This window comes from Pseudomonas sp. PI1 (genome assembly GCF_000812405.1).
Classification (GTDB): Bacteria; Pseudomonadota; Gammaproteobacteria; order Pseudomonadales; family Pseudomonadaceae; genus Pseudomonas; species Pseudomonas citronellolis.
In genome coordinates this window covers 1-109780 of sequence record NZ_JWMC01000007.1, presented here as the reverse complement: position 1 = coordinate 109780, position 109780 = coordinate 1, and the positions used below count along the sequence as shown (strand labels likewise).

Below are 109780 nucleotides of genomic sequence, written 5' to 3'. Positions count from 1 at the left end.
TGAACAGTGGAGGCCCCAGTCAAGCGATGGCGGCAGGCGAAGAACGTTAACGCCTAGCCACTCCTGAAATCAGCAAAACATCCCACGCCGATCGAGGCTCCTGCCTACGCGCAGGACACCATCTCTGGCAGATGCATCTAGAGGCGCCGGATCAGTAGCTCCCGCGCCTTCGCCATTTCCTCCGCCGGCAGTCCCGCCCAGAGCACCGGCTTGCCGGCGATGAGCGCGCCCAGGGCGGCGCCGTCGCGGTAGAGCACGCGGTTGCCGGCTACTGCCGGTACCTTCCTGCCCGGTAGCAGGGTGCCGGCGAGGTTGAGTGGGTCCACCGCCGAGAGCACCAGGTATTCGCCGTCCTTTTCGCGCCGGCGCACTTCGCGCAGCAGGCCGACGGCCTCGGGCAGGGCGAACTGTTCGCCGGTGAGGCCGGCGACGAAGCGCCCGCCGCGGATTTCCCCGCGGGCCTCCAGGCGGTGGTAGACGCGCAGCAGGTCGCGCCAGGGTGGCAGCCAGTCGGCCTCGCGCTCCAGCACGCGCCAATAGACCACGCCGTAGCGGCGCAGCAGGGTCATGGCCACGTGTTCCAGCACTTCCGCCTGCAGGCGCGGCGGCTGGCCTTCGATCAGTTCGTTGCGCGGGCGGCGCAGCAGCGCCCAGCGGCCGGCGTCGGCCATGCCGAACAGTGGGGCGCGCGCCCGGCGCTCCTGGCGGCTGCGCTTGGCCGCCGGCAACAGCAGCGCGCGCAAGCCGGCGAAGCTGTCGGCGTTCACCCGGCCCACCGCCACCAGTTCGCCCAGGGCCATTTCCAGTTCGCTGCGCAGCAGGTGCGCCTCGCTGGTGAGTTCGTCGAAGAAGAGTGCGCCCTGCTCCTGCAACGCCTGCAGCACCTTCTGCGCCTTCGAGGACAGCTCGGCCTCCGGCGCATCGGCGCAGAGCGCGCCCCACAGCGGCAACTGGCGGCGCGGCAGCAGGACGATGGGCGTGCTGCGCAGCGGCCCGGCGCCGCTGCGCCCGCGCGCCGTGCCGCGGCTGGGCAGGCGCGCCCAGACCAGGCGGCCGGCGCGGCACAGGTCGTCCAACCAGTTGATGCCGTAGTCGGCCACCCGCGCCGGCAGCAGGTCGCTTTCCCAGGCCCCGGCGGCAGCCTGGAAGCCTTCCAGCTGGCTGAGCACGCCGGCCAGGGCCTCGGCGCCGCGCGCCCGGGTGGTTCTGGAGACGCGCTGCCAGTCGAACAGGAAGCGCATGAAGTCGGCGCGCTCCACCGGCTCGATCTCGCGGCGCAGGCGGCGCACCGTGTAGCGGTGGATGCGTGCCAGCAGGTGGCGCTCGCACCACTCCTCCTCGTCGGCGCCTGGGCTGAAGCGGCCGCGCAGCACGTAGCCCTCGCGCTCCAGGCCAGCCAGGGCGAAGGCGATGTCGGCGGGCGGCAGGTCGAGGTCCATGGCCAGTTGCGCCTGGGTGCGCGGGCCGAAGCCGGTCAGGCGCGCGCGCAGCAGTTCCAGGCGCGCATCCTCGGCGGACCAGCCTTCCTGCAACGCCAACGGCAGGTCCAGCTCGGGCGCCAGCCGTGCCTGTGGATAGACCGCCCGCAACTGGCTGAGGCGTTCGGCGGCCACCCAGAGGTCGGCCGCGCCGCTGCGCAGGCGCGTCGCCCGCCCGGCCTTGGCCAGGCGCCCGAGCAGCAGTTCCCAGCCCAGGTTGGCGCGGGCTTCCCCGGCGAGGATGCAGCCCAGGCCGGTCAGCGCCTCGTGCATCTCGTCGGCGTCGCGGGCCTCGGGCCAGGCTTCGGCGCGCACCGCGGCGATGGCCTCGGGGTCGAGGGCGCCGAGGTCGTCGGCCGATTCCGCGTCGCTCCAGCGCCGGCTCAGCACGGCCTGGGTGCGGCGTTCTTCCAGCGGGGCGTCGTCGAGGTAGGCGTAGGGGCTGGCGCTGAGCACTTCCGCCGCCAGCGGCGAAGGCGCCGGCAGGTCGCGGGCGTGCAGCGCCACCTCCCCGGCCTCCATGCGCCGCAGCAGGGCCAGCCAGCCCTCGCAGTCCATGGCTTCGTGCAGGCAGTCGTCGAGGGTCTGGGCCACCAGCGGGTGGTCGGGAATCTCGCGCTCGCCGACGATGTTCTCCAGGCACGCCACCTGGTCGGGGAACACCGCCGCCAGCAGGTCCTCGCTGCGCATGCGTTGCAGTTGCGGCGCCACCTTGCGCCCGCCGCGGAAGCGCGGCAGGGCCAGCGAGGTGGTGGCGTTCCAGCGCCAGCGCACGCCGAACAGCGGCGCGTCGAGCAGGGCCTGGATCAGCACGTGTTCTGCGCTCTTCGAGTTCAGGTAGCGCCACACCTCGTCCAGCGGGAAGCTGTGGCTGGTGGACAGCGAGAGGATAATGGCGTCCTCGGTGGCCGCCGCCTGCAGCTCGAAGTTGAAGGTGCGGCAGAAGCGCTTGCGCAGGGCCAGGCCCCAGGCGCGGTTGATGCGGCTGCCGTAGGGCGAGTGCAGCACCAGTTGCATGCCGCCGGATTCGTCGAAGAAGCGCTCCAGCACCAGCGCCGACTGGCTCGGCAGCACGCCGAGGGCGGCGCGGGCGCGGGCCAGGTATTCCACCAGTTGCCGGGCCGCGGCTTCCTGCAGGCCCAGCTCGTCCTCCAGCCAGCGCAGCGCCGGGGCCAGGGGCGCGTCGCTGCCCTGCCCTTCGGCGAGCAAGGCGTCCAGACGCTCGCGCAGGCGCGACACGCTCACCGACAGCTCATCGCTGCGCCCCGGCGCCTCCCCCAGCCAGAACGGGATGTTCGGCGGCAGGCCCTGGGCGTCCTCGACGCGCACCTTGCCCGGCTCCACGCGGAGGATGCGGTAGGACACGTTGCCCAGCTGGAACACGTCGCCGGCCAGGCTTTCCACGGCGAAGTCCTCGTTCACCGTGCCCACGGTCAGGCCCTGGGGCTCCAGCAGCACCTGGTAGTCGCCGGCGTCGGGAATGGTGCCGCCGGAGGTCACGGCGGTTAGCCGAGCGCCGCGCCGGCCACGCAGCAGGCCGTGGACGCCGTCGCGGTGCAGGTAGGCGCCGCGCTGGCCGTTGCGGCTGGCGTAGCCCTCGGCGAGCATGCGCAGCACGGCGTCGAAACGCTCGCGCGGCAGGCCGGCGTAGGGCTGGGCGTGGCTCAGCAGCTGGAACAGCTCGTCCTCGCGCCACTCGCGGCAGGCCACTTCGGCGACTATCTGCTGGGCCAGCACGTCCAGCGGCGCGCGGGGGATCGCCAGGGCATCCAGTTCGTCGCGGCGCACGCTGTCGAGCAGCGCCACGCATTCGATCAGCTCGTCGCGGGAGGTGGGGAACAGCCGCCCTTTCGGCGTGCCGCCGACGCTGTGCCCGGAACGCCCGACACGCTGCAGGAAGGCGGCGATGGAGCGCGGCGAGGCGACCTGGCAGACCAGCTCGACGTCGCCGATGTCGATGCCCAGCTCCAGCGAGGCGGTGGCCACCAGCACCTTCAGGCGCCCGGCCTTGAGCCGCTGCTCGGCGCCCAGGCGCTGTTCCTTGGACAGGCTGCCGTGGTGCGCGGCGACCTTGTCTATCCCCAGGCGCTCGCCCAGGTGGCGGGTGATGCGCTCGGCCAGGCGGCGGGTGTTGACGAACACCAGGGTGGTGCGGCGCTCCTCGGCCAGCGCGGCGAGGCGGTCGTAGACGCTGTCCCAGACCTCGTGGGACATCACCGCCTCCAGCGGCGCCGGCGGCACTTCGATGCCCAGGTCGCGGGCGCGGCTGTAGCCGATGTCGACGATGCGGCAGTCGGCGTTGCCGCAGAGGAACCGCGCCACCGCCTCGACGGGCTTCTGCGTGGCCGACAGGCCGATGCGCACCAGCGGCTCGGCGCACAGGGCCTGCAGGCGCTCCAGCGACAGCGCCAGGTGGCTGCCGCGCTTGCTGCCGGCCAGGGCGTGGATCTCGTCGACGATGACGCTGCGCGCGCCGGCCAGCATCTGCCGCCCGGAGTCGGAGCCGAGCAGCACGTAGAGCGACTCCGGGGTAGTCACCAGGATCTGCGGCGGCCGCCGGCGCATGGCCTCGCGCTCGCCCTGGCTGGTGTCGCCGGTGCGCACCGCGCTGCGGATGTCCACGGCCGGCAGGCCCTGGCGCTCAAGCTCGGCACGGATGCCGGCCAGGGGTTCTTCCAGGTTGATGCGGATGTCGTTGGACAGCGCCTTGAGCGGCGAGACGTAGACCACGCAGGTGCGGTCCGGCAGCTCGCCGCCGTTGGCCAGGCCCTCGCGCACCAGTTGGTCGATGGCCGAGAGGAAGGCGGTGAGGGTCTTGCCCGAGCCGGTGGGCGCGGCCACCAGGGTCGAGCGCCCAGCGCGGATCGACGGCCAGGCCTGCACCTGGGCCGGGGTGGGCGCGGCGAAGTGGCGGGCGAACCAGGCGGCGACGGCGGGGTGGAAACCCTGCAGGACGTCGGCGGGCGTGGCGCTGCTGGCGAGTCGGTTCATGGGCATCAATATGGTGGCGGCGGGCGAGGCCCTCAAGCACCGCCGATCGTGGCTGGCCTGGCGCGGCGCAGGCATCGCGCGGCCAGGTCACGGGGGACCGAAGGAAACAGCCTCAGCACTCTACACAAACGACAGCGCCCCTCGGAGATCACCTACAAGCAGTACGGGCATGTCATAACAACGCCTCCCCTTATCATCTCGGCGCATCACGAATCGCGCACTGACTTCCTACCAGGACAGGGCGCCCAGCCCGCCCTGGAGGACATTTCGTTTGGCAATTTTCGGCAAGCTCTCCGACTTCCCGCTCGCGGAAGTCCTCTCGGTCATCGGCAAGCGCGCAGGCCAGCTGACGCTTGAAGAACCGGACGGCAGGCGGCTCCGCCTGCGGCTGCAGAACGAACGGCTGCTCGGCCTGAGCCTCGAGCAGCCGATCGGCGAGCCGGGCGAGATCAAGCGTGCTCTGCAGTCGATCGGCGACGCCAGCTTTCACTTCGAACCCACGCCGCCCATGGAGGCGAAACCCGGCCAGCACCTGCCCATCGACCAGGTGCTCGCCAGCCTGGCGCCCTCGTCCCGGGCGGAGCCGTCGGTGCATCCGGACACGCGCTTCGTGCTGATCCGCGGGCGCACGGTGACGCTGCCGGCCGAGCTCGACGCCTTCCTGGCCAGGGCCATGCCCCTGCTGGCCGAGGGTTGCAGCGCGCGGCAACTGGCCCAGGCGCTGAAGCTGGAAGTCCGCGAGACCTGCGCATCCCTGCAGCACCTGCGGGAGATCAAGAAAATCTGGCCGGTGCGCGCCCACGAGAGCGCCGGTGCATCGACGAAACATGCCAACCCCACCCTCGCCAGCCGTCTGAAGAGGCTCTTCCGCCCATGAACCAGGACAGCGCACCGCCGATCAAGGTCGTCGTCTCCGGGCCCGTGGGCTCGGGCAAGACCACCCTGATCCGCAACCTCTCGCAAATCCCCGTCGTCGACACCGAGGTGCCCAGCAGCGAAGCCATCGGCAAGGCGAACACCACTGTGGCGCTGGACTTCGGCCGGATCACCCTGGGCGCCACCGACATCCATCTGTTCGGCACGCCCGGCCAGGAGCGCTTCAGCTTCATGTGGGAACTGCTCAGCGAAGGCGCCGACGGCCTGGTGCTGATGCTGGCCGCCGACCACCCGGAGCAGTTCGGCCAGGCCCGCAGCATCCTCGAGGCGATCACCAGCGTGCAGCCGGTGCCCTTCATCGTCGCCCTCACCCACTGCGACGCCGACGACCAGGCCTGGGTGCCGGCCGAGGTCGCCGCCTACTTCGACCTGCCACCGCAGCACGTCATCGCCACGGACGCCCGCGACCGGCAGAGCGCCTGCGATGTCCTGGTACAGCTGCTGGCCAACGACGCCCCATCACCCGACCCCCACCACGGAGAAACCCCATGACCCGACAAGAACGCCTGCAAGCCGAACTCGACCGCCTCCGGCAGTCGGTCCCCAGCATCCGCGGGGTGCTGCTCGGCAGCCTGGACGGCATGCCCATCGTCGACGCCATCAGCGACCATGGCATCGAACCGGCGCGCATCGCAGCCATGGCCGCCGCCGCCCTGGGCGTGGGCCGGCGCATCGGCGAAACCCTCAAGAGCGGCGCGATGAAGGAACTGAGCCTGCTGGCGGAAGACGGCCGGGTGTTCATCCACCTGGCCGGCGACAAGGCCTGCCTGGCGATCGTCGCCGCGCGCGACAGCAACGTGGGCCTGATCAACCTCGAAGTGGCGGACAGCCTCGCCACCCTCGACAGCATTCTCTGAGGAGCCCCCCATGCATGCAGACCGACTGTCCTGGGCCACCAAGGACGCCGCCATCGTTCACGAACTGATCGCCCTGCTGGACCTGTCCGACAAGGAATGCGCACTGCTCGCAGGCCTCGCCGAACAGGCCAAGGCCATCAGCCCGGCGCTGATCGAAGACTTCTACCAACGCCTGCTGAGCCAGGAGGCCACCCGCGAATTCATCACCGACCAGAAGCGCCTGGGGGAATCCCTGGCCACCTGGTTCTGCGAACTGTTCGGCGGCGTCTACGACGACACCTACGCGCTCAAGCGCCTGAACATCGGCCTGATCCACGTGCGCATCGGCCTGCCGGTGCGCTACCCGCTGGTCATGCTCGACCTGATCGCCCGCTACGGCGAAGAGGTGGCCGGCCAGGCCGGCGCCGAGGCGCTGACGGCCTTCCGCAAAGTCCTGGCGCTGGACGTGGCGACCTTCAACCAGGCCTACGAGAACAACCAGCTGCAACACCTGGCCGACCTCACCGGCAACGAACGGCTGGCCCGCCGCCTGCTTTCCGGCGGCTGAGCCGGGCGCTACCCTTCGCGGATTCCCCCGACGGACCGCGAGACATGGCCGAGAAAGACCGCGACTGGTACTGGCAGAACCTGAAGAACCCCGGCCAGCCCGGCGAACCACCGCCGCGTCGGCGGCAGTGGCACCTGCGCCGGGCGTTCAAGCACCTGCTGCAACTGGCTCTGCTGGTGGCGCTGGCGATAGGCGCCGGCGCCCTCTGGCAGAACCCTGCCAGCCACCAGTGGGGCGAGGCGCGCTGGCACGCCCTGCTCGGCCGCCTGGGCCTGGAGCGCCCGGCCGACAAGGTCACGGCCCAGCCCATGAAGTACACCGACAGTTCCCGGAGCCTGGCCGAGTGCATCAAGCCGGGAAACCTGATCGACGACGAGGTGCGCGCCTGCGTGAAGGGGCAGCGGGTAAAGACCTGGTGACATCCGCCGGCGGAGTCTATCGCGGACGGAGTCCGCTCCTACGCGATCCCCATCCACACCATTCCCATGTAGGAGCGCGCCCTGCGCGCGATTCGCGGGCAGGGCCCGCTCCTACAGGGAGGCACGGTGCAAAGAGGCAAACCGAGCGGATCTTATTCGCGATCCGGCTGGCGTGTGTCGGTGATCGCGGACGGAGTCCGCTCCTGCCATACCGGCGGGCACGGCTTCTCGTAGGATGGGTTGAGCTTGCGAAACCCATGCGGTTGCGGTGATGGGTATCGCTTCGCTCAACGCCATCCTACGAAAAGCCGTGCTTCCTGGAACCGTAGGAGCGGATTCATCCGCGATCGCCCTCTCCCCAGCCCTCTCCCGCAAGCGGGAGAGGGGGCTGTCCGGTGTGGGCGGATAGTCTGGAGTCGGCCGGGAATCCGGGTTCGCGAGCAAGCTCGCTCCTACAGGAGCCGAACCCCGATGTCAGGACTCCCCGCCCTGCCCCAGCCCATGCTGGCGCAGTTTGTTGGCGATGGTGGTGTGCGACACCCCCAGGCGCTTGCCCAGCAGGCGGCTGCTGGGGTGTTCGCGGTAGAGGCGCTCCAGCACCGCGCGTTCGAAGCGGCCGACGATGGCGTCGAGGCCGCCTTCCAGGGAGAAGTCGCCCAGCGGGTGCGGCGCGCCGTAGTCCGGCAGGCGGATGTGCTCGACCTTGATGGTGCCGCCCTCGCACAGCGACACCGCCTGGAACAGCACGTTCTCCAGTTGACGCACGTTGCCCGGCCAGTGGTAGCGGCCCAGGCGGTCCATGGCCTGGGGCGCCAGCTGCGGCAGCGGGCAGCCGATCTGCCGGCTGGCCTGGTCGAGGAAGTGCTCCACCAGCGGCGTCAGGCCGTCGAGGCATTCGCGCAGCGGCGGAATGTGCAGCGAGAGCACGTTGAGGCGGTGGTACAGGTCCTGGCGGAACTCGCCCTTGGCGCACAGCTCGGACAGGTCCACCTGGGTGGCGCAGATCACCCGCACGTCCAGGTACACCTCCTCGTCGCTACCCACCCGGCGGAAGCAGCCGTCCTGCAGAAAGCGCAGCAGCTTGGCCTGCAGGCGCGGGCTCATCTCGCCGACGCCGTCGAGGAACAGGGTGCCGCCGGCGGTCAGCTCCAGCAGGCCGAGCTTGCCTTCCGGGCGCGCGCCCTCGAAGGCGCCGGGGCCGTAGCCGAACAGCTCGGTCTCGGCCATGGATTCCGGCAGCCCGGCGCAGTTCAGCGCCATGAACGGCGCCTGGCCGCGCGGGCTGGCCAGGTGGCAGGCGCGGGCCAGCAGTTCCTTGCCGGTGCCGGTCTCGCCCTCGATCAGCAGCGGCGCGTCCAGCGGCGCCATGCGCCTGGCCTCGCGCACCACCGCGGCCATCACCCGCGAGCTCTGGAAGATGCTGTCGAAGCCGCGCAACTCATGCTTGCGCACGTTGTAGATGCGCTCACCCACGCGGTCGGCGCGGTGCAGGGTGAGCACGGCGCCGGCCAGGGCCTCGCTTTCGTCGTGTTCGGATTGCAGGGGGGCGATGTCGGCGAGGAACACGTCGCCCTTGATCTTCACCCGCAGGCCGTTGATCCGCGCCTTGTTGGCGCGCACCAGTTCCGGCAGGTCGAGGTCCTCGGCGTAGCGCGCCAGGGGAATGCCCGGCACCTCATCGACGCGCACCCCGAGCAGCTGCGCGGCGGCGCGGTTGCCGGCGACTATCTGCCCGGCCATGTCGATGGACAGCACCGGGAAGTCCAGCGCCGCCAGCAGCGCGTTGAGCTCCAGGTGGCGGCGCTCGCTGGGCATCAGGCCGACGCGCTTGACGCCGAACACCCCGGGAATGGCCTCCAGCTTGGGCTTGAGCGACTGGAACTGCAGGTTGATCAGGTTCGGGCAGAGCAGGTAGATGGCGTTGCCCTGCTCGCCGCCGACCTCGCCGCGGTTGACGTTGATGCCGTAGTCGACCAGCAGGTTGAGGATGTCGCGCAGGATGCCGACGCGGTTCTGGCAGTGGACTTTGATACGCATGGCGAGCCCGGAGATTGTCGTTGTGCGGGGCGGCGCCCGGCCGGGTTTCGCCGGCAAGGCGGAAATTTCCGTCAAGAATATGTGACAGTTGACGCCAGCAGCAAGCCGATGACTCGCGATTCGGCGCGATTCGTAATCTTTTCTTTACAAGCGAAGGGGATTTGCAGCGCTCGACCAAGGCCCACGGGGGCTGCATGGGCACGCCGACGCGGCTATTGATGAGGCATCAAAACAACAAAGGCCTCGAAGCCGGAGGACCCATGAAGACAACGCAGTACGTGGCCCGCCAACCTGACGAAGACGGTTTCATCCACTACCCCGAAGCCGAGCACCAGGTCTGGAACACCCTGATCACCCGCCAGCTCAAGGTGATCGAAGGCCGCGCCTGCCAGGAATACCTGGACGGCATCGAGCAGCTCGCCCTGCCCCACGAGCGCATCCCGCAACTGGGCGAGATCAACAAGGTGCTCCAGGCCACCACCGGCTGGCGCGTGGCCCGCGTCCCGGCGCTGATCCCCTTCCAGACCTTCTTCGAATTGCTGGCCAGCCAGCAGTTCCCGGTGGCCACCTTCATCCGCACTCCGGAGGAACTGGACTACCTGCAGGAGCCGGACATCTTCCACGAAATCTTCGGCCACTGCCCGCTGCTGACCAACCCCTGGTTCGCCGAATTCACCCACACCTACGGCAAGCTCGGCCTGGCCGCCAGCAAGGAAGAACGCGTGTACCTGGCGCGGCTGTACTGGATGACCATCGAGTTCGGCCTGCTCGACACCCCGCAGGGCCGGCGCATCTACGGCGGCGGCATCCTCTCCTCGCCGAAGGAGACCGTCTACAGCCTTTCCGGCGAGCCCGAGCACCAGGCCTTCGACCCCGTGGAAGCCATGCGCACACCCTACCGCATCGACATCCTGCAGCCGCTGTACTTCGTGCTGCCGGAACTCAAGCGCCTGTTCGAACTGGCCCACCAGGACATCATGGCGCTGGTCCGCCAGGCCATGCAGCTGGGCCTGCACGCACCCAAGTTCCCGCCGAAGCAGGCAGCCTGAACCCCGAGGCCTGCCCGACATCTTTTCGTAGGAGCGAGCTTGCTCGCGAACAAACGCAGTGCCATGCGGTTCGCAAGCAAGCTCGCCTCTACAGTCCTAAGATCAATGTCTTGCGTGACGAACCCTACAAGGAGAACCCCATGACCGCCCTCAACCAAGCCCATTGCGAAGCCTGCCGCGCCGACGCGCCCCACGTCTCCGACGAGGAACTGGCGACCCTGATCAAGCAGATCCCGGACTGGAACATCGAGGTGCGCGACGGCCACATGGAGCTGGAGCGCGTGTACCTGTTCAAGAACTTCCGCCACGCCCTGGCCTTCACCAACGCCGTCGGCGCCATCGCCGAGGAGGAAGGCCACCACCCGGACCTGCTCACCCAGTGGGGCAAGGTCACCGTCACCTGGTGGAGCCACGAGCTCAAGGGCCTGCACCGCAACGACTTCATCATGGCCGCGCGCACCGACGAGCTGGCCAAGGTCGCCGAAGGCCGCAAATGAACCACTTCGCCCCCATCCCGCGCGTGCCGGGCGACCCCATCCTCGGCCTGCTCGATGCCTACCGCGCCGACCCCAACCCGGCCAAGCTGGACCTGGGCGTCGGTGTCTACAAGGACGCCCAGGGCCTGACGCCGATCCCCCGCGCAGTGAAGCTGGCCGAGCAGCGCCTGGTGGAGCACGAGACCACCAAGAGCTACGTCGGCGGGCACGGCGATGCGCTGTTCGCCGCGCGCCTGTGCGAACTGGTGCTGGGCAGCGACTCGCCGCTGCTGGCCAGCCAGCGCGCCGACGCCAGCCAGACGCCCGGCGGCACCGGCGCCCTGCGCCTGGCCGCGGACTTCATCGCCCGCTGCCTGCCCGGCCGCGGCATCTGGGTCAGCGACCCAACCTGGCCGATCCACGAGACGCTGTTCGCCGCCGCCGGCCTGAAGGTGCACCACTACCCCTACGTCGGCGCCGACAACCACCTCGACGTGGAAGGCATGCTCGCCACCCTGGAAAAGGTGCCCCACGGCGACGTGGTGCTGCTGCACGCCTGCTGCCACAACCCCAGCGGCTTCGACCTGGCCTACAACGACTGGCAGAAGGTGCTGGAAGTGGTGCGCCGCCGCGAACTGCTGCCGCTGATCGACTTCGCCTACCAGGGCTTCGGCGACGGCCTGGAGGAGGATGCCCGCGCCGTGCGGCTGTTCGCCGAGAGCCTGCCGGAGCTGCTGGTGACCAGTTCCTGCTCGAAGAACTTCGGCCTCTATCGCGACCGCGTCGGCGCGCTGATCGTCTGCGCCGCCAATGCCGAGCAACTGGGCAACGTGCGCAGCCAGCTGGCCAGCCTGGCGCGCAATCTCTGGTCCACGCCGCCGGCCCATGGCGCCGAGGTGGTGGCGACCATCCTCGGCGACCGCGACCTCAAGCAGGTCTGGCTGGAGGAAGTCACCGCCATGCGCACGCGCATCGCCGGGCTGCGCCTGGGCCTGGTCGAGGCGCTGCAGCCCCACGGCCTGGCCGAGCGCTTCGCGCACATCGCCATCCAGCGCGGCATGTTCTCCTACACCGGCCTGAGCCCGGAACAGGTGCGCCGCCTGCGCGAGGAACACAGCGTGTACATGGTCGGCAGCGGCCGCGCCAATGTCGCCGGGCTGGACGCCAGCCGCCTGGGCGACCTGGCCCGGGCCATCGCCGCGGTCTGCGCCTGAAAGCTTTTTCCACCCTCGCTCGACCGGCCGCTGGCCGGTCTTTTTTTGCCCGCGTTCAGCGCAGCGACAGCGGCCCGGCCTGGCGCTTCCAGCGCCCCGGGGTGGTCCCGGTCCAGCGCTGGAAGGCCCGGCAGAAGCTGGCCGCCTCGGCATAACCCAGGCACTGGGCGACGCCGTTCAGGTCCATGCGCGACTCCAACAGCAGGCGCTCGGCCAGGCGCAGGCGGATGCCGTCGCTCAGCGGCTGGAAGCGTTGCCCCTCGGCGGCCAGGCGGCGCTGCAGGGTGCGTTCGGAAAGCCCCAGGCGCTGCGCCACCTCGCGGCAGCCCGGCAGGCTCGCGGCATCGCGCACCAGCAGGCGCTGCACCGCCCGCGCGGTAGGCGTGGCGGCCAGGGGCAGCGCCAGTTCTTCGCAGAGCTTCTCGCACAGTTGCTCGCCGCTGCTGCGGCTGTCCGGGTTGGCCTGCGGCAGGCTGGCCTCCAGGTCGGCACGGGCGAACAGCAGGGCATTGCGCGGGGCGCCGAAGCGCACCGGGTACGGCCAGGCGCGGGCGTAGGCGTCGAGGTCGGCCGGCGCCTCGGCGCGCAGCTCCAATGCCAGCGGCTGCACCGGGCGCTGCAGCAGTTCGCCGGCCAGTTGCAGGCAACCGGCGATGCCGCGCTCCACCACGAAGGCGCGGGCGTCCGGCGGCAGCACCTGGTCGTCGAAGATCATCCAGTGCCCGCGCAGCTCGGCCTCGCGGCTCACCGGGCACAGCGTCAGGGCCAGGCTCTGGTAGCGGCCGAAGGTCTCGAAGGCCTCCCGCAGGCTGCGGCAGGCGAGCATGGTGAAGCCCAGCAGCCCCAGTGAGGTGAGGTGGTAGCGGCGCCCGGCGGCGAAGCCCAGGCCGGGGCGGGCGCCCTGTTGCAGCAGGTTGCGGATCACCGCCAGCTCCTGCCAGGCCTGGATCTGCGCATGGCGTCCGCTGAGTTCGCGCGGCTCGATGGCGCTGCCCACCAGGCAGGCCTCCGCGGCCAGGCCCTCGCTGCGGGCGCAGTCGAGCAGGTGGCGCACGCCGGTGATGTCACGGGTCTGTCGCCAGTCCATGGGGCCTCCTGCAAGTGGCGGGAATCATCAATTTCTGGCGCCGATCATCATGGCGCAAGTGCGCCGCGGCGACCATCCTCAACAGGCCGACAACACCAACAAGAGGGCACCCCATGTTCGAGTTCTTCTACGCCTTGCCGAGCCAGAACCGCGCCGCCAGCTACCGTCACTTCCAGATCGTCCCGGCCACCGGCGCCATCGGCGCGGACGTCAGCGGCGTCGACCTGCGCAGCCTGGGCGAGGAAGGCTTCGCCGAACTGCGCCAGGCATTGCTGGCGCACAAGGTACTGTTCATCCGCGGGCAGTCACTGGGCGTCGAGGACCTGGAGGCGGTCACCCTGCGCTTCGGCGAATTCGGCCGCGAACCCTACGTGCAGGGCCTGCCCGAGCATCCCCACGTGGTGCGGGTGGTCAAGGAAGCCGACGAGAAGACGCCGGTGGTGTTCGGCGGCGCCTGGCACAGCGACTGGTCGTTCCAGGAGCGCCCGCCGGCCTTCACCCTGCTCTACGGCCACGACATCCCGCCGTTCGGCGGCGACACCCTCTACGCCAACCTGGCGCTGGCCTACGAATGGCTGTCGCCCAAGCTGCGCGCGCAACTGGAGAGCCTGGACGCCATCCACAGCCCGGAACGCGCCTACGGCGCCGAGGCCAAGCACAACGAGCTGATGGAGAATATGGCGGTGCGCTACGGCAACGCCGACGGCGAGACCCGCTCGCACCCGCTGGTGACGCGCCACCCGGAAACCGGCAAGAAAATACTCTTCGTCAACCCGGCCTACACCAGCGGCATCAAGGGCATGCGCCCGGCCGAAGCGCAGCCGCTGCTGGACTACCTCTACGGCATCGCCACCCAGCCAGCCTTCACCTGCCGCATGCGCTGGAGCCAGGGCACCCTGGCGATCTGGGACAACCGCAGCACCTGGCACTACCCGGTGTCGGACTACCATGGGATGCGGCGTGAGATGTATCGGACTACGGTGGTGGGGGAGGTGCCGAGTCGGTGAGAGGCGCTGCTTTTCTGCTTTTCGTAGGAGCGAGCTTGCTCGCGAAGAGTGTTTCCCGGTAGCTACGGTGTTTACGGTGAACTCCGCCCCCTCTCCCCGGCCCTCTCCCTGAAGGGAGAGGGGGCTTGTCCGTGCCGAGAGTAGGAATGGTTTCAGCCGAAAACCTTCGGTGCTGCCGGCTGACTCAGGAATACCCACGTACTCCGAACGGTCCCCTCTCCCTTCGGGGAGAGGGAACAGAGGTGAGCCCGGCAGCGGAGTCACCGGGGAGCTTGCTCGCTCCTACGAAAAGCCCAGCCCCCTACCCTCCAAACCGCCCCGCATGCTCCCGCAACATCCCCCGCAACAACTGCGCCGCCGGCGACAGATAGGCCCCCTCCCGCACCGCCAGGCCCATGGTCCGCGTCAAGGTGGTTTCCGCCAGCCTCACCTCGCGCAGCTGGTTCATCCCATGCAGCCCGCCGTCCAGCGTTTCGCGGGCAACGAAGCTGAGCAGCCGGGTGCGGGCGATCAGGTTGGGCAGCATGGGAATGGCGTTGGTCTCGATCTGCACCCGCGGCGGCGGCAGGCCATGGGCCTGGAAAGTGGCGTCCATCCAGCGCCGCGACGACACGCTGGGCGCCGGCAGCACCCAGCGGTAGCGGCACAGGTCGGCGATGGCCACCGGGCCGTCGAACAGCGGGTGCTCGCGGCTGGCCACCACTACCACCTGGTCCTGCAGCAACGGCTCGCTGACCAGATGCGCGTCGTCGAGGATGCGCGAGCAGATCGCCATGTCCAGGCGTCCGCCGCGCAGGGCCTCGCGCAATACGTCGTCCTGGCCCAGGGACAGGCTGATGGTCACCTCCGGGGCACGCCGCAACAGTTCCTCCACCAGCGGCGGCAGCAGGTACTCGGCCATGGTCGCGGCGCAGCCCAGGCGGATGTTGCCCACCAGGCCACTGGCGAAGTCGCGCACCTCGCGGCGCGTCTCCTCGATGTCCTGGCGCAGCTGGCGGGCGCGCTGCAGCATCAGCTCGCCGGCCGGGGTCAGGCGGATGCGCCGGCCCTCGCGCTGGAACAGGCTGGTGCCCAGGGACTGCTCCAGGCGCTGGATGCTCTTGGTCAGCGCCGGCTGGCTGCGCCCCAGGCGGTCCGCCGCGCGGCCCAGGTGGCCGAGCTCGGCGATGGTTTCGAAATAGGCGAGATCGCGCAGGTCCATGGCGGCCACCGATAGATTTCAGGAATGAATTCATGACTATTAGAAAATGGACTTGATGGATTGCGCTATCGATAATTTTCCCCGTTGTCCGCAGTCGGGAGCCTTCGCGTGTCCAGCCCTCCAGCCCAGAGCCTCAGCCGTATCCCCGCCAGCCTGCAGTGGCCGGCCCTGATCCTGGCGGCCGGCGGCGCCGGGCAGCTGCTCGCCTGGCTGGGCATCCCCGCCGCGCTGTTCCTCGGCCCCATGCTGGTGGCCATCGCCTTCGGCGTCGGCGGCGCCGGCATCCGCCTGCCGCGCCAGGCCTTCCGCCTCAGCCAGGGCTGCATCGGCCTGCTGGTGGCCCACGCCATCAATTGGTCGGTGCTGCAGGCCATGGCCGCATCCTGGCCGCTGATGCTCTGCGCCACCCTGCTCACCCTGCTGCTCAGCGCCCTGGTCAGCTACGCCATGGTGCGTTTCGGCGGCATCCCCGGCAGCACCGCCGCCTGGGGCACCGCGCCCGGCGGCGCGGCGGCCATGGTGGCGATGGCCGAGTCCCACGGCGCCGATCCGCGGGTGGTGGCGACCATGCAGTACGTGCGGGTGGTCTGCGTGGTCATGGCCGGCGCCCTGGTCGGCCGCCTGCTGGGCCTGGAAGGCGGCGGCTCGGCGGCCCACAGCACGCCGCTGAACGACGCCGGCCACCTGCCCGACCTGGTCAACTGCCTGCTGCTGATCTTCGTCGGCGTCAGCCTGGGCGCGCGCCTGCCGGCCGGCCCGCTGCTGGTGCCGCTGGTGGCCGGCGCCGCGCTGCAACTGGGCGGGCTGCTGCAGATCGCCCTGCCGCACTGGCTGCTGGTGCTGGCCTACGGGGTGATCGGCTGCTACATCGGCCTGCGCTTCGACCGCGCCAGCCTGGCCTACGTCGGCCGCCACCTGCCGGCCATGCTGGTCAGCGCCCTCGGCCTGATCCTCAGCTGCGCGCTCTTCGCCTGGGCCCTGGCGGCCGTCACCGGCATGGACTTCCTGTCCCTCTACCTGGCCACCAGCCCCGGCGGCCTGGACGCCATGGCGATCATCGCGGTGGATACCCACTCCGACGTCGGCCTGGTGCTGGCCATGCAGACCCTGCGGCTGTTCGTGGTGCTGTTCAGCGGCGTGTCCATCGCCCGCCTGGTGATCCGCCTGAGCCACGCCTGAAGCGCGGCGCCTTGTGCGCGCGGCCGGGGGCGTCCAAGATCGGAAGCCCTTCGACTCGGCCAAGGACAGCCCCCATGCACCGCCCCACCGCCTGGCATGTCACCCACTGGAGCGACGCCCCCTTCAGCCTCGGCGCCTACAGCGCACTGCTGCCCGGCGGCAGGCCCGCACACCGCGCCGCCCTCGGCGCCTGCCTGGACGGCCGCCTGGTGCTCGCCGGCGAAGCCTGCAACCCGCGGGCGCCGGCCATGACCCACGGCGCCTGGGACGACGGCCTGCGCGCCGCCGAGCTGGCCCTGCGCGCGGGCGCCCGCCGGGTGATCGTCATCGGCGCCGGATGCGCCGGCCTGGCCGCCGCGCGGCGCCTGCGCGAGCAAGGCGTCGACTGCGTGGTGCTGGAGGCCCGCGAGCGCATCGGCGGGCGCACCCACAGCATCCGCCTGGGTGATGCCAGCGTGGACGTCGGCGCCGCCTGGCTGCAGCAGTTCGCCGACAACGCCCTGGCCCGCGAGGCGCTGGCGCTGGACCTGGCGCTGGTGGAAACCGACTTCGGCCAACCGCTGGCCGCCGCCTGCGACGGCCCGCTGTCGGACATAGACGCGGCCTGGCAGGCCCTGCGCAACGGGCTGGACCGGCGACTGCCGCTGGCTGAGGCGGTCGAGCGCTACCTGGCCGACCTGGACGCCGCGCAGGCCCGCGCCACAGGTTTCGCCATCGACGCCAACCTCGTCCTCGAAGCCTGCCTGCCGCTGGCGCAGCTCTCGGTGGACGCCCTGGACGAGGAAGGCGTCGGCAACGGCGACCGTTTCCTCCCCGGCGGCTACGGCCAGTTGATCGCGCACTTGGCGCAAGGCCTGGACATCCGCCTGGGCCAACTGGTGACGCACATCGACTGGTCGGGCGAGCAGGTGCGGGTGAACGACGAGCGTGGCGACTTCTGCATCTGCAGCGTGCCGCTGGGCGTGCTCAAGACGCTGCGCTTCACCCCGGCGCTGCCGGCGGCGCAGCAGGATGCCCTGGCCCACCTGGGCATGGGCCGCCTGGAGAAGGTGGTGCTGCAGTTCGAGCGGCGCTGGTGGCCGCGCTCGCCCTCGGGCTACCTGCGCTGGTACGACAGCCCGGCCAGTTGGGGCGAATGGCTGGACCTCACCGACGCCGTGGGCGTGCCGACGGTGGCCGGGCTGATCGCCGCCGACGCCGTGGAACGCCAGTTCGCCGGGCGCAGCGACGAGCAGATCGCCCTCGCCGCCCGCGATGCCCTGCAGGCCTGGGCCGCCGCGGTGGAAGGTTCACGCCAGATATTCCAGGCTCCGTAGGATGGCGTTGAGCGCAGCGATACCCATCGATGGGAGTCGCTTCGCTCGTCCCCTCCTGCGCAGAGCCGGCAGCTCCTTTCAGTAATCCACCTTGCCGCGCCCGGCCTTGATCGCCCCGCGCTTGCTCTTGCCCTCCAGGCGGCGGGTCTTGGAGCCGAGGGTCGGCCGCGTCGGCTTGCGCTTCTTCTGCACCTTGGCCACCGAGCGGATCAGCTCGGCCAGGCGCTCCAGCGCATCCTCGCGGTTCTGTTCCTGGGTGCGGTACTGCTGGGCCTTGATCACCACCACGCCGTCGCCGCTGATGCGCTGGTCGCTCAGCGCCAGCAGGCGCTCCTTGTAGAAGTCCGGCAGCGACGAGGCGCGGATGTCGAAGCGCAGGTGCACCGCGCTGGACACCTTGTTGACGTTCTGCCCGCCGGCGCCCTGGGCGCGGATGGCGCTCAGCTCGATTTCGGCGTCGGGGATCTGCACGGCGTTGGAGATGACGAGCATGGCGGGGAATTCGGACGGAGGGAAAGCACAGCATAACGCGCAATCGCCAGCAGGCACAGAACGCAGCCCGGCGCGGCGCAAGGCCTATTCCTGACTCGCGGATCAATTTTTGAATGCAATTGTGTATACAAAAATCTCTTGCAATGAATCCAACAGACCTTTAGAACCGTCCCTGTCCGGCCGCGGGCAGTCACGCGGCAACCGGCCCCATAACAACAACAAGATCGAGGTGCAGCATGTTCCGCCCGGTATCATCCGTGCCGGCGCCCAGCGCCGTCCGCCAACACCCGCGTACGTCCCGCCGCCTGAGCACCGGCAGCCGTATCGCCCTGAGCGCCGCCCTGCTGGCCGGCCTCCCCCTGGACGCGGCCTTCGCCGACGACGACCGCTTCTTCGAGTGGACCAGCAACACGCTGGGCTTTCGCTACGGCCAGCAGTTCACCAACCCGAACAACCCGGACAAGTTTGCCAAGCGCATCTACAGCTTCAGCCACGCCGACGGCTATCGCTACGGCAGCAACTTCTTCCACCTGGACGTGTTCCTCTCCGACAGCCGCGACCCGCGCAAGGGCACCGACCACGGCGGCAGCGAGGTCTACGCGGTGTACCGCCACCAGCTGTATGCCTCGCGGGTGTTCGACGTGCCGCTGGGCAAGGGCTTGGTGAAGGATCACGCGCTGACCTTCGGCTTCGACGCCAGCCGCAACAACAACCTGGCCTCGGCGAAGAAGCGCGCCCTGGTGATAGGCCCGACGGTGAAGTTCAACGGCGCCGGCGTGCTCGACCTGAGCCTGATGTACTACCGCGAAAAGAACCACTTCGGCGTGCCCGGCGCAAAGCACCCGGACCACACCTTCGACGGCACCTACATGCTCAACCTGACCTGGCTGAAGCCCTTCCAGCTCGGCGAGCGCATGGCCAAGTTCCAGGGCTTCCTCAACCACGTCGGCGAGAAGGGCGAGGACTACAACGACAAGGACACCGCCGCCGAGACGCTGGTGCGCACCTCGCTGATGGTGGCGGCCCTGCCCGGCGCCAAGCGCCAGCCGAACCTCTGGCTCGGCGTGGGCTACGAGTACTGGCACAACAAGTTCGGCGTGGACGGCGGCACCGGCAGCCGCACCTCGACGCCGACGGTGAACCTGGAGTTCAGTTTCTGAGGTTCGGGCCGCCGATGGAGAATCGCGGACGGAGTCCGCTCCTACACCTCCGGCAAACACAAAGCCCCGTAGGATGGGTTGAGCGAAGCGATACCCATCACCAATGCCCGCATGGGTTTCGCAGGCTCAACCCATCCTACGAAAGCACCTCGGCGCAGCCCTCACCAATGAAAAAGCCCGGCGCAGCAGGCTGTGTGAAAACCTCCGGATCGGTCCAGCTGGTTAAAAAACAACCTGGATTTCGCGTTTCTACGCGGATTCTGGGTTGGCTGAATAGCCAAGCCTTTTCAGATTTCACGTAGGAACGCACTCTTCGAAGAGCCGCTCGGGTTTTCACACAGCCTGGCAGGCCGGGCTTTCTTCATCGCGACGAACTCAGCGCTCCTTGCAGGAAACCCCGTCGGCGGGCTCGCCGCCCTTCCAGTCCTTGTACAGGGTGGCTTCCTCGCCCTTGGTCCACCAGATGTACTGGCCGGCGGCGTACTTGGCGCCTGAGGCCGAGATGACGTTGGCGAACACCAGGCTGGCGCTGTCGCTCACCGGCACCACCGCCAGGTGGTTGTCGCCCTTGTTCAGGTACTGGACGCTGAACTTGCGGCCGTCGTCGCACTTGTAGTCGACGCTGCGCGAATCCAGCTTGGCGTCGCCGGGCAGGACCAGCGCGTCCACCGGCGGCGCCTTCTTCTCCTCGCCGCCACAGGCGGCCAGCAGCACGGGAACGGCGGCGGCCAGCAGCCAGAATGCTTTTTTCATGGGTGTCCCTCTGACGAAAAATGGCCAGGACACTCTAGCCAAGGTTCGCCGCCGGCGGCAACGCCGCGCGCCCCGGCGAAAAGTCGGGCGCGCGGCTCGCCCTCACTCGGCCAGGGCCAGCGCCGGCTGCGCGGCGCGCGAGCGCTTGAGGCGATAGCAGGCGAACATCACCAGCAGCCACAGCGGGATCACGTACACCGAGACCTGGATGCCCGGGATCATCGCCATCACCCCGAGGATGAACACCACGAAGGCCAGGCACAGCCAGTTGCCGCAGGGGTAGAAGATGGCGCGGAAGGCGGTGCGCACGCCGTCACGGTCCATGCGCTGGCGGAACTTCAGGTGCGCGTAGCTGATCATCGCCCAGTTGATCACCAGCGCCGCCACCACCAGCGACATCAGCAGCTCCAGCGCCTGGTGCGGGATCACGTAGTTGACCACCACCGCGAGGAAGGTCACCAGCGCCGACACCAGTAGCGCGCGCACCGGCACGCCGCGCTTGTCCACCTTCGCCAGGGCGGGGGGCGCGTCGCCCTGCTCGGCCAGGCCGACCAGCATGCGGCCGTTGCAGTAGGTGCCGCTGTTGTAGACCGACAGCGCCGCGGTGAGCACCACGAAGTTGAGGATGTGCGCGGCGGTGTCGCTGCCCAGCAGCGAGAACACCTTCACGAAGGGGCTGCCGCTGTAGTCGTCGCCGGCCGCGCTGATGCTCTGCAGCAGGCTGTCCCAGGGCGTCAGCGCGAGCAGCACGGCCAGGGCGCCGACGTAGAAGATCAGGATGCGCCAGAGCACCTGGTTGATCGCCTTGGGGATCACCGTCTTCGGCTGGTCGGCCTCGGCGGCGGTGAAGCCGAGCATCTCCAGGCCGCCGAAGGAGAACATGATGAAGGCCATGGCCATCACCAGCCCGCTGGCGCCGTTGGGGAAGAAGCCGCCGTGGCTCCACAGGTTGCTCACGCTCGCCTGCTCGCCGCCGTGGCCGGAGAACAGCAGCCAGCAGCCGAGCAGGATCATGCCGACCACGGCGCTGACCTTGATCATCGCGAACCAGAACTCGGCCTCGCCGAACAACTTGACGTTGGCCAGGTTGATGAGGTTGACCAGCACGAAGAACACGGCGGCGCTGGCCCAGGTGGGCACGTCCGGCCACCAGTAGTGCACGTACTTGCCCACCGCGGTGAGTTCGGACATGCCGACCAGGATGTACAGCACCCAGCAGTTCCAGCCGGAGAGGAAGCCGGCGAAACCGCTCCAGTACTTGTGGGCGAAGTGGCTGAAGGAACCGGCCACCGGCTCTTCGACGATCATCTCGCCGAGCTGGCGCATGATCAGGAAGGCGATCACCCCGGCGATGGCGTAGCCGAGCAGCATGGACGGCCCGGCCGACTTGAGCACCCCGGCCGAGCCGAGGAACAGGCCGGTGCCGATGGCGCCGCCGAGGGCGATCAGCTGGATGTGGCGATTCTTCAGGCCGCGCTGCAACTGGCCTGCGTGCTGGGTATCACGCGTCATTGCGTCACCTTTTGTTGTTATCTGTGACGGATCGGGCCCCGCGGTTCGTGGCCGCGCGGCATGCAAGGCGCATCGCGCCGCGACGAATTGCCGCCGGGCGCGGGGCAGGCGCCATATCAGCGGCTGCGGTCGCGGCGAACAAGTCCGCAACCCTTGTGGGAAAGCGCCCGGCCAGCGTCGCGGGCGGCAGCTTTTCGTTACAGCCATGGCGGGCTGCGCAGTGCGTCGGCGGCCGCGTAAAGCCTTCGTTACACAGCGGTTCGTCAGGTTTCCAGGGTAGATGCACGGCGCTACACCGCTGTGGGGTGGTGGCGTAGGGCGGATAACCGTTTGCGGTTATCCGCCGTCGAACCCGAGAGCCATGTTCTTGCTTGCGAAGGAGCCCCACAGTGGAGAGTGTTCGCGAGCAAGCTCGCTCCTACGAGAAGCCATGCTCGCCTGCAACGGAGCGGACCTTGTCCGCGATAGCCGGGGGTATCGGCGCGATTCGCGGATGAGATCCGCTACGCTGCCCCACCCGCACCATTCCCATGTAGGAGCGCGCCCTGCGCGCGAATCGCGGGCAGGGCCCGCTCCTACAGGTTGCCGGGAAGCACGGTATGCCTCCCCCGTAGGAGCGGACCTTGTCCGCGATAGCCGGAGGTTCCGGCGCGATTCGCGGATGAGATCCGCTACGCTGCCCCACCCATGCCGTAACCATGTAGGAGCGCGCCCTGCGCGCGAAATCGCGGGCAGGGCCCGCTCCTACAGGTCGCCGGGGGCACGGTATTCCCCTCCCGTAGGAGCGGACCTTGTCCGCGATTAGCCGGAACCTCCGGCGCGATTCGCGGATGAGATCCGCTACGCCGCCCCACCCGCACCATTCCCATGGGCGGCGCAATCCGCCTGCCTCTACGCCTGTCTCTACCCCGCCAAACGTCCCCGAGACGGGCCTCAGCCGGCCACGCGCACCTGCGGGCGGCGCGTGGTGCCGGCCAGTTCCTGGGCCAGGCAGTGGTCGAGGAACAGTTCCATGTAGCGGAAGCTCTTGCAGATGGCCGCGCGCAGTTCGTCCCAGCGCCCGGGGGCGATTTCCTGGCCGCACAGGGTGCAGATGATCTCCAGGGCTTCCCAGGGGTGGTCGTCGTCGTAATGGGCGTGCAGGCGCAGCCACTTCATCGCGCTCTTGCGCAGTTCCGCCGGCAGCGTCTGCTCGTAGGCGTCGCTGGAGCAGACCAGCGCCGACCAGTCGCCGGTCACGCCCTCCACCGCGTAGTTGGTGGCCGCCATGGCCACCGCCAGGTCATCCGAGGCGCTGCTGTGCCAGCACCAGTGGCCGAGGGCGTGCAGCGCCTCGGGCACCTCCTGCGCACGCAGCGCCGCCAGGCCCACGCCATAGGCCTCGGCCCAACGCAGCCAGTGGTCGGCGTGGTTCAGTTCGACGCGGATGTTGCGCATCAGCCAGCGCCGCGCCATGTCCTCGCCGGGGGAACGGCCGAAGCGCGTCTTCAGTAGGTTCTGCGACATATAGAGGGGGAACTGCTCGACCACCGGCCAACCGCCGATGAGGTAGGTGCGCATGGTCGCGGCGCCAATCTGGCCGTCGCGCAGGCGGCGGTAGAACTCGTGCCCGGAGACCGCGCGGCGGGCGCCTTCGCAGACGGCCACCAGGTCCTGTGCCCACTGCGGGTAGCTGGTCAGGTCCTTCAGCGACCCGACGCGGAGAAATGCTTCGTTCATGCTGGCCCATCCTTGTGCGTCGACGAAATCGACCGCCAGACTAGATGACGGGCCGCCGGCTGTCACCGTCCGGAGGTGGTGTCCGGCTCCACCAGGGCCGGCTCCGCCTGCCCGGAATAGTGACGGTTGAACGGCAGCGGGCGACCCACTGCGTAACCCTGAGCATAATCGATACCGATTTCCCGCAGCGCCTCGAGGATTTCCTCCGACTCGACGAACTCCGCCACCGTGCGCTTGCCCATGACGTGGCCGATCTGGTTGATCACCTGGACCATGGCGCGGTCGATGGGGTCGTCGAGCATGTCCTTGATGAAGCTGCCGTCGATCTTCAGGTAGTCCACCGGCAGGTGCTTGAGGTAGACGAAGGACGACATGCCGGCGCAGAAGTCGTCGAGGGAGAAGCGGTAGCCCATGGCCTTGAGTTCATGGATGAACTGGGTGGCGCTGACCAGGTTGGCGATGGCGCTGGTCTCGGTGACCTCGAAGCAGATGTTCTCCGGCGCCAGGCCGTAGGCCGGCTGCAGTTCGCGGAGCATCTGGATGAAGCTGGCGTCGCCGATGGTCGCCCCGGACAGGTTGATGGCGCAGGTGGCGATCGGCTCGCAGCCGGCCTCGCGGCGTTCGGCGAGGATCTCGAAGGCGCGGTTGGCCACCCAGCGGTCGATCAGCGGCATCAGGCCGTAGCGCTCGGCGGCCGGGATGAAGTCGTTGGGCGGCACCAGGCGGCCGTTCTCGTCCAGCACGCGCAGCAGCAGCTCGACGTGCAGGCCCTCCTCGGCCTGCGGGTCGACCGCGCGGATGCGCTGGGCGAACAGGCGGAAGCGGTCCTCGTCCAGGGCCTGGCGGATGCGCTGGACCCAGGCCATCTCGCCGAAACGCATGGACAGCTCGCTGTCGTCCGGGCTGAACACCTGGGCGCGGTTGCGGCCCTTCTCCTTGGCCAGGTAGCAGGCCATGTCGGCGCAGCGCAGGGCCTCCTCCACCGACACCAGCATGGCCGTGACGTGCACCACGCCGATGCTGACGGTGATGTTGAAGGGCCGCCGGTCCCAGACGAAGTGCAGGTTCTCGACGCCCTGGCGGAGGTTCTCGGCGATCTGCTCGGCGACCTCCGGCGGGCAGTTCTCCAGCAGCACGCCGAACTCGTCGCCGCCCAGGCGCGCCAGGGTGTCGCCCTCGCGCAGGCAGCTTTCGAGGACGCTGCAGGCCTGGCGCAGCAACTCGTCGCCGGCGGCGTGCCCGCAGGTGTCGTTGACTAGCTTGAACTGGTCAAGGTCGAGGTACATCAGGCTGTGGCGGTCGTTGCGCTGCGCCGAGCGCTCCAGCGCCTGCTCCAGGCGGTACTCGAACTCGCGGCGGTTGCTCAGGCCGGTCAGGGAATCGTGGGTGGCCTGCCAGGACAGGCTTTCCATGTACTGCCGCTCGCGGGTCATGTCGTGCAGCACCAGCGCCGCGCCGACGATGCGCCCGCCGACGCGGATCGGCGTGCCCACCAGGGTCACCACCACGCCGCTGCCGTCCAGGCGCTGCAGCAGCTTGCTGATCTCGCTGCCGGCCTCCACCTCGCCGCGCAGTACCTGCCCGACCAGGGCCAGGTCCTCTTCCTCGGAGGTCTCGTCGAGCATGCGCAGCAGCGACTTCAGCGGCAGCCCCACGGCCATCTCGCTGTCCCAGCCGATCATGCGTTCGGCGGCCGGGTTGAGGTAGGCGATGTGGGCGTTCTCGTCGATGGTGATAACCGCGTCGCCGATCGCCGCCAGGGTCGTCTGGGCCTTCTCGCGCTCGCTGTCCAGGGCGCTCTGGAAGGCGCGCTGGGCCAGCAGCAGGTTGCGCGTGCGCCAGGCCGCCAGGAGGATCAGGGCCAGGCCGCTGACGATGTTGGCCGCCAGCAGCAGGCGCATCACCGAGCGCGAACCCTGGGCGAGCGCGGCGCTGAAAGCCATGGAGGCGGGGGTCACGCCTTCGTTGATGGCCTGGATGCGCTGGTCCCAGTAGCTGATGTCGCCGGGGCCGACCTGGCCGGCCTGGATGCGCTGGTGCATCTCTTCGGCGATGGCCTGGAGCTGGTCGAGGTAGCGGTCGCCCTCCTTCCAGTAGCGCACCGCCTCGTTGAAGTAGCTGAAGTCGTGGAAATAGCGGTAGAGGGTGATGATGGCGCCGACGTCGTCGGGATGGTTGCCGCCGGCGAGGATGCCTTTGCGCGCCAGTTCGTAGTCCGGCTGCGGGCTGTCCAGGGCGGTGCGCAGCAGGCGGTCGCCGAGGGGGATGGCGATGGCTTCCTGGTAGCGCCGGTAGTCGTCGGCGTCGCGCGTCTCGCCGTAGCGCTGCAGGTAGTGGATGGCGTCCTTCTGGCCCTTGGACCAGAGGCTCTCGCCGCCGACGTAGGCGCGCACTCCCGAAATCAGGTAAAGGCTGCCTACGCCAAGCAATCCCTGCAGCAGGACCACGGCGATGAACGGCCATACCAGCTTCCACAGCCGGGAGTCATGGCGAATACGGCTCTGCCCAGTAGCACCCATGGATATTGTCGGATTCCTTTCGTGTCCTTACCGCTGCGGCAGCCCGCCGTAGCCGGACTGGAGCGCAACGGCCCCTCCTTACTCTTAGCGCATGGTAGCCATTCCACAAGGCGGGGGTACAGGGCCTGGGCCGAGGAAAATCTCAAAATTGTCCGACAATATGCCGCCGGCCGTCGCCTGCGCCGCTGCCAACCCCTGCGCCAGGGCCTCCGGCCAGCCGATGGGCGACAGTGGCGCACTTCGTCGGTGGTGGACGTGTCGGTGCCGCAGGGCAATTCCGTTCGCGAACGCGAAGCGCAGCGATGCGGATTCAGGATGACGCCGAGCGATCAGGCCACACCGGCCGCCGGGGAGCGCCGTTCGCGAGCAAGCTCGCTCCTACATCCGCCGGCAAACACCATGCCCGTAGGGTGGGTTGACACGAAGCGATACCCATCGCCATGGCGATGGGTTTCGCAAGCTCAACCCATCCTACGAAAAGCGCCTCGGCGCGGGCGGCAAGACAGTGGCGTCGGCATGACAGGAGGAACACCGACGTAGGATGGCGTTGAGCGAAGCGATACCCATCACCACCAACAGCGAAACAGGAATCAGCCCTGGCGGCCGCGCTCCAGCCAGCGTTCGAGCATCGGCGCCAGCTCTTCCAGCGGCTGGTAGCCATTGGTCAGCAGGGCCAGTTGGCCATTGCGCTCGGCCAGCAGGGTGGGGAAGCCGGCGATGCCCAGGTCGCGGGCCCAGGAGAAGTCGGCCTGGGTCGCCAGGTGGTTTTCCTGGCTGTCGAACAGCTCGGCGAACTCGATGCGCGGTAGGCCGACGCTTTCGGCCAGCTGCGCCAGGGTCGCGGCCTCGGTGACGTCGCGTCCCTCGACGTAGAAGGCCTGCTGGATGGCCTTGACCAGCGCCCAGGCGGCCTCCTCGTCCAGGCGCCGGGCGGCGACCACCGCGCGGCAGGCCGGCTCGGTGTCGTAGACGAAGCCTTCGGGCAGCGCGCCCTCGAAGCGGAACGGCTGGCCGGTGGCCTGCTGCACCGCCTGCCAGTGCTCGAGGATGTAGCGCCGGGTGGTCGGCTCCAGCGCCGCGCCATGGCCGGTGCGCAGCCCGCCCATAACCAGCGCCAGCGGTACGCCGGCGGCATCCGCCTGCTCGATCAGCGCCTGGGCCACCGGGGCGAAACCCCAGCACCAGGAGCACATGGGATCCATCACGTAGAGCAGGCGGGCGTTGGCCAAGGATCAGTCCTCCAGGACGGCCTGCCGCGGGTCGCGGCCGATGGGGTGGGGCTGGTTGCGCAGCTTCGCCAGTTCGATCTGCTTCTGCCGCTCGCGGGCGCTGGCGCGGGTCTTCTCGCTCAGCGTGTCCCAGCAGTGCGGGCAGCTGATGCCCGGGGCGTAGTGCTCGCTGGCGCGGTCCTCGACGGAGATCGGGTTGCGGCAGGCGTGGCACTGGTCGTAGTCGCCCTCGGAGAGGTCATGGCGCACCGTCACCCGGTTGTCGAACACGAAGCAGTCGCCGCGCCACAGGCTCTGTTCCTCGGGCACTTCCTCCAGGTACTTGAGGATGCCGCCCTTGAGGTGGAAGACCTCTTCGAAGCCCTCGCCGAGCATGTAGCTGGAGGCCTTCTCGCAGCGGATGCCGCCGGTGCAGAACATGGCGACCTTCTTGTGTTTGGCCGGGTCGTAGTGGGCCTTGACGTATTCGGGGAACTCGCGGAACGACTTGGTCCTGGGATCGACGGCGCCTTCGAAGGTGCCGATGGCCACTTCGTAATCGTTGCGGGTGTCGATCAGCAGCACCTCGGGATCGCTGATCAGCGCGTTCCAGTCCTGCGGCTCGACGTAGGTGCCGACGCGGCGATTGGGATCGACGCCGGGCACGCCCAGGGTGACGATCTCTTTCTTCAGCTTGACCTTGGTGCGGTAGAACGGCTGCTCGTCGCAGTAGGATTCCTTGTGGTCGACGTCGGCCAGGCGCGGGTCCCGGCGCAGCCAGGCGAGCAACGCGTCGATGCTCTCGCGGGTGCCGGACACGGTGCCGTTGATGCCTTCCTCGGCAAGCAGCAGGGTGCCCTTGATGCCGTTGTCCAGCAGGGTCTGCAGCAGGGGTTCGCGCAGCGCGACGTAGTCCGGCAGGGAAACGAACTTGTACAGCGCCGCCACGACGATGGAGCGGGTCATGGGTACATCCTCCAGTGGTCGCCCGCGTAAAGGGCGGACCGGGTCAGAAAAGACAACGCCGGCATGGGTTGCCGGCGTTGGCGCATTCTACCGCAACGACCGGGCAGCGTCAGTGGTCGTGCTTGCTGCCGCCGCGGCAGGTCGGCGAGTCGGGCGCGGCGCCCTGCCCGGCCCACTCCTCGGGGGTGTAGGTGTGCAGCGCGAGGGCGTGGAACTGGCCCATCAGCTCGCCGAGGGTGGCGTAGACCTTCTGGTGCCGCTTGACCGAATTCAGCCCGGCGAACACCGGGCTGACGATCACGGCCTTGTAGTGCGTTTCCTGGCCGCGGCTGTGCATGTGGCTCTCGTCCAGCACCTGCAGGTGCTGCGGTTCGAGGCCGGCTGCCAGGGCGGACTGGATACGTTCCTGCATGCTCATGTCGCTGTTTCCGTCACTTCTTCGCCGGGGCCTTCACGCCCAGTTCCTTGTCCATGTCGGCCAGCAGCTTGTTCACCGGGTCGACCGCGGTCTGCAGCTTGGCCTGGGTCAGCTGGGCGGACTGCGCGGTCAGGCGCGGCATCTTCTGCAGCACTTTCTGGCCCAGGGGCGAGGCGTAGAAGTCGTTCAGCTGCTTGAGCTCGGACTCGGTGAAGTTGTCCGAATAGAGCTTGACCAGCTCTGGCTTGATCTTCTCCCAGCCTACCGCGCGGTCCAGCTCGGCGTTGGCCTTGGCCTGGTAGCGGTCGAGCACCGCCTTCTTGCTGTCCGGCGCCTTCGCCTGGGCGAAGTGCTGGGCGAACATCTGCTGCACCTGGGCGTAGACCGGCACCGTGAGCTTGTCGGCGTGGACCTGCTTGAGGAATTTCTCGGCCTCGGCGGCGGAATCGGCCAGGGCCATGGAGCTGAAACCAACGAGGAGTGCAGCGGTGCAAATCTTGCGAAGGGCGGTCATGGGCAGTCCTTGAGTCTGTCTGGTGTGTCCCTTGGGACCCGCCATTCTGCGCCTAAGTTCTGAAAGCCCTCAAGCGGGAGCCGAGCAACGGCGTTTATGCCAGCCCAGTGGCAGAAATGACTGAAAGTTGCTGCCTACCCTTGTTCTGCCAGCGGCGAATCGGCATGCTGGGTCAGATTGTCACATGGATGTGTTCGATGACCTCCCAGGCCCGCCTCTCGCTGCCTCCTGCCCTACCGATGTTGTGCGATGCACGAGGCCACCTGGACCCGGGCGCCATCGGCTGGTCCTCGCGGCCGCTGCTGGATTGCGCCCTGCCCGGCCAGCGCGGCCGGCGCAAGCGCTGGAACCACTGGTGCCTGATCAGCCCGGGCTGGATGCTCTCGCTGACCATCGCCGACCTCGACTACCTCGGCTACGGCGCCCTCTACTTCCTCGACCTGAACACCGGCAAGGCCTATTCCCGCACCCAGATCTGCCCGCTGGGCCTGCGCTGCGAGTTGCCCGACCACCCCAACCAGAGCCACGCCTTCCGCCACGAGCGCCTCAACCTGGGCTTCGACGACCAGGCCACGCGCCTGCGCATCCACGCCGACGCCGGCGACCTGGGCGGCCTGCCGCTGTCCCTGGCGCTGGACGTGCAGCGCCCGGCGCACCTGGACTCGGTCAACCTGGTGGTGCCCATGGGCGGCAACCATTTCCACGCCTGCAGCCGGCAGATGGGCCTGCCCTTCACCGGCGTCCTGCAACTGGGCGAGGAAACCTACCAGGCCCAGGCCGGGCAGAGCTTCGCCGCGCTGGACTTCGGCCGTGGCGTGTGGCCCTTCCGCAGCTTCTGGACGCGCGCCGCCTTCGCCGCGCCCGGCGGCATCGCCGGCAACTTCGGCTCGGGCTGGACCGACCACAGCGAACACAAGGAAAACGCCCTGTGGTTCGGCGGCGAACTGCAGCGCCTGCGCGGCGAGGTGGACATCCGCCAGGAGCCCAACGACCCGCTCGCCCCCTGGCGCCTGAGCACCGCCGACCAGCGCGTCGACCTCGCCTTCACCCCGCTCAAGCTGCACGAGGCCTCGCCGCGCCTGGGCCTGCTCTACGCCCACACCAGCCAGTGGTTCGGCCACTACGACGGCTTCCTGCGCAGCGCCGCCGGCGAGCAGGTGCCGGTCAAGCGCGCCCTGGGCTGGATAGGCGCCACCCACGCCCGCTGGTAGGCCCGCCGGCAAGCCATAGGCGCCATTGACGCAGCGCGGAACCCGAAAGCCGGCACAAGGCCTAAACTCCCTCAGATCATTCCGGGAGGACGCCTTCATGAAACGGACCGAAACCGACAGCCTGGGGCCCATCGAGGTCGACGAGCAGGCCTACTGGGGCGCGCAGACGCAGCGCTCGCTGGAGAACTTCGCCATCGGCGGGCAGCGCATGCCGCTGGCCGTGGTCTACGGCCTGACGCTGGTCAAGAAGGCCGCCGCGCGCATCAACGTGCGCCTGGGCGAACTGCCGGCGGAGATCGGCCAGCTGATCGAGCAGGCCGCCGACGAAATCCTCGCCGGCCAGCACGACGACCAGTTCCCCCTGGTGGTCTGGCAGACCGGCAGCGGCACCCAGAGCAACATGAACGTCAACGAGGTGATCGCCGGCCGCGCCAACGAGCTGGCTGGCAACGCCCGTGGCGGCAAGGCCCCGGTGCACCCCAACGACCACGTCAACCGCGCGCAGAGTTCCAACGACAGCTTCCCCACCGCCATGCACCTGGCCGCCGCCCGGGCCGTGCACCAGGAGCTGCTGCCGGCCATCGCCGAGCTGGTCGGCGGCATAGCCGCGCAGTCGGCGCGCCACGCCGACCTGGTGAAGACCGGGCGCACCCACCTGATGGACGCCACGCCCATCACCTTCGGCCAGGAACTGTCGGCCTTCGTCGCCCAGCTCGACTACGCCGAGCGCGCCATCCGCGCCGCGCTGCCGGCGGTCTACGAGCTGGCCCAGGGCGGCACCGCGGTGGGCACCGGGCTGAACGCCCCGGCGGGCTTCGCCGAGGACATCGCCGCCGAGCTGGCCGGCCTCACCGGCCTGCCCTTCGTCTCGGCGCCGAACAAGTTCGCCGCCCTCGCCGGCCACGAGCCGCTGGTGACGCTCTCCGGCGCCCTGAAGACCCTCGCCGTGGCGCTGATGAAGATCGCCAACGACCTGCGCCTGCTCGGCTCCGGCCCGCGCGCCGGCATCGCCGAGGTGCGCCTGCCGGCCAACGAGCCGGGCAGCTCGATCATGCCCGGCAAGGTCAACCCGACGCAGTGCGAGGCGCTGTCGATGCTGGCCTGCCAGGTCATGGGCAACGACGCCGCCCTGACCTTCGCCGCAAGCCAGGGCCACCTGCAGTTGAACGTGTTCAAGCCGGTGATCATCCACAACCTGCTGGAGTCCATCCGCCTGCTGGCCGACGGTTGCCGCAACTTCAACAGCCACTGCATCGCCGGCCTGCAGCCGGACGCCGAGCGCATGGCCGAGCACCTGGAGCGCGGCCTGATGCTGGTCACCGCGCTGAACACCCACATCGGCTACGACAAGGCCGCGGAGATCGCCAAGAAGGCCTACAAGGAAGGCACCTCGCTGCGCGAGGCGGCGCTGGAGCTGGGCTACCTGACGGACCAGCAGTTCGACGAATGGGTCCGCCCGCAGGACATGCTGGAGGCCGGGCAGCATGGTTGAATCCGGCAAATCCGGCGCCACGCCCCTGGAGGGCGACGGCAAGCGCATCCTGGTGATACTCGGCACGCCCAAGGCCGACGGCTTCTGCCACGCCCTGGCCGACGCCTACCAGCACGGCGCGCGCAGCCGGGACCACGTGGTGCGCACCCTGAAACTCGGCGAACTGCGCTTCGACCCGGTGCTGCGCGGCGGCTACGAACGCAGCCAGGACCTGGAGCCGGACCTGCTCGAAGCCCAGCGCCAGGTGCACTGGGCGCAGCACCTGGCGTTCGTCTACCCGATCTGGTGGGGCGGCCTGCCGGCGCTGCTGCAGGGCTTCTTCGACCGGGTGTTCCTGCCCGGCTTCGCCTTCCGCTACCGCACCCCGCAGGACCGCGAGTGGGAACCGCTGCTGGGCGGGCGCAGCGCCGACCTGCTGGTGACCCACGACCAGACGCACTGGCGCTACCGCCTGCGCCAGGGCGCCCCGGCGCACCGCCAGATGGTGCGCTGCATCCTCGGCCCGTGCGGCATCGCCACCCGCCACCTGGAAGAGTTCAGCCCCATGCGCGGCGCCAGCGAGGAACAGCGCCAGGCCTGGCTCAAGCGCGCCGAGTCGCTGGGCTCGCAGGTGTGAGCACCGGGCGGGCCGACGGCCCGCCCAGCATCCCGTCTCCGGGAGCCGGGGCTTTTCCAGACGTTCCCTAAAGCCCCCTCCCGCCCTCCTCGCCTAGCATCCCGGCCCTTGCCGCCATTCCGGCGGCCCTTGGGTTCCTGGGAGGGAAACATGTTTCGCAAACTCGGCGCCGAACTCGTCGGCACCTTCTGGCTGGTCTTCGGCGGCTGCGGCAGCGCCGTGCTGGCCGCGCAATTCGGCAATGTCGGCATCGGCCTGCTCGGTGTGTCGCTGGCCTTCGGCCTGACCGTGGTGACCATGGCCTACGCCGTGGGGCCGATCTCCGGCGGCCACTTCAACCCGGCGGTGAGCCTGGGGCTGTGCGTCGGCGGGCGCTTCCCCGCCCAGCACTTGCTGCCCTACATGCTGGCCCAGGTGGCCGGCGGCCTGCTCGCCGGCGCCGCGCTCTACTGCATCGCCAGCGGCGCCGCCGGCTTCGACCCGTCGAAGGGCTTCGCCGCCAACGGCTACGCCGAGCACTCGCCGGGCGGCTACAGCCTGCAGGCGGTGCTGCTGTGCGAAGTGCTGATGAGCGCGGTCTTCCTGTTCATCATCATGGGCGCCACCGACCGCGACGCCCCCGCCGGCTTCGCGCCGCTGGCCATCGGCCTGGCCCTGGCGCTGATCCACCTGGTCAGCATCCCGGTCAGCAACACCTCGGTGAACCCGGCGCGCAGCCTGGGCGTAGCGCCCTTCACCGATCCCTGGGCGCTGCAGCAGCTGTGGGCATTCTGGGTCGCGCCGCTGGCCGGCGGGGTGCTCGGCGCCCTGGCCTGGCGGGTGATTCGCGGGCGTTGAGTAATTCGCGGATGGGGTCCGCTCGTTCAGGGGAATGACGTCGGCGCACGGGCTTTCCCCTCACCCCAGCCCTCTCCCGGAGGGAGAGGGGGCTGGCCCGTGCCGAGAGAAGGCCTGGCTTCAGCCGGCGATCCCTGTGCCAGCCGGCTAACGCCGAAGCACCAACGCACTCCGAACGGTCCCCTCTCCCTCCGGGAGAGGGTTAGGGTGAGGGGGCCGCAGGCCTGCTCGCTCGATTCCGTTCCCCCACACGCTCCATGAAGCCATGCACTTGTAGGAAGCGGGCCCTGCCCGCGATTCGCGCGCAGGGCGCGCTCCTACAGGGAATGACGTCGGCGCGCGGGCTTTCCCCTCACCCCAGCCCTCTCCCGGAGGGAGAGGGGGCTAGCCCGTGCCGAGAAGGGAGATGGAGTCAGTTGGGGATCCCGCAGTTGCCGGCTAACGCCGAAACACCCGCGCACGCCGAACGGTCCCCTCTCCCTTCAGGGAGAGGAGGGTGCCCTGATCCACGGCCCCGCCGATCGCCCTTCCCGCATTCACGATAACGTCCCCGCACCGGCTTCATCCGCGCCTATCATTCGCGAAATCGAAGGGATGGCTCAGGACGACAGTGCCGCCCTCGCCCGCCGCGCCCGGTAGCTGCGCAGCAGCGACGGCGCCAGCGCGGTCAGCGCCGAACCGCACACCACCAGCAGCGCTCCCAGGTAGGCTAGGCCGTCGAGGCTTTCCGGCTGCAGGTGCCCGGGCCACAGGCTGGCCGCCACGGCCACCGAGGCGATGGTCACCAGGGGCGTCAGCGCCAGGGTCGCGCTGACCCGCGAGGCTTCCCAGTGGGCCAGGGCCTCGGCGAAGGCGCCGTAGGCCACCAGGGTGTTCAGGCAGCAGGCCAGCAGCAGCCAGGCCTGCACGCCATCGAGCAGCAGCGCCTGCTGCGGATGCGCCCAGGGGCTGAGCAGCAGCGCGCAGCCCAGGTAGATCACCATCATCACCTGCAGCGAGTTCCACTGCGTGAGCAACTGCTTCTGCGCCAGGCCGTAGAAGGTCCAGACGAAAGCCGCCAGCAGGACGATGAGCACGCCCAGGGTGTAGTCGCCCAGCGAGCCGAACAGCTCCCCGAGACGCTGGTTGAAGAACAGCGCGAAGCCGCCCAGCAGCACCAGCAGGCCCAGCCCCTGGCCAAGGCTGAAGCTCTCCTTGAAGACGAACAGGCTGCCGAGCAGCAGCAGGATGGGCGCGATCTGGATCACCAGCTGGGTGGTGCCCGGGGTGAGCATGCGCAGGCCGACCAGGTAGAACACGTAGTTGCCGGTCAGCCCCAGCACCGCCAGCAGCACCAGGCCGCCGCCGCGCCGGCCCAGCGGGCGGAAGCGCGGCAGCTGGCCGCGCAGCGCCAGCCAGATGAACAGCACGCCGCCGGCGGCCACCAGGCGGTACCAGGTGACGGTGACCGGGTCCATCACCTTCAGGACTTCCTTCAGCTTGATCGGCAGGATGCCCCAGAGCACGGCGGTGACCAGGGAGAGGAACAGGCCGAATTGCCAGCGGCCGGAGGAAACGTGCATGGAGGACAGCCCTTCGCGTGTGCGGTCAGCCATGCTAAGCCAGCGTCGGTGGCGCTCGACAGGAACAGTTCGGCGATACAACTGTACCGGTCCGACGGCACACCCGGGCGCAGGCGGGCGGAAGCGCTACTGGAGACCTACGAAAATCCTCTTCCCAGCTGTACCTGTCGCATTCCCGGCGCAGCGTCCTAGACTGCCCGCTCCCCATAGGAGAACCTCCATGCCGCTCAGCCTGCCCGCCCTCGAAGCCGCTGCCGCCATCGTCCACCGCAGCCTGCCGCCCACCCCGCAGATCCGCTGGCCCCTACTGGTGGAGGCCCTGGGCTGCGAAACCTGGGTCAAGCACGAGAACCACTCGCCGGTGGGCGCCTTCAAGCTGCGCGGCGGGCTGGTCTACTTCCACCACCTGGCGGCCCAGGCCCCCTGCCCAGCCGGGGTGATCAGCGCCACCCGCGGCAACCACGGCCAGTCCATCGCCTTCGCCGCGGCGCGCCTGGGCATGCCGGCGACCATAGTCGTGCCCCACGGCAACAGCCGCGAGAAGAACGCCGCCATGCGCGCCCTGGGCGCCAACCTGATCGAGCACGGCGAAGACTTCCAGGCCTCCCGCGAATACGCCACCGCACTGGCCGAGCGCGACGGCCTGCACCTGATTCCCTCCTTCCACCCCTGGCTGGTGGCCGGCGTGGCCAGCTACAGCCTGGAGCTGCTGCGCGCCCTGCCCGGCCTGGACGTGTGCTACGTGCCGGTGGGCATGGGCTCGGGCATCTGCGGGATGATCGCCGCGCGCGACGCCCTGGGCCTGAAGACGCGCATCGTCGGGGTGGTCTCCAGCCATGCGCCGGCCTATGCGCTGTCCTTCGCCGCCGGGGAGCCGGTGTTCCACGCCACCAGCACGCAACTGGCCGACGGCATGGCCTGCACCACCCCGGAGCCGAATGCGGTGGCAATGATCCGCGCCGGCGCCGACCATTTCGTCCAAGTCAGCGACGCGGAAATCGGCGCGGCCATGCGCCTGCTGTTCACCGCCACCCACAACGTCGCCGAGGGCGCCGGCGCCGCGGCGCTGGCCGCCGCCCTGCAGGAGCGCGAGGCGCTGCGCGGGCTGAAGGTGGGCCTGGTGCTCAGCGGCGGCAACGTCGACCGCGAGGTCTACGCCCGCGAGCTGTCCGGCGGCTGACCGTCCCAGTGCGCGCCCGGCCCCTGCTCCGCCAGCCTGTCGCCGGGGTTGCGCAGCGGGCAGCTCTCCAGCGACAGGCAGCCGCAGCCGATGCAGCCGTTGAGCTGGTCGCGCAGCAGCACCAGCTTGGCGATGCGCTCGTCCAGATCGTCGCGCCAGCGCGCTGAAAGCCGCGCCCAGTCGGCGGCCATGGGCGAACGCCCGCTGGGCAGGCTGGCCAGGGCCTCGGCGATCTCGTTCAGTGGAATGCCGACGCGCTGCGCCACCTTGATCACCGCCACCCGGCGCAGCACGTCGCGCGGGTAACGGCGCTGGTTGCCGGCATTGCGGGTGCTGTGGATCAGCCCCTTGGCCTCGTAGAAATGCAGCGCGGACACGGCCACGCCGGCGCGCCTGGCGAGTTCGCCGACGCTCAGTTCATGGGGTACGTGCAGGGCCTGGTGTTTTTTCGGCATGGCGGGCTTGACCTCAAGTTAAGTTGAGGTTTTACCCTCGCCAGCGTCTGCCTTCAAGCCCAGGAGCCCACCCATGATCATTCCCAGCGCCTACTGCAGCACCGACGCCGACCATGCCGGAACCCCAACGCATTTCGCCCTGCTGATCGACATCGAGGTAGCGCCGGCGCAACAGCCCGACATCGCCGAACGCCTGGGCCGCTACCTGGAGCAGCTGCGCGAACTGTTCCACCAGGCCCCGGGCTACCTGGGCGCGGAACTGCGCGCCAGCGAAGACGGCCGCCACCTGCTCGGCTGCGTGCACTGGCGCAGCCGCGAGGACTGGGAAACCACCTGGGACTGCGGCGCCACGCGCAGCGAGCTGTTCAGCGACAGCCTGCTGCGGCTGGGGGCCAGGAGCATTCATTTCGACAGTTTCCTGGTGGCGGAGCGGTTGGCCTGAGGGGCGAAGCCGAGGCGCTCTTCGTAGGATGGGTTGAGCCTTGGCGAAACCCATGCGGCCGTGACGATGGGTATCGCTTCGCTCAACACCATCCTACGCTGGAATTTCCGCGGCCCATGGCCGCGAATCGCGCGCAGGGCGCGCTCCTACAGGTGGATTCGGAGGTGCTCTTCGTAGGAGCGAGCTTGCTCGCGAATAAACGCGTGCCATGCGGTTCGCGAGCAAGCTCGCTCCTACGAGAAGCCGGGCCTGCCCATACGGTAGGAGCGGGCCCTGCCCGCGATTCGCGCGCAGAGCGCGCTCCTACAAAGGAGCGACAGCCCCGGCGAGACGAACGGAATCAGGGCGGGCGCTGGTGATTGCGCCTGAAGGTCTCCTCCCCCATCGCTGCGATCTGCCCGTCGATCAGCGCCTCGAACGGTCTCAGCAGCGCGTCAAAGGACTGCGGTGCATCCAGCGCGTTCAGGGCGTGCACCACCGCCTCGATGGTCGACAGCGCGCCTTCGGCCGGGGCCTTGCGCAGGCGGTAGCGCGAGGTCAGGCCTTCGGGCAGCACTACTCGCGGCAGGGCTGCCAAGTGCGGGTTGAGGTGCAGCAGCTTGCGCGCCTTGCGCCAAGTGCCGTCGGGCACCACCAGCAGGCGTGGCCGGGTGGCCGGGCGGGTGGCCAGTTCGGCGAGGGGGATGGCGTTTTCGCCGGGGAACAGCAGCCAGGCGTCCTCGGCGGACAGGTCGAGGTCGCTGAAGTCCTCGCCCACCCGCAGTTCGGCGTTGGCCAGGCCGAGGGCCGCCAGGCGCGCGGTGTTCAGGGCGTGGCCGGCTTCGCTGGGGTGTTGCAGCAGGAGCACGCGGGTGCGGTTGTCCAGGCGCGGGATCAGCGCGCACAGGCAATGCCCGGCCGGGCGCAGGCAGCGCTCGCAGCGGGCGCGGCTCATGGCTTGCCCGGCTGTGTGCGCAGCAGGTCGCGGAAGTTCTGGATCAGCGGCTCGCGGGAGCGGCCGCGGCGCAGGATCAGCGAGAACGGCGCCTGGTAGCCGAAGGTGGCCGGCAGCAGCGCGCGCAGCCTGCCCTGCTCCACCCAGGAATGGGCGTAGTGTTCGGGCAGGTAGCCGATGTAGCCGCCGGAAAGGATGAGGATCAGCTGCGCCTCCATACTCTCTACCGTCGCCGCGCTGTGCTTGAAGCCGTGGCGCGCCAGTTCCGCCTGGCTCCAGTAGCCGCGGCCGACCATGCGCTGCTGGGTGATCAGCTCGGCGGGGATGCGCCGGCCGTCGAACAGCGGGTGGCGGTCGCTGCAGTACAGCCAGTGCTGTTCGCGATACAGCGGCTGGTAGACCAGGCCGTTCATGCGGCTGAAGAAGGAGCCGATGGCCAGGTCCAGGCGGTTGTCCAGCACCGCCAGTTGCAGTTCGTAGGGGCTTTGTACCTGCAGGTGCAGGTGCACCGCCGGGTGCAGGCTGCTGAAGGAGCCGATGACGTCGGCCAGCGGCAGCGCCGGGTCGCTCACCGTGGAGTCGAGCACGCCGAGGTTGAGGGTGCCGCGCAGTTCGCCCTTCAGGGTCGCCGCGTAGCGCTCGAAGCCTTCCAGTTCGCCGAGGATGCGCAGGGTTTCCTGGTGGAACAGCTCGCCCTTGCTGGTCAGGCCGAAGCCGCCGCGGCCGCGGTGGCAGAGCACGATGCCCAACTGGTTCTCCAGTTGGCTCATGTAGGTGCTGATGGCCGAGGTCGACAGGTTCAGCTCCTGCTGCGCCGAGGCGAAGCCCTGGTTGCGCACCACGCAGGCGAAAATCCGCAGAAGCTTGACGTCGGGCAGGGCGCTGGCGCTCATGAAGGGCTCCGCAATTCGAGGTGGAGAGGCTCCAGTTCAGCAGCCACTGGACTGGCAATCGGCCAGACCGTCCGTCGCCGCCCGGCCTGCAAGGCACATACGGCGGGGCCGGCGCCGCGGGGGCTGCGACAGGGCAACGCAGTCTAGCCGTGGAAATAAGTTTAGAAAACTCTGAACTGATTATTTGTAGCCAGCGATTCTTCCCACTACCGGGCATGACCAGAATCCGGCCTCAGTATCAACAAGCCTGTTTCCACGAAAACAGCGAATCCCGTGAGGCCTACCCATGGACAAGAAACTCCACCAGCCCCTGGGCGGAAACGAAATGCCGCGCTTCGGCGGCATCGCCACCATGATGCGCCTGCCGCATATCCAGGCCCCCGAACAGCTCGACGAGCTCGACGCCGCTTTCGTCGGCGTGCCCCTGGACATCGGCACCTCCCTGCGCTCCGGCACCCGTTTCGGGCCGCGCGAGATCCGCGCCGAGTCGGTGATGATCCGCCCGTACAACATGGCCACCGGCGCCGCCCCGTTCGATTCGCTGAACATCGCCGACATCGGTGACGTGGCGATCAACACCTTCAACCTGCTGGAGGCCGTACGCATCATCGAGGAGGCCTACGACAAGATCCTCGACCACGGCATCGTCCCGCTGACCCTCGGCGGCGACCACACCATCACCCTGCCGATCCTGCGCGCCATCCACAAGAAGCACGGCAAGGTCGGCCTGGTGCACATCGACGCCCACGCCGACGTCAACGACCACATGTTCGGCGAGAAGATCGCCCACGGCACCACCTTCCGCCGCGCCGTGGAAGAAGGCCTGCTGGATTGCGACCGGGTGGTGCAGATCGGCCTGCGCGCCCAGGGCTACACCGCCGAGGACTTCAACTGGAGCCGCAAGCAGGGCTTCCGCGTGGTCCAGGCCGAAGAGTGCTGGCACCAGTCGCTGGCGCCGCTGATGGCCGAAGTGCGCGAGAAGGTCGGCGGCGGCCCGGTGTACCTGTCGTTCGACATCGACGGCATCGACCCGGCCTGGGCGCCCGGCACCGGCACCCCGGAAATCGGCGGCCTGACCACCATCCAGGCGATGGAGATCGTGCGCGGCTGCCAGGGCCTGGACATCATCGGCTGCGACCTGGTCGAGGTCTCCCCGCCCTACGACACCACCGGCAACACCTCGTTGCTCGGCGCCAACCTGCTGTACGAAATGCTCTGCATCCTCCCGGGCGTACAGCGCCGCTGAGTGACCCCAAATGCATAACGACGCCTGCGTAGCACAGGTGCTGGAGGCTGCCCGCGCGCTCGTGGCAGCCTTCGCGCGCACCGACACCGAGGCCTACTTCGCGGCCTTCAGCGAAGACGCCAGCTTCATCTTCCACAACTGGCCGCAGCCGCTGCGCACCCGCGCGGCCTACCGCGAGGTGTGGGAGAGCTGGTTGCGTGACGACGGCTTCGAGGTCCTCGACTGCCAGTCCAGCAACACCTTCATCAGCCTGCTGGGCGAGGACGTGGCGATCTTCAGCCACGACGTCGCCACGCGGCTGCGCATCCAGGGAACGGAGAGCCTGAACCACGAACGGGAGACCATCGTCTTCCGCCGTGAACAACAACAAGGCCGCTGGCTGGCCGTCCACGAGCACCTGTCGCCTACGCCATGAGGCGGGACTTTCCCGGGAGGAAGTCATGGATAACAAGAACAACCAACATGCAATCACCACCATCGAGACATTCGGCGTCGAGCAGATTCCCGACGCCGAGCGCAACGCCACGCCCACCGACCTGTTCCGCATGATCTTCGGCGGCGCCAACACCTTCGCCACCGCCGTGCTGGGCAGCTTCCCGGTGCTCTTCGGGCTGTCGTTCCAGGCCGGCGCCTGGGCCATCGTCCTGGGCGTGCTGGTCGGCGCGCTGATCCTCGCGCCCATGGGCCTGTTCGGGCCGATCAACGGCACCAACAACGCGGTCTCCTCCGGCGCGCACTTCGGCGTGCACGGGCGGATCGTCGGCTCCTTCCTGTCGCTGCTGACCGCCATCGCCTTCTTCTCGCTGTCGGTGTGGAGCTCGGGCGATGCCCTGGTCGGCGGCGCCAAGCGCCTGTTCGGCCTGCCGGAAACCGACCTCACCCTGGGCCTGGCCTACGGCCTGTTCGCGGTGCTGGTGCTGGTGGTGTGCATCTACGGCTTCCGCTTCATGCTGCTGGTCAACAAGATCGCCGTGTGGGCCGCCAGCCTGCTGTTCCTGCTGGGCGTGTTCGCCTTCGCCGGCCCCTTCGACGCCGGCTACGCCGGTAGCGTGCAGCTGGGCAGCGCGGGCTTCTGGGCCGCCTTCATCGGCGCCACCCTGCTGGCCATGAGCAACCCGGTGTCGTTCGGCGCCTTCCTCGGCGACTGGGCCCGCTACATCCCGCGCGAAACCTCGAAAAAACGCATCATGCTGGCGGTGCTGCTGTCGCAGCTGGCCACGCTGATCCCGTTCTTCTTCGGCCTGGTCACCGCCACCATCGTCGCCGTGAAAGCGCCGGACTACATCGCCGCGAACAACTACGTCGGCGGCCTGCTGGCCATCTCGCCGAGCTGGTTCTTCCTGCCGGTGTGCCTGATCGCCACCATCGGCGGCATGTCCACCGGCACCACCTCGCTGTACGGCACCGGCCTGGACATGTCCAGCGTGTTCCCGCGCCTGCTCAACCGCGTGCAGGCCACCCTGTTCATCGGCCTGCTGTCGATCGCCTTCATCTTCATCGGCCGCTTCGCCGCCAACCTGGTGCAGAGCGTGTCCACCTTCGCCGTGCTGATCATCACCTGCACCAGCCCCTGGATGGTGATCATGATCCTCGGCCTGATCGTGCGCCGCGGCTTCTACCACGCCGACGACCTGCAGGTGTTCACCCGTGGCCAGCAAGGCGGCGCCTACTGGTTCCACCACGGCTGGAACTGGCGCGGCATGGGCGCCTGGATCCCCAGCGCGCTGGCCGGCCTGTGCTTCGTCAACCTGCCGGGGCAGTTCGTCGGCCCGCTGGGCGAGCTGGCCGGCGGCATCGACATCAGCCTGCCGGTGACCCTCGGCCTGGCCGCCCTGCTCTACCTGGCGCTGCTGCGCACCTTCCCGGAATCCACCGGGGTGTACGGCCCGCAAGGCCCGCGCTGGGTCGGCAGCCACGACCGCCCGGTGCTCGGCATCAACGAGCCGGCGGCCTGAACCCGCGACACCCGTAGTACCCGTGAGACGCCGACGGGCCGGTCGCCACCGGTCCGCCGGCCTACCGCCCGCCAGCCGCGGGCGGCAACAATGACAATTCGAGTGTGAGGAGCCGATCATGGCCTTGGATATAATCGTCGTTCTGATCTATGCCGCCGGCATGCTGGTACTGGGCTGGTACGGCATGCGCCGGGCGAAGACCCACGAGGACTTCCTGGTAGCGGGACGCAACCTGGGCCCGTCGTTCTACATGGGCACCATGGCCGCCACCGTGCTCGGCGGCGCCTCCACCGTCGGCACCGTGCGCCTGGGCTACGTCCACGGCATCTCCGGCTTCTGGCTGTGCGCCGCGCTGGGCGCCGGCATCATCGCGCTGAACCTGTTCCTGGCCAAGCCGCTGCTGAAGCTGCGCATCTTCACCGTCACCCAGGTCCTGGAGCGCCGCTACAACCCCATGGCGCGCCAGGCCAGCGCGGTGATCATGTTCGCCTACGCGCTGATGATCGGCACCGTCTCCACCCTGGCCATCGGCACCGTGATGCAGGTGCTGTTCGGCCTGCCGTTCTGGGTCTCGATCCTGCTCGGCGGCGGCGTGGTGGTGGTCTACTCGACCATCGGCGGCATGTGGTCGCTGACCCTCACCGACATCGTCCAGTTCATCATCAAGACCGTCGGCCTGATGTTCCTGCTGCTGCCGATCTGCCTGTACCGCGTGGGCGGCTGGGACGAGCTGGTGGCCAAGCTGCCGGCCAGCGCCTTCAGCTTCCACACCATCGGCTACGACACCATCATCACCTACTTCCTGATCTACTTCTTCGGCATCCTCATCGGCCAGGACATCTGGCAGCGCGTGTTCACCGCGCGCAGCGAGGGCGTGGCCAAGTACGCCGGCACCGCCGCCGGCGTGTACTGCGTGATCTACGGCCTGGTCGGCGCGCTGATCGGCATGTGCGCCAAGGTCCTGCTGCCCGACCTGGACAACGTCAACAACGCCTTCGCCGCCATCGTCCAGGCCTCGCTGCCGGACGGCATCCGCGGCCTGGTGATCGCCGCCGCCCTGGCCGCGATGATGTCCACCGCCAGCGCCGGCCTGCTGGCCGCCTCCACCACCCTGACCGAGGACCTGCTGCCGAAGCTGCGCGGCGGCAAGACCTCCAGCCTGGGCATCAACCGCCTGTTCACCGCCCTCACCGGCCTGGTGGTGCTGGCCATCGCCCTGGTGGTGAACGACGTGATCAGCGCCCTGACCCTGGCCTACAACCTGCTGGTGGGCGGCATGCTGATCCCGCTGATCGGCGCCATCTACTGGAAGCGCGCCACCACCGCCGGCGCCATCACCAGCATGACCCTGGGCTTCGTCACCGCCCTGGCGTTCATGCTCAAGGATGGCTTCGACGCCAACACGCCGATCTACTACAGCCTGGCCGTCGGCCTGGTCAGCTTCGTCGTGGTCAGCCTGCTGTCGCGCCGCCCGCAGGCGGCCGCCAGCGTCGCCTGACGCGTACGCGGCGATGAACAAGGGCGCGGCGAGTCGATCTCCGCGCCCTCTTCGTTTGAGAATCCCCTCACCCACGAACAGAAAGGAACTGCCATGACCACCTGCGGCGAATTCCTCGTCAAGCAACTCGAAGCCTGGGGCGTGGACACCGTCTTCGGCATCCCCGGCGTGCACACCGTCGAGCTGTACCGCGGCCTGCCGGGCAGCGCCATCCGCCACGTCACCCCGCGCCACGAGCAGGGCGCCGGCTTCATGGCCGACGGCTACGCGCGCGTCACCGGCAAGCCGGGCGTGTGCTTCATCATCACCGGCCCGGGCATGACCAACATCCTCACCGCCATGGGCCAGGCCTACGCCGACTCCATCCCGATGCTGGTGATCAGCAGCGTCAACGAGCGCTCGCGCCTGGCCCACGGCAACGGCTACCTGCACGAACTGCCCGACCAGCGCGCCATGACCGCCGGCGTCAGCGCCTTCAGCCACACCCTGATGAGCGTCGAGGAGCTGCCGGCGGTGCTGGCCCGCGCCTTCGCCGTGTTCGACAGCGAGCGCCCGCGCCCGGTGCACATCGAGCTGCCGCTGGACATCATCACCGCCCCCGCCGAGCACATGCAGGTGCGCCCGCGCGTGCAACTGGCGCGCCCGGCCCCGGCGCGCTCGCCGCTGCACGAAGCGGCGGCCAAGCTGGCCAAGGCGCAGAAGCCGCTGCTGCTGCTCGGCGGCGGTTGCGTCGCGGCGCAAGCCGAAGCCCGCGCCCTGGCCACCGCGCTGGACGCCCCCACCGCGCTGACCGTCAACGCCAAGGGCCTGCTGCAGCCGGAGCACCCGCTGCTGATTGGCAGCAACCAGTCGCTGGTGCCCGTGCGTGAGCTGGCCGAACAGGCCGACGTGGTCCTGGCCATCGGCACCGAGCTGGGCGAGACCGACTACGACGTGGTGTTCGACGGCAACTTCCGCATCGGCGGCGAGCTGATCCGCATCGACATCGACCCGCAGCAGCTGATGCGCAACCAGGTCCCGAGCATCGCCATCCAGGCCGACGCCCGCACCGCCATGCGCGCCCTGCTGGAACTGCTGCCGGCCCGCGAGGCCAGCGCCGACAGCCCCGGCGCCCAGCGCGCGGCCAAGGTGCGCGCGCAGCTGGCCGAGGACTTCAGCGGCTGGGCGCACTACCGCACGCTGTTCGGCAAGATTCTCGAAGCGCTGCCGGACGCCCGCTTCGTCGGCGACTCCACCCAGACCGTGTACAGCGGCAACCACCTGGTGGAACTGGACGGCGGCCGCCGCTGGTTCAACTCCGCCAGCGGCTACGGCACCCTCGGCTACGGCCTGCCGGCGGCCATCGGCGCCAAGCTCGGCGAACCGGGCCGCCCGGTGATCAGCCTGATGGGCGACGGCGGCCTGCAGTTCACCCTGCCGGAGCTGGCCAGCGCCGTGGAGGCCAGGGTGGGCATCATCGTGCTGCTGTGGAACAACCACGGCTACGGCGAGATCAAGCGCTACATGGAGCGCCGCGACATCACTCCGCTGGGTGTGGATATCTACACGCCGGACTTCCTCGCCATCGCCCGCGGCTTCGGCTGCGAAGCGGAGCGGGCGCGGGATTACGAGCACCTGCAGGCGTTGCTGCGTAACGCGCCGAGCGATCGGCCGTTGATCGTGGAAGTGATGGAGGCGGCGCCGTTCGCGCCTTGAGGCGATGGAGTGAGGCTCGGCAACCCTCTCCCCCCGCCCTCGGCTGCGCGCCCCGCCCTGAAGGGAGAGGGAGCCTGTCCGTGCCCGCTGAAAGTCATGTGCTCCAACTCATGCCAAGGCATCCGGCGAACACAGAAACCCCAGCACACGCCGAACGGTCCCCTCTCCCTTCAGGGAGAGGGTTAGGGAGAGGGAAAGGCCCCCCACCCGGCACCGCCCTCACAGGTATGCCACCCTGTAGGATGGGTGGAGCGAAGCGATACCCATCGCCATGACTGAAGGGAGAGGGAGCCCGCCCGTGCCGAGAGAAGGCCAGGTTTCAATCGGTAGATTTCGGTGTTGCCGGCTGACTCCAGAGCACCAGCGTCTGCCCAACGGTCCCCTCTCCCTTCAGGGAGAGGGTTAGGGAGAGGGAAAGCCCCCCCACCCGGCACCGCCCTCACAGGTATGCCACCCTGTAGGAGCGGGCCCTGCCCGCGAAATCGCGCGCAGGGCGCGCTCCTACACAAAACACAAAGACACCAGGCCCCACCATGAAAATCGTCACCCGCGACCGCTGGTTCGAAGTCCGCCACTGCTACGACGGCGTCAGCCTGATCCACGAGCCCTGGGTGCGGCCCTTCTACCGCTGCAACATGTGGCACATCCAGGGCCGCGAGCGCGACCTGCTGGTGGACAGCGGCTCCGGCCTGGTCAGCCTGCGCGAGCAGTTGCCCTGGCTCACCGAGCGGCCGCTGCTGGCGGTGGCCAGCCATACCCACTTCGACCATATCGCCGGCCACCACGAGTTCGCCGAGCGCCTGTGCCACCCGGCCGAGGCCGACATCCTCGCCAGCCCCGACGGCGAGCGCACCCTGGCCACGGCCTTCGTCGGCGACGAGATGTTCGAAGCGCACCCGGACTGCCCGCTGTGCTACGCCGAGTACCGGGTGAAGGCCGCGCCGGCCACGCGCACCATCGACGAAGGCGACGTGCTCGACCTGGGCGACCGCGTGCTGGAGGTGCTGCATACCCCCGGCCATTCACCGGGCGGCATCAGCCTGTGGGAAGCGCGGACGCAGACGCTGTTCTCCGGCGACATCGTCTACGACGGCCCGCTGAGCGAGGATGCCTACCACTCCAACCTGGACGACTACGCCCGCAGCCTGGAGCGTCTGCGCCAGCTACCGGTGCGCACCGTGCACGGCGGGCACTTCCCGAGCTTTTCCGGGGAACGCCTGCGGCAGATCATCGACGAGTGGTTCGCGGCCCACGGCTGAAATACCGCGGCCCAACGCGATCTGCCCGCGTGAGCGGGCAGAAGGTGTGTCCAGCAGATGCTTCAGGAGTCAGCGTCGGCGTTGCTGTGCGTAGCGCCGTTGCTCATCGCTTGGAATGGGAATGGGTTGCAGGCGCGGAGGCTCGATGAGGCCGAGCGTGACACCCAGTTTCCATGCCAGGGTTTGCAGCCAGAGTTTCATGGGATGCCTCCTTTGCGGCGGAAGGGTCGGGCGGCCCGCTTCCGGGCCGCCCTAAGAGTAGAGTAGCCCGGCGTCCCACTCTCCGCCCGTGCTACTCACTCCTTGCAACAAAGACTACGCGTCGGCCGGCCGCGATCCGCTGACCTGGATCAAGTTCAGGCACGCTTGCCGCGCAATGCCCGGCGCACCCACGCCTCGCAACTGACCAGGGAAATCCCCGCCAGCACCAGCGCCGCCCCGGCGACGAAGTTCCAGGCCAGCGGCTCGTGCAACAGCAGCACGCCGAAAGCGATGCCGAACAGCGGCGTCATGAAGGAGAACACCGCCAGGTTCGACGCCAGGTAGCGGCGCAGCAGCCAGAACCAGGCGAAATAGCTGAAGAAGGACACCACCACGCCCTGGAACAGCACGCTGCCCACGCCCAGCGCGGTGAAGCGCACGTTGCCGAACTCGCCCAGGGCCAGGGCGATGAAGGGCAGCAGCAGCGCGGCGGCGAACAACTGGTAGAACAGCGTCAGGCTGGTCGGCGCCTCCGACAGCCGCGTGCTGCGCACCACCACCGTGGTAGCGCCCCAGGAGGCCCCGGCGAGCACGCCGAAGAAATCCCCCAGCAGCATGCGGCTGTCCATGTGCCGCAGGTCGAAGCCGCCGCCGAAACACAGGGCGATGCCGCCGAAGCACACCGCGATGCCCAGCCACTGCAGCGGCCGCAGGCGCTCGCTGGGCAGCAGGAAGTGCAGGCCCAGGGCGGAGAAGATCGGCGCCGTGTAGATGAACACCGCCATGTGCGAGGCGCTGGTGTATACCAGGCCCTGGGCGATGAACAGGAACTCCATGGCGAACAGCAGCCCTGCCAGCGCGCCGCCGGCCAGGGTGCCGCCCGCGGCCTTCCAGTCGCCGCGCCAGAGCACCAGCAGGCCCACCAGCGTGGCGGCCAGCAGGTTGCGGGCGAAGGCCTGCATGATCGGCGCTATGTCGCCGGCGGCGAGCTTCACCGCCACCTGCTGCACGCCCCAGATCAGGCACAGCAGCAGCATCGCCTGCAGGGCGAAGGCATCGGCGCCCTTGCGCGGGGGTAGCGGCGTCATATGCACCTCCGCAGTCCGGGCGAAGGAAGGGAGCAACGGCAGCAAGGCAGTTTCATGGCAAGGCTCGGCAGTGAGCGGGCACCAAGACGAGGAAACGGCGGTACCCCAAGGGTGTACCGCCGATTATTCCAGCCAAACGACGAACGGCACCAGCGCAAATCCGACACCGCCGGCCGCCAGGGCGTCAACTCACTGCCCGGTCTTGACCTTGCTCCAGGTGCGGGTGCGGATGCGTTCCAGCTTCGGTGGCAGCATCTCCACCGAGTACAGCTTGGCCTGCACCTCGGCCGGCGGGTAGACGTTGGGGTTGTCGCGCAGGTCGGCGGAAATCAGCTTGTCCGCCGCCTGGTTGGGGTTGGCGTAGGCCACGTAGTCGGAGATCGGCGCCACCACTTCCGGGCGCAGCAGGTAGTTGAGGAAGGCGTGGGCCTGCTCGACGTTCTGCGCGTCCCTGGGGATGGTCAGCACATCGAACCAGGCCGCGGTGCCTTCCTTGGGAATGCGGTATTCGATGTGGATGCCGTTGTTCGCCTCCTTGGCGCGGTTGGCCGCCTGCATGGCGCCGCCGGACCAGGCCATGGCCACGCAGACGTCGCCATTGGCCAGATCGGTGACGAACTTCGAGGAGCTGAAGTAGGTGATGTACGGGCGCAAGCTGCTCAGCAGCGCCTCGGCCTTGGCATAGTCCGCGGGGTCGTGGCTGTTCGGCGACAGCCCCAGGTAATGCAGGGCCTCGGGGATCACCTCGGTGGGCGAGTCGAGGAAGGCCACGCCGCACTGCTTGAGCTTGGCGAGGTTCTCCGGCTTGAAGATCAGGTCCCAGGAATCCACCGGCGCGTCGGCGCCGAGGATGGCCTTCACCTTGTCGACATTGTAGGCGACGCCGTTGGTGCCCCACATGTACGGCATGGCGTACTGGTTGCCCGGGTCCTTGCTCTCCAGCACCTTGAGCAGCGCCGGGTTGAGGTTCTTCCAGTTCGGCAGCTTGCTCTTGTCCAGCTTCTGGAACACGCCGGCCTTGAGGTAGTTGGGCAGGAAGCTGTCGCTGGGCACCACCAGGTCGTAGCCCGAATGCCCGGAGAGCAGCTTGGCCTCCAGCACCTCGTTGCTGTCGTAGACGTCGTACTTGGGCGCGATGCCGCTGTCCTTCTGGAAGCCCTTGAGGGTGTCCGGGCCGATGTAGTCGAACCAGTTGTAGATGCGCACCACCGGCTCGGCGCTGGCGATGCCGGCGGCGGCCAGCAGCGCGGCGCCGAGCAGGCCGCGGATGATCTTGTTGTTCTTGCGCATGACTCGCTCCTCGAAACGGCGCGCCCTTAGAGAGCGGCGCCCTCGTAACCCTGCAGGACGTTGACTGCGTTGACGCCGATGGCCTCGACCGCGTAGCCGCCTTCCATGATGAACAGCGTCGGCAGGCCGAGGGCGGCGATGCGTTCGCCCATGCGCAGGTAGTCCGGGGAGTCCAGCTTGAACTGGGAGATGGGGTCGTCCTTGTAGGTGTCCACACCCAGGGACACCACCACCGCGTCCGGCGCGTAGGCGGCGATCTTGCGGCAGGCGTCCTCCAGGGCGGCGGACCAGCCGTCCCAGCCGGTGCCGTGGGCCAGCGGGTAGTTGTGGTTGAAGCCCTCGCCCGCCCCTTCGCCGCGCTCGTCGGCATGGCCGAGGAAGTACGGGTACTCCACCAGCGGGTCGCCGTGGATCGAGGCGAAGAGCACATCGCCACGGTCGTAGAACAGCTCCTGGGTGCCGTTGCCGTGGTGGTAGTCGACGTCGAGGATGGCCACGCGTTGGGCGCCCTGGTCGAGGAAGGCCTGGGCGACGACGGAGGCGTTGTTGATGAAGCAGTAGCCGCCCATGAAGTCGCTGCCGGCATGGTGGCCCGGCGGGCGGCACAGGCCGAAGGCGGTGCGCGCGCCCTGGCGCATGTGGTCCTGGGCGGTCAGCGCGACCTGGGCCGAGCTGTACACGGCCTGCCAGGTGCCGGCAGTGATCGGCGCCTCGGTGTCGAAGCTGTAGTGGCCCAGCTCGCCCATCAGGGCGGTGGGGATGGGGCCGTCGCGGCGCAGGCGGCGGCCCGGGAAGGTGGTGGAGACCAGGTCGCCGCTGTGGCCCTCGGCGGCCCAGCGGGCCCAGGCGCCCTTGAGGAAGGCGACGTACTTCGGATCGTGCACGCGGTGGATGGCATCCAGGCCGAAATCCTTCGGCGCGATGATCTCGCCGAGTTGCTGCGACTTCACCCGGGCCAGCACGGTGTCGGCGCGGCTGGGCATCTCGAAGCAGGGCTGGAGCTTGCCATCGACCAGTTCGGACTGGCCGAAATGCAGGCGGTGATCGTCGCTGTAGACGGTCAGCATGAGTAAAACCTCTCGGCTTTGTTGTTCTTGGTGGGGGGATTCTGCCCATTCGGGCGGCCTCGGCTGAACGGTGGCGGCGGCCAAAAGGGGATAGATATGGCCAACATTTATGGCCCTTTACTACAGCGAACCTGCGTATCCCCGCCGGCTCGCTATGCTCTGGGGAATGGCTGCCGGCCCCATCGGTCGAACGGCATGCACCTGGCGAGGGAAGGAAGAAGAGATGTCGGGGGACCGCAAGATTCTGCTCCGTTGCCTATTGATCCTGAACCTGTTCTGCGCCGGCTGGGCCCTGGCCGCGCCGGCCCCGGGCCTGCCCGCCGACGAGCTGCCGACGCTGGCCGACGACGCCGGCCTGCCGACCCTGGCCGAGCGCCTGGAAAGCATCCGCCAGGGCGTCTCCGAGCAGGTCGGCGACGACGAGCTGGCGCGCCTGCGCCTGGCCACCCTGGAGGTGCAGAGGATGGCGGGTGAGCGCGGCGACGAGCTGCAGGCCCGCCTCGACCGCCTGTCCGACCAGCTCAACGTGCTCGGCCCGCCGGTCGCGGGCGAGGCCGCCGCCCTGGCACTGCAGCGCACCGAGCTGAACCAGCAGAAGGCCGAACTGCAGGCCCAGGCCACCCAGGCCGCGCAGATCCTGCGCTCGGCCCAGGACCTGGCCGCGCAGATCGTCAACCTGCGCCGCAGCCTGTTCAACTCGCAGATCGCCACCCGTTCCGCGCCGCCCTTCAGCCCCATCTTCTGGTCCACCCTGACGCGCCCCACCGAGGACGACCTGGCGCGCCTGCGCAACCTGGGCGACAAGCTCACCGCCAGCCTGGAGGACACCTGGCATGGTGCGCGCCTGCCGCTGCTGGCCTGCCTGGTCGCCGCCGTGCTGCTGTGGATACCGGGCCGGCGCCTGCTGGAAAGGTTCGCCGGCTACCTGGCCAGCCACTTCATCCCCGAGGGCCGCCTGCGCCGCAGCAGCCTGGCCCTGGCCATCGCCCTGGCCAGCGTGGTCACCTTCGGCGGCGCCGCCGCGCTGGTCCACCAGGGCCTGGACTGGAACGAGGGCTTCGACAACGGCCTGGCCAACCTGGCCGGGCAGATGGTCACCCTGGCGGTGTTCAGCGCCTTCATCACCGGCCTGGGCCGCGCCCTGCTGATGGTCAGCCGGCCCTCCTGGCGCCTGCTGCCGATCCCGGACACTGCCGCCAGGGCGGTGGCCCACTTCCCCGGGCTGCTGGCGCTAGTGGCCATGCTGCTCGGCGCCCAGGACCGCATCAACAGCGCCATCGGCGCCAGCCTGGCGCTGACCGTAGCGGTCAACGGCCTCACCGCGCTGCTGATCGCCGTGCTCTTCGGCATCGCCCTGCTGCGCCTGCGCCGCAGCGACGAGGAGGACGAGGAACACCCGCGCCCGGCGCTGGCCGGGGTGATCCACCTCATCGCCCTGCTGGTGGTGCTGCTGATCGTCCTGGCGCTGCTCAGCGGCTACCTGTCGCTGGCCTTCTACCTGGCCACCAAGCTGCTGTGGATCAGCGCCGTGGCGGCGACCGGCTACCTGATCACGGCCTTCTTCGGCGACCTCTGCGACACCCTGCTGTCACCGCGCCAGGCCAGCGGCAAGACCCTTGCCCGCGCCCTCGGCCTGTCGTCGCAGCACCAGGCCCAGGCCGCCACCCTGCTGTCCGGGGTGGGCCGCACCCTGCTGGTGCTGATGACGCTGATGGTGATGCTCTCGCCCACCGCCAGCACCCCCGACGAACTGCTCGCCGGCGTCGAGCGCCTGGCCCAGGGCGGCCAGGCCCTGGGCAACCTGAACATCGTCCCGCAGGACATCCTGCTGGCCCTGCTCACCCTGCTCGGCGGGCTGTTCGCCCTGCGCCTGCTCAAGCGCTGGCTGGCCGAGCGGCTGCTGCCGGAAACCAGCATGGACGCCGGCATGCGCGCCTCGCTGGTGACCCTGGTCGGCTACCTCGGCTTCGTCCTGCTCGGCCTGCTGACGCTCTCGGCCCTGCGCATCAACCTGACCAGCCTGACCTGGGTGGTCAGCGCCCTGTCGGTGGGCATCGGCTTCGGCCTGCAGGCCATCGTGCAGAACTTCATCAGCGGCCTGATCCTGCTCACCGAGCGCCCGGTGAAGGTCGGCGACTGGGTCAGCCTCGGCGGCGTGGAAGGCGATATCCGCCGGATCAACGTGCGCGCCACGGAAATCCAGCAGTCGGACAACTCCACGGTGATAGTGCCGAACTCGCAACTGATCACCCAGAACGTGCGCAACGTGACCATGGGCGGCGCGCTGGGCAGCGTCGGCATCAGCCTCACGCTGCCGCTGGACACCGACGTGCACAAGGTCCGCGAACTGCTGCTGGCGGCCTACGCCGAACACCCGGCCATCCTGGAAACCCCCAGGCCCTCGGTGAGCTTCACCCAGCTCACCGACCAAGGCCTGACACTGGCGGCCAGCGGCAGCGTCAGCAGCCCACGGGGTGTCTCCGGCGCCCGGAGCGATCTGCTGTTCACCATCTTCGGCAGGTTGCGCGAGGAAGGCATCAGCCTGGTGGCGCCAAGGAGTTTGCGGTTGGTGGGGGGTGATGGGCGGTTGGTGGAGGATTCTGCTTCGGGTGAAAAGCCAAAGCCTGAGAGCCCCTCTCCCCAGCCCTCTCCCTGAAGGGAGAGGGGGCTTGTCCGTGCCGGCGGACAGGAATGGTTTCAACCTGAACCTTCATTTCCGGCTGACGCCGAAATATCCACACTCACCGAACGGTCCCCTCTCCCTTCAGGGAGAGGGTTAGGGAGAGGGAGCGGACTCAAACGACGCAGCGGAATTTCCGGCGAACATCCGTTCGCGAGCAAGCTCGCTCCTACGAAAAGCCAGAGCACCCTCTCCCCAGCCCTCGGCTGCGCGCCCCGCCCTGAAGGGAGAGGGGGCCGTTCGGTGTGAAGTGAAGCGATGGCGCTCGCCGGCAACACCTGGCTATCAGGATGACGCGGGACATATAGCCGCTCAGAACCAGTCCCCTCTCCCTTCAGGGAGAGGGTTAGGGAGAGGGAGCGGACTCAAACGACGCAGCGGAATCTCCGACAAACATCCATTCGCGAGCAAGCTCGCTCCTACGAAAAGCCAGACCCCTCTCAGCCCTTCCTCGCCAACAACGCCGCCGCTCCCTGCGCCTTGCGCGAATACCAGAACACCCGGCTCACCCCGCGCGTCACGGCCACATAGGCCAATCGCAAGCTCTCATCCTGCATCGCCTGGTCATAGCTGTTGCGGAAGAACCCGCTGTGCGCATACAGCACGTTGCGCAACGGATGGCGCTCCGGCGGCGCGCAATCGTCGATGATGATCGCCACCTCCGCCTGCAGGCCCTTGGCGCGGTGGATGCTCATGGCCTTCACCGGCAACTTGGCGTCGAGTTGCGCCTGGATCTGCTGCAGCGGCTCGTTGCGCCGGCTCAGCAGCATTACCGCGGTGCTCTCGCGGCTGCCGCGCTGGGCCACGTGCTCGCACTGGGCGCGGATGTCGGCCACCAGCCTGGGCAGGTCGCGAGCCAGGTCGAAGCGGGTTTCCACGCGCACGCCGTGGTCGCCCGGCTGCATCGGCTTGAAGGCGCGGCAGGTCTTGGCCTGCTTGAAGTTCACCTCGGCCAGCACCGACTCGGCATCGCGGATCACCGGCTCGATGCTGCGGTAATTGGTCTCCAGCAGCAGCACCGTGCTCTGGCGGCTGCGGCCCTTGCTGGGGAAGTGCTTGTCGAAGTCCATGAACAGCTCCGGCGAGCTGCCGCGCCAGCCGTAGATCGACTGCCAGTCGTCGCCGATGGCCATCAGGCTCGGCGCCTTGCCGCTGCGCGCCAGGAAGCGGTGCAGGGCCTGCAGCCAGAGGACGATCTGCGGCGAGATGTCCTGGAACTCGTCGATCAGCAGGTGCGTCATCGGCTCGGCCGCTTCGAGCTTGGCATCGCCTTCGGCAAAGCGCTTGGTGAGCTGCTGGAAGGCGGCGTTGAAGGTGGTCAGGCGCTGGCGCTTGAGCAGGGCCAGGAAGAAGCTCCAGTAGATGGCCAGGGCTTCGAGGAAGATCTTCTCGCGGGTCGAGCAGTCCAGCTCGGCCACCTTCAGGTCCTGGGGGCGCAGGCCGAGGCTTTCCATGAAGCCGGCTTGGGTGTGGAAGACTTCCACCAGCGGCGCCTCGACGAACTCGCCGGGCAGGCGGAACGGCTGGACCGGCGCCGGGCCCGGCACTTCCTCCGGCTTCTCCAGGCCCAGCAGGCGGTGGACCTTGGCACGGAAGGCGCCGTTGACCGCGTAGCATTCCTCGTAGGCCTCCAGCAGCAGGCGCTGCTGCGCCGGGCGCAGGCGGCCGCCGGTGAGGGGGTTGTCCGGCTCGTCGGGGTTGCGCTCCTCCAGTTGCTCGAACCAGCGCTGCTTGCCCAGCAGCTCGCGGGCCTGCACGCCCATGGCCGAGTGGAAGGTGCGCACGCATTCGCGGGCGCGGGCCATGTCGAAGGGGTACTGCCAGAAGGCGAGCACGCGCACCAGCTGTTCGCGCAGCTGCGCGCAGGAGGCGTTGGTGAAGGAGATCACCGTGACCTTGTCCGCCTCGATCCCCAGGTGGCAGAGCATGAACACCAGGCGCAGCACCAGGGTGGTGGATTTGCCCGAGCCTGCGCCGGCGAAGATGCGCGCCAGCGGCTGGCGACAGAGGATCATCGCCCACTGCTCGTCCGACGGCGGGCTGACCACGCCGGCGCTGACCGCCTGGCGCACCCGCTCGCGCATCGCCTCGACCTGCTCCGGGCGCACCGCCAGGGCGCGCGCCGGGTAGATGCCGGCGGGGCTTTCCGCCGCAGGCTTCGCCGAAGCTTTCTCGCCCGCCTCGGCCTTGGGTTTGCGCGGCGCGCGGGGCTTGGCCCCGGCGCCGTCCTTCTTCCACGCCGTGGCGCGCGGCTTCTTCGCCGTTGGCGGCTGGGCGGCCTCGTTCTGCTCGCGCAGGTAGGCGGTGGTGCGCGGGAAGTACCGCGCCAGGGATTCGGACAACAGCAGTTTGTAGCGCCTTACGGCAGACAGCATCGGAAGGCTCCGGCCCTGGAGGATGTCGCTGAATGATAAGGGGTTTCAGTGACGATCCGACAGCGCCGGGCGCCTTGCGTTCGCCTCAGGCGCCGGTCCAGCGGCGCAACAGCACGCTGGCGTTGACGCCGCCGAAGCCGAAGCCGTTGGACAGCGCGTATTCCGTCTGCAGCGCCCGCGGCGCGCCCCGCACCAGGTCGATGCCGGTGGCGGCTTCGTCCGGCTCGTCGAGGTTGAGGGTCGCCGGGGCCAGTTGGTCGCGCAGGGCCAGCAGGGTGAAGATCGCCTCCAGCCCGCCGGCCGCGCCCAGCAGGTGGCCGGTGGCGGACTTGGTGGCGCTCACCGCCACCGAGCCGGTATCGCCGAATACCGCGCGGATGGCCGCCAGCTCGCCCTTGTCGCCCACAGGCGTGGAAGTGGCGTGGGCGTTCAGGTGGCCGATCGACGCCGGGTCGATGCCGGCCTGGGCGATGGCCAGTTGCATGGCCCGGCGCGCGCCGCTGCCGTCTTCCGGGCCGGCGGTCAGGTGGTAGGCGTCGGCGCTGGTGCCGTAGCCGACCACCTCAGCCAGCGGCTGCGCGCCGCGGGCCAGGGCATGTTCCAGCGACTCGATCACCAGCAGCCCGGCGCCCTCGCCCATGACGAAGCCGTCGCGCTGGCGGTCGAAGGGCCGCGAGGCCTGCTGAGGCCGGTCGTTGAAGCCGCTGGACAGCGCCCGCGCCGCGGCGAAACCGCCCAGGGCGACGCGGTCGATGGAAGCCTCGGCGCCGCCGCACAGGGCGATGTCCGCCTCGCCGGCGCGGATCATCCGCGCGGCGTCGCCGATGGCCTGGACGCTGGCGGCGCAGGCGGTCACCGGCGCGCCGATCGGCCCCTTGAAGCCATGGCGGATGGACACGTGGCCGGCCGCCAGGTTGACCAGGAACGACGGGATGGTGAACGGCGACAGGCGCCGCGGCCCGCGCCCATCGGTGGTGCGCACGGCGTCGGCGATGGCGCTGAAGCCGCCGATGCCCGAGCCGATCACCGTGGCCGTGCGTGTCTGCCCGCGCTCATCCTGGGGCGCCCAGCCAGCCTGGGCCAGGGCCTCCTCGGCGGCGGCCAGGGCGAAGAGGATGAAGCGGTGCATCTTTTTCTGCTCCTTGGCCGGCGCGGCGCGCTCGGCGTCGAAGCCGGCCTCGGCGTCCACGGCGATGTCCGGCACCGGGCCGCCCACCTCGCAGGGCAGGTCGCGGACGAATTCGTCGGCCAGCCGGACGATGCCGGAGCGCCCCTGCAGCAGGCGCTGCCAGGCCTTCTCGGTGCCACATCCGAGGGGGCTGACCACCCCGGTCCCGGTTACCACGATGCGTTGTACGGCCATGATTTCACCTGCATGGGGATGGCTTTGCCATCATTGAATTACGACCAACATATAACATCCCGGGCGAGCCGACCATCCGTCGTCGCGCTCGGCGCGGCGGGGCGCGATCGACCACCCTTGCCCGGGTCCCGTATCCCTACAGAGGAGATCAGCCATGCGACTGGAAGGTTCCTGCCATTGCGGCGCCGTGACCTTCAGCCTGGAGAGCGCCCACCCCTATCCCTACCAGCGCTGCTACTGCTCGATCTGCCGCAAGACCCAGGGCGGCGGGGGCTACGCCATCAACCTCGGCGGCGACGCCGCCAGCCTCAAGGTGCGCGGGCGCAAGCACCTGCGCGTCTACCACGCCAAGCTGCGCGAGCCCGGCCAGCGCACCCGCACCAGCACTGCCGAGCGCAACTTCTGCGGCGAATGCGGCAGCGCGCTGTGGCTGTTCAGCCCGGAATGGCCGGAGCTGATCCACCCCTTCGCCTCGGCCATCGACACCCCGCTGCCGGTGCCGCCGGAACACACCCACCTGCTGCTGGACTCCAAGGCCCCCTGGGTGGAGGTGGAAAAGCACCCGCGCGACCTGTACTTCGACGGCTACCCGGAGGAGTCCATCGCCGACTGGCACCGGCGCCTGGGGCTGGAGCGCTAGGCCTGCAGGCGGAACACCGCGAAGGCCGGCTCGGCGCTGGTCCAGTGCTCGCGCACCAACCAGCCGCCGCGCTCGGCCAGCGCGCGAAAGTCGTCGATGGCGTACTTGTAGGAGTTCTCCGTGTGCAGGCGCTCGCCGGCGCGGAACAGGTACTCCATGCCGGCGATGCGCACGCGCTGCTCGACGCGGCTGACCAGGTGCATCTCGATGCGGCTGTGCTCGGCACTCCAGAAGGCCAGGTGGTCGAACTGGTCGAGCTGGAAGTCGGCGCCCAGTTCGCGGTTGATACGCTGCAGCAGGTTGAGGTTGAAGCGCGCGGTCACGCCCTCGGCATCGTTGTAGGCGGCCTCCAGCACTTTCACGTCCTTGCGCAGGTCGACCCCGACGATAAAGCTCGCCCCCGGCCCCAGCAGTTCGTGGGCGCCCTGGAGGAAGGCCAGGGCCTGTTCCGGGGCGAAGTTGCCGATGGTGGAGCCGGGGAAGAAGCCCAGCCGCGGGCCGTCGGCCAGCGCCGGGGGCAGCGCCTCCAGGCGGGTGAAGTCGGCGCACAGGGGCTCGACGCGCAGCGCCGGGTAGTCGCGCTGCAGGCGCGCGGCGGCCTTGTCCAGGGCCGCCGGGCTGATGTCGATGGGCACGTAGCGGCGGATCTGCGGCGCCGCGTCCAGCAGCAGGCAGGTCTTCTCGCTGGCGCCGCTGCCGAACTCCACCAGGGTGCAGTCGGCCGGGATGCGCTCGGCGAGGGCCGAGGCGATGCGCTTGAGCAACGCGGTCTCGCTGCGCGTGGGGTAGTACTCGCGGGTGCGGCAGATGGCCTCGAACAGCTCGGAACCGGCGGCATCGTAGAAATACTTGGGCGAAAGCTGCCGCGGCTGCAGCGAGAAGCCCGCCTCCAGGTCCTCGGCCAGCTCGCGGGCGCGCGGGTCCAGCGCGGCCTGTTCGGGCAGGTCGCGGGCCAGGCGCAGGCCGGCTAACATCCAGCGCTTCTCGGGGTGGAAGAAGTTGCGGTAGCTGGGCCGCGAATGCCCGGCCGGGGTGATGCAGGCGCCGCCGCGCAGGACCATCTGGCTGACCATGAACTTGCCGTTGTACTCGCCCACCGCCCCGGCGCCGGGACGGAAGCCCGGGTACGCCGCATAGGCGCTCTGTGTCCACTGCCAGGCAGCGTCGTAGAGCTGGCGCAGGCGGCCGTCGCGGGCGGCCACTTCCCATTCCATTTCGGTGGGCAGGCGCGCGCCGGCCCAGTTGGCGTAGGCGCTGGCCTCGTAGTAGCTGACGTGCAGCACCGGCGCGTCGAGGTCCAGCGGGCGCAGGCCGGCCAGGCCGAACTCGTGCCAGCCGTCGTCCTGCCGTCGCCAGTACAGCGGCGCTTCCCAGCCCTCCTCCTGCACTTTGGCCCAGCCGTCGGACAACCAGAATTCCGCGCGCCGGTAACCGCCATCCTCGATGAACGCCAGCCACTGCCCGTTGCTCACCAGCGACTCGGCGATCTCGAAGGGCGCCAGGAAACAGCGGTGCGCCGGCGCCTCGTTGTCGAAGGCGAAACCCTGGCCGTCATGGCCGATGCCCAGCAGCCCACCCTGGATCGCCAGGAAGCGCTGCGCCCCGCAGGCCGGGGGCGCATATCCCTCGCCATAGGCCGGCGCCAGCGGCGACAGGCTGAACAGGTGGAGGATGTCCATCAGCAGCAGTTCCTGGTGCTGCTCCTCGTGGGCCAGGCCCAGGCACACCAGGGCTTCCAGCTCGGCGTCGGGTTCCCCGGCGAGCAGCGCCTGCATGTGCTCGTCGACGTGCAGCCGGTAGTCGAGCACCCGGTGCAGCGGCGGCCGCGTCAGCATCCCCCGCTGCGGCCGCGGCTGGCGAGCGCCCAGGGCCTCGTAGTAGGAATTGAACAGGTAGCCGAAGCTGGCGTCGAACTCGGCGTAGCCGGCCAGCCGCGGCTTGAGCAGGAAGGTCTCGAAGAACCAGGTAGTGTGGGCGATGTGCCACTTGGCCGGGCTGGCGTCGGGCATCGACTGGGCGACCGCGTCCTCGGCGCCGAGGGGGGCGATCAGTTCCTCGCTGTGCCGCCGCACCTGGCGGTAGGCATCGAGCAGGGATGGGGCCTTGCTGGACATGGGGTGGTCCCCTTTTCCGTGGGCGGGTTCGGAACGCAGGCGGTCATTCGTTCTCGGGGCTGACCTTCTCCGGGTGGAAGGCGCCGCTGCGGCGCACTCATCGGGTTCGAGCCGCGGCCCCGGTCAAAGGTTGCAACGAATTGTCGCCGGGGCCGCACCTTTTCAGGGTAGAAGCGCTCGCCGCGCCGGCCGGGAAAAACCGATGGGCGTGCCCGCTTGCCCCACCCGCCCGGCTGGCCGATAGTCGCGCTTCGACAAGGAGGCAGCATGTTCAGCAGAAGACAGATCAACCGCGCTATGCTCCTGGCGCCCCTGGCCGGCCTGCTCGCCGGCACCGCGCGGGCGGAATCCACGCTGGAGCGCCTGCAGCAACTGGAACGCGACAGCGGCGGGCGCCTGGGCGTGGCCGTGCTCGACACCGGCGACGGCCGCCGCTTCGGCCTGCGCGAGGACGAGCGCTTCCCGCTGTGCAGCACCTTCAAGCTGCTGCTCGCCGCCTGCGTCCTGGCCCGCGTAGACCGCGGCGAGGAGCAGTTGGCGCGGCGCATCGTCTACAGCCAGGCGGACCTGGTGGAGTATTCGCCGGCCAGCGAGCGCCACGTCGGCCAGCCGGGCATGAGCGTCGCCGAACTCTGCGAGGCGGCGATCACCCTGAGCGACAACGGCGCCGCCAACCTGCTGCTGGCCAGCCTGGGCGGCCCCTCCGGCTTGACCGACTGGCTGCGCAGCACGGGCGACAACGTCAGCCGCCTGGACCGCAACGAGCCCACCCTCAACCAGGCCCTCCCGGGCGATCCGCGCGACACCAGCACCCCGCGAGCGATGGTCGCCACCCTGCAGCGCCTGCTGCTGGGCGACGTCCTGCAAGCCGCCTCGCGCGACCAGTTGAACGCCTGGCTGGCAGCCAACAAGACCGGCGACAAACGCATCCGCGCCGGCCTGCCAACGGGTTGGAAAGTCGGCGACAAGACCGGCACCGGCGAGCGCGGCACCAGCAACGACGTGGCCATCCTCCGGCCGCCGGGCCGCGCGCCGATCCTGGTGGCGGCCTACCTCACCGGCAGCCCGGCTCCGGCGGAAAAGCGCGATGCGCTGCTGGCGGAGGTTGGACGGCTGGCGGCGGGGTTGGTGGAGCAGCCATAGAACGCAGCAACACTAGCAATGGCTGCGCTTGATCAAAGTACAACGTTCTGTACAATCCTCTCGTCCAGCACAGGATCAGCCATCCGCAATCCATTCCCGTCGGAAGATTCAATCAGCCCTGGCTTCGCCAGGAGGTACCCGCCATGCAAATTCTGACATTCAGCCAAGCGCGAGCCAGCCTGAAACAGGCCATGGATGACGTATGCCGCGACCATGAGCCGACTGTCATCACCCGGCAAAGAGGCGAACCTGTGGTTCTGCTTTCGCTGGAGGACTACAACGGCATGCGCGAGACCATGTACCTGCTGCAGTCCTCGGCCAACGCACAACGGCTGCATGAATCCATCGAGCAGTTACGAGTCGGCAAGAGCGTGCCAAGGGAATTGAGCCTCAGTGACGACGCAGAAGAAACGTAACAAGGCCGGCGCCCGAAAGACGGTCTCAGTGGCTTTCACCGATCACGGCTGGGATGACTATCAGTACTGGAAAGGCCAGGACCCGAAGATCTCCGCAACCCTGGACCGGCTCATCGGCGAATGCCTGCGTACCCCCTTCAGCGGCACCGGCAAGCCCGAAGCGCTGAAGGGCAATCTCAGCGGGCTCTGGTCCCGCCGCATAACCCGCGAACACCGGCTGGTCTACCTGTTCGAAGACGGCCAACTCTTCATCGTGCAATGCCGCTACCACTACGACGGCTGACTCGCCTTCTCCATCGGCTCAAGCGCGCGCCTGGAACATCCGCTCGTCATACATGAAGTCGTAACTGTCCTTGACCCGCACCCGGCTCATCGCCGGGTGCCGCGGGTTGAGCAGGAGGTTCCACTCCAGCGGCAGCACCGCCGAGGGCACTATCAGGCCGAGCTGTTCGCCGGCCAGCAGCCAGCGGGTGCCGTAGTCCCTGCTCGGGCGGTCCGCCGGCAGGCTGTTCCAGCCCTCGGGCAGGTCCCGGGGATCGGGCTTGAGGTAGAGGTCGTCGCCTTCCGGGAGCCGGAAGGCGGTGATCTTCATCGGGAAGGTCGGCCGGCCGCTGGCGTGCACGAAGGTTTCCAGGCAGCAGATGGCCGGCGTCGGACCCAGGTAGACGACCGGTACGTCACGATGATTCCAGCGCCCGCCGAGGATGGCCGCGCCCTGGCCGCTCAGGTCGCCGGCCCGGGCCGCCTTGGCGACGCGCCAGGCCCGCATCAGGCGGCCCCGCCCCACTCCAGCGCGTGCAGCACGCGGCGTACCTGGTTGGCGCCTATCTCGGTGTCGCAGAGGCTCAGCGGCGTCTGGCCGCCAAGGGCCTGGTTGGGGCGCGCCAGCCACTGGGCCGCGGCGTCCTTGTCTTCGAACACCTGCTCGGCCAGCACGGCCACCGAGGCCAGGCGGTCGAGGCGCTCCGAGGTGACCAGGTCCAGCGCCTGGTCGGCCTTCTTCTTGCGCTCGTAGGTGGACAGGGAGATGTTGAACAGCTCGACGAAGCCGGGGCCGCTGATGCGGAAGGTATCGCGCACCGATTCGACCCAGCGCCAGCTCAAGCCGTGGCGGATGTGCTGCAGCCGCTGGGCCTCGGTGAGGCTGGCATGGTCGTGCACCAGATGCCAGAACACCGGGGACGGCGAGTCGCTGCGACGACGATCTTCCGTCTTGATGGCCAACATGCCCCTCAAATGATGAAAAATAAAACGTCAAATGAAGGCTACTCCTTTCCGGCGGTTTTGCCCAGCCAGGATGTCGGGAGCAGGCGGGCGCACAGCGCAATGAACAAAATATTGCACAGTCCTCTTGAACAGAAGACTTCCTGCCTGGGCCTCCTCACAAGAAAATAATGAGTTCCTGCGCCATCGACTCATTGCTTGAGTCTATCGATTTGCCAATCTTCCTAAGTTCAGGCAATATATTGTTCATTATGTTGAACATCACGATTCAAACCCTCTTCACTTCCCGCCTGGTCTCCCGCGAGCGCCACTGGACCGGCGATCTCTAGCGCCCTCCCTCGAAGTCACGTCTTTGGTGACGATGTACCCGAGCCTATCGCTCGCCCTGCGTCACCTCCCCCGCTCCGACTTTCCGCCTGGCCGCACGTGCAAACGTGGGGGTAGCGGCTTGCCCAAGGGAGGGCTCGCTCATGCGTTCCTGGATCTATCTGTTCGCCGCCATCGGTTTCGAAGTGGTCGGCACCACTTCGATGAAACTCACCACCACCCTGGCCCCGTTCTATGGCCACCTGCTGATGTACGCCATGGTCGGCCTGTCGTACTACTTCCTGTCGCTGGCCATCAAGCGCGTGCCGGTGGGCGTGGCCTACGCCCTCTGGGAGGGCATCGGCATCGTCCTCATCACCCTGGTCAGCGTCGCCTGGCTGGGCGAGAACCTGGCCCCGGAGAAGGTCCTGGGCCTGGCCGTGATGATCGCCGGCATCCTGCTGGTGAAGTCCGGCACCCGCAGCAAGCGCGAGCCGTCCGCAGAGGAGGCCGTCGCATGCTGAGCCTCGATTGGGTTCCATTCGCCTGGCTGGGCCTGGCGATCGTGTTGGAAGTGATCGCCAACCTGCTGCTGAAGTACTCCGACGGCTTCCGCAGGCGCGCCCTGGGCGTCACCTCGATCCTCTGCGTGCTGGGCGCCTTCTCGGCCCTGGCGCAGGCGGTGAAGGACATCGAGCTGTCGGTGGCCTATGCGGTGTGGGGCGGCTTCGGCATCCTCGCCACCGTGGCCATGGGCTGGGCCCTGTTCGGCCAGCGCCTGGTGTGGCGTGGCTGGCTCGGGTTGGGCTTGCTGGTGGCGGGGATGACGCTGCTGAAGCTGGCCTGAGGAAACGAAAACGGGGCGCCACATTGGCGCCCCGTTTTCGTTTGGGACTGGCCTACCCGCGATTTCGCGCGCAGGGCGCGCTCCTACAGGGGCACGGCGTATGGGCAACCTATAGCGGATCTCATCCGCGAATCGCGCCGATATGTCCGGCTATCGCGGACAAGGTCCGCCTACGGCTGAGCTACGTGCCTCACGGAAACCTGTAGGAGCAGGCCCTGCCTGCGATTCGCGCGCAGGGCGCGCTCCTACAGGGGCACGGCGTATGGGCAACCTGTAGGAGCGAGCTTGCTCGCGAACCAACCCCGCAGCGGAGCCGTTCGCGAGCAAGCTCGCTCCTACGAAAAGCCCATCAGCGCTCGGCCACCCTCAGGCGTGTGGCGCCCTGCTCGCCACGCGCGCGGCGGCGGGTGACCAGCAGGCCGGAGCAGACGATCAGCACGCTCAGCAACGCGGTGGCGGTCACTTCCACGCGGTGGTCCGGGCGCAGCAGCATCAGCACCAGGACGCCGACGATGAACAGGATCACGCCCCAGGTCAGCCAGGGGAACAGCCACATGCGGTACTGCGGCACCTGGCCCTCGGCGTTCATGCGCTTGCGCATGCGCAGCTGGGAGATGGCGATCACCAGGTACACCAGCAGCGCGATGGCGCCGGAGCTGGCCATGAGGAAGCCGAACACCTGAGCCGGCACCAGGTAGTTGGCGATCACCGTGGCGAAGGCCGCGGCGGTGGACAGCAGCACCGCCACCACCGGGGTGCCGGCGCGGCTGGTGATGCGCGCGGCGGCCGGGGCGTCGCCGCGGCTGCTCAGCGAGTAGAGCATGCGCGAGGCGGTGTACAGCGACGAGTTCAGGCAACTGGTCACCGAGGTCAGCACCACCACGTCGATCAGCGCCTTGGCGTGGGGCACGCCGAGCACTTCCAGCACGGTCACGTAGGAGCCGTCGGCAGCCAGTCGCGAATCGGTCCAGGGCACCAGGGCGACGACGATGAAGATCGATAGGATGTAGAACAGGGTGATCCGCCAGATCACCGAGTTGGTGGCCTTGGAAATCTGCTTTTCGGCAGCGTCCGATTCGGCGGCGGCGATGGTCACCACTTCCGCGCCGAGGAACGAGAACATGGTGATCAGCATGGCGCTGAGCACCGCGCCGAAGCCGTTGGGCATGAAGCCGCCGTTGTCCCACAGGCGCGACACGCCGCTGACGCCGGTATCCGGCAGCAGGCCGAGGATGGCGCAGGCGCCGAGGACGATGAAACCGACGATGGCGATCACTTTCACCAGCGCCAGCCAGAACTCGAACTCGCCGTAGTTCTTCACGCTGAACAGGTTGGTGGCGGTGAGCAGCAGGGTGATGGCCAGGGACAGCACCCAGATGTCCAGTTGCGGCACCCAACTGTTGATGATGGTGGCGGCGATGTTCGCCTCGATGGGGATCACCAGGACCCAGAACCACCAGTACAGCCAGCCGATGGTGTAGCCGGCCCACTTGCCGATGGCGCGGTCGGCGTAGGTGGAGAAGGAGCCGGTGTCGGGCGACGCCACGGCCATCTCGGCCAGCATGCGCATGACGATCACCACCAGGGCGCCGGCCAGCATGTACGCGAGGATGGCCGCCGGGCCCGCCTCGGCGATGGCGCGGCCGGAGCCGACGAACAGGCCGGCGCCGATCACGCCGGCGATGGACAGCATGGTCACATGCCGCGATTTCAACCCATGGCTCAGGTTGTTCTTGTTGAGCTGTTGCATGGTCTCACCTTGTAAAGCTGCGTCCCTGCGGCGGAAATGGCCCGGCCCACCCGTGCATGGGCACGGGCGGGTACGGGGTCCGTCTTTGTTCTCTTCGGCGCGGCCCCTTCAGGGAAAGGGACCGCGGCGCACGCGGAGGAACCTCAGGCCAGTTCGTCGAAGCACTCGCCGATGATGCCCAGGCCACGCTGCAGGTCGGCGTCGCTGACGGTCAGCGGCACGAGGATGCGCAGGACGTTGTAGTAGGTGCCGCAGGACAGCAGCACCAGGCCCTTGTCGCGGGCCTTGGCGACGATCTTCGCGGTCAGCTCGGCGGCCGGGGTCCGGCCGTCGGCTTCGAACAGTTCCACCGCGACCATGGCGCCGAGGATGCGCACGTCGCCGACGCTGGCGTGACGCTCGCCGATCTGGCGCAGGCCGGCGCCGAGGATCTCGCCCACGGCCTGGGCGCGCTGCAGCAGGTTTTCTTCCTCGAAGGCCTCGATCACCGCCAGGGCGGCGGCGCAGGAGATCGGGTTGCCGGCGTAGGTGCCGCCCAGGCCGCCCGGGGCCACCGCGTCCATCAGTTCGGCCTTGCCGGCCACGCCGGCCAGCGGGAAGCCGCCGGCGATGGATTTGGCGAAGGTGGTCAGGTCGGCGGCGACGCCCATCTGCTCCATGGCGAAGAAGGTGCCGGTGCGGCCGGCGCCGGTCTGCACTTCGTCGGCGATCAGGACGATGCCGTGCTCGTCGCACAGGGCGCGCAGGCGCTGCATGAAGTCCTTCGGCGCCGGGTTGAAGCCACCCTCACCCTGCACCGGCTCGAGGATGATCGCGGCGATGTCGCGCGGCTGCGCGTCGTTCTTGAAGATGCGTTCGATGCTGGCGATGGCGTCGTCCACCGACACGCCGTGCAGGGCGTTCGGGTACTGCGCGCGGAACACGCCGCCGGGCATCAGGCCCAGGCCGGCGGAATACGGCACCACCTTGCCGGTCAGCGCCAGGGTGTAGTGGGTGCGGCCGTGGTAGGCGCCGGTGAAGGCGATCACGCCGCTGCGGCCGGTGGCGGCGCGGGCGATCTTGATGGCGTTCTCCACGGCTTCGGCGCCGGTGGTCACCAGCAGGGTCTTCTTCTCGAAGTCGCCGGGGAGCATGCCGTTGATCTTCTCGGCCAGGGCCACGTAGCCCTCGTAGCCGAACACGTGGAAGCAGGTGTGGGTCAGCTTGGCCATCTGCGCTTGCACGGCGGCCATCACCTTCGGGTGCAGGTGGCCGGTGTTGAGCACGGCGATGCCACCGGCGAAGTCCAGGTATTCGCGGCCTTCCACGTCCCAGATGGTGGCGTTCTCGGCGCGCTCGGCGTAGATCTGGTGGATCTGGCCGACGCCGCGCGGGATGGCGGCCATGCGCCGTTGTTGCAGGCTCTGGTTGCTGTTCATGCTGTCTCCAGGTCAGGAATGGGTGGGCGGACGCGCGTTACACGCCGATGCACAGGTATTTGATTTCCAGGTAGTCCTCGATGCCGTACTTGGAGCCTTCGCGGCCCAGGCCCGAGGCCTTGATGCCGCCGAAGGGGGCGACCTCGTTGGAAATGATCCCGGTGTTGATGCCGACGATGCCGTACTCCAGCGCCTCGCCGACGCGGAACACGCGGCCCAGGTCGCGGGCGTAGAAGTAGGCGGCCAGGCCGAACTCGGTGTCGTTGGACATGGCGATCACCTCGGCCTCGTCCTTGAAACGGAACAGCGGTGCCAGCGGGCCAAAGGTCTCTTCCTTGGCCACGGCGGCGTCGTTCGGCACGTCGACCAGAATGGTCGGCTCGAAGAAGGTGCCGCCCAGGGCGTGGGGCTTGCCGCCGGCGACGACCTTGGCGCCCTTGCCCACGGCGTCGGCGATGTGTTCCTCGACCTTGGCCACGGCCTTGGAATCGATCAGCGGGCCGGTGGTCACGCCGTTCTCCAGGCCGTTGCCGATGTTCAGCTTGGCGACCGCCGCCTTGAGTTTCTCGACGAAGGCGTCGTACACGCCGTCCTGGATGTACAGGCGGTTGGCACACACGCAGGTCTGGCCGTTGTTGCGGTACTTGGAGATCAACGCGCCTTCCACGGCGGCATCCAGGTCGGCGTCGTCGAAGACGATGAAGGGCGCGTTGCCGCCCAGCTCCAGGGAGACTTTCTTGATGTCCTTGGCGCACTCGGCCATCAGCTGGCGACCGATTTCGGTCGAACCGGTGAAGGTCAGCTTGCGCACGATGGGGTTGCTGGTCAGCTCGCCGCCGACTTCGCCAGCGCTGCCGGTTACGACGCTGAACACGCCTTTCGGGATGCCGGCGCGCTCGGCCAGCTCGGCCAGGGCCAGGGCGGAATACGGCGTCTGCGAAGCGGGCTTGAGCACCATGGTGCAGCCGGCGGCCAGGGCCGGGCCGGCCTTGCGGGTGATCATCGCCGAGGGGAAGTTCCACGGCGTGATGGCGGCGGTGACGCCGATGGGCTGCTTGATCACCATCAGGCGCTTGTCCGGCTGGTGGCCGGGGATCATGTCGCCGTAGACGCGCTTGGCCTCTTCGCCGAACCACTCGAGGAAGGAGGCGGCATAGGCGATCTCGCCCTTGGCTTCGGCCAGCGGCTTGCCCTGCTCGAGGGTCATCAGGCGGGCCAGGTCGTCCTGGTTCTCGATCATCAGCTCGAACCAGCGGCGCAGCTTGTTGGCGCGCTCCTTGGCGGTCAGCGCGCGCCAGGCCGGCAGGGCGCGGTCGGCGGCTTCGATGGCGCGGCGGGTCTCGGCGGCGCCCATCTTCGGCACGCTGCCGATGATCTCGTTGCTGGCCGGGTTGTTGACCTTGAGGGTCTGGCCGTTGTCGGCATCCACCCAGGCACCGTCGATGTAGGCCTGCTGGCGGAACAGGCTGGAGTCTTTGAGTTGCACGCGTTCTTCCTCGTTATCGGTGGGGGCGGCTCAGCCGGCGGCCCGCAGGTTGTTGTCCGGGGTGGCGGCCCTGGCGAAGTTGCCGCCCTGGGCGGCGACCTGTTCGCGGACCTTCTCGACGATGTAGGCGCCGATCGGGATGGCCGAAGTGGCGGCCGGCGACGGCGCGTTGCAGACGTTGACGCTGCGCCTGGTGTTGACGAAGAGGAAGTCGTCGATCAGCTTGCCGTCGCGCGACACCGCCTGGGCGCGCACGCCGGCCGGGTACTCGGTGAGGTCGCTCTTGACGATGCTCGGGCAGTACTTCTGCACTTCCTTGAGGTAGCCGCCCTTGAACAGCGAGTTCTTCATCTCGATCAGGCCGGGGCGCAGGTTCTTCGCCAGCACCTTGAGGATGCCCGGCGAGGTCAGCGTCTCGAACAGGTCGGAGAGGCTGACGTCGGTCTTGCGGTAGCCCTCGCGCTTCATCGCCAGCACCGCGTTGGGGCCGACGGTGACGGTGCCGTCGATCATCCGCGTCAGGTGCACGCCGAGGAACGGCATGGACGGGTCGGGGATCGGGTAGATCAGGTGGTTGACGATCTGGTTGTGCTGCTTGGGCAGCAGGTAGTACTCGCCGCGGAACGGGCAGATGATGAACTGCGGCTCCAGGCCCAGCATGCGCACGATGCGGTCGGCCATCAGGCCCGAGCAGGTGACCAGGTAGCGGCCGCGGAATTCGTTGTCGGTGGTGCGTACCACCACTTCCTCGGCGCGCTCGTCCAGCGCCGTCACCTCGGCGTTGTAGCGGATCTCGCCACCGGCGGCCTGGAACTCGCGGCCCATGGCGGCGGTGACTTCGGCGTAGCTGACGATGCCGCTGGAGGGCACGAAGATGCCGCCCATGCCGACGATGTTCGGCTCGCGCTCGCGCAGTTCGCCGGCGCTCAGCCAGTGGCGCTCCAGGCCGTTGGCCGCGGTGCGTTCCCAGAGCGCCCGCATGCGCTCCATCTCCAGCTCGTTGGTGGCCACCAGCAGCTTGCCGCATTCGTCGTAGCGGATGCCGTGCTTGTCGCAGAAGGCCTTGGTGGCCTTGTTGCCGGCCAGGCAGAACTTCGCCTTGAGGCTGCCGGGGGTGTAGTAGACGCCGGCATGGATCACGCCGCTGTTGTGCCCGGTCTGGTGGCGCGCCGGGCCGGCTTCCTTCTCCAGCAGAAGGATCTTCGCGTCCGGGTAGACCTGGGTGAGTTGCATCGCGGTGGACATGCCGACGATGCCGCCGCCGATGATGATGAAATCGTACACAGCCATTACCTCGCGCACTGGCTCAGCTGAAAAAACTCCACAGGAGGAGCCGGCGGCGGAGGTCGTGCGCGGACGCTTCGCCAGCCGGCCCTCCCCTGTGGAAAGGGTGACGCGTTGGGGATTACTGGCCGCGCTGGTACAGCGGTTTCTGGTAGGCGATGTAGCCGCGCTGGCGCATCAGCTCGCGGCGCAGGCCCTCGTGCGGGGTGAAGCGGTCGCGGCCGTGCAGCCAGAACAGGTTGTTGATCAGCAGGAAGCAGCCCTGGGGCACCGGCACCGAGAGCTTGGCCGGGCTGGTTTCCAGGGAGTCGGACAGGGCGTTCAGCCAGATGCCTTCCTCGAAGTCCTTGGGCTGCACGAACTGGTCGATGTAGCGCATGGTCGGGCGGCCTTCGGCGTCGCAGTCGAACACCGCGTGGAACACGTCCTCGCTGACCTTCTTGCTCGGCGGCGCGGTCCAGCGCATTTCGCGGCGGGCCAGCGGGTGGCGGTAGAACTCGTCCAGCTCGTTCCAGTCGTCCAGGTGCAGCAGCAGCGAGTTGCCGCCCTCCATGTTCTTCTCTTCGATCTTCATCATCAGCACGTAGTCGGTGATCTGATTGACGAAGGTGCCGTCGTTGTGCAGCTCCATCACGCGGTGCGGCTGGCGCAGGTAGCTGTCGGAGTTGTCGCTGTTGACCACCACGAAGCGGGCGTAGAACTGGCCGCTCATGGCGTCGTAGTTGGAACGGCCGATCAGGTGCGCGATGGCGGTGGAGAACTTCACCATGTCCTCGGCCTGGGCCACGTCGTCCAGGCCCTCGGGCTTGACCAGCATGCCGCCGGTGGCGCGGTCGAGGATGGTGTTCAGCAGCACCGGGCGCAGGGTGCCTTCGCACAGCTCGTCGAGGATCTGGGCGACGCGGAAGCGCAGGAACGACTTGTACTCCAGGGCCTGCACCGGCCATTGCGCCACTGCCTCGACGAAAGCCTGCACGGTTTCACGGGCGAAGGTCAGTTCCAGCAGGCGCGGCGACTGCGCCGAGGGCGCGACCGAGTAGCCGCGGGTCTCCAGCGGCAGGGGCATGGCGAGGTCCTGGATGGAGGTGAAGGCGTTCATGGCGGTGTCCTGGCAATGATGGGGTGGCGCCGTCCGGCAATGACCTGGATCAGGCGGGCAGGAGAAAAGTATCGTCACAAACTAAAAATGTCTACATTTTTATTTTTCGACGACAAATATACGTCCTGTCTATTGTTTTTCGTCCATACGACATTTGGGTATGATCCAGCGCAAATCCCCACAGGAGCTGGATTTGGAAGCGATCGCCCCCCGTCAGAACTCGGCCGTCAGCGGTTACGAGTGGCTCAAGAAGGACATCATCCGCGGCGTCTTCAAACCCGGCGAAAAGCTGCTGATGAGCACCCTGAAGGAGCGCTACGACCTGGGCGTGGGCCCGCTACGCGAGGCCCTGTCGCAACTGGTGGCGGAGCACCTGGTGGTAGCCATCAGCCAGAAGGGCTATCGCGTGGCGCCCATGTCGCTGGAAGAGATGCAGGACATCTACGACGCCCGCGCCAACCTGGAAGCGATGATCGTCGGCCTGGCCATCCAGCGCGGCGACGATGCCTGGGAGGCGCAGGTGCTGGCGCACTCGCACACCCTGGCCAAGGTGGTGGAGGTGAAGACCCGCGAGCAGCGCCTGGACGTCTGGGACGAGCGGCACAAGGCCTTCCACACCGCCATCGCCCAGGGCTGCGGCTCCAAGCACCTGCTGCAGGCGCGCACCTACCTGTTCGACCAGGCCGAGCGCTATCGCCACCTGTGGCTGACGCACACGGTGTTCTCCGAGCAGGCCCTGGAGCTCAAGCGCCAGGAGCACGCTGCGCTGGTGGAGGCGATCCTCGCCCGGGATGCCGCGCGCGCCAGCGAGATGATGCGCAACCACCTGATGACGCCGGTGCCGATCATCGCGCAGATCATGCGCAACGGCGGCCTGGGCGAAGCCGCGCGCTGACGCCGGGCGTCGGCCGGCGCCACCCGCCGCGGCCGCAGCGCTAGACTGAAACGACGCCCCGCCGAGGGGCCGCCCGCCCCGGGCCGGCAATGACGCGCGAACCGCGGCTGCCGGCACGCGCCCGTCCCGGGCCGGCGCCTGCCCTGCCCCGCTGTTCGCCGCGCGTATGGAGAACCGGCACCTCCCGCCATCCACCCGGAGCCCCCGCCGCCGCGCGGGCGCCCGACAGCGGAGGAGTTGCCATGGACGAAGCCAAACTCAACGACTTCATGGGCCGCCTGGTCGCCGACATGGGCGGCGCGGCCATGCTGGCGAACGTCATCCTCGGCGACGAACTGGGCCTGTACCGGGCCATGGCCGACAACCAGCCGGTCAGCCCGCAGGCCCTGGCCGAGCGCACCGGCTGCAACCCGCGGCTACTGCGCGAATGGCTCAGCGCCCAGGCCGCCGCCGGCTACCTGGAGCACGAAGGCGGCAACTTCCGCCTGCCCGAGGAACAGGCCATGGCCCTGGCCATCGAGGACTCGCCGGTGTACGTGGCCGGCGGCGCCGGCGTGCTGGCTTCGCTGTACCAGGACAAGGACAAGCTGCTGGCCGCCATGCGCGGCGACGGCGCCCTGCCCTGGGGCGACCACCACCCCTGCCTGTTCCGCGGCACCGAGCGTTTCTTCCGCCCCGGCTACCGCGCGCATCTTGTAGAGGAGTGGCTGCCGGCGCTGGACGACGTGGTGGCCAAGCTGCAGAACGGCGCGCGGGTGGCCGACATCGGCTGCGGCCACGGCGCCTCCACGGTGATCATGGCCCAGGCCTTCCCGGCCTCGCGCTTCGCCGGCTTCGACTACCACGCGCCCTCGGTGGAAACCGCCAGCCAGCGCGCCCGCGAGGCCGGCGTCGAAGACCGCGTGGACTTCTCCCAGGCCAGCGCCAAGGACTACCTGGGCGAATACGACCTGATCTGCTACTTCGACTGCCTGCACGACATGGGCGACCCGGTGGGCGCCGCCCGCCACGCCCTGCGCCACCTGGCGCTGGACGGCACGGTGCTGCTGGTGGAGCCCTACGCCGGCGACCGCCTGGAAGACAACCTGACGCCCATCGGCAAGCTGTTCTACGCCGCCTCGACCTTCATCTGCACGCCCAACTCGCTGTCCCAGGAAGTGGGCCTGGGCCTGGGCGCCCAGGCGGGCGAGGCGCGGTTGCGCGCGGTGTTCGAAGAAGCCGGGTTCACCCGCTTCCGCCGGGCGGCGGAGACGCCGTTCAACCTGATCCTGGAGGCGCGGCCATGAGTGGTCGATCGTAGGAGCAACTGTCTTGCAAGCCGCGCCGGGCTGCTCTTCGTAGGAGCGAGCTTGCTCGCGAACAGATTCCGCTGCGGGGTTCCGTTCGCGAGCAAGCTCGCTCCTACGAGAAGCCGTGCCCGCCGGTACGTTCGGCTATCGCGGATAAGCCGTTCCCGGCACCGTGCCTCCTGGTAGGAGCGGGCCCTGCCCGCGATTCGCGCGCAGGGCGCGCTCCTACAGGGGAATGGCGCGGGTGGGGTTGCGTAGGGCGTATAACCGTTCGCGGTTATACGCCGCCTCACCTTCCTCATCGTCCCTGCCTCGGTCGATCCGGGGGAATGCATGACCAGCGCCAAGCTCGACACCGAGCGGGCCGGTAACCAAGGTCAAACGGCGGATAACGCCGTAGGCGTTATCCGCCCTACGGGTTGGAACGGCCGCTCAGGCGCGGAAATGGCTCGGCGGCTGGCCGCTCCAGCGCTGGAAGGCGTGGCGCAGGCTGGCGGTTTCGCTGAAGCCGAGTTCCTCGGCGATGCGGTAGATGGGCATGTCGCCGCCCTGCAGCAGCTCCTTGGCGCGGGCGAAGCGCAGTTCGTCGAGCAGTTGCTGGTAGCTGGTCTGCTGTTGCTGCAGGTGCCGGCGCAGGCTGCGCGAGGAGCAGTTCAGGCGCCGCGCCAGTTCCTCCAGGCCCGGCGGCGACTGCAGGCGCTCGCCGAGGATGCCGCGGACCTTGTCCAACCAGGCGCGGCGGGCGGCCAGGTCGACGTTCTGCCGGCGGCACTGTTCGAGCATCTCGCGGTGGGTCACCGGGTCGGCCAGCGGCAGGCGGCGCTCCAGCCAGGCGGCGGGGAAGCCGAAGGCGCTGCGCGAAGCGCCGAAGCGCAAGCCGCAGGCGAAGCCTTCGGCGTAGGCGGCCTCGCGCTCGGGCGGGCCGGCATAGTCGAACTCCGCGCACAGCAACTCCAGGGGCTGGCCCAGCAGGTCGCCGCAGGTGACCTTCATCGAGCCCAGGCACAGTTCGGTGTTGAACGGCCGCAGGGCCTCGTCCTCGCTGTAGCCGGTGGCCACCAGCCAGGCCACCTCGCCTTCGACCTGCAGAGACAGGTGGAAGTAGGTGCCCAGCAGCACCGGGTAGCTCAGGCCGATGCGTAGCGCCTCGCCGAGGGTCGGCGCGGAAAGCAGCGCATAGCCCAGCAGGCCGTAGGCGGAAATCCGCGTGCGCAGGCCCAGGCGCAGGCCCAGGGCGGGTTCGGCGGCCAGGCGCTCGGCGTTGGCGAACACCTGCTGCTCCTGCCAGGGGCTGACCAGCCGGCGCAGGTCCACCAGGTCGGCGGCGGTGATGCCGCTGCCTTCGAGGATGCCGTCGCGCTCATGGCCTTCGGCTTCCAGCAGGGAAACCGTCAGGGTGGTCATGTGCAGGGAGTTGAGCCAGGTGTTGCGGGAGAAGCTGGTTCCGGTCATGTCTTGCCCATCGGTGCGCTGCGCCGTGCCCGCGATGTTACCGTCGCGGGCATGGGATTTGGCAAGGCAAAGGCGGCAATTGTAGGAGCGGGCCCTGCCCGCGATTCGCGCGCAGGGCGCGCTCCTACAGGGGAGCGCGATGGTTGGTGCAGCACAGCGGGCTCAACCGCGCGAAAGGAAGCGCATCCCCTCTTCCAGCCCGCGCAGGGTCAGCGGGTACATCTGGTCCTTCACCAGTTCGCGCACCAGGTTGGTGGAGGCGGTGTAGTTCCAGGTGTCCTTCGGGTACGGGTTGATCCAGATGAGCTTCTTGTACTTCTCCATGAAGCGCTGCATCCACACGTAGCCGGCTTCCTCGTTCCAGTGCTCGACGCTGCCGCCGGCCTGGGTGATCTCGTAGGGCGCCATGGCCGCGTCGCCGACGAACACCACCTTGTAGTCCGGCCCGTACTTGTGCAGCAGGTCGAAGGTGGCGGTGCGCTCGTTGCCGCGGCGCAGGTTGTTCTTCCACACCGACTCGTAGATGAAGTTGTGGAAGTAGAAATATTCCAGGTGCTTGAACTCGGTCTTGCAGGCCGAGAACAGCTCCTCGCAGACCTTCACGTGGGCGTCCATCGAGCCGCCGATGTCCAGCAGCAGCAGGAGCTTCACGGTGTTGCGCCGCTCCGGGCGCATCTGGATGTTGAGCAGCCCGGCGTCCTTGGCCGTGTGGTCGATGGTGCCGTCGATGTCCAGCTCTTCCGCCGCGCCTTCGCGGGCGAACTTGCGCAGGCGGCGCAGGGCGATCTTGATGTTGCGCGTGCCCAGTTCGACCTGGTCGTCGAGGTTCTTGTACTCGCGCTGGTCCCACACCTTGGCCGCCTTGCCCTGGCGCTTGCCGGCGTCGCCCACGCGGATGCCCTCGGGGTTGAAACCGCCGGAGCCGAACGGGCTGGTGCCGCCGGTGCCGATCCACTTGTTGCCGCCGGCGTGGCGTTCCTTCTGCTCCTCAAGGCGTTTCTTGAACTCCTCGATGAGCTTGTCCAGGCCGCCGAGGGACTGGATCTGCGCGCGCTCCTCGTCGGTCAGCAGGCGCTCGAACTCCTTGCGCAGCCATTCCTCGGGAATCAGCGCCTTGAGATGGTCGTCGAGCTTCTCCAGGCCCTTGAAGTAGGCGCCGAAGGCCCGGTCGAACTTATCGAAATGGCGCTCGTCCTTCACCATGATGGTGCGGGCGAGGTAGTAGAACTCGTCCATGTCGGCGAACACCACGCGCTGCTGGAGCGCGTTGATCAGGTCCAGCAGCTCGCGCACCGACACCGGCACCTTGGCCGCGCGCATTTCGTTGAACAGGTTGAGCAGCATGGCTGCACCCTCGTGTATTCGTTGACACCCAAAATCGTTCCAGGGGCGGCGAGCTAGAGCCAGGCAAGGCGGGGACAGGCGAGGAAGCGGAGTTTACGACTGTAAATGAGCATTCCTCGCCTGCCCCCAACGCAGCATGGCCGACGCGCAGCCGTCCCTGGGGCGATTTTTCAGCGTGAAGCGCGGCGGCTCATGAAAGCCAGGCGCTCGAGCAGCTGCACGTCCTGCTCGTTCTTCACCAGGGCGCCGGCCAGCGGCGGGATGGCCTTGGTCGGGTCACGCTCGCGCAGCACCGCCTCGCCGATGTCGTCGGCCATCAGCAGCTTCAGCCAGTCGACCAGTTCGCTGGTGGAGGGCTTCTTCTTCAGGCCCGGCACCTTGCGCACGTCGAAGAAGATGTCCAGCGCCTCGCTGACCAGCGAGGCCTTGATGCCCGGGTAGTGCACGTCGACGATCTTCTGCAGCGTCTCGCGGTCGGGGAAGGCGATGTAGTGGAAGAAGCAGCGGCGCAGGAAGGCGTCCGGCAACTCCTTCTCGTTGTTCGAGGTGATGATGATGATCGGCCGCTGCCTGGCCTTGATGGTCTCGTTGGTCTCGTAGACGTAGAACTCCATCTTGTCGAGTTCCTGCAGCAGGTCGTTGGGGAACTCGATGTCGGCCTTGTCGATCTCGTCGATCAGCAGGATGACGCGCTCGTCAGCCTCGAAGGCCTCCCAGAGCTTGCCCTTCTTGATGTAGTTGCGCACGTCGTGGACCTTGTCCACGCCCAGCTGCGAGTCGCGCAGGCGGCTCACCGCGTCGTACTCGTAGAGGCCTTGGTGGGCCTTGGTGGTGGACTTGATGTGCCAGGTGATCAGCTTGGCGCCGAAGGCTTCGGCCAGCTGCTCGGCGAGCATGGTCTTGCCGGTGCCCGGCTCGCCCTTCACCAGCAGCGGGCGCTGCAGGGTGATGGAGGCGTTGACCGCCAGCTTGAGGTCGTCGGTGGCGACGTAGGACTGGGTGCCTTCGAACTTCATCGGGGAATCCTCGAACGGTATCGGCCGGGCCTATGCCCGGGCTGTAGGAACTGGGAGACAGACTGCGACTATACCGCGCAGCTCCGTCGACTGTGAACGCAGGCATGGCATTCAGTCACTGAATGCGCAGCCACTCGTCCATTCGTCGAACGACGTCGACCGCGCACCACCCTCTCACCGACGCCGCTGCCCTGGAGCCGACCTTTCCGACGGTTTCGCAGCTTTACGGCCAGGGCGCCGGGGAATAGGCTGGTGGGTCAGCATCGATCCACAAGGACACCCATCATGAGCCGCATCTTCGCAGACAACGCGCAGTCCATCGGCAACACGCCGCTGGTCCAGATCAACCGCCTGGCCCCGCGCGGCGTCACCATCCTGGCCAAGATCGAGGGCCGCAACCCCGGCTACTCGGTGAAGTGCCGCATCGGCGCCAACATGATCTGGGATGCCGAGTCCAGCGGCCGCCTGAAGCCGGGCATGACCATCGTCGAGCCGACCTCGGGCAACACCGGCATCGGCCTGGCCTTCGTCGCCGCCGCGCGCGGCTACAAGCTGGTGCTGACCATGCCCTCCTCCATGAGCCTGGAGCGGCGCAAGGTGCTCAAGGCCCTCGGCGCCGAGCTGGTCCTCACCGAGCCGGCCAAGGGCATGAAGGGCGCCATCGCCAAGGCCGAGGAGCTGGTGGCCAGCGACCCGGCCCAGTACTTCATGCCGGCGCAGTTCGACAACCCGGCCAACCCGGCGATCCACGAGAAGACCACCGGCCCGGAAATCTGGAACGACACCGACGGCGCGGTGGACGTGCTGGTGGCCGGCGTCGGCACCGGCGGCACCCTCACCGGCGTGTCGCGCTTCATCAAGAACACCAAGGGCAAGCCGATCCTCTCGGTGGCCGTGGAGCCGACCAGCTCACCGGTGATCAGCCAGACCCTCGCCGGCGAAGAGGTCAAGCCCTCGCCGCACAAGATCCAGGGCATCGGCGCCGGCTTCGTGCCGAAGAACCTCGACCTGGCCATGGTCGACCGCGTCGAGCTGGTCGGCGACGACGAGGCCCGCAGCATGGCCCAGCGCCTGATGCACGAGGAAGGCATCCTCTGCGGCATCTCCTGCGGCGCCGCCATGGCCGCCGCCGTGCGCCTGGCCGAGGAGCCGGCCATGCAGGGCAAGACCATCGTGGTCATCCTCCCCGACTCGGCCGAGCGCTACCTGTCGAGCATGCTCTTCGAAGGCGTGTTCGACGAGCAGGAAATGGTGCAGTAAGCCCCCCGCGCCGCCCCACTGCGGGGCGGCGCCCCGCGCGGCGGCCCTTTGCCACTGTCTGCGGACCCGCGGGCAACCGCGCCCCCTCCAAATCCTCCGGCAATCCGGTTATTCCTTGAGCAGCCGCGGCCCCACCCCGGCCGCGCCACTACCGTTTGCCGTCAGGAAACAACAATGAAAACGACCGCACCGCTGTCCAGTGCCCTAGCGCTTTCCCTCACCCTGGGCGTCGCCGCCGGCGCCCAGGCCGAGTCCCTGAAGATCTACAACTGGTCCGACTACATCGCCCCCGACACCGTCGCCAACTTCAGCAAGGAAACCGGCATCCAGACCACCTACGACGTCTACGACAGCAACGAGACGCTGGACGGCAAGCTGATGACCGGCAAGTCCGGCTACGACATCGTGGTGCCCTCCAACCACTTCATGGCCAAGCAGATCCAGGCCGGCGCCCTGAAGAAGCTGGACAAGAGCCAACTGCCCAACTGGAAGAACCTCAACCCGGTGCTGATGAAGGCCCTGGAGGTCAACGACCCGGGCAACCAGTACGGCTTCCCCTACCTGTGGGGCACCACCGGCATCGGCTACAACCCGGCCAAGGTCAAGGAAGTGCTGGGCGCAGACGCACCGCTGGACTCCTGGGACCTGTTCTTCAAGCCCGAATACATGCAGAAGCTGGCCAAGTGCGGCGTCGCCGTGCTGGACAACGGCCCCGAGCTGCTGCCCATCGCCCTGAACTACCTGGGCCTGCCGCACCACAGCCAGAACCCCGAGGACTACAAGAAGGCCGAGGAAGCGCTGATGAAGGTGCGCCCGTACATCGCCTACTTCCACTCCTCGAAGTACGTCAGCGACCTGGCCAACGGCAACATCTGCGTGGCCGTCGGCTTCTCCGGCGACATCCTGCAGGCCGCCACCCGCGCCAAGGAAGCCAGGAACGGCATCGAGATCCACTACTCCACGCCCAGGGAAGGCTCGCCGCTGTGGTTCGACATGATCGCCATGCCGGCCGACGCGCCCGACGAGAAGGCCGCCTACGCCTTCATGAACTACCTGCTGCGCCCGGAGGTAATGGCCGGCATCAGCAACTACGTGCACTACGCCAACGGCAACCTGGCCTCCGAGCCGCTGGTGGACGCGGCGATCAAGGCCGACCCGGCGATCTACCCGCCGCAGGACAAGATGGCCAAGCTGTTCGCCCTGCAATCCATGCCGATGAAGATCGACCGCCTGCGCACGCGCATCTGGACCAACGTCAAGACCGGCAAGTGAGCCTCCGCGCGAGGTACTGAACGAACGGGGGCGGCGACGCCCCCGTTTCCCGACCGGCGCTTTCGCCGCCCCCGGAGTCTGGCTAAGCTCGCTGCACATCCCATGAACGAGATGCGCCCCATGAGCCATGCCCAGATCGCGCAGACCATCCTCGACGGCTTCGACGTCTACCGCGAGCGCTTCAAGCAGATCACCGACGGCGCCCAGGCGCGCTTCGAGCAGGCGCAGTGGCAGGAGATCCAGCGGACCTCGGCCGAGCGCATCGACCTCTACGAGGAGAAGGTCGCCGAGACGGTGGCGCGGGTCGGCAGCCGCTTCAGCCCCGCGGAGTTGCTGGACGTGGAGCGCTGGCCGCTGATCAAGAGCGCCTACATCGTCCTGATCGACCCGCGCAACGACGACGAGCTGGCGGAAACCTGGTTCAACTCGATCTTCTGCGGCCTGTTCAGCCACGACAACATCAGCGACGGCACCATGTTCGTGCACACCACGCGGCCGTCGCTGCGGCCCCACGCGCGCGACCCGCACACCCGCCTCTACCGGCCCCGGGGCAACCTGCGCCAGGCGCTGCAGCAGATCTTCGCCGACTACCGCTTCCAGGTGCCCTACGAGGATGCCGAAGGCGACCTGGCGCGCCTGGACGCCCTGCTGCACAGCAACCTGCCGGACTGGGTGTGCAAGGACCCGGAGCTGGCCCTGGAGCTGATCGGCTCGGTGTTCTACCGCAACAAGGGCGCCTATCTGGTGGGCCGCCTGTTCACCCCCGACGAGCAGTGGCCGCTGGTGTTCCCGCTGATCCACCGCGAGGGCCGCGGCATCCGCTTCGACACCGTGATCACCGACGAGGCGGAGGTATCGATCATCTTCTCCTTCACCCGCTCCTACTTCATGGTCGACGTGCCGGTGCCGGCGGAGCTGGTGGCCTTCCTCAAGCGCCTGCTGCCGGGCAAGCACATCGCCGAGCTGTACACCTCCATCGGCTTCTACAAGCAGGGCAAGAGCGAGTTCTACCGCGCGCTGATCAACCACCTGGCGAGCACCGACGACCGCTTCGTCATGGCCCCCGGCGTGCGCGGCATGGTAATGAGCGTGTTCACCCTGCCCGGCTTCAACACCGTGTTCAAGATCATCAAGGACAACTTCAACCCGGCCAAGACCGTGGACCACGCCACCGTGGTGCAGAAGTACCAACTGGTGAAGAACCACGACCGCGTCGGCCGCCTGGCCGACACCCAGCAGTTCGCCGACTTCCGCTTCCCGGTGGCCAAGTTCGAGCCCGAGTGCCTGGCCGAACTGCTGCAGGTGGCGCCTTCCACGGTGGTGATGGAAGGCGACGTGGTGCTGATCCGCCACTGCTGGACCGAGCGCCGCATGACCCCGCTGAACCTCTACCTGGAGCACGCCACCGAGGCCCAGGTGCACGAGGCGCTGTACGACTACGGCCTGGCCATCAAGCAGCTGGCAGCGGCGAACATCTTCCCCGGCGACATGCTGCTGAAGAACTTCGGCGTCACCCGCCACGGCCGCGTGGTGTTCTATGACTACGACGAGATCAGCTACCTCACCGAGGTGAACTTCCGCCACATCCCGCCGCCGCGCTACGAGGAGGATGAGATGTCTTCCGAGCCCTGGTATTCGGTGGGGCCGATGGATGTGTTTCCCGAGGAGTTTCCGCGTTTCCTGTTCGTCGATCTGAAGCTGCGTCGGTTGTTCGCCAAGTTGCATGGCGATCTCTATGACGCGGATTACTGGAAGGGGCTGCAGGCGCAGATACGGGCGGGCAAGGTGATAGACGTGTTCCCCTATCGGCGTAATGAGTTGCCGGAGAAGGCTTTGGCGGAGTAGGAACCTTCCCTGGAAATCCGTAGGGCGGATAACGCCGCCGAATCGCGGATAGAGTCCGCTTGCGCCGAGGTGCTCCTCGCAGGATGGGTTGAGCTTGCGATACCCATGCTGCCGTGGTGATGGGTATCGCTTCGCTCAACGCCATCCTACGAAAAGCCGTGCTTCCCTGTAACCGTAGATTTCCCGGCCGCGCCGGAGCCCCCGCTCACTCCCGAAACGCCTGCCGATAGGCACTCGGCGACACCCCCAGCGCCGCGCTGAAATGCTGCCGCAACGAAGCCACCGAACCGAACCCCGCCAGCGCCGCCACATCCGGGATCGGCTGCTCGGTGGACTCCAGCAGCCGCTGCGCCAGGGCCAGGCGTTCGCCGCGCAGCCAGTCGCCCAGGGTGCTGCCGGTGAGCTGGCGGAAGTGCCGGCTGAAGCTGCGCCGGCTCATCAGCGCGCGTTCGGCCAGGCTGTCCAGGTCGTGGGGCTGGTCGAGGCGTTCGCGTACCCAGTCGAGCAGGCCGGAAAGGCGGTTGTCCCGCGCCGTGGCCGGCAGCGGCTGTTCGATGAACTGGGCCTGGCCGCCCTGGCGGTGCGGCGCCACCACCAGGCGGCGGGCCTGCTGGTTGCTCAGGCCGGCGCCGCAGCGCTGGCGCAGCAGGTGCAGGCAGCAGTCGATGCCGGCCACGGTGCCGGCGGAGGTGAGGATCGGGCCATCGTCGACGTAGAGCACGTCCGGCTCCACCCGCACCTGGGGATAACGCTGGGTGAAATAGTCCGCCCACAGCCAATGGGTGGTGGCCCGGCGACCGTCCAACAGACCGGCCTCGGCCAGCACGAAGGCGCCCAGGCACAGGCCCACCAGTTGCGCGCCGCGCGCATGCGCAGCCACCAGGGCGTCGAGCAGGGCCTGCGGCGGGCGTTCCGCCGGCTCGCGCCAGCTCGGCACTATCAGGGTATCGGCGGTTTCCAGCGCCTCCAGGCCGTGGCGCGTATCGATGGCGAAGCCGGCCGTGGTGTTCAGCGGCCCCGGCTCGGCGGCGCAGACCTGCAATTCGAAGCGCGTGCGCGTCCCTCCCGGGTCGCCCTCGCCGAACACCAGGCAGGGCACCGAGAGGTGGAAGGGGCTGATCTGGTCGAAGGCCACCACGGCCACGCGATGGGTTTCCATGGGCATCATCCGGGCAAGGCTTTGGCCCGATTCTAGCGAAAGCTGTCTTGCGGGCCACTCACGCCGACCGCCGGCCCCTGCGCAGAATGGCCCCATCCCCACTCCAGCGGAGACACCCAGCATGAGCAACGCCCCGAAACGCGCCCTGATCGTCATCGACGTGCAGAACGAGTACTTCAGCGGCAACCTGCGCATCGAATACCCGCCGGTCGGCGACTCGCTGCCGAACATCCTGCGCGCCATGGACGCCGCCCACGCCGCCGGCATCCCGGTGGTGGTGGTGCGCCACCAGGCGCCGGCCGGCGCGCCCATCTTTGCCCCCGGCAGCCACGGCGTGGAACTGCACCCGCAGGTGGCCGAGCGCCCCCGCGACCTGCTGCTGGACAAGAGCAAGGCCAGCGCCCTCAGCGGCACCGGGCTGGGCGACTGGCTGCGCGAACGCGGCGTCGACACCCTGACGCTGGTCGGCTACATGACGCACAACTGCGACGACTCCACCGCCCGCCAGGCCGCCCACGAAGGCTGGCAGGTGGAATTCCTCGACGACGCCAGCGGCTCGCTGCCCTACGCCAACAGCGCGGGCGCGGCCACTGCCGAGGAAATCCACCGGGTGTTCAGCGTGGTGCTGCATTCGTCGTTCGCCGCGGTGGCCAGCACCGCCGACTGGCTGGCGGCGGTGGCAAGCGGCAAGGCCCTGGAGCGCGACAACATCTACGCCTCCAACCAGCGGGCCATCAACGCCCGCGGTTAGGAAAACGGCGGATAACGCCGTGGCGTTATCCGCCCTACGCGAGGACCATCATGGACGTAGGGCGAATAACCGTTCGCGGTTATCCGCCGCCTGACCGCCCTCCCCGTCCCGCACGGCGTCCAACCGGCCCTCATCAGCTCCAATGCCGCCGCGCGACGTTGCGGTTGTCCCCCAGCCCCGCCAGCGCCCCGACCGAAACGATCAGCAGCTCGACGATCCAGGCCAGCAGCAAACCGCCGCCCAAGGCCCAGCCGATGGCCTTCGGCGCCAGCACCACCTGGTAGCTGTAGCCGTCGAGGGTCTCCTGCAGCAGCTCGCGGTTCGGCGCGCTCAGCAAATGCCAGGCGCGGGCGTACCAGGGGCCCTGCAGGGCCTGCCATTCCTTGTCGAACAGCTTGGCGCGGCGCAGCAGGCGCTCGACGTTGTCGCCGTCGCGCTGGAACACCGGGTCCGGGCTGCCGCGGTAGTGCGCCACCAGGGCGTCGAGGTCGCCCTGGAAGTACTGCCCGGCGGTGTTGCGATAGCCCTCCAGGGCCTGCAGGGCCTCCTGGCGGTGGGCGTCGACGCGGATCGAATAGTCCTTGATGAAACCCGGCACCTGCACCCCGACCAGCAGGCCGAGGGCGAAAAGCACCAGGCGGATATAGCTGCGCAACATGGGAGTCCCCCTCTCAGACGCGGCCCTGGTCGAGAATCTCGCCGCGCCACCAGAGCATCCACTCGCCGCTCTGCTGCACCGACCAGTGCTCGTTGTCGGTCAGCGGTTCGGTGGCGATCACCGTGACCACGTCGTTTGGCGTGGTCTCGGACTGGAAGTCCACGGTCAGGTCGGCGTCCTTCAGCCGCGCCGGGCCGAAGGGCGCGCGGCGGGTAATGTACGCCAGCTTGCTGGAGCAGAAGGTGAACAGCCAATCACCGTCGCTCAGCAGGCAGTTGAACACGCCCTTCTGCCGGTACTCGGCGCAGGCGCAGACCAGCGTCGGCAGCAGCACCTCCACCGGCACCGGCTCGGGGAAGGCCCGGCGCACGCGGTTGAGCAGGTCGCAGAAGGCCGCCTCGCTATCGGTGTCGCCCACCGGCCGGTACAGCCCCGGCGGCGGCGCGAAGTCGGCCAGCTGGCCGTTGTGCGCGAAGGTCCAGTAGCGCCCGCCCAGTTCGCGCACGAAGGGGTGGGTGTTGGACAGGCAGACCTTGCCGACGTTGGCCTGGCGGATGTGGCCGATCACCGTCTCGCTCTTGATCGGGTAGCGCTGCACCAGGCGCGCCACCTCCGACTCGACGCTGGCGCTCGGGTCCTGGAACAGGCGCACGCCGCGTCCCTCGTAGAAGGCGATGCCCCAGCCGTCGCGGTGCGGGCCGGTGCCGCCGCCGCGCTGCATCAGGCCGGTGAAGCTGAAGACGATGTCGGTGGGGACGTTGGCGCTCATGCCGAGCAGTTCGCACATGGTCAGCGCTCCTGTGGCAGGCGGTCGCCCGGCACGCGGTGGAAGGTGAAAGGGGAAATCAGGCGCCGGCCTGGCGTGGAGGTCCTGGGCTGCATTGGGCTCGTTCCGCTACGGCTATGCCGCCATGCTGAACGCCGGGCGGGCGCCGCGCAAGGGCGCCGCCGGGCTCGCTCAGAGGCGCGGTTCGATGCGCATGCCGCGGTTGCCGTTGCGCTCGTCGGCGCGGCTGTCGTCCACGTCGGGCATCAGCTGCGGCTGCATGAGCTGGCGCATGGTCGGCTCGTTCTCCGCCTCGGCGCGCTGGCGGCGGTTGCGCGCGGCGCGCTCGATGGGCCAGCGCACGGCGACGAAGATCAGGTACACGACGAAGGCCGCCAGCAGCACCAGGGCCAGGTCGGACACGGCGCGCCAGGCGTTGTTGCCGACCTTGAACAGCACGTCCAGGGCGGTGATGGCGATGGCCGGGGCGTATTCGTTGTTGGCCGGGTCGACCGGCGTCGGAGTGAACAACAGCACGAGCACGATCACCCGCAGCGGTTCGCGCAGCCAGCGCCACATCCAGCCGGTCATCAGGAACCAGACGACCAGGAGTCCGAAAGCGGCGAACAGGTAGACGCCCCAGGCGAGTTGATAATCGTGTTCGTTCATGCGCGTGCGTGCGATGGCGGCGGAAGGGGGCTTATGATAGCCGCTTTTCCCCACGGGTGCGCAGCCGGGTGTCACCCCTGCCCCGCCAAGGAGCCGCCATGACCGACCGCCAGCCCCCCGTCGCCCGCCGCGAAGCCGCCGCCGATCCCTACGCCTGGCTGCAGCAGCGCGACAGCGCCGAAGTGCTCGACTACCTGAAGGCGGAAAACGCCTACCTCGAAACCGAACTGGCCGGCCAGGCCGAGCTGCGCGAGGAGCTGTTCCAGGAGATCAAGGGCCGCATCCGCGAGACCGACCTGTCGCTGCCCTCGCCCTGGGGCCCGTGGCTGTACTACCAGCGCACCACCGCCGGCGACGAGTACCCGCGCCACTACCGCTGCCCGCGCCCGGCCGACGACTCGCTGAGCGTGGACGAAAGCGCCGAGCAACTGCTGCTGGACCCCAACGAACTGGCCGCCGGCGGCTTCCTCTCCCTCGGCGCCTTCAGCATCAGCCCCGACCACTCGCGCCTGGCCTACAGCCTGGACACCAGCGGCGACGAGATCTACCGCCTGTACGTCAAGGACCTGGCCAGCGGCGCCGTGGAGGAACTGCCCTTCGACGATTGCGACGGCAGCATGACCTGGGCCAACGACAGCCGCACCCTGTTCTTCGGCGAGCTGGATGACACCCACCGCCCGCACAAGCTGTACCGCCACACCCTGGGCGAACCCGGCGCCGAGCAGGTGTTCGAGGAGCGCGACGGGCGCTTCTTCCTGCATTGCTACCGCGCCAGCTCCGAGCGCCAGCTGGTGCTGCTGCTGGGTAGCAAGACCACCAGCGAGGCCTGGGTACTGGACGCCGAACAGCCGCGCGGCGAATTCCGCTGCGTCGCCCCGCGCCAGGAAGAGCACGAGTACCACGTCGACCACGGCCTGCTGGACGGCGAATGGACCTGGTTCATCCGCAGCAACCAGAGCGGCATCAACTTCGCCCTCTACAGCGCCAGCGAAGCGGCGCCCGGCCGCGAGCACTGGCGCGAACTGATCGCCCACCGCGACAGTGTGATGCTCGAAGACCTCACCCTCAACCAGGACGCCTTCACCCTCAGCCTGCGCGAGGGCGGCCTGCCGATCGTCGAGGTCCACGCCGCCGGCCAGGCGCCGCGCCGCGTAGAGCTGCCGGACGCGGCCTACAACCTGTACGTGCAGGACAGCCTGGAATTCCACAGCCCGGTCATCCGCCTGCGCTACGAGGCGCTCAACCGTCCGGCGCAGATCCGCCAGCTGGGTCTGCTCAACGGCGCCCAGCAGGTGCTCAAGGAAACCCCGGTGGAAGGCCCCTTCGACGCCGACGCCTACGAAAGCCGCCGGCTCTGGGCCAGCAGCGTCGACGGCGTGCAGGTGCCGATCAGCCTGGTGGCGCGCCGCGAGGTGCTGCAGGGCATCGCCGCCGGCCGCCCGGCGCCGCTGTACCTGTATGGCTACGGCGCCTACGGGGCGAGCCTCGATCCCTGGTTCTCCCACGCCCGCCTGAGCCTGCTGGAACGCGGCTTCGTCTTCGCCATCGCCCACGTGCGCGGCGGCGGCGAACTGGGCGAGGCCTGGTACCGCGCCGGCAAGCTGGCCAACAAGCAGAACAGCTTCAGCGACTTCATCGCCTGCGCCGAGCACCTCTGCGCCGAGGGCTACAGCACGCCGAAGCAGACCGTGATCAGCGGCGGCAGCGCCGGCGGCCTGCTGATGGGCGCGGTGCTCAACCAACGCCCGCAGCAGTTCGCCGCGTGCATCGCCGAGGTGCCCTTCGTCGACGTGCTCAACACCATGCTCGACCCGGACCTGCCGCTGACCGTCACCGAGTACGACGAGTGGGGCAACCCGCAGGAGCACGAGGTGTACGAGCGCATCCGCGCCTACGCGCCCTACGAGAACGTCTGCGCCCAGGACTACCCGGCGCTGCTGGTGGTGGCCGGCTACAACGACAGCCGCGTGCAGTACTGGGAAGCGGCCAAGTGGGTGGCCAAGCTGCGCGCCAGCAAGACCGACGACAACCTGCTGCTGCTCAAGACCGACCTGGGCGCCGGCCACGGCGGCATGAGCGGGCGCTACCAGGGGCTGAAGGACGTGGCCCTGGAATACGCCTTCGTGCTCAAGGTGCTGGGCCTGCTGGAGGCGGCCTGATGCCAGGTGGCATAGAGCCTGTCTGGCGCTGAGCCGGGGTGGGAGAAGAGCCGGTTCGGTGTGTTGCTGTTCGCGTGGTTTCTATATTCAAGAGCACCCTCACCCCAGCCCTCTCCCGCAAGCGGGAGAGGGGGCTGTTCGTGCCACCGGGGCGTCCGGCGTGGCCGGTAAACCCCATCGCGGACAAGGTCCGCTCCTACGCCCGTGCTTCCCTGTAACCGTAGGAGCGGACCTTGTCCGCGATTCGGGTTTCCAGAGAAACATCCGAGCGCACCCAAACGCCCCTTCAGCAGGCCGAGCGAAACCCCCGCTCAGGAGGTTATGCGACATGGATGTCGCGAGAGCCCCGATGGGCTACAGGGACGTACCCTCGGGGCGGGCCTCCGTGGCGGGGGAGTTCGTGAGGGTAGCCCGGCTCCATCGGGCCCGTATGCCGGGGCAAGCCTTTTTGGTTACTTTTGTGGCGACTGACAAAAGTGACTCGCCCGAGGGGGCGAAACAAGACGGTCGGGCAGACTCGGAGCGGCGCGCTACACCAAGCCCCCACGCCACTGGGCTCCCGCATTCGCGGGAATAACGAGGTTAAGGGAAGCGCGAAGGGACAAGATTCGCGAGCAAGCTCTCTCCCACGAAAATCAATTCCCGCCCAGCACCTCACCCCGCCCGGAAGATCAGATGCTCTTCCCAGTCATCCTCGGCCACCACAGTCTCGCTGAGCATCCGCCCCGACTGCGAAATCCGCTCATGATGCACCGCATCGGGATCGCCGCAGACCAGGTGATGCCAAAGCGGCAGGTCCTTGCCCTCGGCCACCAGGCGGTAGCCGCAGGTCGGCGGCAGCCAGCGGAACTCATCGGCCTGGGCCGGGGTGAGCTGGATGCAGTCGGGCACGCTGGCGCGGCGGTTGGCGTAGTCGGTGCAGCGGCAGGTCTTCAGGTCCAGCAACTTGCAGGCGATGCGCGTGTAGTAGACGGTGCCGTCGTCCTCGTCCTCGAGCTTCTGCAGGCAGCACAGGCCGCAGCCGTCGCACAGCGACTCCCACTCCTGCTGATCGAGCTGTTCGAGGGTCTTGCGTTTCCAGAAGGGTTCGACTTTGGCGGCCATCGTTTTTCTAGGTAGGGCTTTCACGGGGGCGCCAAGTCTATGCCCAGGCGCCGCGCCGGCCAAGCGCAGGTGACCGCCGGAGCGCTTGCCAGGGGCCGCGCGGCTGGGTAGCTTTCCCCCACCATCAGGCCCGAGCGGGCCGCTCGCTTCACCCACGATCCGCGATGTCCAGCCGTCCACGGCACCATCCCCCTTGCCAGCAGGAGCCGCCATGAGCGCCAATCCCCGCGTTGCCGACTACCCCATCGACCCGCTGTTCATCAATCGCTGGTCGCCCCGCGCCTTCAGTGGCGAGAGCATCCCCGAGGAAACCCTGCTGGGCTTCCTCGAAGCCGCGCGCTGGGCGCCCTCCTCGTTCAACTCGCAGCCCTGGCGCTTCCTCTACGCGCGCCGCGACACGCCGAACTGGCAGCGCTACCTGGACCTGCTGGGCGAGTTCAACCGCGGCTGGGCGCAGAACGCCGCGGCGCTGGTGATAGTGCTGTCCAAGACCACCTTCGCCCCGCCCGGCTCCAGCGAAGAGAAACCGGCGCTCTGGCACACCTTCGACACCGGCGCGGCCTGGGGCTTCCTGGCCCTGCAGGCGAGCCTGGCCGGCTGGCACAGCCACGGCATGGCCGGCTTCGACCGCGAGGCCACCCGCGTCGAGCTGAAGGTGCCGGACGACCACGAGATCCACGCAGCCATCGCCATCGGCAGGCTCGGCGACAAGTCGATCCTCTCGGAAAGCCTGCAAGCGCGCGAAGTCCCCAGCCCACGCCGGCCGCTGGAGCAACTGGCCGCCGAGGGCGATTTCAGCCTGTGAGGGACAGGGCGCCCCGCGCGGGGCGCCCGCTTTCAATAGCCGCGGGTGAAGTCCACCTCGCCGCGCATGGGCTGCCCGGCCCAGAAGCGCGACAGGTTCTCGCGGAACAGCTCCACCATCGGCCCCGGCAACGTCGGCGCGGCGGTGTGGCCGGTGAGCAGCAGGCGCGGCGCGCTCCAGAACGGGTGCTGCGGCGGCAGCGGCTCCTGGCGGCAGACATCGATGACGGCGCCGGCCAGGCGATTGTTTTCCAGGGCGCTGATCAGGTCGGCATCGACCACCGCGACACCGCGCCCGGCGTTGATGAACAGCGTCGAGGGCTTCATGCGCTGGAACAGCGCCAGGTCGAAGATGTCCTGGGTATCCGGGGTGTCGGGCAGCAGGTTGACCACGTAGTCGGCGGTTTCCACCAGACGCGGCAACTCGTCCAGCGCGCCCACCCGCTGGAATGGCTGCAGCGGCCGCGGCGTGCGCGCCACGCCGGTCAGCTCGACGCCGAAGGCCGCCAGCATGTGCGCCACGGCCAGGCCGATTTCGCCGGTGCCCACCAGCAGCACGTGGCGGCCACGCAGGCTGCCGGGGGCGCGGTCGTCCCACTGGCTGCCGACCTGGCTGGCCAGGCGGCCGAGGAACTGGCGTTCGTGGGCCAGCATGTAGGTCAGCAGGTATTCGCTCATCACCTGGCCGAAGATGCCCACCGCGCGGGTCAGGGCATAGTCCTTGGGCAGGTCGTCGGCCAGCAGCGGGGTGATGCCGGCCCAGGTGGACTGCACCCAGACGGGGTGCACGCCCTTGCGCAACAGCTGCGCCACCAGGTCGGGCTCGCCCAGCCATACCGGGCATTCGGCGGCGGCCTCGACGAGGTTGTCGGGTTTGTCGCCGGATACCACGCTGAGGCCGGGCTCGGCAGCCATGGTCAGCGCGGCGTAGAGGGTGTGTTCGCGATCGAGGATGAGCAGGCGCATGGTCTAGATCGCACCGGGGTGGCAAGGCGTAGGCACGTTGATTGGCATTGTCGTTATCGTCCCTGCATGCAGCGGCGATTTTGTGCGAGTTGAACGAAGGGCCTGTAGACCGGCAGGAAGCCCAGGCGTTCCGCCTGCTCAGGCAATTTCTGACGCAATAATGCTCTTGAGCCTACAACTTGCACAGCAATTTCGTACCAATTCGCGAAAGCGACGGCTTTTCGACGCTTACAACGGATCGTTCATGCGCAGCAACTCTTCGGGCAGGTGCTCGATGTACTCCTCCTCCGCCGGCGGCATCTGCAGGTGGAAACCCTGCTTCTCGATGTTCTCCAGCACCTTGTGGATATCTTCGCGGGCCAGCTTGCGCTCGGGGCTGAGCACCAGGTCGAAGGCGTGCTGCGGCGCGCCGAACGCCGCCAGCAGCGCCTCGGGCACGCGGCTCAGGGCCTCGCGCTTGTCGACGTACAGGTACATCTCGTTCTTGCGCGGGCTCTTGTAGATGGAGCAGATGCGTTTCATGGTTTCTCCGGGGCGGCCAGGCAGTCCAGCAGGGCCTGGCCCATCAGTTCACGGCGCCAGCCCTGCAGGGAATCGGGCAGGCGGTAGGGGCCATCGGGGTAGCCGGTCTTGAGCAGCGCCTCGAGAATCTTCTTGCGCAGCATCAGCTCCGGGGCCATGCCCTGGCGCTCGGCCTCGCGCTGGCCGACCTCGCGCAGTTGCTTGAGCAGCGGCGCCACCTCGCGCGGCAGCGGCTCGGGCAGCGGCTCGGGCCATTGCTCGGCGGGCAGCGCGGCGGCGTGGGCGAGCAGCGCCAGCAGGGTGTCGCCGTCCTGGCGCACGGTGCGCGGGTGCATCTCGTCGATGCGCGACAGCGCCAGCTTGTCCTTCGGCTGCAGGCGCGCCAGCGGCCACAGCGTCTGCTCGCGCAGGATGCGGTTGCGCGGCTGGTTGCGCAGGCGCGCCTGTTCCTCGCGCCAGGCGCAGAGTTCACGCAGCACGGCGAGTTGCTGCGGGGCCAGCTTCCAGGCCAGCTTGACGTCGCGCCAGGCCTGGCGCGGGTCGCTGACGCGGGTCTGGTTGGCGACCAGGTCGGCGCCATCGGCCAGCAGCCAGGCCAGCTTGTGCTCGGGCAGGCGCGGCGCCAGCTTCACGTAGACCTCGGCCAGGTGCTGCACGTCCTCGGCGGCGTAGCGCACCTGCATGTCGGTCAGCGGGCGCTGCAGCCAGTCCGAACGCGTCTCGTCCTTGGGCAGGTCCAGGCCGAGGATTTCCAGCACCAGTTTGGAATAGCCCATGGAATGCGCCATGCCCAGGTAGGCGGCGGCCAGTTGGGTGTCGAACAGCGGCTGCGGCAGGCTGCCGGTCAGGCGCTGGAAGACTTCCAGGTCCTCGCCGCAGGCATGGAACACCTTGACCACCGAGGGCTCCTCCAGCACCTCGGCGAAGGGCGACCAGTCGCGGATCAGCAGCGGGTCGATCAGCCACGCCCGCTCGCCGTCGCCGACCTGCACCAGGCCGGCTTCGGGGTAAAAGGTATCGACGCGCATGAACTCGGTATCGAGTGCCAGGTACGGCCTTTGTTTCCAGTCCCGGCATTGCTGCGCCAGGCTGGCATCGTCGCGGATCCACCGGATATCGAGGGCGCTCACGAACATCTCCTTGCTTCACGTGGGGCGCAGTATATCGGGCTGGATGATGTCCGAGCATTCCGCTTTTGCCTACAAGGCTGTACAGACGCGAACGAAGGCTTATCTTTCCTGCCCCAGGACCCATGACAAGAGCCTTCATGATGAAGAAATTCGCAAGCCTGCTGGTATTGCTGATCGCCGCCGCCGCGGTCTACCTCGCCATCACCCCCAGCCCCATCGACCCCGTGGCCTGGAACCCGCCGCCGGCGCCATCGATGACCGGCGTGCTGGAACCCAACGACACCCTGATGAAGGCCGAGCTGCTCGGTCTGGGCCAGGTGAAGGGCCCGGAAGACACCGCGGTGGATGCCCAGGGCCGCGTCTACGCCGGCCTGGACGACGGCCGCGTGGTGCGCCTGGACAACGGCCAGGTCACGACCTTCGCCGAGACCGGCGGCCGCCCGCTGGGCATGGACTTCGACGCCCAGGGCAACCTGATCGTCGCCGACGCCTGGAAGGGCCTGCTGAAGATCGACGCGCAGGGCAAGATCACGGTGCTCAGCACCGAGGCCGACGGCCTGCCCTTCGCCTTCGCCGACGACCTGGACATCGCCAGCGACGGGCGCATCTACTTCAGCGACGCCTCCAGCCGCTTCCACCAGCCCGACTACATCCTCGACTACCTGGAGACCCGCCCCCACGGCCGCCTGCTGCGCTACGACCCGGCGACCGGCAAGACCGAGACGCTGCTCAAGGACCTGTACTTCGCCAACGGCGTGACGCTGTCGGCCAACGAGGACTTCGTGCTGGTCAACGAGACCTACCGCTACCGCATCGCCCGCTACTGGCTGAAAGGCCCGAAGGCCGGGCAGCAGGACATCTTCATCGACAACCTGCCGGGGCTGCCGGACAACCTCCAGGGCGACCGCAAGGGCACCTTCTGGGTGGCCCTGCCGACGCCGCGCAAGGCCGACGCCGACTTCATCCTCGGCCAGCCCTGGCTCAAGCGCCAGCTGACCAAGCTGCCGCGCGCGCTGCTGCCCAAGCCGGTGCCCTATGGCCTGGTCATCGCCGTGGACGAGAACGGCCAGATCGTGCGCAGCCTGCACGACACCAGCGGCCAGCACCTGCGCATGATCACCTCGGCCAAGCCGGTGGGCGACTACCTCTACTTCGGTAGCCTGGAAAACGACCGCATCGGCCGCCTGAAGATTCGCTGAAGCATCTCAGCCCAGCGCCAGCGGCTCCTCGCGGGCCGCTTCGGCGCATTTCGCGGCGCCCGGCTCCAGCAGTTCCTGCATGCGCCCGCGCACCTCGCCCATCAGGGCATCCAGGCCCTGCCCGTGGAAGGCCGCGGCGTCCACCGGGCGGCCCACCAGCAGGTCCACCGGCTGGCCCAGGTTGAGGTCGAAGGTGCGCGCCGGCAGCACCCGGTGGATGCCGCGGATGGCCACCGGGATGATCACCGCATCGGTGTCCAGGGCCAGGCGGAAACAGCCCTTCTTGAACGGCAGCAGGCGCCCGTCGTCCGAGCGGGTGCCTTCCGGCGCCGCCCACAGCACTATGCCGCTCTCCATCATCTGCCGCGCGCGCTGCAGGTCGGCGCGGGCGCGCTGGCTGTTGTGCCGGTCGATGGAGGGGAACTCGGCGGCGCGCATGGCCCGGCCGAGCACCGGGATGCGGTACAGCTCACTCTTGGCCAGCATGCGGATCGAGCCGGGCAGCGCGGCGAAGCTGGCCGGGATGTCGTAGTGGCTGGAATGGTTGCAGAGGATCATGTAGCGCCGCCCGTCGCCGAAGTCCGGCATGGCCCCGTGCACGCTCAGGCGCATACGCACCAGGCGCAGCAGCAGGCCCGACCATTGGCGGGTGTAGCGGTCCACGCGCTCGCGGCGCAAGCGGCCGATGGCGGCCAGGGACAGCACCAGCAGGCTGTAGTAGAGGGTGATCAGGCCGGTCGCCAGGGCGATGGCGCAGACGCGCGCCCGCGAGGCCGCCTGGGTCGCCGGTTGCAGACTGAACATGGGCGAAAACTCCATCGGATCGAAGAAAGCCGCCGCGAACCGGCGTTTTCCGTTGCACAAGCCTTATGATGCGCGAGGAAACCGTCACGACACAGGAACCCGCACGATGTCACTCGCCCGCCTGCTCAGCCCGCAACAACTGGCAGCCCGCCTGGACGAACCCGGCCTGCTGATCCTCGACTGCCGCTTCGCCCTGGACGACCCGGGCTACGGCGCCCGCGTGTTCGCCGAGAACCACATTCCCGGCGCCCAGTACGCCGACCTCGAACGCGACCTCTCGGCCCCGGTGGTCAAGGGCACGACCGGCCGCCACCCGCTGCCCGACGCCGACGCGCTGATCCAGCGCCTGCGCGCCTGGGGCCTGGACAACAGCGACGAAGTGGTGCTCTACGACGACGGCCCCGGCGCCTTCGCCGCCCGCGCCTGGTGGCTGCTGCTGTGGCTGGGCAAGCGCGACGGCGTATACCTGCTCGACGGCGGCATGAACGCCTGGCGCGCCGCCGGCCTGCCGCTGACCACCGCCGAGCCGGCGGTGCCGACGGGCGCCTTCCACGGCGAGCCGGACAACGGCCTGCTGATCGACGCCGGCGAACTCTCGGCGCTGCTGGCCGACCCGCAGCTGCCGCTGATCGACGCCCGCGCCGAGCCGCGCTTCCGCGGCGAGGTGGAGCCCATCGACCCGGTCGCCGGGCACATCCCCGGCGCGCAGTGCGCGGCCTTCACCGACAACCTCGGCAGCGACGGCCGCTTCCTGCCGCCGGCGCAGCTGCACCAGCGCTTCGCCCACCTGCTGCGCGGCCGCCCGGCCCAGGAGCTGGTGGCCTACTGCGGTTCCGGCGTCACCGCCTGCCACAACCTGTTCGCCCTGAGCCTGGCCGGCTATCCCCTAGGTCGTCTCTACGCCGGCTCCTGGAGCGAGTGGATCACCGACCCGCGGCACCCGGTGGCCACCGGCGCCTGACGCGCCGCCCCAGGCCGCATCTGGCGCGGCCTGGGGCTCCTTTCCCGACGCGGTAACCCATTCCCGGTTAATCACATCGAGGAATATGCCTGCGCTGCAGAAAATCAAAACAATTTAAAAACAGTCCTTTACAGCAGGTTTATCGCACTACACTTCAAATCGAGCGGCTAAGTCCGCTTACGGCGGGGCCCAGGAGAACATCAGAAGCTGCCAAGACGCCCAGCCCCGCCGTTCATTGAGGGACAAGACCATGGGAATCGCCGCCTGCGACCTGCGACAGCACGTCATCCGGCCCACCCTGCTGTACCTGGAACGTCACAGCGGGGCGGCCGAGGCGCTGTTGCTGGGAGCGGCGGCCTGTCAATCGGCGCTTGGCAGCAGCCTGGACAGCGGCCGCGGACACGGCCTTTTCCGCATCGACGAACACCGCCACCAACAACTCTGGGATCGCTACCTGGCCCTGGACCCGAACCTCGCCAGCCGCGTGCGCGGCCTGGCCAGCCAGCACGCCTTCCTCGACGCTCCGCACCTGGAACTGACCGTGAACCTGCGCTACAGCACCGCCATCGCCTGGATGCTGGTGGAATCCCAACGCCTGCCACTGCCCGAAGCCTGCGATCACCTCGGCCAGGCCAGGGTCTGGCGACGGGTCTTCCAGCCCCACGGGCACCTGCGTGATTTCCTCGACGCCTGGCAGGCGTACATCGGCGATTCGCTCCTCGCAGCCTGACCACGATCAATGACCGATCAGTCAACTTTCGTTTACATACATTAACGAAGGGAAAACCTCGCACAAGGACGGTACTTTACGCGCAGATGCCCGATATAGAGCCCCCAGAGGTACTACCAAAGGCCTGGGAATCTTGGTAGCTTGCGCGCCGTTGACCACAGGAGTTGCTCTTACAATGAAAACAACATGGCTCAAAACCACTCTCGCACTGACGATTAGCGCTGCCTCTGCCCAGGCCCTGGCCAACGGCATCGCCATCAACGAACAAAGCGCCAGCGGCGCCGGCACCGCCTACGCGGGCCGTGCTTCCTCGGCGCTCGACGCCAGCACCATCTACGGCAACCCGGCCGGCCTGTCCAAGCTCAAGCGCACCGAAGTCAGCGGCGGCCTGGCCATCGTCGATGCCAAGGACGACATCAGCGGCGCCTCCGGCCCGGGCTCCAACAAGGGCGATTCCGTGCCCCTGGCTGCCGTACCGTTCGGCTACTTCTCCACGCCGATCAACGAAGACTTCACCGTAGGCCTGGGCATCTACGTGCCCTACGGCATCATCAACGACTACGAGAACGGCTTCCAGGGCAGCTACCACGGCTCCTACAGCAAGGTCCAGGTGATCACCGTCCAGCCGACCATCGCCTACAAGATCAACGACAAGGTCTCCGTCGGCTTCGGCCCGACCTTCAACCGCATCGACGGCCAGTTGAAGAACGACCTGGCGACCAATGTGCTCAACGGCGGCAATGGCGACACCCACATCGACATCAAGGGCGACGACACCGCGCTGGGCTACAACCTGGGCGTGATGGTCGACCTGACCGACGACACCACCTGGGGCCTGACCTACCACTCCAAGGTCGACTACCACCTGGGCGGCCACACCAAGGTCAAGAATGCCCCTGGCGCCCTGGGCCTGAACGGCAGCTACGACGCCAAGCTGGACATCACCCTGCCGGAGTCCGTGGATACCTCCATCACCCACAAGTTCAACGACAAGTGGACCGGCTACATCGGCGCCGTGTGGACCCGCTGGAGCCGCCTGGAAGCCATCGAAGTGCGCAACAGCGGCGTACCGGCCCTGGGCCAGGCACTGGGCTTCGGCACCATCGGCGAAGACCTGAAGTGGCACGACACCTGGTCCGGCTCGATCGGCGCGTCCTACCAGCTGAACCCGGAATGGGTGCTGCGCGCGGGCTATGCCTACGACCCGTCGCCGACCGACAACGACTACCGCAACGTCCGCATCCCGGTGGGCGACCGCCAGATCGTCACCTTCGGCGCCGGCTGGTCGCCGAACCCGGACCTGACCGTCGACTTCGCCTACGCCTACCTGTGGGAAGATACCGCCAGCGTCAACGTCAAGGACGGCACCGGCATCGGTCTGCAACCGGCCTACAGCGCCAAGTACGACAACAGCGCCAACGGTCTGACCGCGCAAGTGACCTATCGCTTCTGATAGGCGCGAGCGCACGGGGAAGAGCCGGGCAGATGCCCTGATGCCATTCCCTTAAAAAAATGCCGTTTCTCTTCATGGGGGAAACGGCATTTTTTCATTTGGGATGGCGAGCGCGGGACATGGTTCCATCGCGGACAAAGTCCGCTACGACGCCAGGAAAGCACGGGCGCAGGAGCAACTGTCTTGCGCCGAGGTGCTCTTCGTAGGATGGGTTGAGCTTGCGATACCCATGCTGCCGTGGTGATGGGTATCGCTTCGCTCAACACCATCCTACGAAAAGCCGTGCTTCCTGGAACCGTAGGACTCCGTCCACGATTGGACTCACCGGCCACGCCGGACACCCCGGCGGCACGGCCAACGGCGGATAACCGCGAACGGTTATCCGCCCTACGAACTTGCCGGCTGACGCTGCATTATCCGCCCACCCCGAACGGCCCCCTCTCCCTCCGGGAGAGGGCTGGGGTGAGGGAGCGGAGCCACGCTGGACCGGTTCTTCCATCTTCACGGCTGGCTGGCGATGGCCTTCTCGATAGCCGCCTGCAAGGCCGGATCGTCCGGCTTGGTCAGGCTGGGGAACTGCGCCACCACCTTGCCCTGGCGGTCCACCACGTACTTGTAGAAGTTCCAGCGCGGCGCCTGGTCGGCCTGGCGCGCCAGTTCGCGGAACAGCGGGATGGCGTCGTCGCCGCGCACCGGCTGCACCTGGGTCATGTTGAAGGTCACGCCGTAGTTGCCGTAGCAGACCTGGGCGGTCTCGGCGGCGTCGTCGGCCTCCTGCTTGAAGTCGTCCGAGGGCACGCCCAGCACTTCCAGGCCCTGGCCCTTGTAGCGCTGGTAGATCGCCTCCAGGCCCTTGAACTGCGGGGTGAAGCCACAGTGGCTGGCGGTGTTGACCACCAGCAGCGGCTTGCCGGCGTAGAGCCCGCAGAGGTCGAGGTCGACCTTCGAGCGCAGCTTCTGCAGGTGCCCCTGCTGCGCCAGCAGCGGCGGGCAGTCGGCAGCCTGGGCGGCCAGGGGCAGGCAGCACAGCAGGCCGAGGAACAGGTAGCGGGACATGGCGATTCTCCTTCTTCGATCGAAGGACGCTACTCCCCTGCCCCGCCCGCGGCAATCCTCAGAAGCAATGGCCCAGGCCGGCCTGCAACAACGCCATGCCGCCATGCCGCCAGCCCCACCAGGCCAGGCCCAGCAGCGCCGCGGCCAGCACGGCCGCGCCCAGGCGCAATAGCGGCCTCACGCTACCTCCGCGGCGCCCAGGCGCGCCACCGGACGCTCGCGCACCGGCCAGTTGAGCAGGCCGGCGAGCAGCGAGAGGAGAATGGCGATCCGCCAGACCAGGTCGTAGTTGCCGGTGTGGTCGTAGACATAGCCACCCAGCCAGCCGCCAAGGAAGGCGCCGATCTGGTGGAACAGGAAGGTGATGCCGCCGAGCATCGACAGGTTGCGCACGCCGAACAGGGTGGCCACGGTGCCGTTGGTGAGCGGCACCGTGGACAGCCACAGCAGGCCCATGGCGATGCCGAAGGCGTAGGCCGTCCACACCGTCAGCGGCGCCCAGAGGAAGGCCAGGATCACCAGGCCGCGGATCAGGTACAGCGCGGTCAGCAGCTTCGGCTTGCTGAAGCGCCCGCCGAGCCAGCCGGCGATGTAGGTGCCGAACACATTGAACAGCCCCACCAGCGCCAGCACCGTGGTGCCGACGGTGGCCGGCAGGTGGCGGTCCACCAGGTAGGCCGGCAGGTGCACGCCGATGAACACCACCTGGAAGCCGCAGACGAAGAAGCCCAGCGACAGCAGCCAGAAACCGGAATGCCCGCAGGCCTCGCGCAGCGCCTCGCCCAGGGACTGCTCGTGGGATTGCACCGGCAGCGGCTTGTCGCGCATCAGCCCGGCCAGCGGCACGATCAGCGCCACCAGCAGGCCGAGGGCGAGCAGCGCCGCTGACCAGCCGAGCCAACCGATCAGGCCGAGGGTGCCGGGCAGCATGGCGAACTGGCCGAAGGAGCCGGCGGCGGCGGAAATGCCCATGGCCATGCTGCGCCGCTCCAGCGGCACAGCGCGGCCGACGGCGCCGAGGATGACCGAGAAGGAGGTGCCGGACAGGCCGATGCCGATCAGCAGCCCGGCGGACAGCGACAGGCTCGCTGCCGAGTCCGAGTAGCCCATCATGACCAGGCCCAGGGCGTACAGCAGGCCGCCCACCAGCACCGCGCGCGCAGCGCCGAAGCGGTCGGCCAGGGCGCCGGTGAAGGGCTGGGCGATGCCCCAGATGAGGTTCTGCAGGGCGATGGCGAAGGCGAACACCTCGCGGCCCCAGCCGAACTCGGCGCTCATGGGCGCGAGGAACAGGCCGAAGCCGTGGCGGACGCCCAGGGACAGGGCCAGGATCAGGGCGCCGGACAGCAGTATCCAGAAACCCGCACGCGACAGCTTGGACATTGTTCTTCTCGCTCCAACAGGGGTATATACCCGCATTAATCCATACGAACGCCTTGGCAGGGCGTTCAATCGAGGGCTTCCAACTCCCCCAGCAGCGCCATCAGCTGCTCGCGGCGCTCCACCCCGAGGCGTTCGTACATCCGCCGCTGCGCCGCTTCCCAGGGCTGCGCGCCCTGCTCCAGGCGCTCGCGCCCGGCGGCGGTGAGCAGCACCAGGCGGTTGCGCTGGTCGCCGGCGTCGCCCTGCAGCTCCACCAGGCCCTCGGCCTGCAGCGGCCGCAGGTTGCGCCCCAGGGTGCTGCGATCCAGGCCCATGGCCTCGGCCAGCTCGGAAATGCTCGGTCGCTCCAGGCGCGCCAGGTGGCGCAGCAGGGAAAACTGCGCAACCGTCAGCCCGATGCCCTGCAGGGCATCGTCATAGACGCGGGTGACACCTCGGGCGGCGCGGCGCAACTGGGTGCAGAGGCATTGGGTGGTCAGCATGATACGTGTATATACCCGCGATACCCGCGAAGGTCAATCGCGGTCGATTGTCCGATCTGCCAGGCGCCGGCTGTTGCCGCTGCCAAGGCCAGACCGGGTGCGCGGCCGTATAACTGCGCCCACCGTCCTTCCGAGATCACCGCGATGCCCGTCTACAAAGCCCCGCTGCGCGACACCCGCTTCCTGCTCAACGAGGTCTTCGACTTCCCCGAGCACTACCGCAACCTGATCAACGGCGCCGAGGCCACGCCGGACATGGTCGACGCCATCCTCGGCGAATGCGCGAAGCTCTGCGAGGAAGTGATCGCCCCGCTCTACCACTCCGGCGACGAGGAAGGCTGCCACCTGGAGAACGGCGAGGTACGCACGCCCAAGGGCTTCAAGGAAGCCTACGACGCCTACGTGGCCGGCGGCTGGCAAGGCCTGTCGCACCCGGTGGAATACGGCGGCCAGGGCCTGCCGATGAGCCTGGGCGCGCTCAAGCAGGAAATGCTCGGCACCGCCAACTGGCCCTTCTCCATGTACCCGGGGCTGTCCCTGGGCGCCATGAACACCCTGATGCAGCACGGCACCGAGGAGCAGAAGCGCACCTACCTGACGCCCCTCACCGAAGGCCGCTGGGGCGGCACCATGTGCCTCACCGAGCCGCAGTGCGGCACCGACCTGGGCCAGGTGAAGACCCGCGCCGAGCCCAACGCCGACGGCAGCTACGCCATCACCGGCAGCAAGATCTTCATCTCCTCCGGCGAGCACGACCTCACCGAGAACATCGTGCACATCGTCCTCGCCCGCCTGCCCGACGCGCCCAGGGGCACCCGCGGCATCTCGCTGTTCATCGTGCCCAAGTTCCTGCCCGGCGAAGGCGGCGGCCTCGGCGCGCGCAACGGCGTGGTCTGCGGCGCGCTGGAGAAGAAGATGGGCATCAAGGCCTCGGCCACCTGCGTGATGAACTTCGACGGCGCCACGGGCTTTCTCATCGGCCCGGCGAACAAGGGCCTGGAATGCATGTTCACCTTCATGAACAGCGCGCGCATCGGCACCGCCATTCAGGGCGTGGCCACCGCCGAGCTGGCCTACCAGGGCGCCCTGGCCTATGCCCGCGAGCGCCGCTCGATGCGCGCGCTGTCCGGCGCCAAGGAACCGGAACAGGTGGCCGACAGCCTGATGCACCACGGCGACGTGCGGCGCATGTTGCTGACGCAGAAGGCCGTGGCCGAGGGCGGCCGCGCGCTGGTCTACCTGGCCACGCAGTACGCCGACAAGATGATCCAGGGCCTGCTCACCAACGACAACGCCGAGTACGAGCGCTGGGACGACAAGCTCGGCTTCCTCACCCCGATCCTCAAGGGCTGCCTCACCGAACTGGGCCTGGAGAGCGCCAACCTGGGCATGCAGGTGTTCGGCGGCCACGGCTACATCCGCGAGCACGGCATGGAGCAGATCGTCCGCGACGCGCGCATCGCCACGCTCTACGAAGGCACCACCGGCATCCAGGCCCTGGACCTGCTCGGGCGCAAGGTGCTGCTGATGACCCAGGGCAAGGCGGTGCGCGACTTCACCAGAGTGATGGCGAAATTCGCCACCGGGCTGCTCAAGGAAGAACCGGCCATGCGTGGTCGCGCGCTGACGCTGCTGAAGCTGTGCGCGCAATGGAACCTGCTGACCCTGCGCATCGCCCTGAGCGCCCGCAAGCAGCGCGACCTGGTGGGCACCGCCAGCCACGACTACCTGATGTTCTCCGGCTACGTCGCCCTGGCCTACGCCTGGGCGCTGCAGGAAGCCACGGCCCGCAAGCGCCTGCGCCAGGGCGGCAGCGAGTCGAGCGACTTCTACAAGGCCAAGATCGCCACCAGCGACTTCTACTTCGCCCGCCTGCTGCCCCGCACCAAGGGCCACGCGGCAGCCATGGGCAAGCCGGTGCGTTCGGTGATGGGGCTGAAGGCGGAGCATTTCGCCTTCGAGTGATCCGGGACGCCCGCCAGGTCCCGGCAGTTGTTGTAGGGTGGGTTGAGCTTGCGAAACCCATGCGGTCATGGCGATGGGTATCGCTTCGCTCAACCCATCCTACGGGGCTGTTCGGCGTGTGCGAGAAGGTCGGCGCCAACCTGTAGGAGCGCGCCCTGCGCGCGATCGCGGGCAGAGCCCGCGCGGGCTACGGCTTACTCGGCAGCCGGCTTCTTGCGCTTGAGCGGCGCCATGCCGTCGTCGCTGACCACCGACGAGGGCGCCGCCTTCGGCTTGTTCGCCGGCTTGCGCTTGGCGGCGGGCTTGGCCCCGGCCTTCTTGCCGGCATCGGTCTTTTTCTTCTTGGTGCCGGCGGCCTTGCCCGAGGCCTTGACCTTCTTCGGCCCCTTGTAGCTGCCCTTGAGCTCCTTGATGGTGCGCTGTTCGAAACGCACCTTGAGGTAGCGCTCGATGCTCGACATCAGGTTCCAGTCGCTGTGCGACACCAGCGAGATGGCCAGGCCGGCCTCGCCCGCGCGGCCGGTGCGGCCGATACGGTGCACGTACTCGTCGCCGCGGCGCGGCATGTCGAAGTTCAGCACCAGGTCCAGGCCCTCGACGTCCAGGCCGCGGGCGGCCACGTCGGTGGCGACGAGGATCTTCACCGCGCCCTGCTTCAGGCGCTCGATGGCCAGCTTGCGGTCCTTCTGGTCCTTCTCGCCGTGCAGCACGAAGACCTTGTGCCCGGCGGCGATCAGCCGGCCGGTCAGGCGGTCGGCCTGGACGCGGGTATTGGTGAAGACGATGGCCTTTTCGAAGGTCTCGTTCTCCAGCAGCCAATGCAGGATGGCTTCCTTGTGGGCGTTGTCGTCTACCAGGATGACCTGCTGCTGGATGTCCTCGTTCAGCTCGCTGACGCGGTTCAGCTGCAGGCTTTCCGGCTCGCGCAGGACCTGCTCGACCATCGCGTGCAGGCCGCTGCCGGCGGTGGCGGAGAACAACAGGGTCTGGCGCTGCGCCGGGCAGGCGCCGGCAAGCTTGAGCACGTCCTCGGCGAAGCCCATGTCGAGCATGCGGTCGGCCTCGTCCAGCACCAGCACCTCGACGTCGCCCAGCGGCAGGTTGCCGGCGTTGAACTGCTCGTTCAGCCGGCCGGGGGTGCCGATGATGATCTCCGGGTTCTTGCGCAGGCGCGCGCCCTGCACCTTGAAGTCCTCGCCACCGGTGATCAGGCAGGCCTTGATGAAGGTGAACTGGGCGAAGCGCTCGACTTCCTTGAGGGTCTGCTGGGCCAGCTCGCGGGTCGGCAGCAGGATCAGCGCGCGGGCGCCGGTCTTGGGCTTCTCTTCGCTGAGCAGGCGGTGCAGCAGCGGCAGCACGAAGGCGGCGGTCTTGCCGCTGCCGGTCTGCGCGGTCACGCGCAGGTCGCGGCCCTCCAGCGCCTTCGGGATGGCCGCGGCCTGGACGGCGGTCGGCTCGGTGAAGGACAGGGTTTCCAGCGCCTTGAGCAGGCGTTCGTGGAGGGCGAATTGGGCGAACAAGGCAGACCTCGGGAAGACGAAAAGACCAAATAGCTGCATAGCCTAACGGTTGCCGCGCCCGAAAGCAGGTTTTATTCGCCGGTCGCGATCCGCACGCCCCGTGTCGCCCTCGGGCAAGTCCACCGCGCAGGCCCATCCCAGACTGGCCGCAGGACAGCCTAAGGAGTGTCGAGATGCCGCATCGCCCCACTGCCGCCGAGCGCCTCGAGCGCCTGCCGCTGAGCCCCTACCACCGGCTAATCTTCGTGATCATCGCCCTGGCGTTCTTCTTCGACTCCATGGACCTGGCGATGATGACCTTCCTGCTCGGCTCGATCAAAGCCGAGTTCGGCCTGTCCAGCGCCCAGGCCGGGCTGCTGGCCAGCTCCAGCTTCTTCGGCATGGTCCTGGGCGCGGCGCTGTCGGGCATGCTCGCCGACCGCTTCGGGCGCAAGCCGGTGTTCCAGTGGAGCATCGTGCTCTGGGGCCTGGCCAGCTACCTGTGCTCCACCGCCGGCGACGTGCAGAGCCTGACGCTGTACCGCGTGCTGCTGGGCATCGGCATGGGCATGGGCATGGAATTCCCCATCGCCCAGTCGCTGCTCTCGGAGATGATCCCGGCCAGGGCCCGCGGCCGCTACATCGCCCTCATGGACGGCTTCTGGCCGCTGGGCTTCATCGCCGCCGGCTGCCTGTCCTACTTCGTGCTGCCGGCGGCCGGCTGGCGCAGCCTGTTCCTGCTGCTGGCCTTCCCGGCGCTGTTCGTCCTGGCCATCCGCTTCATGGTCCCGGAATCGCCGCGCTGGCTGGAGCAGGCCGGGCTGGCGGACAAGGCCGAGCGCTCGCTGCAGCGCATCGAGGCGCGGGTGATGGCCTCGCTGAAGCTATCCAGCCTGCCCGAGCCGCAGGCCCTGGCGCGCCCCGAGCCGAACCGCCCGGGCTTCTTCAGCGCCTTCGCCGAACTCTGGTCGCCGGCCTACCGCAGCCGCACCCTGACGGTCTGGAGCCTGTGGTTCTTCGCCCTGCTCGGCTTCTACGGGCTGACTTCCTGGCTCAGCGCGCTGCTGCAGCAATCCGGCTTCGCCGTGACGCAGTCGGTGTACTACACGGTGCTGATCTCCCTGGCCGGCATCCCCGGCTTCCTCTGCGCCGCCTGGCTGGTGGAGCGCTGGGGCCGCAAGCCCAGCTGCGTGCTGATGCTCCTGGGCGGCGGCGCCATGGCCTACGCCTACGGGCAGACCGCGGTGTTCGGCGGCAACCTGGCGCTGCTGATCGGCTTCGGCCTGGCCATGCAGTTCTTCCTGTTCGGCATGTGGGCGGTGCTCTACACCTACACTCCGGAGCTGTACCCCACCTCGGCGCGCGCCACCGGCTCGGGCTTCGCCTCGGCGGTGGGCCGCGTCGGCTCGCTGCTGGGGCCCACGGTCAGCGGCCTGGTCCTGCCGGTGGCCGGCCAGGGCGGCGTGTTCACCCTCGGTGCGCTGTGCTTCCTGGTCGCCGCGGCGGTGGTCTGGGGCTTCGGCATCGAGACCCGCGGGCGCACCCTGGAGGAGCTGGCGGGCTGAGGTTACATTTCGGAAATATCCTGCTCGGCCCTGCCGCTAGCCTGCCGTTACAATGCCGCGCTCATCCCGGCCACCGCGGCCGGGCCTTCGCGGCTACCCCGTAGCCTCCGCACCACGCGCCACCCCGCACTGGCGCCCCGATCCAAAGGATGTTTCCGGCCTATGGACCTTTCCTCTCCCCTCGCCACCCTCCAGGGCTACTGGGCCCTGCTCGACCAACACCCGCTGACCAGCGCCGCCCTCGGCCTCGTCATCCTCCTCGCAGTGGCCTGGATCGTCGGCCGCCTGGCCCGCTTCCTGGTCCGCCGCGCCGCCGACCTGCTGGCGCGCCAGCCGGCCCTGAGCTGGCTCGCCGACCTGCGCGACAACCGCGTGTTCCAGCGCCTGGCGCAGACCGTGCCGTCGCTGGTGGTGCAGTTCGGCCTGGCGCTGATCCCCAACCTCACCGGCAGGCCCGAGGCCTTCCTGCGCAACCTGGCCATGGCGGTCACCGCGCTGTTTCTGCTGCTGGCCCTGAGCGCCCTGCTCGACGCCCTGCTGGACATCTACGCGCGCACCGAACACGCCCGCACCCGCTCGATCAAGGGCTACGTGCAACTGGCCAAGCTGTTCCTCTTCGTCTTCGGCGGCATAGTGGTGGTGTCGATCCTCATCGACCGCTCGCCAATGCTGCTGCTCTCCGGCCTGGGCGCCATGTCCGCGGTCCTGCTGCTGGTCTACAAGGACACCCTGCTGAGCTTCGTCGCCAGCGTGCAGCTGACCAGCAACGACATGCTGCGGGTGGGCGACTGGATCGAGATGCCCCAGGTCGGCGCCGACGGCGACGTGGTGGACATCACCCTGCACACGGTGAAGGTGCAGAACTGGGACAAGACCATCGTCTCGGTGCCCACCTGGCGCCTGATGTCCGAGTCGTTCAAGAACTGGCGCGGCATGCAGCAGTCCGGCGGGCGGCGCATCAAGCGCAGCCTGTACCTCGACGCCAGCCAGGTGCGCTTCCTCGACGAGGCCGAGGCGCAGAAGCTGTCCGGCGTGCGCCTGCTGACCGACTACCTGCGGCGCAAGCAGGACGAGCTGAGCGAGTGGAACCAGGCCAACGCCGGCAACGTGCCGCTGTCGGCCAACCGCCGGCGGCTGACCAACATCGGCACCTTCCGCGCCTACGCCGAGGCCTACCTCAAGGCCCACCCGGACATCCATCCGCACATGACCTGCATGGTCCGCCAGCTGCAGCCCGGCGCCGAAGGCGTGCCCCTGGAGATCTACTGCTTCACCCGCACCACCGCGTGGCTGGACTACGAGCGCATCCAGGGCGACATCTTCGACTACCTGATGGCGGTGCTGCCGGAGTTCGGCCTGGGCGTCTACCAGCAGCCCAGCGGCCAGGACCTGCGTGGCGGGCTGCAGGGTTTGCTGCCGACGCCGGCGGCTCGTAGCGAACGCCACCCGGCGCTGGACATGGAACAGGCCTGAGAACCCCGCGCCAGGCTCCGATCGGACGGGCGACAGCCCCCGGCCTGGCCGCCCGCCCGGGCCGGTGCCATGCTCAAGGCAGGCGCGCGCTTCCGCGCGCCTTTCCCGGAGAAACATCGTGTCCGCCACCCTCATCTATTACGTGGCCAGCAGCCTGGACGGCTACATCGCCCGCCCCGACGGCAGCGTCGACTGGCTGGACGCATTCGACGGCCATGACGACGACCATGGCTATTCAGCCTTCTACGCCGGCATCGACGGCCTGCTGATGGGCCGCGGCACCTACCTGCAATGCCTGGACTTCGGCGACTGGCCCTACCCGGACAAGCCGGCCATCGTCCTCACCCGCGCCAACCAGCTGCCGCTGGCCTCGCCCCGGGTGGAACTGCAGCACTGCCCGCCCAGCGAAGCCCTGGCCAACCTGGAGGCCCGCGGCTGCCAGCGCATCTGGCTGGTGGGCGGCGGCAGCCTGGCCGGCAACTGCCTGGCGGCGGACTTGCTCGACGAGGTGATCGTCAGCATCATTCCGCACCTGCTCGGCGCCGGCATCCCGCTGTTCGGCATCGGGCTCGAACGGCGCCTGCAGTTGCTGGAACAGCGCAGCTTCCCCAGCGGCATCGTGCAGGTGCGCTACCAGGTCCTCAAGTGAGCCCCCGCGCCGCCGCCGAACCGGAAGAGCTGGCCTGGCTGGAAGACGGCCGCCACCCCGAGCCGCTGGCGCTGCTGCTGCGCGAAAAAGTCCTGCCGGCGCTGCGCGAACACCTCGCCGACTGACGAAAATCGTCAGAGGGCCTGCATTTCGTCGGGTTTTTCCCTGCGACATCAGGTCCCACTCCACGCCCTTCCCGCCCCCTTCCGGCCCCCTTCGCGCGAACCTGGGCCATCTCCCGGCAACCCGCCTGGCATAGGGCTTTCGGCTATAAGGTCGGCGCCCGACCGGGCAGTCCGAACACATGTCACCGAATGCCCGTCGAGTCACACGGCGCTCCCCACAAGCGACGGACGGTCAAAACACTGTCACGAAAAGTCGGTCAGAATGCGCGGAATTTTTCGCGGACCAAAGGAAACCATCGCCCGCCGAAGAGCAACGGCGATCCAGCGGAGTCTGGGTTACATCCACAACCAGAAAGAAGACATGCCGAATGCGCAGTACCCTTTTGACATGCCTTTCCATAGGCTTGGCAGCCAGTTTGGCCGCCGTTGTAACCGGGGTGGAAGCTTCCCCACGGGCCTCGCGTTCCTACGCGCCCGCCCCTCTCGAACTCCGTGTCCCGGTACAGGGCAAGGAGCTGCTGAGCATCGCCCAACCGGCGAAGCAGCAGCCCAGTGACGCCCACCAGGTCACCCAGCGCGCCTTCAGCATGATCGGCACGCCCTACCGCTGGGGCGGCACCTCGCCCAAGGGTTTCGACTGCAGCGGCCTGGTCAAGTACGTGTTCCGCGACGTCGACGACGTCGAGTTGCCGCGCACCGCCCGGGCCATCTACCAGAGCAGCAACCCCAAGGTGGCGCGCCGCGACCTGCAGCCCGGCGACCTGGTGTTCTTCCGCATCCGCAGCCGCAACGTCGACCACGTGGGCATCTACGTCGGCAACGACCGCTTCGTCCACGCCCCGCGCCGCGGGCAGCGGGTGAAGGTGGCCAACCTCAACGACAAGTACTGGCAACGCCATTACCTGGCGGCCAAGCGCGTGCTGCCGGAGACCCTGGCCAAGGCCGATCTGCCGGGCAATCGCTTCGAGTAAGGGCCCGCGCCGCAAGAACAAGGACGCCGTTTTCCCGGGCAGGGAAAACGGCGTTTTTCATGGGCGCGGGGCCAACGGCGATAACCGCGAACGGTTATTCGCCCCACGGTTGGGCAGGGCTGTAGGAGCGGGCCCTGCCCGCGAATCGCGCGCAGGGCGCGCTCCTACATTGAAATGGAGTGGCTGAAAGCGTGCCTCATCACGCCCCACCACCCCGCCGCTCGCGCCGCGCCTGCTTGCGCAGCAGCCGCGCGCTGTCCCAGCCGGTGAGCAGGATGGCCAGCCAGATCGGCCCGTAGGTCCACAACTGCTGCGGCTGGAACGCCTCGCCGAGGAACAGCACCGCCAGCAGGAACAACAGCATCGGCTCGACATAGCTGAGGATGCCGAACAGCCCCATGGGCAGCAGCCGGCTGGAGGCCATCATGGCGGCGAAGGCCAGGGCGCTGATCAGCCCCAGCATCGGCAGCAGCGCCCACAGCCGCGGCGTCTCGGCGAACACCTGGAGGTCGCCGAAGTGCCAGATGGTCCACAGGGCGAAGGGCAGCAGCACCAGCATCTCGAAGACGAAGCCGGACAGCGCGTCCACGCCCATGCGCCGGCGCAGCATGAAATACGGTGGATAACCCAGGGCGGTGATCAGGCTGAACCAGGAGAAGGCGCGGGTCAGCCACAGCTCGTGGAGCACGCCGACCAGCGCGCAGGCCACGGCGATGCCCTGCAGCGGCGTCAGGCGCTCGCCGTAGAACAGCCGGCCGCAGAGCACCATGGTCAGCGGCAGCAGGAAGTAGCCCAGGGACAGCTGCAGGGTCTGGCCGACCATGGGCGCGTAGATGAACACGCCCCACTGCACCAGCATCATCGCCGCGCTCAGCGGGAAGCACAGCAGCAGCCAGCGCTCGCGCAGCAGGCGCCGGCCGGCATCGCGCAGCACGCCGCCCTGGCCGGTGAAGGCCACCAGCAGCAGGACCATGGGGATCGACCAGACCACCCGGTGCGCCACGATCTGGATGCTGTCCAGCGGCGCCAGCCAGCGCAGGTAGCCCGGCAGCGTGACGAAGAGCACCGAGGCGGCCAGGGAAAGGACGACGCCGCGACCGGAAATGTTCATGCCACGGCCCTCCGCGCCAGCCCCAGGCGGTTCACCCAGAGCGACGCCACTATCACCCCGCCGCCCAGGGCCAGGCGGACCAGGTCGGCATGTTCGTTCCAGATCAGCAGGTTGATCAGCAACCCCACCGGCACGTGCAGGTTGTTCATCACCGCCAGGGTGCCGCCATCCACCAGCGTAGCCCCCTTGTTCCACCAGAACTGCCCCAGGGCGGTGGCCAGCAGGCCCATGAACAGCAGCACCAGCCACTGCACCTCGGTGGTCGGCAGCTTGGCCGGGTTGCCCAGCAGCGCCCAGCCGGGCAGCGCGACCAGCAGCGCGCCGACGAAGAAGTAGCCGAAGCGCCGGTACTGCGGGATGTCCGAGGGGTAGCGCGCCACCAGGTGCTTGTACAGCACCTGGCCGGCGGCGAAGGTGGCGTTGGCCAGTTGCAGCAGCAGGAAGCCTTCGATGAAGTCGCCGCTGACGCCGTCGTAACGGATGATCGCCGCGCCCAGCACGGCCACCGCCGCGGCCAGCAGCGCCCAGGGGTTGAAGCGGCGGTTCAGGGCGTCGTCGATCAGCGCCACGTGCAGCGGCGTGAGCACGGTGAACAGCAGCACCTCGGGCACCGTCAGCACCCGGAAGCTCTGGTACAGGCAGACGTAGGTGATGCCGAACTGCAGCGCGCCGACCAGCATCACCCCGCCGATGAAGCGCGGCGCCACCCCGCGCCAGCGCGTCAGCGGCAGGAACACCGCGCCGGCCAGCAGCACCCGGGTGAGCACGGCGAAATAGCTGTCGACCTGGCCGGCGAGGTATTCACCGATCAGGCTGAAGGAAAACGCCCAAAGGACGGTTACGAAAAGCAGGTAAGGCATGACCGAACAGGCGCACCGAAAAGGGGCGTGGAACATAGCGGTTTTGCCGGGGCGAAGAAAGGGCCAGGGCGCTGTCCGGCATGAACGGGAGGTTCAGCGTCGACCTGTAAGCGGGCCCTGCCCGCGATTCGCGTGCAGGGCGCGCTCCTACATGGGAACGACGTGGATAGGATTCATCCGCGATCCCGCCGGCAGGGCCGGCGCCCCATGTCATCGCACTGCTGTCCGGCACGCCTCATGCTATTAACAGCTGCCCCTGACGCAGGTTGATCTCGCGCATTCGCTCTTGCCGTCGTCGGTAACGTTCAGCCT

At 68.4% G+C, this 109780-nt stretch carries 99 protein-coding genes; 49 read left to right on the top strand and 50 right to left on the bottom strand.

Going from position 1 to position 109780, the window contains the following annotated elements:
* Window positions 1-137: 137 nt before the first annotated feature.
* Window positions 138-4469, bottom strand: coding sequence for a DEAD/DEAH box helicase (locus RN02_RS02160; protein ID WP_442965421.1), 4332 nt, complete (start codon window positions 4467-4469; stop codon window positions 138-140).
* A 271-nt stretch (window positions 4470-4740) separates the two neighbouring features.
* Here RN02_RS02160 and RN02_RS02155 point away from each other — a divergent pair, with 271 nt between their 5' ends.
* Genes RN02_RS02155 through RN02_RS02135 form a run of 5 tightly spaced genes read left to right on the top strand, consistent with a single transcriptional unit; the run spans window position 4741 to window position 7228 of the window.
* Complete coding sequence (locus tag RN02_RS02155; protein ID WP_043312856.1) at window positions 4741-5346, top strand: DUF4388 domain-containing protein; 606 nt, start codon at window positions 4741-4743, stop codon at window positions 5344-5346.
* Window positions 5343-5897, top strand: a complete 555-nt coding sequence (locus tag RN02_RS02150; protein ID WP_009621608.1) for a GTP-binding protein — start codon at window positions 5343-5345, stop codon at window positions 5895-5897. Before RN02_RS02155 ends, RN02_RS02150 begins: the two co-directional genes overlap by 4 nt.
* Window positions 5894-6262: a roadblock/LC7 domain-containing protein gene (locus RN02_RS02145; protein ID WP_009621606.1), complete on the top strand. Its 369-nt coding sequence runs from the start codon at window positions 5894-5896 to the stop codon at window positions 6260-6262. Before RN02_RS02150 ends, RN02_RS02145 begins: the two co-directional genes overlap by 4 nt.
* Before the next feature lie 10 nt (window positions 6263-6272).
* Window positions 6273-6809 (top strand): protoglobin domain-containing protein, encoded by a 537-nt coding sequence (locus RN02_RS02140; RefSeq protein WP_043270837.1) that lies wholly within the window; start codon window positions 6273-6275, stop codon window positions 6807-6809.
* 44 nt (window positions 6810-6853) lie between these two features.
* Complete coding sequence (locus RN02_RS02135) at window positions 6854-7228, top strand: hypothetical protein (RefSeq protein ID WP_043312854.1); 375 nt, start codon at window positions 6854-6856, stop codon at window positions 7226-7228.
* A 474-nt stretch (window positions 7229-7702) separates the two neighbouring features.
* Here RN02_RS02135 and RN02_RS02130 read toward each other — a convergent pair whose 3' ends face one another.
* On the bottom strand, window positions 7703-9265 hold the full coding sequence (locus tag RN02_RS02130) for a sigma-54-dependent phenylalanine hydroxylase transcriptional regulator PhhR (protein WP_043312852.1): 1563 nt from the start codon (window positions 9263-9265) through the stop codon (window positions 7703-7705).
* Between the two features lie 260 nt (window positions 9266-9525).
* Between RN02_RS02130 and phhA the strand changes: the two genes are divergently transcribed.
* From phhA to RN02_RS02115, 3 genes are all read left to right on the top strand, one after another.
* Window positions 9526-10314 carry a phenylalanine 4-monooxygenase gene (phhA, locus tag RN02_RS02125; protein ID WP_043312850.1) on the top strand — a complete coding sequence of 263 codons (789 nt, stop codon included), beginning with the start codon at window positions 9526-9528 and terminating at the stop codon, window positions 10312-10314.
* A gap of 140 nt (window positions 10315-10454) precedes the next feature.
* On the top strand, window positions 10455-10811 hold the full coding sequence (locus RN02_RS02120; RefSeq protein ID WP_009621600.1) for a 4a-hydroxytetrahydrobiopterin dehydratase: 357 nt from the start codon (window positions 10455-10457) through the stop codon (window positions 10809-10811).
* Entirely contained in the window at window positions 10808-12004 is a 1197-nt protein-coding gene (locus RN02_RS02115) for an amino acid aminotransferase (RefSeq protein WP_043312848.1), read from the top strand. Before RN02_RS02120 ends, RN02_RS02115 begins: the two co-directional genes overlap by 4 nt.
* Before the next feature lie 55 nt (window positions 12005-12059).
* Here the strand turns inward: RN02_RS02115 and RN02_RS02110 are convergent, their stop codons facing one another.
* Window positions 12060-13091, bottom strand: coding sequence for an AraC family transcriptional regulator (locus tag RN02_RS02110; RefSeq protein WP_043312846.1), 1032 nt, complete (start codon window positions 13089-13091; stop codon window positions 12060-12062).
* 113 nt (window positions 13092-13204) lie between these two features.
* Between RN02_RS02110 and RN02_RS02105 the strand changes: the two genes are divergently transcribed.
* Window positions 13205-14098 (top strand): TauD/TfdA dioxygenase family protein, encoded by an 894-nt coding sequence (locus RN02_RS02105; RefSeq protein WP_043312845.1) that lies wholly within the window; start codon window positions 13205-13207, stop codon window positions 14096-14098.
* Window positions 14099-14399: 301 nt separating this feature from the next.
* Here the strand turns inward: RN02_RS02105 and RN02_RS02100 are convergent, their stop codons facing one another.
* A complete protein-coding gene (locus RN02_RS02100; protein ID WP_043312842.1) occupies window positions 14400-15299 on the bottom strand; it encodes a LysR family transcriptional regulator in 900 nt (299 codons plus the stop codon).
* 108 nt (window positions 15300-15407) lie between these two features.
* Between RN02_RS02100 and RN02_RS02095 the strand changes: the two genes are divergently transcribed.
* Complete coding sequence (locus RN02_RS02095) at window positions 15408-16478, top strand: AbrB family transcriptional regulator (protein ID WP_009621593.1); 1071 nt, start codon at window positions 15408-15410, stop codon at window positions 16476-16478.
* 74 nt (window positions 16479-16552) lie between these two features.
* Entirely contained in the window at window positions 16553-17794 is a 1242-nt protein-coding gene (locus RN02_RS02090; protein WP_043312840.1) for a flavin monoamine oxidase family protein, read from the top strand.
* Between the two features lie 78 nt (window positions 17795-17872).
* On the opposite strand, the gene arfB is transcribed toward RN02_RS02090, so the two are convergent.
* Entirely contained in the window at window positions 17873-18286 is a 414-nt protein-coding gene (gene arfB, locus RN02_RS02085) for an alternative ribosome rescue aminoacyl-tRNA hydrolase ArfB (protein ID WP_043312839.1), read from the bottom strand.
* Between the two features lie 236 nt (window positions 18287-18522).
* On the opposite strand from arfB, the gene RN02_RS02080 reads away from it, so the two are divergent.
* A complete protein-coding gene (locus RN02_RS02080; protein ID WP_043312838.1) occupies window positions 18523-19446 on the top strand; it encodes a hypothetical protein in 924 nt (307 codons plus the stop codon).
* A gap of 375 nt (window positions 19447-19821) precedes the next feature.
* On the opposite strand, the gene RN02_RS02075 is transcribed toward RN02_RS02080, so the two are convergent.
* From RN02_RS02075 to RN02_RS02040, 8 genes are all read right to left on the bottom strand, one after another.
* Complete coding sequence (locus RN02_RS02075) at window positions 19822-20199, bottom strand: MliC family protein (protein WP_043312837.1); 378 nt, start codon at window positions 20197-20199, stop codon at window positions 19822-19824.
* Window positions 20200-20301: 102 nt separating this feature from the next.
* The gene (locus RN02_RS02070; RefSeq protein ID WP_043312836.1) at window positions 20302-21711 is read right to left on the bottom strand and encodes an amino acid permease; all 1410 of its coding nucleotides are present in this window, start codon (window positions 21709-21711) and stop codon (window positions 20302-20304) included.
* A 933-nt stretch (window positions 21712-22644) separates the two neighbouring features.
* A complete protein-coding gene (locus tag RN02_RS02065) occupies window positions 22645-23430 on the bottom strand; it encodes a TenA family transcriptional regulator (RefSeq protein ID WP_043312834.1) in 786 nt (261 codons plus the stop codon).
* Window positions 23431-23492: 62 nt separating this feature from the next.
* Window positions 23493-25949, bottom strand: a complete 2457-nt coding sequence (locus RN02_RS02060; protein WP_052267626.1) for an EAL domain-containing protein — start codon at window positions 25947-25949, stop codon at window positions 23493-23495.
* Between the two features lie 590 nt (window positions 25950-26539).
* Window positions 26540-27142 (bottom strand): DsbA family protein, encoded by a 603-nt coding sequence (locus RN02_RS02055; RefSeq protein ID WP_161796234.1) that lies wholly within the window; start codon window positions 27140-27142, stop codon window positions 26540-26542.
* A gap of 39 nt (window positions 27143-27181) precedes the next feature.
* Entirely contained in the window at window positions 27182-28123 is a 942-nt protein-coding gene (gene trhO, locus RN02_RS02050) for an oxygen-dependent tRNA uridine(34) hydroxylase TrhO (protein ID WP_043270858.1), read from the bottom strand.
* Window positions 28124-28232: 109 nt separating this feature from the next.
* On the bottom strand, window positions 28233-28541 hold the full coding sequence (locus RN02_RS02045; RefSeq protein WP_009621576.1) for a BolA family protein: 309 nt from the start codon (window positions 28539-28541) through the stop codon (window positions 28233-28235).
* 13 nt (window positions 28542-28554) lie between these two features.
* The gene (locus RN02_RS02040; RefSeq protein WP_099049072.1) at window positions 28555-29100 is read right to left on the bottom strand and encodes a DUF2059 domain-containing protein; all 546 of its coding nucleotides are present in this window, start codon (window positions 29098-29100) and stop codon (window positions 28555-28557) included.
* A gap of 152 nt (window positions 29101-29252) precedes the next feature.
* On the opposite strand from RN02_RS02040, the gene RN02_RS02035 reads away from it, so the two are divergent.
* From RN02_RS02035 to aqpZ, 4 genes are all read left to right on the top strand, one after another.
* Entirely contained in the window at window positions 29253-30266 is a 1014-nt protein-coding gene (locus RN02_RS02035) for a DUF2804 domain-containing protein (protein WP_043270862.1), read from the top strand.
* Between the two features lie 97 nt (window positions 30267-30363).
* Window positions 30364-31758: a class II fumarate hydratase gene (locus RN02_RS02030; protein ID WP_043312832.1), complete on the top strand. Its 1395-nt coding sequence runs from the start codon at window positions 30364-30366 to the stop codon at window positions 31756-31758.
* Window positions 31751-32374 (top strand): NAD(P)H-dependent oxidoreductase, encoded by a 624-nt coding sequence (locus tag RN02_RS02025; RefSeq protein WP_043312831.1) that lies wholly within the window; start codon window positions 31751-31753, stop codon window positions 32372-32374. The genes RN02_RS02030 and RN02_RS02025 overlap by 8 nt, the downstream gene beginning before the upstream one ends.
* Before the next feature lie 150 nt (window positions 32375-32524).
* Window positions 32525-33211 (top strand): aquaporin Z, encoded by a 687-nt coding sequence (aqpZ, locus tag RN02_RS02020; RefSeq protein WP_043312829.1) that lies wholly within the window; start codon window positions 32525-32527, stop codon window positions 33209-33211.
* Window positions 33212-33810: 599 nt separating this feature from the next.
* Here the strand turns inward: aqpZ and RN02_RS02015 are convergent.
* Window positions 33811-34773, bottom strand: coding sequence for a DMT family transporter (locus tag RN02_RS02015; protein ID WP_043312827.1), 963 nt, complete (start codon window positions 34771-34773; stop codon window positions 33811-33813).
* A gap of 220 nt (window positions 34774-34993) precedes the next feature.
* On the opposite strand from RN02_RS02015, the gene RN02_RS02010 reads away from it, so the two are divergent.
* Entirely contained in the window at window positions 34994-35953 is a 960-nt protein-coding gene (locus RN02_RS02010) for a threonine dehydratase (protein WP_043312825.1), read from the top strand.
* On the opposite strand, the gene soxR is transcribed toward RN02_RS02010, so the two are convergent.
* Entirely contained in the window at window positions 35926-36408 is a 483-nt protein-coding gene (gene soxR / locus RN02_RS02005) for a redox-sensitive transcriptional activator SoxR (RefSeq protein ID WP_052267625.1), read from the bottom strand. The two genes, RN02_RS02010 and soxR, sit on opposite strands and share 28 nt — an antisense overlap.
* A gap of 73 nt (window positions 36409-36481) precedes the next feature.
* On the opposite strand from soxR, the gene RN02_RS02000 reads away from it, so the two are divergent.
* Window positions 36482-36850, top strand: coding sequence for an antibiotic biosynthesis monooxygenase family protein (locus tag RN02_RS02000; protein ID WP_043312823.1), 369 nt, complete (start codon window positions 36482-36484; stop codon window positions 36848-36850).
* A 340-nt stretch (window positions 36851-37190) separates the two neighbouring features.
* Here RN02_RS02000 and RN02_RS01995 read toward each other — a convergent pair whose 3' ends face one another.
* Entirely contained in the window at window positions 37191-37784 is a 594-nt protein-coding gene (locus RN02_RS01995) for a tRNA-uridine aminocarboxypropyltransferase (protein WP_043312821.1), read from the bottom strand.
* Window positions 37781-38677, bottom strand: a complete 897-nt coding sequence (locus RN02_RS01990; RefSeq protein ID WP_043312819.1) for a LysR family transcriptional regulator — start codon at window positions 38675-38677, stop codon at window positions 37781-37783. Before RN02_RS01990 ends, RN02_RS01995 begins: the two co-directional genes overlap by 4 nt.
* A gap of 286 nt (window positions 38678-38963) precedes the next feature.
* Between RN02_RS01990 and speB the strand changes: the two genes are divergently transcribed.
* From speB to RN02_RS01960, 6 genes are all read left to right on the top strand, one after another.
* A complete protein-coding gene (gene speB, locus RN02_RS01985) occupies window positions 38964-39923 on the top strand; it encodes an agmatinase (protein WP_043270882.1) in 960 nt (319 codons plus the stop codon).
* A gap of 10 nt (window positions 39924-39933) precedes the next feature.
* Window positions 39934-40338, top strand: a complete 405-nt coding sequence (locus RN02_RS01980) for a YybH family protein (RefSeq protein ID WP_043312818.1) — start codon at window positions 39934-39936, stop codon at window positions 40336-40338.
* Between the two features lie 25 nt (window positions 40339-40363).
* Window positions 40364-41878 (top strand): purine-cytosine permease family protein, encoded by a 1515-nt coding sequence (locus RN02_RS01975; protein WP_043312817.1) that lies wholly within the window; start codon window positions 40364-40366, stop codon window positions 41876-41878.
* 118 nt (window positions 41879-41996) lie between these two features.
* Entirely contained in the window at window positions 41997-43376 is a 1380-nt protein-coding gene (locus RN02_RS01970; RefSeq protein WP_043312816.1) for a sodium:solute symporter, read from the top strand.
* Window positions 43377-43469: 93 nt separating this feature from the next.
* The gene (locus RN02_RS01965; RefSeq protein WP_043312814.1) at window positions 43470-45071 is read left to right on the top strand and encodes a 5-guanidino-2-oxopentanoate decarboxylase; all 1602 of its coding nucleotides are present in this window, start codon (window positions 43470-43472) and stop codon (window positions 45069-45071) included.
* A gap of 533 nt (window positions 45072-45604) precedes the next feature.
* Complete coding sequence (locus RN02_RS01960) at window positions 45605-46330, top strand: MBL fold metallo-hydrolase (RefSeq protein WP_043312812.1); 726 nt, start codon at window positions 45605-45607, stop codon at window positions 46328-46330.
* Between the two features lie 69 nt (window positions 46331-46399).
* On the opposite strand, the gene RN02_RS34420 is transcribed toward RN02_RS01960, so the two are convergent.
* The 4 genes from RN02_RS34420 to RN02_RS01945 form a co-directional block, all read right to left on the bottom strand.
* A complete protein-coding gene (locus RN02_RS34420; RefSeq protein WP_009623528.1) occupies window positions 46400-46531 on the bottom strand; it encodes a PA1414 family protein in 132 nt (43 codons plus the stop codon).
* Window positions 46532-46686: 155 nt separating this feature from the next.
* Window positions 46687-47619 carry a DMT family transporter gene (locus RN02_RS01955; RefSeq protein WP_043312810.1) on the bottom strand — a complete coding sequence of 311 codons (933 nt, stop codon included), beginning with the start codon at window positions 47617-47619 and terminating at the stop codon, window positions 46687-46689.
* Window positions 47620-47808: 189 nt separating this feature from the next.
* Window positions 47809-48909: an extracellular solute-binding protein gene (locus tag RN02_RS01950; protein WP_043312808.1), complete on the bottom strand. Its 1101-nt coding sequence runs from the start codon at window positions 48907-48909 to the stop codon at window positions 47809-47811.
* Between the two features lie 26 nt (window positions 48910-48935).
* Window positions 48936-49976: a histone deacetylase family protein gene (locus RN02_RS01945; RefSeq protein WP_043312807.1), complete on the bottom strand. Its 1041-nt coding sequence runs from the start codon at window positions 49974-49976 to the stop codon at window positions 48936-48938.
* Between the two features lie 223 nt (window positions 49977-50199).
* On the opposite strand from RN02_RS01945, the gene RN02_RS01940 reads away from it, so the two are divergent.
* A complete protein-coding gene (locus RN02_RS01940; protein ID WP_052267624.1) occupies window positions 50200-52632 on the top strand; it encodes a DUF3772 domain-containing protein in 2433 nt (810 codons plus the stop codon).
* 464 nt (window positions 52633-53096) lie between these two features.
* Here the strand turns inward: RN02_RS01940 and RN02_RS01935 are convergent, their stop codons facing one another.
* Together RN02_RS01935 and fabF are read right to left on the bottom strand one after the other, a co-directional pair.
* A complete protein-coding gene (locus RN02_RS01935; protein ID WP_043312805.1) occupies window positions 53097-55031 on the bottom strand; it encodes a DEAD/DEAH box helicase in 1935 nt (644 codons plus the stop codon).
* Window positions 55032-55116: 85 nt separating this feature from the next.
* Complete coding sequence (fabF, locus tag RN02_RS01930; RefSeq protein WP_043312803.1) at window positions 55117-56394, bottom strand: beta-ketoacyl-ACP synthase II; 1278 nt, start codon at window positions 56392-56394, stop codon at window positions 55117-55119.
* 154 nt (window positions 56395-56548) lie between these two features.
* Here fabF and RN02_RS01925 point away from each other — a divergent pair, with 154 nt between their 5' ends.
* Window positions 56549-57034: a GFA family protein gene (locus RN02_RS01925; protein ID WP_009623540.1), complete on the top strand. Its 486-nt coding sequence runs from the start codon at window positions 56549-56551 to the stop codon at window positions 57032-57034.
* Here RN02_RS01925 and egtB read toward each other — a convergent pair.
* Window positions 57031-59148: an ergothioneine biosynthesis protein EgtB gene (gene egtB, locus RN02_RS01920; protein WP_043312802.1), complete on the bottom strand. Its 2118-nt coding sequence runs from the start codon at window positions 59146-59148 to the stop codon at window positions 57031-57033. The genes RN02_RS01925 and egtB overlap by 4 nt on opposite strands.
* Window positions 59149-59415: 267 nt before the next feature.
* Between egtB and bla the strand changes: the two genes are divergently transcribed.
* The 3 genes from bla (at window position 59416) to RN02_RS01905 (ending at window position 60990) form a co-directional block, all read left to right on the top strand.
* A complete protein-coding gene (gene bla, locus RN02_RS01915) occupies window positions 59416-60291 on the top strand; it encodes a class A beta-lactamase (RefSeq protein WP_043312800.1) in 876 nt (291 codons plus the stop codon).
* A 143-nt stretch (window positions 60292-60434) separates the two neighbouring features.
* Complete coding sequence (locus tag RN02_RS01910; RefSeq protein ID WP_043270908.1) at window positions 60435-60707, top strand: type II toxin-antitoxin system Phd/YefM family antitoxin; 273 nt, start codon at window positions 60435-60437, stop codon at window positions 60705-60707.
* A gap of 28 nt (window positions 60708-60735) precedes the next feature.
* The gene (locus RN02_RS01905; RefSeq protein WP_043270910.1) at window positions 60736-60990 is read left to right on the top strand and encodes a Txe/YoeB family addiction module toxin; all 255 of its coding nucleotides are present in this window, start codon (window positions 60736-60738) and stop codon (window positions 60988-60990) included.
* A gap of 18 nt (window positions 60991-61008) precedes the next feature.
* On the opposite strand, the gene RN02_RS01900 is transcribed toward RN02_RS01905, so the two are convergent.
* Together RN02_RS01900 and parS are read right to left on the bottom strand one after the other, a co-directional pair.
* Window positions 61009-61476 (bottom strand): RES family NAD+ phosphorylase, encoded by a 468-nt coding sequence (locus RN02_RS01900; protein WP_043312799.1) that lies wholly within the window; start codon window positions 61474-61476, stop codon window positions 61009-61011.
* Complete coding sequence (gene parS / locus RN02_RS01895; protein ID WP_043270914.1) at window positions 61476-61934, bottom strand: type II RES/Xre toxin-antitoxin system antitoxin; 459 nt, start codon at window positions 61932-61934, stop codon at window positions 61476-61478. The genes RN02_RS01900 and parS overlap by 1 nt, the downstream gene beginning before the upstream one ends.
* Before the next feature lie 467 nt (window positions 61935-62401).
* On the opposite strand from parS, the gene RN02_RS01890 reads away from it, so the two are divergent.
* Both RN02_RS01890 and mdtI read left to right on the top strand, forming a co-directional pair.
* Window positions 62402-62761: a multidrug/spermidine efflux SMR transporter subunit MdtJ gene (locus tag RN02_RS01890; protein ID WP_009623553.1), complete on the top strand. Its 360-nt coding sequence runs from the start codon at window positions 62402-62404 to the stop codon at window positions 62759-62761.
* Entirely contained in the window at window positions 62755-63084 is a 330-nt protein-coding gene (gene mdtI / locus RN02_RS01885; RefSeq protein WP_043312798.1) for a multidrug/spermidine efflux SMR transporter subunit MdtI, read from the top strand. The genes RN02_RS01890 and mdtI overlap by 7 nt, the downstream gene beginning before the upstream one ends.
* A gap of 349 nt (window positions 63085-63433) precedes the next feature.
* Here the strand turns inward: mdtI and gabP are convergent, their stop codons facing one another.
* From gabP to glaH, 5 genes are all read right to left on the bottom strand, one after another.
* Window positions 63434-64834, bottom strand: a complete 1401-nt coding sequence (gene gabP / locus RN02_RS01880; RefSeq protein ID WP_043312797.1) for a GABA permease — start codon at window positions 64832-64834, stop codon at window positions 63434-63436.
* 143 nt (window positions 64835-64977) lie between these two features.
* The gene (gene gabT / locus RN02_RS01875) at window positions 64978-66252 is read right to left on the bottom strand and encodes a 4-aminobutyrate--2-oxoglutarate transaminase (RefSeq protein ID WP_043312796.1); all 1275 of its coding nucleotides are present in this window, start codon (window positions 66250-66252) and stop codon (window positions 64978-64980) included.
* Window positions 66253-66289: 37 nt separating this feature from the next.
* Window positions 66290-67738 (bottom strand): NADP-dependent succinate-semialdehyde dehydrogenase, encoded by a 1449-nt coding sequence (gabD, locus tag RN02_RS01870; protein ID WP_043312795.1) that lies wholly within the window; start codon window positions 67736-67738, stop codon window positions 66290-66292.
* 30 nt (window positions 67739-67768) lie between these two features.
* Complete coding sequence (gene lhgO, locus RN02_RS01865; protein WP_043312861.1) at window positions 67769-69022, bottom strand: L-2-hydroxyglutarate oxidase; 1254 nt, start codon at window positions 69020-69022, stop codon at window positions 67769-67771.
* A 121-nt stretch (window positions 69023-69143) separates the two neighbouring features.
* Window positions 69144-70121 carry a glutarate dioxygenase GlaH gene (gene glaH / locus RN02_RS01860; protein WP_043312793.1) on the bottom strand — a complete coding sequence of 326 codons (978 nt, stop codon included), beginning with the start codon at window positions 70119-70121 and terminating at the stop codon, window positions 69144-69146.
* Between the two features lie 193 nt (window positions 70122-70314).
* On the opposite strand from glaH, the gene csiR reads away from it, so the two are divergent.
* Both csiR and RN02_RS01850 read left to right on the top strand, forming a co-directional pair.
* Window positions 70315-71016, top strand: coding sequence for a DNA-binding transcriptional regulator CsiR (gene csiR / locus RN02_RS01855; RefSeq protein ID WP_177331036.1), 702 nt, complete (start codon window positions 70315-70317; stop codon window positions 71014-71016).
* 242 nt (window positions 71017-71258) lie between these two features.
* Complete coding sequence (locus RN02_RS01850) at window positions 71259-72302, top strand: class I SAM-dependent methyltransferase (RefSeq protein ID WP_043312792.1); 1044 nt, start codon at window positions 71259-71261, stop codon at window positions 72300-72302.
* A gap of 435 nt (window positions 72303-72737) precedes the next feature.
* Here the strand turns inward: RN02_RS01850 and RN02_RS01845 are convergent, their stop codons facing one another.
* The 3 genes from RN02_RS01845 to RN02_RS01835 form a co-directional block, all read right to left on the bottom strand.
* Complete coding sequence (locus tag RN02_RS01845) at window positions 72738-73757, bottom strand: AraC family transcriptional regulator (protein WP_043312790.1); 1020 nt, start codon at window positions 73755-73757, stop codon at window positions 72738-72740.
* A 162-nt stretch (window positions 73758-73919) separates the two neighbouring features.
* Window positions 73920-75101, bottom strand: coding sequence for a vWA domain-containing protein (locus RN02_RS01840; RefSeq protein WP_043312788.1), 1182 nt, complete (start codon window positions 75099-75101; stop codon window positions 73920-73922).
* 170 nt (window positions 75102-75271) lie between these two features.
* Window positions 75272-76117 (bottom strand): AAA family ATPase, encoded by an 846-nt coding sequence (locus RN02_RS01835; RefSeq protein ID WP_009623574.1) that lies wholly within the window; start codon window positions 76115-76117, stop codon window positions 75272-75274.
* A 285-nt stretch (window positions 76118-76402) separates the two neighbouring features.
* Here RN02_RS01835 and cysK point away from each other — a divergent pair, with 285 nt between their 5' ends.
* The 3 genes from cysK (at window position 76403) to aceK (ending at window position 80494) form a co-directional block, all read left to right on the top strand.
* The gene (cysK, locus tag RN02_RS01830; protein ID WP_009623576.1) at window positions 76403-77377 is read left to right on the top strand and encodes a cysteine synthase A; all 975 of its coding nucleotides are present in this window, start codon (window positions 76403-76405) and stop codon (window positions 77375-77377) included.
* A 174-nt stretch (window positions 77378-77551) separates the two neighbouring features.
* The gene (locus tag RN02_RS01825) at window positions 77552-78649 is read left to right on the top strand and encodes a polyamine ABC transporter substrate-binding protein (RefSeq protein WP_043312786.1); all 1098 of its coding nucleotides are present in this window, start codon (window positions 77552-77554) and stop codon (window positions 78647-78649) included.
* A 120-nt stretch (window positions 78650-78769) separates the two neighbouring features.
* A complete protein-coding gene (gene aceK, locus RN02_RS01820) occupies window positions 78770-80494 on the top strand; it encodes a bifunctional isocitrate dehydrogenase kinase/phosphatase (RefSeq protein ID WP_411392954.1) in 1725 nt (574 codons plus the stop codon).
* 205 nt (window positions 80495-80699) lie between these two features.
* Here aceK and RN02_RS01815 read toward each other — a convergent pair whose 3' ends face one another.
* Entirely contained in the window at window positions 80700-81653 is a 954-nt protein-coding gene (locus RN02_RS01815) for a GlxA family transcriptional regulator (RefSeq protein ID WP_043312784.1), read from the bottom strand.
* A gap of 121 nt (window positions 81654-81774) precedes the next feature.
* On the opposite strand from RN02_RS01815, the gene RN02_RS01810 reads away from it, so the two are divergent.
* On the top strand, window positions 81775-82404 hold the full coding sequence (locus RN02_RS01810) for a cysteine hydrolase family protein (RefSeq protein WP_043312782.1): 630 nt from the start codon (window positions 81775-81777) through the stop codon (window positions 82402-82404).
* 133 nt (window positions 82405-82537) lie between these two features.
* Here the strand turns inward: RN02_RS01810 and RN02_RS01805 are convergent, their stop codons facing one another.
* The 3 genes from RN02_RS01805 to RN02_RS01795 form a co-directional block, all read right to left on the bottom strand.
* The gene (locus RN02_RS01805; protein WP_043312780.1) at window positions 82538-83062 is read right to left on the bottom strand and encodes a DUF2937 family protein; all 525 of its coding nucleotides are present in this window, start codon (window positions 83060-83062) and stop codon (window positions 82538-82540) included.
* Between the two features lie 13 nt (window positions 83063-83075).
* Window positions 83076-83849: a class II glutamine amidotransferase gene (locus tag RN02_RS01800; protein WP_009623588.1), complete on the bottom strand. Its 774-nt coding sequence runs from the start codon at window positions 83847-83849 to the stop codon at window positions 83076-83078.
* A 171-nt stretch (window positions 83850-84020) separates the two neighbouring features.
* On the bottom strand, window positions 84021-84497 hold the full coding sequence (locus tag RN02_RS01795) for a hypothetical protein (RefSeq protein ID WP_009623590.1): 477 nt from the start codon (window positions 84495-84497) through the stop codon (window positions 84021-84023).
* 98 nt (window positions 84498-84595) lie between these two features.
* Between RN02_RS01795 and RN02_RS01790 the strand changes: the two genes are divergently transcribed.
* The gene (locus RN02_RS01790; protein ID WP_043312779.1) at window positions 84596-86656 is read left to right on the top strand and encodes a S9 family peptidase; all 2061 of its coding nucleotides are present in this window, start codon (window positions 84596-84598) and stop codon (window positions 86654-86656) included.
* Window positions 86657-87310: 654 nt separating this feature from the next.
* On the opposite strand, the gene RN02_RS01785 is transcribed toward RN02_RS01790, so the two are convergent.
* Window positions 87311-87760 carry a YcgN family cysteine cluster protein gene (locus RN02_RS01785; protein ID WP_009623592.1) on the bottom strand — a complete coding sequence of 150 codons (450 nt, stop codon included), beginning with the start codon at window positions 87758-87760 and terminating at the stop codon, window positions 87311-87313.
* Between the two features lie 211 nt (window positions 87761-87971).
* Here RN02_RS01785 and RN02_RS01780 point away from each other — a divergent pair, with 211 nt between their 5' ends.
* Window positions 87972-88565 (top strand): nitroreductase family protein, encoded by a 594-nt coding sequence (locus tag RN02_RS01780; RefSeq protein WP_043312777.1) that lies wholly within the window; start codon window positions 87972-87974, stop codon window positions 88563-88565.
* A gap of 32 nt (window positions 88566-88597) precedes the next feature.
* Here RN02_RS01780 and RN02_RS01775 read toward each other — a convergent pair whose 3' ends face one another.
* The 3 genes from RN02_RS01775 to rnd all read right to left on the bottom strand — a co-directional run bounded on the left by RN02_RS01775 (window position 88598) and on the right by rnd (window position 91188).
* The gene (locus RN02_RS01775; RefSeq protein ID WP_009623594.1) at window positions 88598-89530 is read right to left on the bottom strand and encodes a D-2-hydroxyacid dehydrogenase; all 933 of its coding nucleotides are present in this window, start codon (window positions 89528-89530) and stop codon (window positions 88598-88600) included.
* Window positions 89531-89758: 228 nt separating this feature from the next.
* Window positions 89759-90052: a YcgL domain-containing protein gene (locus tag RN02_RS01770; RefSeq protein ID WP_043312776.1), complete on the bottom strand. Its 294-nt coding sequence runs from the start codon at window positions 90050-90052 to the stop codon at window positions 89759-89761.
* A complete protein-coding gene (gene rnd / locus RN02_RS01765) occupies window positions 90049-91188 on the bottom strand; it encodes a ribonuclease D (RefSeq protein ID WP_043312775.1) in 1140 nt (379 codons plus the stop codon). Before rnd ends, RN02_RS01770 begins: the two co-directional genes overlap by 4 nt.
* Before the next feature lie 134 nt (window positions 91189-91322).
* On the opposite strand from rnd, the gene RN02_RS01760 reads away from it, so the two are divergent.
* Window positions 91323-92381 carry an SMP-30/gluconolactonase/LRE family protein gene (locus RN02_RS01760; protein WP_043312859.1) on the top strand — a complete coding sequence of 353 codons (1059 nt, stop codon included), beginning with the start codon at window positions 91323-91325 and terminating at the stop codon, window positions 92379-92381.
* Window positions 92382-92387: 6 nt separating this feature from the next.
* On the opposite strand, the gene RN02_RS01755 is transcribed toward RN02_RS01760, so the two are convergent.
* Window positions 92388-93185: a lysophospholipid acyltransferase family protein gene (locus tag RN02_RS01755; RefSeq protein WP_043312774.1), complete on the bottom strand. Its 798-nt coding sequence runs from the start codon at window positions 93183-93185 to the stop codon at window positions 92388-92390.
* Between the two features lie 106 nt (window positions 93186-93291).
* Between RN02_RS01755 and RN02_RS01750 the strand changes: the two genes are divergently transcribed.
* From RN02_RS01750 to RN02_RS01740, 3 genes are all read left to right on the top strand, one after another.
* On the top strand, window positions 93292-94146 hold the full coding sequence (locus RN02_RS01750; protein ID WP_043312772.1) for a sulfurtransferase: 855 nt from the start codon (window positions 93292-93294) through the stop codon (window positions 94144-94146).
* A 250-nt stretch (window positions 94147-94396) separates the two neighbouring features.
* A complete protein-coding gene (locus tag RN02_RS01745; RefSeq protein ID WP_009623606.1) occupies window positions 94397-94876 on the top strand; it encodes a hypothetical protein in 480 nt (159 codons plus the stop codon).
* A gap of 175 nt (window positions 94877-95051) precedes the next feature.
* A complete protein-coding gene (locus tag RN02_RS01740; protein ID WP_043312770.1) occupies window positions 95052-96329 on the top strand; it encodes an outer membrane protein transport protein in 1278 nt (425 codons plus the stop codon).
* Between the two features lie 501 nt (window positions 96330-96830).
* Here RN02_RS01740 and RN02_RS01735 read toward each other — a convergent pair.
* The 4 genes from RN02_RS01735 to RN02_RS01725 form a co-directional block, all read right to left on the bottom strand.
* A complete protein-coding gene (locus tag RN02_RS01735; RefSeq protein ID WP_009623611.1) occupies window positions 96831-97385 on the bottom strand; it encodes a glutathione peroxidase in 555 nt (184 codons plus the stop codon).
* Window positions 97386-97443: 58 nt separating this feature from the next.
* Complete coding sequence (locus RN02_RS34415; RefSeq protein WP_267853920.1) at window positions 97444-97566, bottom strand: hypothetical protein; 123 nt, start codon at window positions 97564-97566, stop codon at window positions 97444-97446.
* Entirely contained in the window at window positions 97563-98759 is a 1197-nt protein-coding gene (locus tag RN02_RS01730; RefSeq protein ID WP_141679843.1) for an MFS transporter, read from the bottom strand. The genes RN02_RS34415 and RN02_RS01730 overlap by 4 nt, the downstream gene beginning before the upstream one ends.
* Before the next feature lie 74 nt (window positions 98760-98833).
* Window positions 98834-99250, bottom strand: coding sequence for a MarR family winged helix-turn-helix transcriptional regulator (locus RN02_RS01725; RefSeq protein WP_043312766.1), 417 nt, complete (start codon window positions 99248-99250; stop codon window positions 98834-98836).
* A gap of 144 nt (window positions 99251-99394) precedes the next feature.
* Between RN02_RS01725 and RN02_RS01720 the strand changes: the two genes are divergently transcribed.
* Window positions 99395-101215 (top strand): acyl-CoA dehydrogenase C-terminal domain-containing protein, encoded by a 1821-nt coding sequence (locus tag RN02_RS01720; RefSeq protein WP_043312765.1) that lies wholly within the window; start codon window positions 99395-99397, stop codon window positions 101213-101215.
* Window positions 101216-101409: 194 nt separating this feature from the next.
* Here the strand turns inward: RN02_RS01720 and RN02_RS01715 are convergent, their stop codons facing one another.
* Entirely contained in the window at window positions 101410-102774 is a 1365-nt protein-coding gene (locus tag RN02_RS01715) for a DEAD/DEAH box helicase (RefSeq protein WP_152623711.1), read from the bottom strand.
* Window positions 102775-102908: 134 nt separating this feature from the next.
* Here RN02_RS01715 and RN02_RS01710 point away from each other — a divergent pair, with 134 nt between their 5' ends.
* The 5 genes from RN02_RS01710 (at window position 102909) to RN02_RS01695 (ending at window position 107497) form a co-directional block, all read left to right on the top strand.
* The gene (locus RN02_RS01710; RefSeq protein WP_043312761.1) at window positions 102909-104279 is read left to right on the top strand and encodes an MFS transporter; all 1371 of its coding nucleotides are present in this window, start codon (window positions 102909-102911) and stop codon (window positions 104277-104279) included.
* A 162-nt stretch (window positions 104280-104441) separates the two neighbouring features.
* Complete coding sequence (locus tag RN02_RS01705; RefSeq protein ID WP_043312760.1) at window positions 104442-105752, top strand: mechanosensitive ion channel family protein; 1311 nt, start codon at window positions 104442-104444, stop codon at window positions 105750-105752.
* 118 nt (window positions 105753-105870) lie between these two features.
* Window positions 105871-106401, top strand: a complete 531-nt coding sequence (locus tag RN02_RS01700) for a dihydrofolate reductase family protein (RefSeq protein WP_043312759.1) — start codon at window positions 105871-105873, stop codon at window positions 106399-106401.
* Window positions 106398-106526 (top strand): hypothetical protein, encoded by a 129-nt coding sequence (locus RN02_RS34410; protein WP_267853174.1) that lies wholly within the window; start codon window positions 106398-106400, stop codon window positions 106524-106526. The genes RN02_RS01700 and RN02_RS34410 overlap by 4 nt, the downstream gene beginning before the upstream one ends.
* A gap of 368 nt (window positions 106527-106894) precedes the next feature.
* On the top strand, window positions 106895-107497 hold the full coding sequence (locus RN02_RS01695) for a C40 family peptidase (protein WP_009623631.1): 603 nt from the start codon (window positions 106895-106897) through the stop codon (window positions 107495-107497).
* Window positions 107498-107696: 199 nt separating this feature from the next.
* Here RN02_RS01695 and rarD read toward each other — a convergent pair whose 3' ends face one another.
* Together rarD and RN02_RS01685 are read right to left on the bottom strand one after the other, a co-directional pair.
* Window positions 107697-108608 (bottom strand): EamA family transporter RarD, encoded by a 912-nt coding sequence (rarD, locus tag RN02_RS01690; protein ID WP_043312757.1) that lies wholly within the window; start codon window positions 108606-108608, stop codon window positions 107697-107699.
* Window positions 108605-109468, bottom strand: a complete 864-nt coding sequence (locus tag RN02_RS01685) for a carboxylate/amino acid/amine transporter (RefSeq protein WP_043312756.1) — start codon at window positions 109466-109468, stop codon at window positions 108605-108607. Before RN02_RS01685 ends, rarD begins: the two co-directional genes overlap by 4 nt.
* Window positions 109469-109780: the final 312 nt, after the last annotated feature.

Excerpts from the sequence above, each read along its gene's own strand:
- parS (WP_043270914.1), bottom strand. The coding sequence starts at position 61,934 with ATGTTGGCCATCAAGACGGAAGATCGTCGTCGCAGCGACTCGCCGTCC.
- RN02_RS01780 (WP_043312777.1), top strand. The coding sequence starts at position 87,972 with ATGAGCGCCAATCCCCGCGTTGCCGACTACCCCATCGACCCGCTGTTC.
- RN02_RS01715 (WP_152623711.1), bottom strand. The coding sequence starts at position 102,774 with ATGCAGCTATTTGGTCTTTTCGTCTTCCCGAGGTCTGCCTTGTTCGCC.
- fabF (WP_043312803.1), bottom strand. The coding sequence starts at position 56,394 with ATGGCCGTACAACGCATCGTGGTAACCGGGACCGGGGTGGTCAGCCCC.
- trhO (WP_043270858.1), bottom strand. The coding sequence starts at position 28,123 with ATGACCCGCTCCATCGTCGTGGCGGCGCTGTACAAGTTCGTTTCCCTG.
- RN02_RS02000 (WP_043312823.1), top strand. The coding sequence starts at position 36,482 with ATGATCATTCCCAGCGCCTACTGCAGCACCGACGCCGACCATGCCGGA.
- RN02_RS01925 (WP_009623540.1), top strand. The coding sequence starts at position 56,549 with ATGCGACTGGAAGGTTCCTGCCATTGCGGCGCCGTGACCTTCAGCCTG.
- rnd (WP_043312775.1), bottom strand. The coding sequence starts at position 91,188 with ATGTTCGTGAGCGCCCTCGATATCCGGTGGATCCGCGACGATGCCAGC.
- RN02_RS01720 (WP_043312765.1), top strand. The coding sequence starts at position 99,395 with ATGCCCGTCTACAAAGCCCCGCTGCGCGACACCCGCTTCCTGCTCAAC.
- speB (WP_043270882.1), top strand. The coding sequence starts at position 38,964 with ATGGACAAGAAACTCCACCAGCCCCTGGGCGGAAACGAAATGCCGCGC.
- RN02_RS01795 (WP_009623590.1), bottom strand. The coding sequence starts at position 84,497 with ATGAACGAACACGATTATCAACTCGCCTGGGGCGTCTACCTGTTCGCC.
- RN02_RS01960 (WP_043312812.1), top strand. The coding sequence starts at position 45,605 with ATGAAAATCGTCACCCGCGACCGCTGGTTCGAAGTCCGCCACTGCTAC.
- RN02_RS01685 (WP_043312756.1), bottom strand. The coding sequence starts at position 109,468 with ATGCCTTACCTGCTTTTCGTAACCGTCCTTTGGGCGTTTTCCTTCAGC.
- RN02_RS01825 (WP_043312786.1), top strand. The coding sequence starts at position 77,552 with ATGAAAACGACCGCACCGCTGTCCAGTGCCCTAGCGCTTTCCCTCACC.
- RN02_RS01980 (WP_043312818.1), top strand. The coding sequence starts at position 39,934 with ATGCATAACGACGCCTGCGTAGCACAGGTGCTGGAGGCTGCCCGCGCG.
- RN02_RS02100 (WP_043312842.1), bottom strand. The coding sequence starts at position 15,299 with ATGGACCTGCGCGATCTCGCCTATTTCGAAACCATCGCCGAGCTCGGC.
- mdtI (WP_043312798.1), top strand. The coding sequence starts at position 62,755 with ATGCTGAGCCTCGATTGGGTTCCATTCGCCTGGCTGGGCCTGGCGATC.
- RN02_RS02070 (WP_043312836.1), bottom strand. The coding sequence starts at position 21,711 with ATGACGCGTGATACCCAGCACGCAGGCCAGTTGCAGCGCGGCCTGAAG.
- phhA (WP_043312850.1), top strand. The coding sequence starts at position 9,526 with ATGAAGACAACGCAGTACGTGGCCCGCCAACCTGACGAAGACGGTTTC.
- RN02_RS02105 (WP_043312845.1), top strand. The coding sequence starts at position 13,205 with ATGTTCGAGTTCTTCTACGCCTTGCCGAGCCAGAACCGCGCCGCCAGC.
- RN02_RS02115 (WP_043312848.1), top strand. The coding sequence starts at position 10,808 with ATGAACCACTTCGCCCCCATCCCGCGCGTGCCGGGCGACCCCATCCTC.
- RN02_RS01770 (WP_043312776.1), bottom strand. The coding sequence starts at position 90,052 with ATGAAACGCATCTGCTCCATCTACAAGAGCCCGCGCAAGAACGAGATG.
- RN02_RS01735 (WP_009623611.1), bottom strand. The coding sequence starts at position 97,385 with ATGTCCCGCTACCTGTTCCTCGGCCTGCTGTGCTGCCTGCCCCTGGCC.
- RN02_RS02140 (WP_043270837.1), top strand. The coding sequence starts at position 6,273 with ATGCATGCAGACCGACTGTCCTGGGCCACCAAGGACGCCGCCATCGTT.
- RN02_RS01755 (WP_043312774.1), bottom strand. The coding sequence starts at position 93,185 with ATGTTCAGTCTGCAACCGGCGACCCAGGCGGCCTCGCGGGCGCGCGTC.
- RN02_RS01695 (WP_009623631.1), top strand. The coding sequence starts at position 106,895 with ATGCGCAGTACCCTTTTGACATGCCTTTCCATAGGCTTGGCAGCCAGT.
- RN02_RS01945 (WP_043312807.1), bottom strand. The coding sequence starts at position 49,976 with ATGCTGACCGTCTACAGCGACGATCACCGCCTGCATTTCGGCCAGTCC.
- RN02_RS02080 (WP_043312838.1), top strand. The coding sequence starts at position 18,523 with ATGTTCCGCCCGGTATCATCCGTGCCGGCGCCCAGCGCCGTCCGCCAA.
- glaH (WP_043312793.1), bottom strand. The coding sequence starts at position 70,121 with ATGAACGCCTTCACCTCCATCCAGGACCTCGCCATGCCCCTGCCGCTG.
- RN02_RS01890 (WP_009623553.1), top strand. The coding sequence starts at position 62,402 with ATGCGTTCCTGGATCTATCTGTTCGCCGCCATCGGTTTCGAAGTGGTC.
- RN02_RS01740 (WP_043312770.1), top strand. The coding sequence starts at position 95,052 with ATGAAAACAACATGGCTCAAAACCACTCTCGCACTGACGATTAGCGCT.
- RN02_RS01725 (WP_043312766.1), bottom strand. The coding sequence starts at position 99,250 with ATGCTGACCACCCAATGCCTCTGCACCCAGTTGCGCCGCGCCGCCCGA.
- RN02_RS01775 (WP_009623594.1), bottom strand. The coding sequence starts at position 89,530 with ATGCGCCTGCTCATCCTCGATCGCGAACACACCCTCTACGCCGCGCTG.
- RN02_RS02110 (WP_043312846.1), bottom strand. The coding sequence starts at position 13,091 with ATGGACTGGCGACAGACCCGTGACATCACCGGCGTGCGCCACCTGCTC.
- RN02_RS01705 (WP_043312760.1), top strand. The coding sequence starts at position 104,442 with ATGGACCTTTCCTCTCCCCTCGCCACCCTCCAGGGCTACTGGGCCCTG.
- cysK (WP_009623576.1), top strand. The coding sequence starts at position 76,403 with ATGAGCCGCATCTTCGCAGACAACGCGCAGTCCATCGGCAACACGCCG.
- RN02_RS01940 (WP_052267624.1), top strand. The coding sequence starts at position 50,200 with ATGTCGGGGGACCGCAAGATTCTGCTCCGTTGCCTATTGATCCTGAAC.
- RN02_RS01750 (WP_043312772.1), top strand. The coding sequence starts at position 93,292 with ATGTCACTCGCCCGCCTGCTCAGCCCGCAACAACTGGCAGCCCGCCTG.
- RN02_RS01815 (WP_043312784.1), bottom strand. The coding sequence starts at position 81,653 with ATGGAAACCCATCGCGTGGCCGTGGTGGCCTTCGACCAGATCAGCCCC.
- RN02_RS01990 (WP_043312819.1), bottom strand. The coding sequence starts at position 38,677 with ATGAGCGCCAGCGCCCTGCCCGACGTCAAGCTTCTGCGGATTTTCGCC.
- RN02_RS01995 (WP_043312821.1), bottom strand. The coding sequence starts at position 37,784 with ATGAGCCGCGCCCGCTGCGAGCGCTGCCTGCGCCCGGCCGGGCATTGC.
- RN02_RS02150 (WP_009621608.1), top strand. The coding sequence starts at position 5,343 with ATGAACCAGGACAGCGCACCGCCGATCAAGGTCGTCGTCTCCGGGCCC.
- RN02_RS01800 (WP_009623588.1), bottom strand. The coding sequence starts at position 83,849 with ATGTGCGAACTGCTCGGCATGAGCGCCAACGTCCCCACCGACATCGTC.
- RN02_RS01805 (WP_043312780.1), bottom strand. The coding sequence starts at position 83,062 with ATGTTGCGCAGCTATATCCGCCTGGTGCTTTTCGCCCTCGGCCTGCTG.
- RN02_RS02025 (WP_043312831.1), top strand. The coding sequence starts at position 31,751 with ATGGTTGAATCCGGCAAATCCGGCGCCACGCCCCTGGAGGGCGACGGC.
- RN02_RS02060 (WP_052267626.1), bottom strand. The coding sequence starts at position 25,949 with ATGGGTGCTACTGGGCAGAGCCGTATTCGCCATGACTCCCGGCTGTGG.
- egtB (WP_043312802.1), bottom strand. The coding sequence starts at position 59,148 with ATGTCCAGCAAGGCCCCATCCCTGCTCGATGCCTACCGCCAGGTGCGG.
- gabP (WP_043312797.1), bottom strand. The coding sequence starts at position 64,834 with ATGCAACAGCTCAACAAGAACAACCTGAGCCATGGGTTGAAATCGCGG.
- RN02_RS01975 (WP_043312817.1), top strand. The coding sequence starts at position 40,364 with ATGGATAACAAGAACAACCAACATGCAATCACCACCATCGAGACATTC.
- aqpZ (WP_043312829.1), top strand. The coding sequence starts at position 32,525 with ATGTTTCGCAAACTCGGCGCCGAACTCGTCGGCACCTTCTGGCTGGTC.
- RN02_RS02030 (WP_043312832.1), top strand. The coding sequence starts at position 30,364 with ATGAAACGGACCGAAACCGACAGCCTGGGGCCCATCGAGGTCGACGAG.
- RN02_RS02010 (WP_043312825.1), top strand. The coding sequence starts at position 34,994 with ATGCCGCTCAGCCTGCCCGCCCTCGAAGCCGCTGCCGCCATCGTCCAC.
- RN02_RS01790 (WP_043312779.1), top strand. The coding sequence starts at position 84,596 with ATGACCGACCGCCAGCCCCCCGTCGCCCGCCGCGAAGCCGCCGCCGAT.
- RN02_RS02075 (WP_043312837.1), bottom strand. The coding sequence starts at position 20,199 with ATGAAAAAAGCATTCTGGCTGCTGGCCGCCGCCGTTCCCGTGCTGCTG.
- RN02_RS01810 (WP_043312782.1), top strand. The coding sequence starts at position 81,775 with ATGAGCAACGCCCCGAAACGCGCCCTGATCGTCATCGACGTGCAGAAC.
- RN02_RS02055 (WP_161796234.1), bottom strand. The coding sequence starts at position 27,142 with ATGTGCTCCTGGTGCTGGGGTTTCGCCCCGGTGGCCCAGGCGCTGATC.
- RN02_RS02145 (WP_009621606.1), top strand. The coding sequence starts at position 5,894 with ATGACCCGACAAGAACGCCTGCAAGCCGAACTCGACCGCCTCCGGCAG.
- RN02_RS01710 (WP_043312761.1), top strand. The coding sequence starts at position 102,909 with ATGCCGCATCGCCCCACTGCCGCCGAGCGCCTCGAGCGCCTGCCGCTG.
- RN02_RS02065 (WP_043312834.1), bottom strand. The coding sequence starts at position 23,430 with ATGAACGAAGCATTTCTCCGCGTCGGGTCGCTGAAGGACCTGACCAGC.
- RN02_RS01760 (WP_043312859.1), top strand. The coding sequence starts at position 91,323 with ATGAAGAAATTCGCAAGCCTGCTGGTATTGCTGATCGCCGCCGCCGCG.
- RN02_RS01935 (WP_043312805.1), bottom strand. The coding sequence starts at position 55,031 with ATGCTGTCTGCCGTAAGGCGCTACAAACTGCTGTTGTCCGAATCCCTG.
- aceK (WP_411392954.1), top strand. The coding sequence starts at position 78,770 with ATGAGCCATGCCCAGATCGCGCAGACCATCCTCGACGGCTTCGACGTC.
- RN02_RS01850 (WP_043312792.1), top strand. The coding sequence starts at position 71,259 with ATGGACGAAGCCAAACTCAACGACTTCATGGGCCGCCTGGTCGCCGAC.
- RN02_RS01745 (WP_009623606.1), top strand. The coding sequence starts at position 94,397 with ATGGGAATCGCCGCCTGCGACCTGCGACAGCACGTCATCCGGCCCACC.
- RN02_RS02120 (WP_009621600.1), top strand. The coding sequence starts at position 10,455 with ATGACCGCCCTCAACCAAGCCCATTGCGAAGCCTGCCGCGCCGACGCG.
- rarD (WP_043312757.1), bottom strand. The coding sequence starts at position 108,608 with ATGAACATTTCCGGTCGCGGCGTCGTCCTTTCCCTGGCCGCCTCGGTG.
- RN02_RS01970 (WP_043312816.1), top strand. The coding sequence starts at position 41,997 with ATGGCCTTGGATATAATCGTCGTTCTGATCTATGCCGCCGGCATGCTG.
- RN02_RS01965 (WP_043312814.1), top strand. The coding sequence starts at position 43,470 with ATGACCACCTGCGGCGAATTCCTCGTCAAGCAACTCGAAGCCTGGGGC.
- RN02_RS02015 (WP_043312827.1), bottom strand. The coding sequence starts at position 34,773 with ATGCACGTTTCCTCCGGCCGCTGGCAATTCGGCCTGTTCCTCTCCCTG.
- RN02_RS01910 (WP_043270908.1), top strand. The coding sequence starts at position 60,435 with ATGCAAATTCTGACATTCAGCCAAGCGCGAGCCAGCCTGAAACAGGCC.
- RN02_RS01900 (WP_043312799.1), bottom strand. The coding sequence starts at position 61,476 with ATGCGGGCCTGGCGCGTCGCCAAGGCGGCCCGGGCCGGCGACCTGAGC.
- RN02_RS02040 (WP_099049072.1), bottom strand. The coding sequence starts at position 29,100 with ATGGCGGGTCCCAAGGGACACACCAGACAGACTCAAGGACTGCCCATG.
- RN02_RS01955 (WP_043312810.1), bottom strand. The coding sequence starts at position 47,619 with ATGACGCCGCTACCCCCGCGCAAGGGCGCCGATGCCTTCGCCCTGCAG.
- soxR (WP_052267625.1), bottom strand. The coding sequence starts at position 36,408 with ATGCCGAAAAAACACCAGGCCCTGCACGTACCCCATGAACTGAGCGTC.
- arfB (WP_043312839.1), bottom strand. The coding sequence starts at position 18,286 with ATGCTCGTCATCTCCAACGCCGTGCAGATCCCCGACGCCGAAATCGAG.
- RN02_RS02090 (WP_043312840.1), top strand. The coding sequence starts at position 16,553 with ATGCACCGCCCCACCGCCTGGCATGTCACCCACTGGAGCGACGCCCCC.
- bla (WP_043312800.1), top strand. The coding sequence starts at position 59,416 with ATGTTCAGCAGAAGACAGATCAACCGCGCTATGCTCCTGGCGCCCCTG.
- RN02_RS02135 (WP_043312854.1), top strand. The coding sequence starts at position 6,854 with ATGGCCGAGAAAGACCGCGACTGGTACTGGCAGAACCTGAAGAACCCC.
- RN02_RS02045 (WP_009621576.1), bottom strand. The coding sequence starts at position 28,541 with ATGAGCATGCAGGAACGTATCCAGTCCGCCCTGGCAGCCGGCCTCGAA.
- RN02_RS02130 (WP_043312852.1), bottom strand. The coding sequence starts at position 9,265 with ATGCGTATCAAAGTCCACTGCCAGAACCGCGTCGGCATCCTGCGCGAC.
- RN02_RS34420 (WP_009623528.1), bottom strand. The coding sequence starts at position 46,531 with ATGAAACTCTGGCTGCAAACCCTGGCATGGAAACTGGGTGTCACGCTC.
- RN02_RS01845 (WP_043312790.1), bottom strand. The coding sequence starts at position 73,757 with ATGACCGGAACCAGCTTCTCCCGCAACACCTGGCTCAACTCCCTGCAC.
- RN02_RS01785 (WP_009623592.1), bottom strand. The coding sequence starts at position 87,760 with ATGGCCGCCAAAGTCGAACCCTTCTGGAAACGCAAGACCCTCGAACAG.
- RN02_RS01840 (WP_043312788.1), bottom strand. The coding sequence starts at position 75,101 with ATGCTGCTCAACCTGTTCAACGAAATGCGCGCGGCCAAGGTGCCGGTG.
- RN02_RS01835 (WP_009623574.1), bottom strand. The coding sequence starts at position 76,117 with ATGAAGTTCGAAGGCACCCAGTCCTACGTCGCCACCGACGACCTCAAG.
- RN02_RS02035 (WP_043270862.1), top strand. The coding sequence starts at position 29,253 with ATGACCTCCCAGGCCCGCCTCTCGCTGCCTCCTGCCCTACCGATGTTG.
- RN02_RS01950 (WP_043312808.1), bottom strand. The coding sequence starts at position 48,909 with ATGCGCAAGAACAACAAGATCATCCGCGGCCTGCTCGGCGCCGCGCTG.
- gabT (WP_043312796.1), bottom strand. The coding sequence starts at position 66,252 with ATGAACAGCAACCAGAGCCTGCAACAACGGCGCATGGCCGCCATCCCG.
- RN02_RS02160 (WP_442965421.1), bottom strand. The coding sequence starts at position 4,469 with ATGAACCGACTCGCCAGCAGCGCCACGCCCGCCGACGTCCTGCAGGGT.